The sequence below is a fragment of the Erythrobacter sp. AP23 genome (assembly GCF_001542855.1).
Lineage (GTDB): Bacteria > Pseudomonadota > Alphaproteobacteria > Sphingomonadales > Sphingomonadaceae > Qipengyuania.
Genome location: NZ_LNBY01000017.1, coordinates 509,101 through 618,517 on the forward strand (window position 1 = coordinate 509,101; position 109,417 = coordinate 618,517).

The following is a 109,417-nucleotide window of genomic DNA, read 5'->3' on the forward strand; positions in this document are numbered from 1 at the left end:
CCGAACAGCGGTGCAACCCAGGCGAGCATGACGTAAGTGAAAACAGCTTCCACGAACATGCCGAGCAGCCGGCCGGCCATCAGGCGGCGCATTGTCTGGCCCATTTTAGAGGCAGTAATGAAGAACCGGTCCCGCTGCTCACGTGGGAGCATCCAGGCGACGCCGCGTTCGTAAAGCTGCGGGTCGATCGCGACATAGACGCCGATAACGATGATCAGCACGATGGTCGCAACGCCGCCGAGGATTCCGCCGAGCGCTCGCGTGACCGTACTGATCCCGCTGCCGATATTCCCGAGATAATTCTGCAGCTGCGATTGATCGACCTGAAAGCCCTGAGTCCGGGCCCAGGCGACCAGTTCACCCAGCTGGCGCTCGACGATCGCGGGCAACTGGGCTGCCTCCTGCGAAATCGTCGAGCCGGCAAAATATCCGAGCCACAGAAGGAATGAGACGGTCGCAACAAGCACGATCGCGACCCGCCAGGCGCGAGCGATGCCCAGGACCCGCCCAAGCAGCCGCGCGCCGCCATCGATCATCGAGGCAAAGACCATTGCGCCGAAAATCACCAGCAGGGGGCGAGCGATCCAGACCGCCAGTGCCACGCCGCCGACTACCGCCACCCATACGAGGGCTCGCGAAACCTCGTGGCGGATGCGCGGATCGTTGATACGCGACGGGCTGGTGCCCAGGTCGCGGTCGTCGATGTCCTGTATCTTGTCGGCCATGTGCCGCCCCCTTTAGCAGGCCCCTAGCGTTCGGGAACGGGGTTTCGTTCCACGATGGCAGGCCGCAGGGTTGACCATGCGCGGCCTTCGCGAAGGCTCGTCCACCAGCTAATCGGATTCAGGCTCGTCGTCCCGTCGAGCGAGAAGGTGATGAATTCGGCACGCCCGCCGATATTCTCCAGCGGGATGGGGCCGAGGAGGCCGCGCGGGTGGTTGAGTTCGCGGCTGTCTGCCGAATGGTCGCGATTGTCGCCCATGGTAAAGACGTGGCCTTCGGGAACCGTGATCTCTGCGAAATTGTCGAGTTCCTGGTTCTGGTGGTCGATCACCAGATAGGTCGCACCATTGGGCAGCGTTTCGCGCAAGACGGGGACGCGGCAGACGCGTTCGCCGGCTGCATTTTCGGCGCGAAAGTCGTCGAATCCGAAACCGTCGCACCGCGAATTGGCATCGAGCGGAAGCGCGATCGCGGGTTCGACCTTCTGTTCGACCGGAGACCCGTTCAGGACGATCTGACCGTTCTGGACCGCGATGCGATCGCCGGGCAGGGCGACGACGCGCTTGATGTAATCCTCGTCGCGTTGCGGATGCACGGGAATGACGATGTCGCCATATTCCGGCGTCGATCCGGCAATACGCCAATCCTCGCGCGGGGCCAGATGGAAGCTGATCGAACTCCAGTTCCAGCCATAGGGATACTTGCTCACCACCAGCCGGTCGCCGACCAGCAAATTGGGCATCATCGATTCCGACGGAATGTAGAACGGCTTGGCGATGAAGCTGTGAAAGGCGAAGACTGCCAGCAGCATCAGCGCAAGGCCGCGGATTTCCGCGATCCAGTCGACTTTCTCGTCGGATTTGTCGGATTTCTTGTTCACTGCCGTGGCGTCGGTGGTCACTGGGGTATGGCCTCGATGATGACGTAGGCCTGTGCCCATGGGTGGTCGTCGGTGAGGGTGAGATGAATGCGCGCCTCATGGCCGTGCGGCACCATTTCCGCAAGCACGATCGCCGCGCCGCCGGTCAACGCAAGGGTGGGGGCGCCGGATTTGGCATTCACTACCCCGATGTCCTTCATGAACACGCCGCGGCGAAAGCCGGTGCCGACCGCCTTGGAGAAAGCTTCCTTGGCGGCAAAACGCTTGGCGTAGGTCCCGGCGATTGTGAAGGGACGACGGCGGGCCTTGGCGCGCTCGATCTCGGTGAAGACACGCTGCTCGAACCGTTCGCCGAAACGGTCGAGCGAATTCTGAATGCGTTCGATATTGCACAGGTCGGAACCGAGACCGATGATCATGCGCGCGCCTCGTCCATCAGGTCGCGCATGCGGCGAACGGCGGCTTCGAGCCCGACGAACACCGCCTCGCCGACGAGGTAGTGCCCGATATTGAGCTCGGCGAGTTCGGGAATGGCGGCGATGGATTTTACATTCTCATAAGTCAGACCGTGCCCGGCGTGCGGCTCGATGCCCATCTCGCGCGCGAGCTTCGACATTGTCGCGATTCGCTCGAGCTCGCGATCCGCGCGTTCGCTATCGCCATCGAGCCCGGCATGCGCATATTCGCCCGTATGGAATTCGACCACGGGTGCCTTGAGGCGTTGTGCAGCCTCAAGCTGCCGTTCGTTCGCCTCGATGAACAGCGAAACGCGGATGCCGCTATCGGCCAGCTTCCACACGATCGGTGCGAGCTGGTTGTGCAGCCCGGCTGCATCAAGCCCGCCCTCGGTCGTGCGCTCTTCGCGCTTCTCGGGGACGATGCAGGCGGCATGCGGCGTATGGGCCAGAGCGATCGCGAGCATCTCTTCGGTCGCTGCCATTTCGAGGTTGAGTGGAAGGTCGGTCGCGGCCTGGATGCGCCTGAGGTCGGCATCGCGGATGTGGCGCCGGTCTTCGCGCAGATGCGCGGTAATGCCGTCGCCGCCCACCGCCGCTACAATTTCGGCGGCGCGAACCGGATCGGGGTGGTCGCCGCCGCGCGCATTGCGGATCGTGGCGACGTGGTCGATATTGACCCCAAGGCGCAGCGGGGCCGTCAAGCCTTCCGGCTCCCGGGCTTGGTTACTTCGATTGACGCCAGTTCCTCGGGCAACTCGTCTTCCGCATAGGTCGGGAAGTTGATGTCGACGAGCGGGTAGAAGGGCACGCCCAGATCGGCGGAACCGTTGCTGCGGTCGACCAGCGCGACTTCGGCGATCACCTCGCCGCCTTCGCGGGCGACCGCGGCGATTGCCTCGCGACTGGAAAGGCCGGTCGTGACGACGTCCTCGACCATCAGCACCTTGGCGCCGGGTTCGAGCCGGAACCCGCGGCGCAGATGAAATTCGCCGTCGGGGCGCTCGAGGAACATCGCATCCTTGCCCAGCGCGCGGCCCATTTCCTGGCCGATGATGATGCCGCCCATCGCCGGGCTGACAACCACGTCGATCTGGCTGCGAATGTCGCGCGGAAGCTTCTGTGCCAGCGCAAAGGCAAGCATTGCCGCACGCTCGGGATTCATCAGCACCCGCGCACATTGGAGGTAATGCCCGCTGTGGCGGCCGCTCGAGAGTTTGAAATGGCCTTCGAGCAGCGCCTCGCTGGCGCGGAATTCGTGGAGGATTTCGTCATCGGTCATGATGCTGCGGTCCAAAGCGGCTCGCGCGCGATTGCGCAAGAGGCAAAACTGCTTGCACATTTTTATCGGCCACCCGCTTGAGGCATTCGCAAACCCTGCCTATAGGCGGGCGCAATCGGGCCCCTGCCAGGGGCGCGTCCTGCCGCGCACACGGGATTCGCGCCGGTCGGCAGGCCCGGAACGAGACACGACACGAAAGAGTGCCACGACGATGAAAATTCTCGGCTCCCTCAACGGGTTCCACCGGATTGCTACTAGCCTTGCGATGGCCGCGATGCTTGCCTTTGGTGCGCAGGGCGTGAGCGCGCAGGAAGTTGCCGAAGCGACTCCGAGCCAGCAGCTCGAGACGATCGATCCGGCGGCGGCAGCCGACGTCGCCGATCCCGAAGCGGTTGCCGAAGGGTCGGGTGCCTACACGCCGATGAAGCCGACCGAAGGCAAGGGCATGCCGATCCCTGCCGGCATCGACGTGCAGACGCAGTATTCGCCGATCGGGCACCAGGCCAATGCGCTGCACATCGGCCTCGTCTGGGTGATGGCGCTTATCAGCCTCTTCGTCCTCGCATTGTTTGTCTGGGTAATTCTCAAATACAACAAGCGCTCCAATCCGGTCCCTTCCAAGACCAGCCACAACACGCTGATCGAAGTCGTGTGGACCGTGGTTCCCGCGCTGATCCTGCTTGGCATCGCGGTTCCCTCGATCGGCCTACTGAGCGCGCAGTACAAGTCGCCGCCGAAGGACGCGATCACCGTCAAGGCCATCGGCTACCAATGGTATTGGGGCTATGCCTATCCCGACAATGGCGATTTCGAAATCGTCTCGAACATGCTGACGAAGGAAGAAGCAGAAGCGCGCGGCGAGCCGTTCCAGCTCGCGGTCGACAATCGCATGGTCGTGCCGGCCGGCGTGCCGATCCGGTTCCAGACCACCGCCGCCGACGTAATCCACTCCTTCGCGGTGCCCAGCCTGTGGTTCAAGCTCGACGCGATCCCGGGCCGCCTCAATGAAAAGCTGCTGATGATCGAAGAGCCGGGTGTCTATTACGGCCAGTGTTCGGAACTGTGCGGCGCGCGGCACGGCTATATGCCGATCGCAGTCGAGGCGCTGCCGATGGATCAGTACAACGCCTGGGTTCTGGCGCAGGGCGGTACGATCGCCGGTGCCGACGAGGCCGGCATCGAAGCCGACCCTGCGGCCGTGCCGCTGCAGGATCCCGAAAGCGCGGCGCCGGGCGCACCGGGTGCCGGGGCGGCTCCTGTCGACCCGACCGTTTAAGATTTACGATTAGCTCGAGAGTATAGCACGATGGCCACCACCGCCGACAGCTTCCAGGCTCACACCGACGACCATGCGCACAATCATGCCGATCACAAGCCCGGCTTTTTCGCGCGCTGGTTCATGTCCACCAACCACAAGGACATCGGTACGCTCTACCTGATCTTCGCGATCATCGCGGGGATCATCGGCGGCGCGATTTCGGGCATCATGCGTATGGAGCTGGCAGAGCCCGGCATCCAGTACCTGCAGTGGTGGGCAGAGTTCATGGGTGGCACGCCCGATTTCGATACCTCGCTGCATATGTGGAACGTGTTCATAACTGCGCACGGCCTGATCATGGTGTTCTTCATGGTCATGCCGGCGATGATCGGCGGCTTCGGCAACTGGTTCGTTCCGCTCATGATCGGCGCACCGGACATGGCCTTCCCGCGCATGAACAACGTCTCGTTCTGGCTGACCGTCGCGGGCTTCGTCTCGCTGCTGTTCTCGCTGTTCGTGCCGGGTGGCACGGGGCCTGGCGCGGGCGTCGGCTGGACGGTCTATGCGCCGCTTTCGACCACGGGCAGCCAAGGTCCGGCCGTGGACTTCGCGATCTTCTCGCTGCACCTTGCCGGGGCCGGCTCGATCCTGGGCGCGACCAACTTCATCACCACCATCTTCAACATGCGTGCACCGGGCATGACCCTGCACAAGATGCCGCTGTTCGTCTGGTCGGTGCTGGTCACCGCCTTCCTGCTGCTGCTGGCCTTGCCGGTCCTTGCCGCGGCGATCACCATGCTGATCACCGACCGTAATTTCGGCACGACCTTCTTCGATCCGGCCGGCGGCGGCGACCCTGTCCTCTACCAGCACCTGTTCTGGTTCTTCGGCCACCCCGAAGTCTACATCATGATCCTGCCGGGCTTCGGCATGATCTCGCAGATCGTCTCGACCTTCAGCCGCAAGCCGGTCTTCGGCTACCTCGGCATGGCCTATGCCATGGTCGCGATCGGCGTCGTCGGCTTCGTGGTGTGGGCGCACCACATGTACACCGTCGGTCTCGACGTGAACACGAAGATGTACTTCACCGCGGCGACCATGGTCATTGCGGTCCCGACGGGCGTGAAAATCTTCAGCTGGATCGCCACCATGTGGGGTGGGTCGATCGAGTTCAAATCGCCCATGGTGTGGGCGATCGGCATGATCTTCCTGTTCACCGTCGGCGGCGTGACCGGCGTCTACCTGGCCAATGGCGGCATCGACGACGTGGTCCACGATACCTACTTCGTGGTGGCACACTTCCACTACGTGCTGTCGATGGGCGCGGTCTTCTCGCTCTTCGCCGGCTTCTACTACTGGTTCCCGAAGATGAGCGGCCGGATGCACTCCGAACTACTTTCGCACCTCCACTTCTGGGGCTTCTTCATCGGTGTGAACGTGATCTTCTTCCCGCAGCACTTCCTCGGTCTGCAGGGCATGCCGCGTCGCTATCCCGACTATGCCGATGCCTACACCTACTGGAACGAGATCAGCTCGCTCGGCTACACCATCATGGCCCTGTCGATGGTCCTGTTCTTCGTGAACATCGTCTACGCCTTCGTGGCCGGCAAGAAAGCAGCCGACAACCCGTGGGGCGAAGGTGCGACCACGCTCGAATGGAGCCTGTCGAGCCCGCCGCCGTTCCACCAGTTCGAGACGCTACCGGTGATCGAGGACCATCACACGGCCCACGACCACATGAGCGAGGCCAAGCCCGCCACGGCGTAGGCTTCAAGGCACTGGACATACGAGAGCGGCCGGTCCCATGGTGGACCGGCCGTTTTCTTTCGTCCGGAGTGTCAGCCCAATGCCCAAAATGCGTACCGTCGATACGGGAGAGGTGAGGCTGCGCTGTGCGATCGAGGGCGAGGGCCCCCTCGTCGTCATGGTCCACGGATTTCCCGAGAGCTGGTACTCATGGCGGCACCAGATCGGCCCGATCGCGGCAGCGGGCTTTACCGCCTGCGCGATCGATGTGCGCGGCTATGGCGGATCGGACAAGCCGGATCCGGTCGAAGCCTATGCGATGGAGCGGATAGTAGGCGATCTGGTGGGCTTGAGACAGGCACTTTCCCCCCATGATCCCGCGATCCTGATCGGCCATGACTGGGGGGCACCGATCGTGTGGAATTCGGCGCTTACCCATCCCGACCATTTCCGCGCGGTTGCAGGGTTATCGGTGCCCTTCGCGGGTGTTCCGAGTCGGCCGTTTACCGAGGTCTTCCGGGAGCACTTCACGTCGCAGGGGCGATTCTTCTACCAGGAGTATTTCCAGGAGCCCGGCGTCGCGGAGGCCGAGGCGGAGAAGGACCCGCGCGATTTCGTCCAGCGCATGATGTATTCGATTAGCGGCGACGTGCCGCCGGGCGATTACTGGGACAAGCCGCTGGGGGCGACGTTTCTCGAAGGCCTGCCCGATCCCGCGCCAGTCGCCTGGCTGACCGAGGACGATCTCGATTTCTACGAAGCAGAGTTCAAGGCCTCCGGCTTTCGCGGCCCGCTCAACCGATATCGCAATCACGATACGGATTACGAATGGCTGAAGGGCTGGGCGGGCAAGCGGATTGAGCAGCCTGCGCTGTTCATCGGTGGCACACGCGATCCGGCGACCTTTCTGTTCGGCGCGGTGGAGGATCCGGTCGCGCTGATGAAGATGTTTGCGCCAAAGGCCGAGGGCCATGTTCTCGATGGTGTCGGACACTGGACGCAGCAGGAACGCCCCGATGCGGTGAATCGCATCCTGATTGACTGGCTAAATCGCATCTGAACGCCTATATGGCGCCCGATTCCATGACCCATACTGCCTCCACACAGCTCCCGGCGGAATGGCGCGACTTCTTCGCGCTGACCAAACCGCGCGTGATGAGCCTGGTAATCTTCACCGGCCTGTGCGGCCTGCTCGCGGCGCCGGGTAACATCAATCCGGTACTCGGCTTTACGGCTATTCTCTGTATTGCCATGGGGGCCGGCGGTTCGGCTGTACTCAACCAGTGGTGGGAAGCCGATCTCGATGCCGGCATGAAGCGCACCTCCAAGCGTCCCATCCCGGCAGGGCGGATGAACCCGACCGATGCGCGCGATTTCGGTATATTGGTTTCGGTCGCTTCGGTGCTCATCATGGGACTCGCGCTGAACTGGCTGGCGGCGGCGATCCTGTTCGTCGCGATCATCTATTATGCGGTAATCTACACGATCTGGCTCAAGCCGCGGACGCCGCAGAATATCGTCATCGGCGGCGGAGCGGGCGCCTTTCCGCCGCTGATCGGCTGGGTCGCGGTGACCGGCGAGGTCACATTGATGCCGGTGCTCCTTTTCCTGATCATCTTCATGTGGACGCCGCCGCATTTCTGGGCGCTCGCGCTGTTCGTGAAGACCGATTACGCAAATGTCGGCATCCCGATGATGCCGGTCGTGCGGGGCGAGACCTCGACGCGTCGCCAAATCCTCGCTTATTCGGTGCTGCTCGTGCCGATTGCCGCTGCGCCATGGTTCATCGGCGGGACCGGCATCGTCTACGGTGTTGCTTCGCTTGCGCTGACGCTTGCTTTCCTTGCGCTTTCGGTTCCGGTCGCTTTCCGGCAAACGGGCGAGAACGACACTATGAGGCCCGAAAAGCGCCTGTTTGCTTTCAGCATCCTCTATCTCTTCGCACTGTTCGCCGCGTTGGTGGTGGACCGGGTGCTTCTCAACCTGGGATGGATCGCATGACTCCCGACGAGGAAACCGAATACAAGCGCCGCCAGAAGAGCCGCAATCTCGTGCTCGGCGGTCTGCTGCTGTTTTTTGCCATTCTCTTCTACGTGATTACAATCGCACGGATGTGAACCACGCCATGACTGCCGCCACCCTCGAAACCCGCAAGAATCGCACCGCGCTGCTGGCTCTCGGCGGCGCGTTGGCCATGCTCGGCCTCGGTTATGCCGCGGTCCCGCTGTACGAATTGTTCTGCCAGGTGACCGGCTTCGGCGGCACTACGCAGCGCGCGAGTGAAAGCGACGCGGCGCTAGCCGAACGCCTCGGCGCGAGCGCCGGCGGCAAGACCATTTCGATCCGCTTCGACGGCACGACGGCGGGCGATGTTCCCTGGAGCTTCCGCCCCGAACAGGTGACCGACACCGTTTCCATTGGCCAGCGCGACATGGCGATATATCTCGCGAAGAATACGTCGGACGAGACGATAACCGGGACCGCCACCTTCAATGTCGAGCCCGAACAGGCCGGCGCCTATTTCAACAAGATCCAGTGCTTCTGTTTCACCGAGCAGGTGCTTGAACCTGGGCAGGAAGTGCGCATGCCGGTGCTCTATTTCGTCGACCCCAAAGCGCTCGACGACCCGAATATGGAGGGTGTCGAGCAGATCACGCTCTCCTATACTTTCCACCGGGCATTGGAATCTGCCGAGTAGACCCTAGACCCGCGCGCCATCGCGCATTAAGGGCACCCGCAAAGCGAAACCCAGGACGCGAGTACTATGGCTGGCAACGTCAATCACGAATATCACATTCTCGAACCCGATATCTGGCCGTTCATCGGCTCGATCTCGGCGCTCACCTTCACCAGCGGCCTGGTGCTCTACATGCATGAGATGGCCAGCGCGCACCTCGTGCTCGGCCTCGGCATCGCCGGCCTGATCGCGACCTTCTTCGCCTGGTTCGGCAACATCGTGAAGGAAGCCGAACGCGGCGACCACACGCCGATCGTCCAGTTGCACATGCGCTATGGCATGATCCTGTTCATCGCCTCCGAGGTGATGTTCTTCGTCGGCTGGTTCTGGAGCTGGTTCGATTTCGCGCTGTTCCCCAGCGAGCTGTCCGACGTCATCGGCGGGACCTTCCCGCCCGCGGCGATCGAATATGTGATCGACCCCTTCGGCCTGCCGCTGCTCAACACGCTGATCCTGCTGTGTTCGGGTACCACCGTGACCTGGGCGCACCATGCGCTGATCCATGGCGATCGCGAGGGCCTCAAGAAGGGCCTCTGGCTGACGATCATCCTTGGCGTGATCTTCACCTCGATCCAGGCCTACGAATATGCGGTCGCTCCGTTCGAATTCGGCGGCAACACCTACAGCTCGGCCTTCTACATGGCGACCGGGTTCCACGGCTTCCACGTGCTGATCGGTACGATCTTCCTGATCGTGTGCCTGGTGCGCGCCTACAAGGGCCACTTCACCCCGCGCCAGCATTTCGGCTTCGAGGCGGCTGCGTGGTACTGGCACTTCGTCGACGTCGTGTGGCTGTTCCTGTTCATCGTCGTCTACATCTGGGGCGGCTGGGGCGCTGCCGTCCACTGATGCCAGTCGACAGGACTGAAACACGCGAAGGGCAGTCCGGCATCGCCGCGGCTGCCCTTCTCGTATGCGACGAGATTTGACATGACCATGCGGGTTCCGGTTTTCCCGACCATCATCGTAGTCGCGGCGGTCGCGACGATGATAGCGCTCGGCATATGGCAGCTCGATCGCAAGGGCGAGAAGGAAGCCCTCATCGCCAGCGCACAGCAGGCTGCGGCAATGTCCAGCGAGGTCGACTACCCTGCCGATCCCGCCGAACGGGACGAGCTGCTTTACCGGCGCACCACGGTTGCCTGCGAGCAGGTTGAGAGCATGACCTCGATAGCGGGTCGAAGTGCGGATGGTCGGAACGGCGTGGCCCAGCGCGCGACTTGCCGCCTTGCAGATGGCAGCCCGGCACTCGTGGATATCGGCTTTTCCCGCGATCCTACCCCTGTCGAATGGGATGGTGGTGAAATCAGCGGGGTGATCGCTCCGGGGGGCAGGATCGTCGCTACCAAGCCTGCAACCGGCCTCGAACCGCTTGCGCAGCCCGATCCTGCATCCTTGCCCAACAACCACCTTGCCTATGCCGGCCAGTGGTTCTTCTTCGCGCTGACGGCGCTGGTCATCTACTTCCTCGCGCTGCGCCGTCGCTCCACGCGGGCTAGGGCGGATTAAAGAGCCGCTTGCTTGCTCGTACCTACGCGCCCCGCTAACCGCCTTTGCCGATGAAATACGTCTCAACCCGCGGAAGCGCCCCTGCGCTCGATTTCGCCGGCGTCACGCTGGCCGGCCTCGCCAGCGACGGCGGCCTTTACGTGCCCGAGGAATGGCCCCAGTTCTCCATCGACGAGATCGCGGCAATGCGCGGGCTGCCCTATGACGAGCTCGCGGCCCGGGTAATGCACCCCTTCGTCGGCGACTGCCTGACGCCCGAATGCCTGCGCGAGCTGACCACGCAGGCCTATGGCCGCTTCGCTCACGCGGCCGTGACGCCGCTGACCCAGCTCGACGAGCGTCAGTGGCTGCTCGAACTGTTTCACGGACCGACGCTCGCCTTCAAGGATGTGGCGCTGCAATTGCTCGGCCTGCTGTTCGAGGAATTCCTTTCGCGCGAGGGCGGCAATCTGACCATCGTCGGCGCAACCAGCGGCGATACCGGCAGCGCGGCTATCGATGCGGTGGCGGGGCTCGACCGGGTCGAGATCTTCATGCTCCATCCCAAGGGCCGCGTCAGCGACGTCCAGCGCCGCCAGATGACCACGGTGCGCGCGCCCAATGTTCACAACATCGCTATCGATGGCAGCTTCGACGATGCGCAAGCCATGGTGAAGCGTATCTTCGCCGATAGCGACGTGACCGCGAAGCACCGGATCGGAGCGGTCAATTCGATCAATTGGGCGCGGCTGATGGCGCAGGTAGTCTATTACTTCGCGGCATCGCTCCATCTCGGTGGACCTGAGCGCAAGCTCGCCTTCAGCGTGCCGACGGGCAATTTCGGCGATGTCTTCGCGGGCCATGTTGCTGCGCGCATGGGCCTGCCCATCGAACGGCTGATCGTGGCAACCAACGTCAACGACATCCTGCACCGCGCGCTTTCGGCGGGCGATTATTCGACCGGAACGGTCACCCCAACCGCCGCTCCGAGCATGGATATTCAAGTTAGCTCGAACTTCGAACGTCTGCTTTTCGACGTGGGAGGGCGCGACGGCGTGGCGTTGGCCGAACAGATGCGCGCGTTCGAAGCGGCGAAAGCCATGCAGCTTACCAACGCCCAGCGCGAGGGTGCCTCCGCCCTGTTCACCAGCCTGCGCGCCGACGAGGACGACATGGCACGCGCAATGCGCTGGGCCAGCGCGGAATGCTCCGAGATCGTGGATCCGCACACCGCGATCGGCCTGCACGCTGCGCGTGCGCTTGAGCTTCCCGCCGACGTGTCGGTCGTCACGCTGGCGACGGCACATCCTGCAAAATTCCCTGACGCGGTCGAACGCGCCACGGGATCGCGGCCTGCCTTGCCTTCGCGTGTCGGCGACCTCTTCGCGCGCGAGGAAGCCTATGCCGAGCTACCGGGCACCTATGAAGCGGTGCGCGATCATATCCTTGGGCACGCGTCCTGATGTCCGAGCTTGTTCGCGATCCGGTTCTTATGGTGGGCGAGGGCTGGGATGCCTATTGCCTGCTCGACAGCGGGCATGGCCGCAAGTTCGAACAATACGGCGACTATCGCTTCATCCGCCCCGAACCGCAGGCCATGTGGTCCCCGCGGCTCGAGACTTGGGATGCGCATGGTGAATTCGTCCCGGGCAGCGACGAGGATGGCGGCGGGCGCTGGCAGTATTCCAAATCCGTCCCGCGCGATGGCTGGGAACTGGGCTGGGGCGAGGAGGCGCGCTTTACCGCGCAATGTACGCCGTTCCGCCACCTCGGCTTCTTCCCCGATATGGCGCCGGTGTGGGACTGGATGGGCGAGCAACTGGGCGATGCGACCAACGCCGAGACGATGAACCTGTTCGGCTATACCGGCGTCGGCACGCAGGCGCTTAGCCGTTACGGCCGCGTCACCCATGTCGATGCGAGCAAGAAATCGGTTGCGCAGGCGCGTGAGAATGCCGCGCTGGCCGGGCTTTCCGGTCGCCGGATCCGCTGGCTGGTCGAGGATGCGATGAAATACACCGCGCGTGAGGTGCGGCGCGGGCGGCGCTATGATGGGATCATTCTCGATCCGCCCAAGTTCGGGCGCGGTCCCGATGGCGAGGTCTGGCGGCTCGAGCAGGGGCTGCCCGATCTCGTGTCCGATTGTCGGCAGTTGCTCGATTCCGACAGCAGCTTTCTGTTCCTCACTGTCTATGCCGTCCGCATGAGCAGCCTGGCGCTGGGGGGCTTGCTCGATGAAGTCTTTGCCGGGCTGCCGGGCAAGGTGGAGCACGGCGACCTCGCGGTGCAGGAAGATGGCTCGGGCCGCCTGCTCCCCACCGCGATCTTCGCGCGCTGGTCCAATTCGCGCGCTTGATGGCGCATCACCTTACCCGAAAACCGGTGCCCACTTTTCGGGGCGATGCGCTAAGGCCGCTGCCAATGAATGATTCGCTGATCCTCGAAGTGGCCGAATTCGAGCACGATGTGCTCACGGGCATTTACTCCGAAGAAACCGGCCGGCCGCAGCCGCTGCGTTTCACCATTCAGGTGCGGATGAAGCCGCTGTATCGTTACGAGCCCGACACGTCGCTAGACCATTCGAAGAACTATATGGACCTGAAGTTCGCCGCGTCGGAGGCGTTGCCCGAAGGCGTGCACTTCAAGCTGATCGAAGCGGTTGCCGATCACGTCTGCGAGACACTCTTCCTGCAGGACAAGCGGGTCGAGGCGGTGACGGTCAAGATCGTCAAGCTGGCCATAGCCGAAGCGGGCGAGAAGATCGGGATCACGCTGCATCGCGAGCGGCGCGAATGAAGCGCATCGCGGTCGACGGATTGCCCGACGACCCGCTCGCCGCCGCGGGCGTCTTCCACCAGCACTGGCTGGCGCATGTCGAAGATATACTCGCCAGCGAAGAGGACGTCATGCTGGCCATGCCCGTGGCAGATCACACCCATCGCGAATGGCGCATCGCAATCGTTGCGGGCCTTGCGCGAAAGCACGCGCCGCGCCGGATCAACATGGTGGCGGGCGAGGGCGGTGCAGTCGATGCGACCGAAGCCTATCTAGCCAACGCGCCGGGGATCACCGGCCAGTATCTGGAGACCTGACCCATGGGCGTGCGCATCCTCTTCCTCGGCCCCTTGCGCGATCTCGCGGGGGAGCAGGAGCGCGAGGTTCCCGGGCCACTCGACTGGGCGGGATTGCTGGAGGCGGTCGGGCCGGCGATTGCCGAGCAATTGAACGAGGAGCGCGTCAATGTCGCGTGTGACGGCAAGGTTATGGCCGACAAGACCGTGCTTGCCGCGCGCGACGGGGACGAGGTGGCGCTGCTGCCGCCGGTGAGCGGTGGCTAGGCTTTCGCTCTCGGCGCCGCTCGATGTGCGGCTGCTCGACAAGGGACTGTCGGTGGGCGAGGCGCTGGCCGCGTTCAATGCCGCCCATGGCGAGGCGGGCGGGATCGTGTCCTTTCTCGGCAAGGTGCGGCCCGATGGCGATGTGAAAGCGCTCGAGCTGTCGCATTACGAAAAGCTCACCCTCGCGGGCATGAAAGACCTGGCCCAAGCGGCGTACGATCGATTCAATCTGGTCGGCGCGCTCGCCTGGCACCGGATCGGGATGATGAGGCCGGGAGAGCCGATCGTGCTGGTTGCCACAGCCGCGCGGCATCGCCGCAATGCGTTCGAAGCTGCCGACTATCTGATGGATCATCTCAAATCCGCCGCCTGGTTCTGGAAACGCGAAAGGCGCAGCGACGGTTGGCACTGGATCGAGCCGCGCGATCGAGACCGGATCGACCTCGAACGCTGGAAATAATCCGCGCTTCTTGATCGAGATCAAGGAATGGACACCGGGACAGGGGCATCAAGGCTCCAACAAAGGAGCCCGCCATGTCCAAGCATTTCACCCGCGAGCTGGTTGTCCAACAGGCCGCCATCGTCGAATCGCCCAAGGTTGCGCACGATGCCGACCGCAGCTTCGAGCTTCCCAAGGGGCTCTATTTCGCGACCGTCGGGCTCTATCTGGGATTTCTGGCGGTGATGGCGGCCGGGCTGTCGACGCCGGGCCTGATCATCCCGATGGCGATCTTCGCGCTGTTCATTGTTGCCGGCTTTGGCCTGCCGCTTATCTGGACGCGGCTGGCGCCCGGCCATCGCGCGCGCAATATGAGCTGGGACAAGCTTGTAAGCCGCGGCATATCGACCCACACCGGTCGGGTGACCGCGCGCGACGCGGCAGCGCAGGTGCTGATCCTGCCGGTACTGATCTTCGGCTGGGGCGTGGCCTCGGTGACGATCGCCGCGCTGGTCTGACCGCCTAGACAGTTTGGGGAGAGGCGCGGGGTCGGGAAACCGGCTCCGCGCTTTTTGGTATGCGGCCTAGCGGACCCGTGCCCGCAGCCGTTCGAGCACCGCATCTTCCTCGGCCACCAGCGCGACGACCGCGTCGCGCGTAGCGGCGATCGCCGCGGCATCTTCCGCCTGCACGGTCGCGGCGGTGAAGAGGATGTCGAGATCGCCCAGCGCGATCGCGGCGTTGCTGCGCGCCGAATCGAGATCCGCCAGCGCGACCTGGGCCGCAGCCCAGCTGTCGCTACCCATGGCGCTGCCCGCGGCGGCCTCGACCCGGCGTTCGGCAGCGGGAACCGCGCTGGTGAAATCTGTGTGCGCAGCCTGCGCGTGGCCAAGCAGGGCGGCAAGGCGCGCTTCCAGCCCGCCGGCAAGGTCTACCTCGACCTCGGGAACGTCGAGCCTTGGGCTGGGCACCGGCTCGAAGGTTCCTTCCGCGCGTTCCACATCGCGGATCGCGAGCGAGGGGTAACGGTCCGAGGCGGTGCTCGCGCATCCTGCCAGCAGGATTGCAGCGAGCGGAGCGACAAGGTGCTTGCGATCGATCATCGCGTTCTCCATATCACGCGCGTCGCCATGCACCAGCGAGGATGCAATTTTCCTCGCCGCAAGCGTTGACTTCACCACTCCTTTCGCCTAACGGCACGCTTCTTTCCGGGGCTGCCTCTGGCGGCCTGACGGGCGCGCCGTGCACTCGCAAGATCACGGCACAGCAATTTGAACGAGAGATAACCACCATGTTCGCAGTAGTGCGCACGGGCGGCAAGCAGTACCGGGTTGCCGCCGGAGACAAGATCGCGGTCGAGAAGCTGGCTGGCGAAGCCGGCGATACCGTTACGCTGGGTGATGTCCTGCTTGCGGGCGAGGGCGACACGCTTTCCGACGCCGGCAAGGTCACCGTTTCGGCTGAGATCATTGCGCAGGCGAAGAGCGAAAAGGTCGTCGTTTTCAAGAAGCGTCGCCGTCACAACTATCGCCGCAAGAGCGGTCATCGCCAGCAGATGACCCTGCTGCGCATCACCGATGTCGGCACCGGCACCGCCAAGAAGGCCGCTCCCAAGAAGGAAGCTGCCAAGAAGGACGACGCCGCAGAAAAGAAGGCGCCGGCCAAGAAGGCTGCTCCGAAGAAGGAAGCGGCTGCGAAGAAGGCTCCGGCCAAGAAGGCAGCGCCCAAGAAGGCAGCCGCCAAGAAGACCGAAGACAAGAAGTAAGGAACACGGACGATGGCACATAAGAAAGCAGGCGGTTCGTCGCGCAACGGTCGCGATTCAGCCGGTCGTCGCCTTGGTGTGAAGAAGTTCGGCAGCGAAAACGTCGTCGCCGGCAACATCATCGTGCGTCAGCGCGGCACCAAGTTCTATCCGGGCGCCAATGTCGGCATGGGCAAGGACCACACGCTGTTCGCCCTTACCGACGGTATTGTGCGCTTCCACAAGGGCAAGCTCGACCGCAAATTCGTCTCGGTCGACATGCTGGCCGAAGCCGCCGAATAACCGGACGCTCCGATAACGGGATCGTCCAAACGGGACGGTCCCAGCCGGGTCCATGATCCGGCAGCCGAAGAGGGAGATGGGACCTTTCCGCCAGGGAAGGGGGCCGTCTCCCTCTCGTCGTTTCTCCCTCTTCGATTTCGCGGCGAAATTTTCTTTCGCCATCATGCAATTGTCACGCGTCCGGCCTAGGAGCCCGGAGCGTGGATAGACGGGGAGATTACCGATGTTCCATGTGACCGAAAGGCTGCTGTTGCGGCCTGCCTGGCCCGAAGATGCAGAAGCGCTGTTCGGCGGCATTGCCGATGAAGGCGTGGTCCGCAATCTTGCCCGCGCGCCATGGCCCTATCTCCCCAAACATGCCCGCGAATTCGTCATGCGCGAGCAGGATCAGCGCTATCCGGTGTTCCTGATTACCTTGCCTTCCGCCGAAGGCTCGGAGCTGATCGGTTGCATTGGGATCGACCCCTGCGAGGGAGCCGATGCGGAGATCGGTTACTGGATTGCGCGGCCCTATTGGGGACGCGGGTTTGCCAGCGAGGCGGCCAGCGGGGTTCTGGAAATCGCGCGGCTGCTCGGCCACAACCGGATCGAGGCCGGTCACTTCATCGACAATCCTGCCTCGGGCAAGGTGCTGCGTAAGATAGGCTTCCTGCCCACGGGCAAGGTCGCGCCGCGCCATAGCTGCGCCCGGGGCGAGGACGTACCCTGCGCGCTGTTCCGGCTCGACCTCGAGGCCGCCGACCAGACTTCATCACAAGCGGCCTGACGGCACGCGAAAGAAAGACCCCGCAAGCTGGTACGCTTGCGGGGTCTGTTCTCATCGATCCCCCGTGCAGGCGGGGGTCTCAGGCTGACTTGCGCCGATTCTGCCGGGGTCCCCGCCCTGGCGGGGACTCACGTCATTCGGCGGGCATCAGCGCGTCTGCAAAGTCACCCTCGTAGAGTTTGATCAGCTCGCGGTCGTCGTGATCCCAGGGATGGAAGCCCGGCTTGAAGTAAGCCAGCCATGCCGGGAAGATCCGGCGCACCACCCCGGGCGACACAGTCAGGTACTTCAACAGACCCCACTTGGCTTTCCAACCGGTGATGCCGTCCTGTTCGAGCAGGGCGAGCGAATCGATCCAGCGGTTCTTGAAGAAGCGCGCGGTGACCGTCAGCATCACCAGGCTGCGGACCTTCCAGCGGCGCCAGGCGGTCCAGTCTTTCGTCGCATGGTTCCAGGTGTCGAAGGCAACGCCCTTGTGCTCGATTTCCTCGGCCGCGTGCCAGCGCCACATGTCGCGCACTTCCTTGTCGGCATTCTCGAAATGCTTCGGATTGGCGAGAAATTCGGCCGCCATCATCGCAGTGTAGTGTTCCAGCGCCATGGTGACGGCGAGGTTGGCGATGGCCGGGCGGTCCTTGGTCAGGGCGAGCAGTTCGGCCACGCGCGCATCGATCGCCTTGATGTCGTAGCCGGCATCTTCCGCGAGGCGATTGAAGGCGATGTGTTCGCGCGTGTGGTTGATTTCCTGCTTAACGAAGGCGCGAATTTCCGCTTCAAGCTTGGGGTTGGCGCCTTCGCGATGGGCCTTGACCGCTTCGATGAAGAAGGCCTCTCCGCGAGGGAAAGTGGCCGACAGCGCGTTGTGCCAGGCGGTGCCGAAAGGTTCGCCCGCCCACCAGCGGCGGGGGTTGGTACCGCGATTGAAGCGTTCGTCGCGCACGGTAATGGTGAGGTCGGCCGGCGTGGGGGCTGCCTGGCGCGTATCGGTGTCGATCGAAACGGGGGCGTTCATGGAGGGCTCCGCGAGATTAACTGACATCAATGTAAGTAAGGCTTACTTACACGGCTGTCAATAAAAAGCCCCTTAGCGCTTTCCACCCCGTTTTGGATGGGGTAATCCGCACCACACATGGCGACACGCAAGAGACTCTCCCCCGAGGAATCGCGCCTGGCTGCACTCGAGTCGGCGCGCGCGCTGCTGATCGAGACCGGTCCGCAATCGGTAACGCTCAAGGCCGTTGCCTCGCGAATCGGGCGTACGCACGCCAATCTGCTTCACCATTTCGGATCGGCCGCGGGATTGCAGAAAGCGCTCGCCGGCCACCTTGCGAAAACGGTGTGCGACACGATCATCGACGCCGTGCGGGCAAGCCGCGCCGGGCTGGGCAGCCCACGCGAAGTGGTCGACCTCGCCTTCGATGCCTTCGACAAGGAAGGGGCGGGCGCGCTTGCCAGCTGGATGATCCTGACGGGCAATGAGGATGCGCTGACCCCCATTGTCGAGACGATCCATCAGCTGGTCGACGAGATCGCCCCCGAAGAAGCGGCGCATGGTGTCGATGCCATGCATGTGCATGAAGAAACGCTCGCACTGGTGCTGATGGCGATGGGCGATGCACTGATCGGGACCGCTCTGGCCCGGTCGCTCGGCCTGCCCGATACGGCCGCGCGCGATCGGGCCGAGCGCATGCTCACCCGATCGATGGAAGCTAACCTTCCGAAGCGGTAACCGCCTTGCGCATCCATCCCGGCGTGTTCTCGAAATCGATATCCGCCAGTCTCAGATGGTCGACCGCCAATCCCAATTCCGGGTAACCGGCCTTGCGCCGTTTTTCGTCCGACCGGTCGAGCGGGACCACGACCAGCCTCCGGTTGACCTTGCTGCGCCAGTTCATTCGCGCAGTATTTTCCTGGCCGACATAGCAGCCTTTGGCGAAGGTGACGCCGTTTAGCTCGACCGCATTGGTCTCTAGCCACAAAACATCGCCCAGCTCGGTGCGTCCTTCCGGTACGCCCAGTGCGAGCCGGTGCGCTAGCCACGCTTCGTCGGCGGCCTCGTGGGCATCGTCCGCGGGGGCAAGCCAGCGCTGGCCCAAAGCGCCGAGACGCGGATCGGCAGCGCCGCCATCGCCCATCTCGCGCTGCCAATGGATGGCTACGGTACGATCGACGCGAATCTCGATCTTGCGACGCAGGCGATAGAGCGAGAGACGTTTGGCCAATTCCTCGGCCGCCTCCGCCTCGCAATCGATCAGCAATTCGCCCCCGGGACCCGGCCAGACGAGGAAATCGAACAGCGTCTTGCCCTGCGGCGTCAGCAGTCCGGCATAAACGGGCAGATTGCCGGTGACGTCGTTGGTCACGAGGCCCTGCAGGAAGTCCGCGACGTCCTCTTCGGGGTCCTCGGCAGACAGGCGGATCACGGAGCGGCTGGTCAGGCGGGTAGCAGTCATGGGTGACAGATAGGCCGCTCGCCGCCATAGGCAACACCATGGTCGAATCGCTGACAATCCGCCGCCCCGACGATTGGCACCTGCACTTCCGCGACGGCGCAACCATGCGCGCGGTGGTGCCGCAGACCGCTCGCCAGTTCGCGCGTGCGATCGTGATGCCCAACCTTTCCCCTCCGGTGACCACCATGACGCTGGCCGCCGCCTATCGCGAGCGGATCCTGGCGGCGGTGCCCGAGGGTATGGACTTCACGCCGCTGATGACCGCCTATCTCACCGACGAGAGCGATGCGGACGATCTGGCGGCGGGCCACGGCGATGGCGTGCTGACCGCGGCAAAGCTCTACCCGGCGGGTGCGACGACCAATTCCGCCCACGGGGTCACCGATGTCGCCAATATCATGGGCGTGCTCGAGCGGATGGCCGAGATCGGCATGCCGCTTTGCGTTCATGGCGAGGTGACCACGCCCGATATCGACATCTTCGACCGCGAGGCGGTGTTCATCGACCGCGTGCTTCAGCCGCTGGTCGACCGGCTGCCGAACCTGCGCGTCATCTTCGAACACATCACCACGATGCAGGCCGTGTCCTTCGTCGAGAGCGGGGGGCCGAATATCGCCGCGACGATCACGCCGCAGCACCTGCATATCAACCGCAACGACATCCTCGTCGGCGGGATCCGTCCGCATATGTACTGTCTGCCGGTGGCCAAGCGCGAACAGCATCGCCTCGCGCTGCGCGGCGCGGCGACCAGCGGCTCGCCGAAGTATTTCCTCGGGACCGACAGCGCGCCGCACCATCGCCACGACAAGGAAAGCGCCTGCGGCTGTGCGGGCATCTTCAACGCGCCCTTCGCGCTCGAAAGCTATATCCAGGTGTTCGAGGACGAGAGCGCGCTCCAGCATTTCGAAGCCTTCGCCAGCCTCAACGGTCCGGCCTTCTACGGCCTCGCGCCCAATGAGGAGCGAATCACGCTGGAGAAGGCGCCGGTCGAGGTCCCGGCCGAGGTGGACGGCGGCGAGGGGCGGATCGTGCCCTTCCACGCGGGCGAAACGCTCAGCTGGCGGCTGGCCTCCTAGACCGGGCGACGAGGTTCCAAACGAAGATCGCCGCCGCCGTCCAGATACAGGCGAAGCACGCAGCCTGCGCCGGTTTCAGCTCTTCGCCGAACACTGTGAGGCCGAGGACGAAGACGATGCTCGGCGCGAGGAACTGGATGAAGCCCAGCGTCGAATAGGGCAGTTTGCGCGCGGCGATGGCGAAGAACAGCAGCGGGAAGGCGGTCAGCGCGCCGCCCGCCATGATCGCCAGGCTGAGCTCGGCCGAGACGGCGAAGGAAGAACCTTGCGTCTGCGCGAAATACCACGCAACCCCTGCCGAGGGGACCAGCAGTAGAGCCGATTCGATGGTCAGTCCGGGAAGCGATCCGACGTCGAGCTGCTTGCGGATCAACCCGTAGCTCCCGAAGCTCAGCGCCAGCGTCAGGCTGATCCACAGCGTCGTCAGTGCGCCCGCGACAAGCAGCGACACGCCGATCGCGGCAATGCCTACCGCGACCCATTGCGGCCGCGTCAGCTTCTCGCCCAAGAGCAGCGTGCCGAGCAGTACGTTGAGCAACGGATTGATGTAGTAGCCAAGGCTCGCGGCATAGACTTGGCCGTTCTGGATCGCCCAGACGTAGACCACCCAATTGACCGCTATCAGCGCGGCGCTCGCGGCGAGCCAGCCGAGCGTGTGGCGATTGGCGAGGGCGGCGCGCAGATCGGGCAGCTGCCGGCGAAACAGCACGATCAGCAGACACAGCGGCAGTGTCCAGATGATCCGCCAACCGACGAATTCGAATGCCGGGACGCTCTGCACGAGAATCAGGTAGAGCGGAAGGAAGCCCCAGATGATATAGGCACCGAAGGCCGCGACAAGGCCCGTCCGGTCGTGCTGGGGTGGGGCGCTGGCATCCATCGGGGCGCGCTAGGCGGGTGAGCACGTGCCCGCAAGCTTCATTTCATCGCTGCCCAGACCTCGATTCATCGAAAATCGCAAATCTGACGATGCCGTTGCATTCGGTTCAGCTTCGAGGGCGTAAAGCTTAACGGCATCGACAACGTGGCTGTGGTGGCCAGCCCCAACCAGAAGGACGAAGCCGTGTCGAAGTTTCTCAAGACTGCATCGATGGCACTGGCCGCATCGGGCCTTGCCCTTGCGGTGCCGGCAAGCGCAGCCCCCGCGCTGCACGCGACGCAGGGCGCGCATGCCACCGTTACCGGGGACATGACCTACGAACACAAGCGCCATCGCCATCATCGCCACTATCGGGATTATAGGGACTACCGGGACTACCGGGATTACAGAGATTACCGCGACGACCGACGCTACGAATCGCGGCCCTATTACATGGGCTACGACCGCTATTACGGCCAGCCGGTTCGCGCGAACACGCGTATCTGGCGCGGGCGTGACGGGCGTTACTACTGCCGCCGCGACAATGGCACCACCGGCCTGCTGGTCGGTGCCGGGGTCGGCGCGCTGCTCGGCCACGAGATCGCCGGGCGCGGTGGAGACCGCACGCTTGGCGCGATCCTAGGCGGGGCAGCGGGCGCCTTGCTCGGCCGCTCGATCGACCGCTCCCGAACGCGCTGCGGCTAACCCTTTTGCGAGTTCCGGCCGTGCCCACCCACGGTCGGAAACCACGGTTCCCCACCGAGCCGTGCGGGCGTCGTCCGTCCTCCATTCCGGAGGCGGGCGGCGCCCTTTAGCTTTTGTCCAAGCGCATGTCCCGCTATGGTGCAGGGCATGTCGAGAGGCTGGAAGTCCTGGCGACTCCGGCCTTATGCCGTTCGTGTTCCCAAGCTGAAGGTCTACCCATGAAACGTCGCCTGCTCGCCTCTCTCGTCCCCGTCGTTCTGCTTGCGAGCTGCGGCGATACGGCCGAGGACGAGGCGGCAGGCGACGCAATGGACCCGGCCAGCGAACAGGCTCTCAACGATGAGCTGATGACCGATCCGGACCTTGCCGGCCGCAACGAGGCGAATGCCGCGCTGTCGGGCACTGGCAATGCCGCGATTCCCAATATCGACAAATCGCCGCGTGCGGTCGAGGCTGCGCGCAGCCGCGCTGCCGAACTGGTCGGCGGCCGCGGCGAGCTTGTTTCCGCGCCTACCGCCACCGCGCTCGGCGAAGGTGCGGCGCCAAGCCAGGCCATGGTGGCCGCAGCACGCGCAGCAGTCGCGCCGGGCGGCGAGAATTGCGGCGACAAGGTAGAATATTCTTCGGCCTGGGCCGCCAAATTGCCTGCCGCTTTCCCCGTCTATCCGCGCGGCAATACGCAGGAAGCCGCCGGGACCGACGAGGGCGAATGTGCGCTGAGAGTGGTTTCTTTTCTCACGCCGGTCCCCCTCGATGAGGTGCTCGCATTCTATTACACCCGTGCCAGGGGCGCCGGGTTCAGCGTCGAACACGTCACCAGCGCGGGCGACAACATCCTGAGCGGGACCAAGGGCGATGCGGCCTATGTCGTCTATGGACGGCGCCTGCCCGAAGGCGTGACCGAAATCGATCTCGTCACCACCGACTGAGTTGAACTCAGCTTTCCTTGATCCCCACGCCGATGCTCGCGCGCGGCTGGCCCATTTCGTTGCTGGCGACCGGATAGGCGCAATAGTCCGCGGCGTAATAGGCCGCCGGGCGATGGTTGCCCGACAGGCCTACGCCGCCGAAGGGCGCGGCCGATGAAGCGCCATTGGTGGGGCGGTTCCAGTTGACGATACCGGCGCGAATCTCGTTCCAGAACAGTTCGAAATCTTCCGGTTTTCCGCCGATGAGCGAGGCCGAAAGGCCGTATCGCGTATTGTTCGCCTCGTAGATCGCCTCGTCGAAATCGGCCACCCGGACGACCTGCAACAGCGGGCCGAACAGTTCGATGTCGGGGCGTTCGTGAATCTCGGTAGCATCGAGGATCGCGGGCGTGAGGAAGGGCAGTTTCTCGTCAGGCCGCTTCATATGCATGATCGGCTTGCCGCCGCGGCTCATCAGCGCGACGAAGCTTTCGGTCAGCAGATCGGCCGTCGCATTGTCGATCACGCAGCCCATGAAGGGCTGCGGATCGGCGAAGGGTTCGTCGACGATCAGTTTTTCGGCCAGCGCCTTCACCGCAGGCACGATCTTGTCGAACATCGAATCGACGACAATCAGGCGCCGGGCAGCCGTGCAGCGCTGGCCGGCGGTCGTGAAGGCCGACTGGATGATGGTTGCCGCCGCATCCTCGATCTTCGGTGTGTCGAGCATGACGATCGGGTTGTTGCCGCCCATTTCCAGCGCGACGATCTTGCCCGGATCGGACGCCAGCTTGCGATTGATCGCGATGCCGGCGCGCGCTGATCCCGTGAACAGCACGCCATCGACCATCCAGTGTTCGACCAGCCCCTGGCCGACTTCGACGCCGCCATGGATGCACTGCACCACGCCTTCGGGCACCTTGGCTTCGTGGAAACAGCGGGTGAGAAACTCGCCGACGGCCGGCGTTTTCTCGCTTGGCTTGAAGATCACCACATTGCCAGCGATCAGCGCCGGGACGATGTGGCCGTTGGGCAGATGGGCGGGGAAATTGTACGGGCCGAGCACCGCCATCACCCCATGCGGCTTGTGCCGAACGGCGGCGGTGCCCTGCAGCGCGCTGTTGAGTTTCTTCTGGCCCGTGCGTTCGGCATAGGCGGTGATCGAGATCTCGACCTTGCCGATGACCGCCTCGACTTCGGTGCGGGCTTCCCACAAGGGCTTGCCGGTCTCGCGGGCGATCAGTTCGGCGAAGGGATCGGCATGTTTGCGCACCTGGTTGGCGAAGCGCCGCATGAACTCGATCCGGCGGCCGAGCGGTTCGCGCGCCCAGTCACGCATTGCCTTGCGGGCGCGTTCGACGGCGGCGTCGACATCGCCGGATTTGCCGTGCCAGATTTCGCGGCCGGTTGCGGGTTCGGTTGAGACCAGATCGGTCGCCATTGCGTATCTAATGTCCTGTGGCTTCTCGAAACGCAGCCTAAGTGGTGGGTTAGGCGCGCCGCGTCAATTCAAGTCGTCGATTGCGACCGGGGATGGCCTGCCGGGGCCGGTGCATGGCCATGGGCATCGCCCATCCGGCGCAGGGCAGCGACCTTGTCGTGCAGCGGCTGCCAGTTGTCGTCTTCTGCGATAGCCGCCCAGATCGCCTCGACTTCCTCGATCAGCATCGATTGCGGGGCATCCTCGTCCCAATAGGGATGATCGTCGGAGATCGGTTCGAATCCCTGGAGCACTTCGGCGAGATCGCCCCCGGCATTGCGGCCCGCCCGGTTGGAAAAGAAGAATTCGTCGGGGGCAATGCCGCTCTCGTTCATGGCCTTTTCACAGGCTCCCACGAGTTTGCCGTTGGATTCAGCATCGCGCGGCGCGAGCCCCATGCGCCAGCACCAGCGCCTGCCGACTGCTTCCGAGTAGAGCGGCCCGAACCGCTCCATCGCGGCAATCAGCGGCGGGGCATCGGCCAGCAACCGCAGAGCCACGGCGAACTGGCCGCAATTCCAGTGCAGCGCTTCGGGTTGCCGACCGAAAGCGTAAAGGCCCTGGTGATCGAAATAGGCGGCAGTGAAGCCCGGATCCCAGCGTGGCAGGAAGCGCCACGGGCCATAGTCGAAGCTTTCCCCGGAGACATTCATATTGTCGGTATTGAGCACGCCGTGGACGAAGCAGGCCACCATCCATGCGGCGGCAAGGTCGGCCAGCCTCTCGACCACCAGGTGCATCAGCCGCACCGCCGGTTCGTCGCATCCCGGCGCATCCCCGGGCGGGGGCGGTCCGGGGAACTGGGCGAGGCAATAGTCCACCAGTCGCGCCATATGCTCGCGCTCTTCCATGGCGAGCAGGCGCTGGAAGGTACCGATGCGGATATGCCCGTGGCTGAGCCGCGTCATCACCGCCGATCGGGTCGGGCTCGGTTCGTCCCCACGCCACAATTGCTCGCCGGTCTCCACCACGCTGAAGGTCTTCGAGGTATAGACGCCGAGCGCCTCGAGCATTTCGGTGGCGAGAATCTCGCGAACCGCGCCCTTGAGGGTCAGCCGGCCGTCGCCGTCGCGGCTCCACGGCGTCTGGCCCGAGCCCTTGGTGCCGAGGTCGAGCAGGCGGTCCGCGCCATCGCGTAACTGCGCGAAAAGAAAGCCGCGCCCGTCGCCGATTTCGGGATTGTACACGCGGAACTGATGTCCGTGATAACGCAGAGCGAGCGGGCGGGGGAGATTGTCCGGCAAGGGCTCGAATCGACCGAAATGTCGCAGCCATTCTTCGTCCGACAATTCTGCCAGTCCCACGCTTGCTGCATGGCGATCGTTCCGGAAGCGCAGTTGGCTTTTCGGAAACTCGGCCGGCTCCACCGCATCGCCGATCCAGTCGGCAAGTGTGGTGATAGGGGTGTCGGGGCGATAGCTCGCGGCTTGCGGTTCTGCGCGCATACGGCGATAGTGAGCGGCAATAAGGCCCGACACAAGGGCAGGAACGCCAAGCGACTAAGGTTTTCGCCGCCAGACATGGATACTAGCTTTACCGACCGCCATTGGCAGAGCGCCGACGGTCTCACCCTCCATTTCCGCGAATATGGGACCGCAGGGGATCGCCCGCCGGTCATCTGTCTGCATGGGCTGACGCGCAATGCGCGCGATTTCGACAATCTCGCGCCATATATCGCGGGGCAGGGCTGGCGCGTTCTGGTGCCTTCGATGCGCGGGCGCGGGGACAGCGATTACGCGGAAGAATCGGACAGTTACGCTCTGGCGACCTATGTCGAGGACCTGCTGGCGCTACTCGCGCAGGAAGGTATCGACAGCTTCGTGTCCATCGGCACGTCGATGGGCGGGCTTATGACGATGCTGCTGGCGCACGAACAGCCCGAGCGGATTGCGGGGGCGGTGCTCAACGACATCGGGCCGGTGCTGGAAACTGCCGGGCTCGACACGATCAAGACCTATGTCGGCCAAGGCCGCAGCTTCCCGACATGGATGCACGCCGCACGCGCGCTGGAGGAGGTGCATGGTCCCTCTTTCCCGGCCTTCGACATCCAGGCGTGGATCGCCATGGCCAAGCGGACCATGACGCTGTGCAACAACGGCCGGATATCCTTCGATTACGACATGAAGATCGCCGATCCGATCCTCGCCAGCCCCGAAGCCGCTGCGCCGGTCGACCTGTGGCCGGCTTTCGAAGCGCTCAAGGACAAGCCGCTGCTGCTGCTTCGAGGCGAATTGTCGACCCTGCTGTCGGAGCGCAGCTTTGCCGATATGCAAAAAATCGCGCCGGATGCGGATAGTGCGGTCATCCCCCGGGTCGGCCACGCGCCGACGCTCGACGAGCCCGAGGCGCGCGCTGCCATCGACCGACTTCTGGCGCGGGTCGCGTGAACCGGGCGCGCGGCGGCGCGGTGCCGCATATCCTGCATTTGCAATCCACTTTCGCTGCCGGTGGCAAGGAACTGCGCACGGTCCAACTGATCAACGCTTTCGGTAAGAAGGCGCGGCATACGATCGTGTCCGCCGAACCTGATCGGCTGGGCGCGGCCGAGCGTATAGCCAAATCCATCGATGCGCGCATCCAGCCCGATTTTCCCAGCCTTAAGGGACGCCCGACGCCCGGGCGCCTGCAGAAGCTCGCCAAGGCGATGAAGGGCTTCGACCTCGTTTGCACCTATAACTGGGGCGCCATGGATGCCGTCATGGCGCATACGCTATTCAAGGACCTGCACAATCTCCCGCCGCTGATCCATCACGAGGACGGTTTCGACGAGAGTGAGCTGAAGAAGCTCAAGACCGGCCGCACCTGGTATCGCCGGATCGCCCTGGGCAAGGCTGCCGGGCTGGTCGTCCCGTCCGAACGGCTGGAAGAAATCGCGCTGGTCGATTGGCAGCAGCCGTTGGGCAGGGTGAAGCGCATACCCAACGGCATCGACACAAAGGCTTTCGCCATGCGGCCCAAAAGGGACGCGCTGCGGCTGATCAAGCATCCGGGTGAGCTGTGGGTGGGCACTTTGGCCGGCCTGCGGACGATCAAGAACCTGCCGCGGCTGGTGCGCGTGTTTTCCCAACTCGCCGACAACTGGCAGCTCGTCATCCTGGGCGAGGGCGATGCGCGGGATGCGATCCTGGCGGAGGCCGATCGGCTGGAGATCAACCACCGCGTCCACCTGCCCGGCGCGGTCGACGATCCCGCGCGCGTGATCGGCCTGTTCGACATTTTCGCGCTGTCGAGCGATTCCGAGCAGTTCCCCCTTTCCGTGGTCGAGGCCATGGCGGCCGGTCTCCCGATCGTGGCGCCCGCCGTGGGCGACATCGCAAGCATGGTTGCCGAACCGAATGCCGAGTTCGTCACGCCGCCGGGCAATGAGGATGAGCTGGGTATGGCGCTGGTCCAGCTGGCCGTTTCGAAGGACCTGCGCAAGGAGGTCGGCGAAGCCAATCGCGCCAAGGCGGTGGCGGAATTCGACGAGGCGAAGATGATCTCGACCTACCGCCGCCTCTATTCGAGCGCGATGCGAATCGAGCTGTGAGACCTTTCAGCCCGCATTCACGCGGGCGGGGACAGGCTTTGCCGACCATTGCCCTTGCCCGCACCTGTCCTTAAAGAGCCGCGCAAACCGATATCTATCCAGATGGAGCCCGCCCCAGTGGCCCTGACACCCAAGAAGAAGCAGTCCAGCGACGACAAACGCTCCAGGCAGGCGAATGCCGAGCAGGAAGCGCTGGTTCGCGAAGTCGACGAAGCCGTCCGCCAGAGCGATGCCGAGGCGTTCCTCGAAGCCTGGGGCAAGCCGCTGTTCGGTCTGCTGATCGCCGGCCTCGTCGCTTTCGGCGGCTATCTCTATTGGGACAGTCGCCAGGAAGCCGAGATGGAGCGCGATTCCGAAGCGCTGGTGGGTGCGCTCGACCAGATCCAGGCGGGTAATCTCGACAGCGGGTTCGACCGGCTGGAGGAACTCGCCGGCAAGGATGGCGCGGGCGCCGCCGTGGTCGCTGCGATGGTGCGCGCGGGGATTGCCGAACAGCGCGGCGATACCGAGGTGGCGGCAAGCCTGTTCCAAAGCGTCGTCGAGAACGAGGATGCCGCGCCTGCCTTCCGCGATCTGGCGCGCCTGCGCGGTGTGGCACTGAACTACGACGACATGTCGAGCGCGGAGGTAATCGCTGCGCTCAAGCCGCTTGCGGTCCCGGGCGAGCCCTATTTCGCCAGCGCCGGCGAGCTGGTCGCGCATGCTTACCTCGATCAGGGGCAGCGTGCCGAAGCGGGCGCCCTCTTTGCCGAGATTGCCAAGGACGACAACGGGCCGGAATCGATCCGCTCGCGCGCGCGCCAGATGGCCGGCGTGCTGGGCGTCGATGCGATCGAGGATGTCGATGCGCTGCTCGAGGAACAAGGGGTCGAACGCGATCCGGCCGAAGGCGAAAACGCCGCGGCCACGACCGAATAGGCCGATTGCGGCCCGCCAGAAATACGGAACGAGGATACAGATGAAGTCCACCAACCTACCGCGCACCGCAATCGTAGCGGCACTGGCGATCGGCCTTGGAGCCTGCAGTGGCGGCCTTTTCGGCGGCGGCGACGACAAGAAGGTCACGCCCACCATGGGCGAGCGTCAGCCGATCCTGTCGCGCATCCAGACCGGCGCCGAAGTCGACCCCGCGCTGGCAGGCGTTTCGGTGGTATTGCCGCCCGCTCAGGCGAACGAGGCCTGGGCCCAGGCCGGTGGCAATGCCGGCAAGTCCTATGGTCATCTGGCCCTGGCAAGCAATCCGACCCGCGCCTTCAGCGTCGATATCGAAGGCGCGACAAACCGTCGGCGGCTGGGTGCATCGCCGGTCGTGGGCGGCGGCATGCTGTTCGCGGTAGGTGGCGACGGCACGCTTGCGGTGTTCGACGCGCAAACGGGCGCGCGCCGCTGGTCCTACGATCCCGGACTCGAGAGCGACTTGAGGCCATCGGCCTTCGGCGGCGGGGCGAGCTATGACAACGGCCGCGTCTACATGACCGACGGCGCGGGCGACGTTATCGCGCTCGACGCCGAGACGGGTTCGGAACTCTGGAAGGTCAAGCCCTCGGGCCCCCTCCGCGGTTCGCCGACGATCGCCTTCGGGTCGGTTTTCGTGATGACGCAGGACAACCAGATCTTCGCGCTCGATGCAGCCGATGGTTCGATCCAGTGGCAGGAATCGGGCTCTTCGACGCAGGCCGGTGTGTTCGGCGTGGCAGCACCGGCAGCCGGGCAGGGTACTGTTATCGCAGGCTACAGCTCGGGTGAGCTCAATGCCTATCGCTACGAGAACGGACGTGTCCTGTGGGCCGATGCCCTCGCGCGCACCTCGATCTCGACGCAGGTCGGATCGCTGACCGATATCGATGCCGATCCGATCATCGACAGCGGGCGCGTCTATGCGCTCGGCCAGGGCGGCCGCATGGCGGCGTACGAACTGGTTACCGGCCAGCGCATCTGGGAGCTCAATCTCGCCGGGATTTCGACCCCGGCCATCGCTGGCGAATGGATCTTCACGCTGACCGACGATGCGCGCCTGCTCGCCATCGCGCGCTCGACGGGCAAGGTGCGCTGGCTGACCCAATTGCCACGTTGGCGCGACGAGGAAGACAAGGAAGGCCCGATCTTCTGGTCTGGCCCGGTGCTGGCGGGGAACAATCTCTGGGCGGTCAATTCGCGCGGCGAGGTCTATCGCATCAGCACGGGCGAGGGTTCGGCAAGCCTGTTCACCGATCTCGACCAACCGGTGTCGCTGGCGCCGGTCGTGGCGAACAACACGCTCTACATCCTCGACGACAGCGGCCGGATTACCGCCTTCCGCTGATTTTCGTGCTAGCGTGACCGCCATGTTAACCAATCTGGGCTAACGAAGGGCGGTCATGAACGCGACGGAGCAAGCACCCCTCGCACGGCCGACGAGCGATGTTTCCTCGGCCGTGGGTCTGGTCGGCCTTGCCGGGCTGTTTGCCTGGGTGGCTTTCGCGCGTGCCTTTCCCGATATTGCCGAGGTCTTCGACTGGTCGGTGCCGCGCGATACGCTGGGCGGGCGCAATTCCGCGCTCGTCGGCCTGCTCGCCGCGGCTATTCCGATGGCGGCTTGGTCGATTTTCGTCGATAAGGTGCATCTGCGCCCATCGACCGGCCTCGACTGGTCGCTCGTCCGCAATCGCACACCGGATCGCCATGCAACCTGGGTCAAGCTGGCCGGCCTGTGGGCCACCTGGGCGATCATCGCAGGTCTTTATTGTCTGTGCCGCTGGTATTGGGAGGGGCAGTATCTCTTCTCGATGCAGGTGCTCGGCTATGCCGCGATTCCGCTGGTGGTGCTGTCGGTGCCCTATGTTTTCTGGATCGACCGCGCCCTGGTGAATCAGCGCGACCACGCCTGGCACTTCGGCGCGCTGTTGCTGATGCGGCCCGGCTGGGACATGGCGGAGGTGAGGAAGCACTGGCAGACGTGGATCATCAAGGCCTTCTTCACCGCCTTCATGATCTCGATCATTCCCTTCGCCTACCGCAATATCGTGACCGCCGATTTCGTCGAGATCGCCGCGCGGCCCGAACGCATCGCGCTGACGATCATCGAGGCGATGTTCATGATCGACGTGATGATCGGCACGGTCGGCTATATCGTCACCATGCGCCCGCTCGATGCGCATATCCGCTCGGGTAATCCGCTGCTCGGCGGCTGGATTGCGGCCTTGGTCTGCTATCCGCCGATCATGTGGGGCATTCTTGGCGGGGGCAAGGCGATCAATTACGAGCACGACACGGCGGGCTGGCTCCACTGGATGGCGGGTAACGACACGTTGATCGCGCTATGGGGTGCGCTGCTGGTGTTCCTCACCGGGATTTATGCCTGGGCGACCTTCGCCTTCGGCCTGCGGTTTTCCAACCTCACCTATCGCGGCGTGCTGACCAACGGACCGTACCGCTTCACGCGGCACCCGGCCTATGTGTCGAAGAACCTGTTCTGGTGGGCGGCGGTGCTGCCGTTCCTCGTGACCAGCGGTTCGCCGGTCGAGGCGATCCGCAATTGTTTCTTCCTGCTGGTGGTCAATGGCATTTATCTCTGGCGTGCCAAAACCGAGGAAGCGCATTTGCTTGCCGAGGATCCGAAGTATCGCGAGTACCACGCATGGATGGCGCAGCATGGTCTCCTGACCGCCCCGCTGACGCGGCTGTGGAATCGGGTGAAGCCGCGGCAGGTGCTCACCGAGCAGCCGGCAGAATAATCAGCCGAGCGGCTGGCCGTCGTCGGTTTCGTAGATCCTCAGATCGCGCGATTGCGGCGGATTGGCGGCCATGACCTTTTGGAATTCGGCCATGTGTTCCGATTGGCCATGCGCATCCAGCGCCGCGCGGTCGCGCCAGCGTTCGAACAGGATCAGCGTATCAGGATCGGCGATGTCGCTGGCGAAGGTATAGTCGAGGCAGCCGTCTTCCGCGCGGCTGGCGCGCACCATCTCGACGATCGCCTTGCGCGTGGCGGCATCGATCGTGCGCCCCAGTTTGATCGTTCCGCTGATCTGGATCATCGCCTGTCTCCCTCGGCCCGTTAAAAGCTGTATTTGTAGACGCGTTTGATATCGCCGCCCCACTCGCCGTGATAGCGATCGAGCAAGGTCTGTGCCGGGACCTTGCCGCTGGCGACGATCTCGTCGAGCGTTTCGAGGAAGCCGGTCTCGTTGTCGCCCGAGGTGTTGAGGCGTCCGCGCGCGGCCAGCCCGGCGCGGGCAATGGCGAGCACGTCTTTCGCAAGGTCCTGCAGCTTGCCGCCGCCGGGGATCGACGCGTCCAGCGCCAGCTTCGGCACGGCATTGCGCAGTTCCTCGCGCTCTTCCATCGTCCAGTGCTTTACCAGATCCCAGGCCGCATCGAGCGCGCCCTGGTCGTAGAGCAGGCCGACCCATAAGGCGGGAAGCGCGCAGATGCGGCTCCACGGCCCGCCATCGGCGCCGCGCATTTCGAGAAAGCTTTTCAGCCGCACTTCGGGAAATGCGGTCGAGAGATGGTCCCACCAATCGGCTTCGGTCGGTTTTTCCCCAGGCAGGACTTCCAGCTTTCCCTCCAGGAAATCGCGGAAGCTGAGGCCGGCAGCGTCGATGTATTTCCCCTCGCGGAAGACGAAATACATCGGCACGTCGAGCATGTAATCGACCCAGCGTTCGTAGCCGAAGCCGTCCTCGAACACGAAAGGCAGCATGCCTGTGCGGTGCGGATCGGTGTCGCTCCAGATGTGCGAGCGGTACGACAGGTAACCGTTGGGTTTCCCTTCGGTGAAGGGCGAATTGGCGAACAGGGCGGTGGCGAGCGGTTGAAGCGCGAGGCCGGTGCGGAATTTCTGCGCCATGTCGGCTTCGGAGCCATAGTCGAGGTTCACCTGGATGGTGCATGTGCGCAGCATCATGTCGAGGCCGAGACTGCCCACGCGCGGCATGTGCCGCATCATGATTTCGTAGCGCCCCTTGGGCATGACAGGCAGTTCTTCACGGGTCTTGTCGGGCCACATGCCGAGGCCGAGGAAGCCGACTCCGCACCGCTCACCGATTGCCTTGACCTGTTCCAGGTGCCGCCCCGTCTCGGCGCAGGTGTCGTGCAGATTTTCGAGCGGTGCGCCCGACAATTCGAGCTGGCCGGCGGGTTCGAGGCTGACCGTGCCATCCTCGCCGCTCATGGCGATGACCTTGCCGCCTTCCTCGATCGGTTCCCATCCGAACTCCTTCAAACTCAGCAAGATATCGCGGATTCCGCCGGGCTCGTCATAGGAAAGCGCGCGAAAGCTCTTGCGGCAATAGACCAGCTTTTCGTGCTCGGTGCCGATCCGCCAGGCGTGCTTCGGCTTCTCGCCGCGCTGCATCGGAGCGACCAGTTGGTCGCGGGATTCTATGATGGGATCCTCTGCCCCGGACGTCTCGCGCGTGCTCATGACGAGTGGCGATAGGCAACCGAACCTTGCGTGGAAAGGAAATTAATCTTCGCCGAGCCAGTCGCCCGCCTCGGCCATCCAGATCGCGATACCCGCAATCGCTGCGGTCTCACCGCGCAGGATACGCGGGCCGAGGCTGATCGCAACCGAGGCGGGATGCGCGCGGATGGCGGCGCGCTCGGCATCGTCGAAGCCGCCTTCCGGACCGACCAGCAGCGCCGCCGGCCCCTCGGCATAGCAGAAAGCATCGGCAGCCGGCTCGCCGCCTTCCTCGTCGGCGAAGAACAGATGGCGTTCCTGCGGCCAGCTGCGCAGCAGCGCGTCGAGTTTTGCGACGGGGGCGATTTCGGGCAGCGCGGTCCGCGCGCATTGTTCGGCCGCCTCGGTGACGATGGTATCGGCACGTTCGGCATTGAGCTTGTCCGCAACGCAGCGCCGGGTGACGACGGGCGCGATGCGCGCGACGCCGAGCTCGGTCGCTTTTTCGAGCACGAGGTCGAAGCGGTCTTTCTTGAGCAATGCGGGACATAGCCAGAAATCGGGCACCGGTTCGCGCGGGCGCAGATGCTGCTTGGGTTGGAGCAGGACGTGCCGCTTGCCTGCCTCGACCACCTCGGCAGCCCATTCGCCGGTGATATCGTCGCACAGGATCACGGCGTCTCCCGGGGAAGCGCGCATTACTTTCGCGAGGTAATGGGCTTGATTGCCCTCGACCTGCACTGCCGCGTTGGCAGAGAGTTCCTGCTCGACAAACAGGCGCGGGGCGCTCTTCGGGGGCCAGGCGGGGGTTGCGGGCATGATCCGGCAGCTAGCGACATTCTATCCCTCCGTCATCCCCGCGAAAGCGGGGATCCCGCTACATCTTTGGATGCATGTCGCAAAAAGCGGGATTCCCGCTTTCGCGGGAATGACGGATTGGTTTAGGGGGCACTGGATGTCCGAAACCATCGTCCCCGACAGCGAACATCGCGGCCTCGTCGCGCGCCTGCCGCAATTGCCGCGCGATCTGGCGCAGCTGGCGCGGTTCGACCGGCCGATCGGCTGGTGGCTGCTGTTCTGGCCCTGCGCCTGGGGCGTGTGGCTGACCGGCGCGGGCTGGCAGCTTGAACTGCTCGGCTGGCTGCTGCTCGGCAGCATCGCGATGCGCGGGGCGGGCTGCGTCTACAACGACATCGTCGATGCCGAGCTCGACCGCAAGGTCGCGCGCACTGCGGTGCGCCCGGTGGCGAGCGGGCGGATCTCCAAGAAGCTCGCCTGGACCTGGCTGCTCGCCCTGTGCGCCGTCGGCCTGCTCGTGCTGTGGCAGTTGCGTCCTTTCGCGCAAGGGGTCGCGCTGGCCAGCGTCGTCTTGGTGGCCGCCTATCCTTTTATGAAGCGCATCACCTGGTGGCCGCAGGCATGGCTGGGCATGGTCTTCACCTGGGGGCTGCTGGTCGGCTGGACGCAGCTGCGCGCCGACAATTGGGACGCGCTCGCAGCGATGTATGCGGGCGCAGCGCTGTGGGTCATCGGCTACGACACGATCTACGCCATGCAGGACCGCGAAGACGATGCGCTGGTCGGCATCCGCTCGAGCGCCCTGCGATTGGGCGGGCGGGTGCGGGGCGGCGTGGCGCTGTTCTACGCCGGTGCCGTCGCGTTGTGGGTGCTGGCCTGCTGGCTTTACCGCGCCGACTGGGTCGCGCTGCTCGCGCTGCTGCCCGCGGCAGGGCACCTTGCCTGGCAGGTAGCCACGCTCGACGGAGAGGACCCCGGCAACCCGCTCGACCGCTTCCGCGCCAATCGCTGGACGGGGGCACTGGTCGCCGCCGCCTGTTTCGTCGTGGGGAATGCCTGATGCTGGCGCAATGCGATTTGGTTGGGCCGCTTGAGAACGGCTGCAATGAACGGTTCGGTCTCCTCGTGATATCTGGGCGGCTGATCTGATCCCATGCGCATCGCGATGTTCGAACCCGAAATTGCAGGAAATGTCGGCGCGGTGATGCGGCTTTGTGCCTGTTTGGGTGCGCGAATAGACCTAATCGAACCAATGGGGTTCAAATGGGACGATCGTCGCGTGCGCCGCGCAGCCATGGACTATATCGACCATGTCGAGGTCGTGCGGCATGCCGACTTCGAGGCTTTCTACGAGACATTGGGCGAGGGGCGGTTGGTGCTGTTCACCACCAAGGCGACCCAATCCGCTTATGACTATGCATATCGCCCCGACGACGTGCTGCTGTTCGGCAAGGAAAGCGCGGGCGTGCCGCACCATGTGGCCGAGACGAGCGATGCGAAGGTGCGTCTGCCGATGCGCGCGCAGGTCCGTTCGCTCAACGTCGCGACCAGCGCTGCCATCGCACTGGCCGAGGCGCTGCGTCAGACCGGTACGCTCCCGCGCTAGCGTCTCGCGGTGGACAAGTGGCATCGCCCGGGCGTGCGAGGCTTGAGCGACTCGGCGAGGTCTTCTTTACCTTGCTCGCATGACGGACACATTCGCGGCGCTTTCCGATCCCACCCGGCGGCACTTGCTGGACCGGCTGAGCGAGGAGGGCGGGCTGACCCTGTCGGATCTGGCGGAAGACCTGCCGATGACGCGCCAGGCGGTGGCCAAGCACCTCGCCGTGCTCGAGGCTGCCGAACTGGTCGCCTCCGAGCGCGACGGGCGCTGCAAGCGGCATTATCTCAACCCGGTGCCGCTCGCGAAGATGGCGCGGCGCTGGTTGGGTCGGTTCGAGGAGGTTCCGCTGGCAGCAATGTCCGGTTACCACGGTTCTGCACACGGAGTTCGCGCCGCGCGAACATCGGCTCTCGCAGGATCGGCTCATTCATAGCTGACCACCTCGAATTCGATTCCGTCCCAATCGAAGAAATAGAATCGGCGACCCGGCTCGTAGTCGTCATGGCCGAAGGATTTCAGCCCATGCGCGGCAACGACCTTTTCCGCCGCGTCGAGATCGTCGACGGTAAAGGCGACATGGTTGAGCGGCTGTCCCTTGCGATACTCGCCCTTCACATGCTCGCCCGTATAGAGCGCAATGTAATCGTGAGCTTCTCCGACGTGGATCGTGCGCCCGCCAAGCTGCGAATTGCCGCGCCAGCGCTCCCTCCAGCCGAGCAGGTCTTTCAGCAGGTCTGCGCTGCGATCGGGATCGGTAACCGAGATATTGGCGTGTTCGAGGCGTCCGGTGGACATCGTGCATCTCCTTGTCAGGGACGGCAAACCGAGAACCGGTCGGACGCCCGCATTTGCGATGCCCATACCTATGCAACTTCAACTTCACTTGAGGTCAAGGTCCAAAAGCCCTATCAGTGAAATCGATGAACTCGAACGACCTTCTCAGCATCGGCGACCTTGCGCGCCGCACCGGCCTGTCGACCTCGGCGATCCGCTTCTACGAGGACAAGGGGCTGATCCAGGCGCATCGCACCGCCGGTAACCAGCGACGCTTCCTGCGCAGCGATATCCGGCGCTTGAGCTTCATCCTGATCGTGCAGAAACTCGGCCTCTCGCTCGAAGAGATCGGCGACCACTTGCGCAGCCTGCCCCAGGGGCGCACGCCGTCGAGTTTCGACTGGTGGAAGATCAGCGAGGCGATCCGCGAAAGCCTCGATCGTCGGATCGCGCAATTGCAGGCGCTGCGCGACAATCTCGACGGCTGCATCGGCTGTGGCTGCCTGAGCCTGAAAACGTGCAAGCTCTACAATCCCGACGATATCGCCGCGGAAGGCGGGCCGGGGCCTCGGGTGCTGCGCTAGTTGCGGACGGTCCGTTGGCGACGACATTGCGGTCATTGGAGGACTCGGTCAAATGATTGCCGATGGAACAGAGTGATCCTTTTCTGGAGCGGACCTATCTACTCGACGGAACCGAATTAACGTGTCGGTTCTATCAGCCCGTTTCTGATGGTCAGGACTTCAGTTGCCGGTATGAGATCAAGTGGCCCGACGGTCTTCGTTCGCGCAGTGCTTGGGGAGTGGATAGCGTTCAATCTCTGCTGCTCGCAATGCAGGCCGTGCATAGCGACCTCTTGCTCCGTCGGGAGCGGGACGGACTTGAAGTTCGATGGCTCGACGGGAGAGAACTTGGACTGCCTCCGCTCGGTGGAAACACCTCAGCAACGAGAGAGTAGCGGCATTGGCTGAATGGCCGCTCCTCACCTACAAACCGCCAAAGACTGGCTAACGCGACGCGCCTCAAACCGGACAGGGCGTCTCAATATTCCGGCCCAAGTTCCGGATCGAGATCGCGCGGGCGGGCGAAATGCACCAGCTTTCCGCAGCCGTCGCGTAGATCGGCCCAGTCCTCGATATCGAGTTCGAACACCGCATAGGCGGCGGTCGGAAACTTCACCTTGGCCTCGTCGTACAGCGCGTTCTCGTTCTTGGGCGCAACCAGTTCGAACAGCATGTCGCCAAGCCCGGGATTGTGACCCGAGATCAGGAGGCTGTCGCCGTCCCCGCCCGCCTCGCGGATCACGGTCATGATCGTGTCGGTGCCCGCGAGATAGAGCCGCTCGTCCCATTGCGGCGCGAGTTCGGGAAGCGCTTCGGCCAGGGTTCTCTTCACGCGTTCGGCGGGGCTGGCGACGAGCCGGTCCCAAGCGACGCCATGCGCGCGGATATGCTCGCCGATGACCTCGGCCCCCTTGCGCCCCCGATCGTTGAGTCCACGGTCGAAATCGCGCTTGTCGCTCTGGCCCCAATCGGACTTGGCGTGGCGCAACAGGCCGAGGATTTTCACGATGGTTGGCTCTCCGCTGGCGAATGCTCGGGGCTAACAACACCCTTGGCGACGCGCTGTAAAGCCTCTTCGAGTGTCAGCCTCGTGACGGGCGTGCCTTCGGGGAAGGCCGACAGCAAGCGACTGGGGAAGGCGGGCGAGAGTACGACGAAATGGCCCGAATCCTCGCGCGTGCGGATCAGCCGGCCGAAGGCCTGAGCGAGCCGGGCGCGGATGATGCGGTCGTCGTAACGCTGCGCGCCGCCCTGCTGCTCGGCCGCGGCGGCGCGGCGCGCCCGGTGGAGGATGGTCGGACGCGGCCAGGGCACGCTTTCCATCACCACGCAGCGCAGGCTGCGGCCCGGCACGTCGACCCCGTCACGCAGCGCATCGGTGCCGAGCAGGCTGGCGCGTGGATCGTCGCGGAAGATATCGGTCAGCGTGCCCGTATCGATCGGGTCGACATGCTGCGCATAGAGCGGCAGCCCGGCGCGGGCGAGCCGGTCTGCGATGCGGCCATAGACTGCCCGCATCCGGCGGATCGCGGTAAACAGGCCGAGGACGCCGCCATCGCTTGCCTCGATCAGCCGCGCATAGGCGCCGGCGAGCGCGGGGATGTCGCCCTTGCGGATATCGGTGACGATCAGGACCTCGGCGCGGCTCGCATAGTCGAACGGACTGTCCGCCTGCACGGTCCTCGGACTGAGTTCGAGATGCGGTGCACCGCTCTTGGCGATGGCGTGCGGCCAGTCGGGCCCGCTCTCGTCGCGATCGGTCAACGTGGCACTGGTCACCATCACGCCATGTGCGGGTTCGAGCACGACCTTCGCAAACGGCTTCATCGGATCGAGCCAGTGGCGGTACAGCCCGACGTCGAATTCGCGCGCATCGTTGCGATCGACCTGCAGCCAGTCGACGAACTCCGGGTCCGCAGGCCCTCCGAGCCGCGACAGCAGCGCTTCCCAGGCGGCGATCAGGTCGATCCGCCAGGCGAGCGAATGGCGGGCACCTTCGATCCGCGCGCGACCCTGACCGTCGAGCCAGTCGGGTGCGTCCTCCATTACCGCTTCGAGCCGTCCGGCAAGTTTGAGCAGCGGTGTCCGGATAGCCGCCAGCGCCTGCGCGGCAGTGCCCGCCGCCTCGATCAGTTCGCCGGGCAGTTGCGCGGCCTCGGTCTCGATACCATAGCCCATCTCGAGACCGCTCTCGTCGCGCGCGAAGGTGGTGGCGCGGACTGCGGCGAGCAGTTCCTCGAGCGGCCCCAACGGCGCGCCTTCCGCAAGTCGGCCGAGCCAGCCATCGGCGGGCAGGGCGTGCGCGGCCTCGACCGCGTCCTCCACCGCCTCGCCGCCCGCATCGTCATAGCTCGCGACATCGGCGAGCCGCGCGGACAGGCCGCGGCGACGCCCGCGGCTGTTCTTTTCCGGTCCGATGATCCAGCGCCTCAGCTCGATCGCTTCCTGCCCCGTGAGCGCTGCGGAGAAGGTGCTGTCGGCAGCATCGAATACGTGATGGCCCTCATCGAAGACGATGCGCGTGGGACGGCTGGCGGGATCGCGCCCGCGCGCGGCGTTGACCATGACCAGGGCATGATTGGCAATCACGAGATCGGCCTGTGCGGCATTGCGCGCGCTCCGCTCGATGAAGCATTTCCGGTAATGCGGGCAGCCGGCATAGACGCATTCGCCGCGCTGGTCGGTGAGCGCCGCAATGCCGCGCTTGCGGAACAGCGTGCCGAGCCAGCCAGGCAGATCGCCGCCGATCATGTCGCCATCCTGCGAATAGGCCGCCCAGCGCGCGACCAGATGGGCGAGTATGGCGGGGCGGCCGGCGAAGCCGCCCTGCAGTGCGTCTTCCAGATTGAGCAAACACAGATAGTTCTCGCGCCCCTTACGCACGACCACAGGCGGCGAACCGTCGGGGCGGGCGGCAGGCCAGGCGCGGGCGCTCTCGCGCCGCAGCTGGCGCTGAAGGTTCTTGGTATAGGTCGAGACCCAGACCGTGCCGCCGGAATGCTCCGCCCAGAGCGAGGCCGGGGCGAGATAGCCCAGTGTCTTGCCGATCCCAGTGCCCGCCTGCGCCAGCAGGACATGCGGGCGCTTCTGCTTATCGCGTGGGCTGAAGACATGGCCCGCACCCTTCGAGAAATCGCGCTGGCCGTCGCGCCGCTCGGCTCCTTCGCCGGTCAACCGTTCGAGCTGCGCCTCGATCTCGGGTCCCTCGATCCGCACCTGTGCGGGCTGCGCGCGCTCGGGGGTTTCATCCCACTCGGGCAGACGGCTGAAGAGCCATTTTTCCGCATGTTCGGGTTTGCGGATATGCGGGGCGAGCACGCCCGACCAGGGCCAGCGGAGCCGCGCGAGCGATTGCAGCGCCGACCATGCACCCTCGCGTTCGGGCCAGTCCTCGTTCTCGCAAGTCGCCAACAAGGCTCCCGCAGCCTGTTGCAGCAACAGCGGCACCCCGGCATCGTCAGCAGGTTCTTCCAGCCCCAGCGCGTGCGCCAGCCCCTTGGGCGTGGGTACGCAAAACCGCGCGGGGTGGATGAAGGCGAAGAGCTCGAGCAGGTCGAGCCCCGAGAGGTCAGGATAGCCCAGCCGGTTGGCTACCAACGGCGCATTCATTAGCAGCTGCGGCGTATCGGCCGCGGCCATTACCGCTTCGCCCTTGGAGCAACCGCGCGTCCCGCCATTGGCGTCTCGCAGCCACGTACCTGCGTGGCTGGCGTGAAGGGCGGGGAGGGGCAGCGGCTCGCTCACGAAAATGACCATGAAAGGGCGGGAACGAAAAGTAAACAGAGCGCGGCGAGACCATGCCGGAGCTCATTCGGTTCGTCGCAAACGCTCGGCGGCTGGCCGTGAAACGCGCGAGAGAAATTACGAAAAAACAGCTAGTTGGAGTTTTCTGAACGCCCGATTACCGGAACTGTGGCGAAATTATGCCCGTTTTATCCGGCATGAACACGACACGCCCCCTTATCGCCAGCGCCCCCGTCGCGATTGCCGCGATGGCCGCGCTCCATGCACCGGCAGCCGTCGCGCAGGATGCGTCGACCTTCATGCCAGAGCCGCTGGTGCCGCCACCGATCGTCGCATCGACGCCCGAGCCCGTTTCCTCGCCCGCGCCGGTGATCGTGCCGGCGCCCGAACCCGCCCCCGTGACCGCGATCGAGCTGCCTGAGGCTGAGCCGCTGGTCGAGCCGCCGGAGGTACGCGAAGCTGAACCGGTCGCTGCCACCGATACGACCCGCAGCACCGCTCCGCAGCAGCGCGCCGAAGCGCCTGCCCCGGCCGCCGTCACTCCGCGCACCACGGCCGCTCCTTCCGACGAGACGGTCACATCTGCGCCGACGATCGAGGAGTCGACGGCGGCGAGCGTTCCTGGCGAGGGCCAGCCCGCTGCCGAAGCCGCGCCGGTTCCGATGCCCGAATCGGTAAACGACAGCTACGACACTGCGCTGCTGTTCGCTGTGCTGGGCGCGGGCGGGATCGGCCTTGCCGCGCTGTTGCTGCTGCTTGCGCGCCGCCGCCGCCGCCGGGAGGCCGATGTCCCGGTAATCCAACGTCCGATTGTCAATGCCGATCCCATGATCGAACGCGAACCGCGATTCACGGCGCATCATGCACCGCTGCCAGCGATGGGCTCAGAACCTTCGCGACCGATGGGCGTAAGCCGTGGTGTCGCGGTAGAGCTTCCGGCCGAGCTGCCGCGCGATCCCGAAGAGCGCAGGCGGCTGCTGCAAAGGATGATCGCAGCCGAGCCCGACCGCGCCAACCCCTTCGCCTCGCCCAAGGCTCGCGCCAAGCGTGCCCGCCTGATCCTGCAGTCGATCGGCACCCGTTTCACCGATCGCAAGCCGAGCATCGATTTGAGCCAGTACACCCATGTCTGGCCCGAGCTGCGCGGCTGGCGTCCTGCGACTGCCTGAATCCCCTCCCGACCCCGACTGGTGTCGCAGCGGTAGGGGCGTCCTCCCGAAAGGGAAGGCGCCCCTATTGCCGTCTCGGTCGTACCGGCCGGGACCTGAGGAGGTGCGGTGGCCCCGGCCGATCCGTCAGGCCCTGCTCAGCATTTGCCGAAGGACTTCGAGACGATCTGGACTCCGCCGACGGACACGGTCACCTTGACGCCGGTCGGAATGCCCCATGTGGTGCAGATGTGCAGGCATGCCTGCGCCGCGGTTCCTTCCGGAACCGAAATCGGGATCGGGATGCACACCGAACCGATCCCGAGCGGCAGATCGAGACAGATCTTGTGGTCCTTGACCGTGACGCTGATACATTCGGCCAGCGCCGCATATTCGCCGCCGCCAAGAATGTTGGGACTGCCATCTGCCGTGGTGGCCCCGACGATTTCGTTGTGCCGACCGGCTGCCTCCAGCGCGTTCTGGACCTTTTCTTCGTCGAAGCTTGGAAGAGATGCCATGATTTAAATCCCCTTTTTTGTGTTCGCGACCCCATCGGCCGCCCGGGCTTTTTCCCGGTTCGTGCGGCGGTTTTCGATTCGAACTCGCTCCACGATGGGGGCATTCGCGGGTTGCGTTTGCGGGGGCCACGGGGCTGGGGGTCCTCGCGGTCGAACGGATCTGGATATAAATGCGAGAGACAACTTGCCGCTTGCGCGGCAGCCGCAATTTCGCGAGAGGCGCGGATATGAGCATGACCGACCTGATCGAAGCCGCCCGCGTGTCCAAGGCCTGGCCGTTCCAGGAGGCGCAGCGCCTGCTCAAACGCTATCCCGACGGTGCCAAGCCGGACGGTTCGCCGGTCCTGTTCGAAACCGGCTACGGTCCCAGCGGCCTTCCGCATATCGGCACGTTCCAGGAGGTGCTGCGCACCACGCTGGTGCGCCGCGCCTTCGAGGCTATGATCGGTGCGAAGCCGGAAGACGGCAAGACGCGCCTTGTTGCCTTTTCCGACGACATGGACGGGTTGCGCAAGGTGCCCGACAATGTGCCGAACAAGGAATTGCTCGAGGCGAATCTGCACCTGCCGCTTTCGCGTGTCCCCGATCCGTTCGAAAAGGGTCACGAAAGCTTCGCCGCGCACAACAATGCGAAGCTGCGCGAATTCCTCGACCGGTTCGGTTTCCAGTACGAATTCATCGCGTCGAACGACATGTACAATTCGGGGCGTTTCGACGATGCGCTCCGCCAGGTCCTGCGCAAGAACCAGGACATTCTCGACATCATGCTGCCCACGCTGCGCGAGGAGCGGCGCAAGACCTATTCACCCATCCTGCCGATATCGCCCTCCACGGGGCGTGTGCTGCAGGTGCCCGTCGAGGTGGTCGATGCCGAGGCCGGCACGGTTCGGTTCACCGACGAGGACGGGACCGTGGTCGAACAGTCGGCGCTTGGCGGGATGAGCAAGCTGCAGTGGAAGGTCGATTGGGCGATGCGCTGGTATGCGCTCGGCGTCGATTACGAGATGTACGGCAAGGATCTGACCGACAGCGGCATCCAGTCGGGCAAGATCGTCAAGTCGCTGGGCGGTCGCAAGCCGGAGGGGCTGATCTACGAGATGTTCCTCGACCAGAACGGCGAGAAAATCTCCAAGTCCAAGGGCAACGGCCTCTCGATCGAAGAGTGGCTGACTTACGGATCGGAAGAGAGCCTCGGCTTCTACATCTTCCCCAATCCGAAGAGCGCCAAGCAACTCCATGTCGGCGTGATTCCGCGTGCGGTGGACGATTACTGGCAATTCCGCGAGCGCCTGGTCGAACAAGCGCTCGACAAGCAACTTGGCAATCCGGCCTGGCACCTGTTGCGTGCCAACGGCGGGTTCGAGGGCAGCGAGGCCCCGGGCGCAGGCGACAGCCTGCCGGTGACTTATGGCCTCCTGCTGAATCTGGCTAGCGTGCTGGGTGCGGAAGCGACCGAGGAGAACCTGCGCGACTATCTCGAAAGCTATATCGGCGCGGGCAAGATCACGCCGGAGCTGGCGGTTTTGATCGGCACTGCCGTCGCTTATACGCGCGATTACATCGTGCCGACGCTGGAGAAGCGCGCGCCGACCGACAACGAGGCGGAAGCGCTGCGCGCGCTCGATGCCTATCTTGCAGATGCCGCGGAGGACACCGGCGCCGAGGATCTGCAGACCCAGGTCTACGAAATCGGCAAGCGCGAGGAACATGGTTTCGCCACCCTGCGCGACTGGTTCAAGGCGCTCTACCAGACGTTGCTCGGCAGCGATCAGGGGCCGCGCATGGGCAGCTTCATTGCGCTCTATGGCGTCGCCAATACGCGCAAGCTGATCGCCGAGGCGTTGGCGCGCGGCCAATCTTGATTCCGGGTCTGCTTCGCGGCAAAATCGCGGGGCAGGCGGCAGATCGAAGGCGGCACGATGAATCGCGGGGGCAACAGCGAAGCGGAAGGTGAAACGCCGGAGGCGATCGACAGTCTCAGTGCAGAACATCATGCGAGCATAGCCGGCCGGCTAGCCGACCTCAGGATCGGCTCCGCGCAACTGTTTCTCGAAACGACGGAGCAGACCCGCATGGCGCTTGCTCTTTCGGATCCGCATCAACCGGATTGCCCGATCGTCTATTGCAACAAGGCGTTTACCGATCTCACCGGCTATTCGATGGACGAGATCATCGGGCAAAACTGCCGGTTCCTGCAAGGGCGGGGAACCAGGCCCTCCGCAGTGGCCAAGCTTCGCAAGGCTATCGAGACCGAAAACTATACCGTCGTCGATATCCTCAACTACCGCAAAGACGGGACCGCATTCTGGAACGCCGTCCACGTGGGACCAATCTACGATCGAGAAGGCAATCTCGCCTACTTTTTCGGTTCGCAATGGGACATTACCGAGCTGCTGGCGGCGCGGGAAACCATCGTCGAGAACGAGCGCGTTGCAGCCGAGTTGCGTCACCGCACGGACAATCTTTTTGCGGTTCTAACGGCCATTGTGCGGCTATCGGCGCGAGGTTCGGAGGATGTTGACGAACTCTCGGCCAAGATCGAGCGCCGCATCGAGGCGCTAGCAGGAGCCCATCGCGCGTCGCTTGCCGAAGAAGGCCTGGATGAGGGTCGCAGCAATCTGCGTACTCTCGTCGAGGCGGTGATGCGCCCCTATCGCAATTCGCATCCCGATCGGATCGCCCTTACTGGCGAGCCGATCGAATTGCCTCGCAAACATGTCACCCCGCTGGGCCTGACACTGCACGAGCTGGCGACCAACGCCCTCAAATACGGTGCGCTCGCACACGAGGATGGCAAGGTTCAAATCGACTGGGGTGCCGATGACGACACTTTGACCGTCAATTGGATCGAAAAACGCGAACGCGGCGCAAGTCCTCTCCCCGGGGAGCCCGACTTGAAGGGGACGGGCTCGGGAACCCGCCTGATCGAGGGAGTGATCCGCAGCCTCAAGGGAGAATTCGATCCCCGATTTGCGCCCGAGGGCTTTCGCGCTACCATCCGCGTGCCGGCGTTTGCGGGCACCGACGCCTAACGACGGACTAGCTGTGTTTGCGCGTGCGGTACCACTTGGTCAGCACATATTTCTGCCCCTTGAGCACCGGTGTCCCGGCATGAAGAGTGCTTTCGTTGGGTAGTCCCGCGGGGGTCGCATTGTTCCAGACGAGGAGAACGCCCGGCTTCGGTTCGATCGAGGCACCGACTTCGACGAAATGCGTATGCCCGCCTTCCTCTACCTCGTTGAGAAAGGCCATGGCGGTCCAGCAGCGCTGGCCGCCGCGTTTCTTCTCGAGCTTCCAGTATTCCTGGTCGGTATAGAACCAGTCATTGTGAGGCTTGAATTCCTGGCCCGGGAGATAGCGCTGGCCCTGGATGTTCTCGCCCACCTTGCCCGGCAGGCCCAGCGTATCGTCGATCCTGCGGGAGATCGCCTTGACGAAGGGATCGTGCGGATCGAAATTCCCCGAATAGGAGGTGCGGAACTTCGCGACATATGCGGTTTCGTGCAATTCGCTCGGCCGCGCGACCGCATCGATCATCAGCATCAATCGCTGGCATTCCTCTGGGGAGAGGAAATTCCCGATGGCGTAGATTTCGGCCTTGTCGGTAGGGATCTTGTAGGCTTGCGGATCGGAGTCGAGGCGCTTGCGCACCATGGCGCCGACGCGCTTGAGCGCATCCTGATCGGGAACGTTCGCGGTCTTGCTCATCGTGCGCCCTGTTAGCAAGCGTGCTCGTGGCTTCAAGGTAGTGGCTTGCCGCAACCTGTCGAAGCGCTAGTCTGGATTGCCTTAGTTCGGGAGGGATCAATGACCGATGCTGCCGCACGCCGTTATTCGAAGGGCGCCATGCTGTTCCACTGGATCATCGCCGTCGCGGTGATCGTCAACTGGCGGATCGCCGAGGCGGCCGAGCATGCCGAAATGCCCGCCAAGGCGGAGATTTTCGCCGATCACAAGGCGCTCGGAATCGCGATTCTTCTGCTCACGCTGGCGCGGCTCGCCTGGCGCTGGACCCACCCGGTGCCGCCGCTGCCGAGCGGTCTCGCGAAATGGGAGGCGACGCTGGCGCGGGCGGTGCACATCCTCTTCTATGTCCTTCTGATCGGCCTGCCCCTAGGCGGCTGGCTGGCCAACTCCTTGACCGGACGCGACATCGATTTCTTCGGCCTATTTACCATCCCGCCGCTGCCACTGGGCGAGAACGACGACCTCGGGGGATCGATCTTCGACATGCACGCGCTCGGCGGCAACATCTTCATCTACCTGATCGGCCTGCATATTCTCGGTGCGCTCAAGCATACTTTTGTCGACAAGAACGGCGGTATTTTCCGCATGCTGCCTTTCGGCAAGGTGCCTGGCTGATTATGCGGCCATGAAAAACCCCCGCCGATTGCTCGGCGGGGGTTTTGTTGGCCGACCGGACCACTCTCAAGCCGATCGGTGACAGGGCTTACCAGAAGAAGTCGTAAATCACGTCGACCACTTCGCCGCTGTAAATGTCGACCAGCAGCACGTCGTCGTAATAGCGCACCCAGCGATACGGTCCGTAGACTTCGGGCAGGCGATAGCGCCAGGGATCGTTGATCCAGTAGCGGCTGCCGAAGAACAGGTTGCCGAGGCGCACGCCAATGCTCAGCCGGCGATAGCGATAGTCGCGATAGGGCGCATAGTATCGGCCCAGCCGGAAGATGTCGCGATTGTAATAGCGATGGTTGTACCAATTGTAGCGGCGGTTGTTCCGCCAGCGGCGATGGTCCCAACGATCGTAATGCCGCCACCGGCGCCCGTCATGATAGCGTGCGCGCCGCTGGTCGCGGCGGGCCTCACGATAGCCGTCACGGTAGGCGTCGCGCCGGATACGGCGATCCTCCCACCGGTCGCGCCGACGCTCGGCCCGGCGTCCGTCGCGATAGGCATCGCGACGAATGCGCCGATCCTCGCGCGCGTCGCGGCGGCGTTCGTCCCGCCGACCCGCACGATAGGCGTCGCGGCGAGCCTCACGGCGCCGTTCGGCACGACGTTCGGCCCGATTGCGGTCGACATAGGTCCGATTGCGATCGCCGCGATAGGTGCGGTTGCGTTCGCGAAACTCCCGGCGGTCGGTACGCCGGTCGGCTCGGCGCTCGCCACGCTGGTCGCGGCGGAAATCCCGGCGGTCGGCACGTTGGTCGCGACGATTGTCGCGCCGGTCGGCGCGTTGATCCCGGCGGAAATCGCGTCGGTCGGCGCGGCGATCGCCCCGATTGTCGCGCCGCTCGGCACGTCGTTCTGCACGGCGCTGCGCGCGTGCTTCGTTGAAGTCCACCCGGTTGTTACCCGTGGTTTCGGTGCGATCCCGCCCACCTGCCCGGCGACCGTTCTGCGTCCGGCGGAACTCGCGCGCGGCATTCTGGCGAGCGCGCTGGCGCGCTTCCTGTCGCTGTGCACGACGCTGCTGGCGGGTCTCGCTGCGGTCTCCCTGGGCGGCCCGGATGCGTTCCTGCATTTCGCGCGGCTGCGCTTCGGCCTCGTCCGGCAGGGCAGTGAGAGCCATCGCCGCGGCGAGGGCGCTCAGCGCGCTGCCTTTCATTAGCTTGGTTGGATTCATGGAGCGTGTCCTCTTTGTCGGTCCGATGCCGCTCCACCACCCGCGGCCACTGTCGATGTGGTATCTTGTATCACAACGGCCTGACGCCAAAGTGAACCGGTCTGTCGGTCCAGTGTTCATATTAATAACGAAAAATATGAACGCAATGCCGCCTTGGCACCATGGCTCCGCGCATGCATTGCATTGGCGATGTACGAGACCCTCGACGAGGTCCGCGCCGATATCGCCGCGCGGCTGGAGGAAGCGGCGCGTGATCGGCGTTCGCCCATGCACACGCCCGTTGTCGCCACTGCCGATGCCGACGCGCGGGTCATGGTGCTGCGCGCCTTCGATTGCGATCGTTGGACGCTGCGTTTCCATACGGATGTCCGCGCGTCCAAGGTGGCTGTGATCGAGGCGGACCGGCGTGTCGCCGTTCTCGGCTACGATCGGCGCGCAAAGGTCCAATTGCGTTTGCGGGGAACAGGGCGAATCCAGCGCGCAGGGCCGGCGGTGGATACCGCTTGGGCCGAGAGCAACAATTTCGCGCGGCGCTGCTATCTGGGGGAAGGCCCCGGTGCGGTGTCCGATGTGCCAACATCGGGCCTGCCACCGCAATTCGAAGGCGCCGAACCCGATGACGAACAGATCGTCCCCGCCCGCGAGAATTTTGCCATCCTCTTGGTCGAGGTGGCGGAGATCGACTGGTTCAGCCTTGCCCACACCGGTCATCGCCGTGCCTTGCTGACGCGCGATGGGGGGACGTGGATTTCACCCTAGCGTCTGGTGAAGCCGCCTAGCCCCTGTGGCTCGGCACTGCGCTGTTCGATTCGCGTCGGCGCCGCGCGGGGCGGGCCGTCGTGCATCGCGGCGATCATGCGGGTGATTGCTTCTCCGTCCCCTTCGAGATGCGCCTCCACCGTGCCGTCGGGCAGATTGCGCACCCAGCCTGCAAGGCCGTGATCGCGCGCGGTTTCCACCGTCCAGTCGCGATAGAAAACGCCCTGCACGCGGCCGTGAACGATGAGATGGCGGGCGGTCATCGGCTCTTGCGGCTCCCGCCGTCCAGCCACGCCGCCCGCATTCCCGTCATCAGGCAGCCTGCTTGATCTCGCGCAGGGTGATGTCGAAAGTGATGTCCTCGCCTGCCAGCGGGTGGTTGCCGTCGGCCTTCACCGTCTCGTCGCCGACTTCGACGATATAGAGCGTCAGCGGCTGGCCGTCGGGCGATTGCGCTTGCATCGCCATGCCCGGCTGCGGGGCCGGTTCGGCCGGCAGGTTGGCGCGCGGGATGTCGATGACCATTTCCTCGCGCCGCGGTCCGAAGGCCTTGTCGCAGGGGATGGCGACCGACTGTTCTTCGCCGACATTCATGCCGGTCAGCGCCTCTTCGATCTGCGGAAAGATCTGGCCGTTGCCCAGCTGGATTTCCTGCGGGCCGGCCTGCGCGGTATCGCCGACCACTTCGCCGTCGGTGCGCTTGAGCACATAGTCGATGGTTACGGTGTCACCGGTGTTGGGAGTCGTCATACATGTCCTTTTCGGGATTTCGTGTTCGCGGCATCGATGCGCCGTCGGGAAGCGCGCCCTGTCAACGGGCGCCTTGGCACAGAGTCTCGCAAGTCCGGCGGTACTAGTCAAACGGCACGAGCCGGATGCCGAGCTTTCGGTGGATAGTTGGCGCAATCGCCGATAGGGGAACCACGAAAAACAAGGGGGTCTGTCCGAATGGGACGCGCAGAAAAGAACGGATCGGGCGCACAATGGGCGAGGGTCGGGCTGTGGATCGTGCGCGCCATCGCCGTGCTGCTGGTGGTCGGCTCGCTCATGAGTACGACCGAACTCAACCAATGGTGGATCCGGATATGGGATTTCCCGCGGATCCAGATCCTGTTGGCAATGATCGCCGCCGCGGTAGCGCTGTGGAGGCTCGATCGTGCATGGCGGCCCTGGTTGCCCCTCGCGCTCGCAGGCTTTGCGCTCTGGCAGTTCTATCGGGTGTTGCCGTACACGCCCATGACCTCGCCGGAGGTGGATCGCGTGGCCGAACAGGAAACCGATCGGACGGGCTGCTTCACGGCGCTCACGCTCAATGTGCTGCAGGACAATCGCGAATACGGCCGCACGGTGGATCTCATCCGGCGGCTCGATCCCGATATCGTGCTGTTGATGGAAACCGACCGGGCCTGGGCCGATGCGGTTGCGCCGGCGCTCGCAGGCTATCCGGGGCGCATCGACCGGCCGCTGGACAATACCTATGGCATCATGTTCGCCTCGAAACTGCCGATGGCGAACGCTTCTATCCAGGACCTGGCGCAGAAGGATACGCCGAGCGTCTTCGCCACGCTGTCGGTCGGCGGGCACGACTTTCGCATGATCGGCCTGCATCCGCGCCCGCCGGTGCCCAGGCAGGACACCGAGGAGCGCGACGCGGAGATCGTCATGGCGGCCAAGCAGGCGCAGGACCTTGCGCTGCCGGTGCTGGCGATCGGCGATTTCAACGATGTCGCCTGGTCGGACACCACGCGCCTGTTCAAGGATATCGGCGGCTTTCTCGACCCGCGTATCGGGCGCGGGACCTACGCCACCTTCCCGGCGGGCATGGTGTGGCTCGGCTGGCCGCTCGACCATCTGTTCGTGACCGAGGAATTCCTCTTCTCCGAAATGCGCGTAGGCGAGAGCGTCGGCTCCGATCACCGCCCGGTCATCGCCCGCCTGTGCCTCGACCCGGAAGCGGCGAGGTCGCGCAACGAGCGCGCGAAGGCCCCCGACGAGGACGACGAGCAAGAAGCGGGTGAAGTGATGGAGGAATTCGAGGAGGATACGGCGAAGGATGCCGTGGAGGGGGAGGAAAGCTGATCGACGCTACCTCAACGTCTCGAACCCGAAATCCTCCGCCAAATCGTGCCACTGAGGATTGGTTTCTTTAATCAGCCGCAGCTTCCACGCACGGTTCCACTTCTTGAGCTGCTTCTCACGAATAATTGCGGGTTCCATTTCCTCGTGCACTTCGAACCATACGAGCCGCTTGACGCGGTAGCGTTTTGAGAATCCGCCGGCCGCATTGGTGCGGTGTTGGTGAATTCGGCTTTCCAGATCGGAAGTCACGCCGACATACAATGTGCCGTTGCGCTGCGAGGCGAGTATATAGACGCAGGGCGTGCGCTCGAAAGACATGGGTGACGCTTATCCCGCGTCACACGCAACGTCATCTCCAATTCACCTCCGAGATCCGCAAGCAAATTCGTCATCCCCGCGTAGGCGGGGATCCAGAGCGAGGAAGCGCCGATGCCACACTGGATTCCCGCCTACGCGGGAATGACGAGTTATTTCCGCAGGGCGAGATGCACGCGGATAACTACGAATCTACCGCGGCGGCTGAACATTTGCACCAGTGCCAGATGCCCAAAGGCGCGCTTTGAATTTCCCTATGGGCTTTTGCGGAGCATCTCCAAGATCTTCTCGAATGTACCATACCAAACGTGACCAAATCTCATCGTGGCGCTCGACTGAGAATTTGTGCGCATTGGACTCCGCGACGATTTCTTGCAGCTCGTGCAATACATCAATCACGTCTTGTGATGCGATAAGATGCAAGTCGTTCATCGTGTTGGCGAAAGCGATCTTCGCGTCGTTCGGAGGATCGGCGCCCCCAGAGATACCGGAGCATGCGCGGAAAAACGCTTCGTAGTATTCGAGCTTCTTTGCACGCCAGGTTGCTTCCCGTTCCCGACTCTTATTAAATAGATGAGTTAGCGCCGCGATTATAATTGCGGCTGCAGCAGAGATGATTGCTGTCCACACTACCTAGTCAGCTTCTTATACGCCAACCGCGTCGGCCGATCCGCCGCATCGCCCAGACGGCGCCGCTTATCCTCCTCGTAAGCCTCGAAGTTGCCCTCGAACCACTCGACGTGGCTGTCGCCTTCGAAGGCGAGGATGTGCGTTGCGAGGCGGTCGAGAAAGAAGCGGTCGTGCGAGATGACCACGGCGCAGCCGGCGAAGTTCTCGATCGCCTCCTCCAGCGCGCCGAGCGTTTCGACGTCGAGATCGTTGGTCGGTTCGTCGAGGAGCAGGACGTTGCCGCCCTCCTTCAGCATCTTGGCCATGTGGACGCGGTTGCGTTCACCGCCCGACAGCTTGCCGACGTTCTTCTGCTGGTCGGGGCCCTTGAAGTTGAAGGCGCCGACATAGGCGCGGGTCGAGACGTCGTGGCCGTTGACCTTCATATAATCGAGCCCGTCGGAGATTTCCTCCCAGACGTTGTTTTTCGGATCGAGGTGGTCGCGGCTCTGGTCGACATAGCCGAGGCGAACCGTGTCGCCGATTTCCACCGTGCCGCTGTCGGGCTGTTCCTTGCCGGTGAGGATCTTGAACAGCGTGGACTTGCCTGCGCCGTTCGGCCCGATCACGCCGACGATGCCGCCCGGGGGCAGCATGAAGGAAAGGTTTTCGAACAGCAGCTTGTCGCCATAGGCCTTGGAGATACTCTTGGCCTCGATCACCTTGCCGCCGAGGCGCTCGGGCACCTGGATAACAATCTGCGCCTTGCCCGGCTTGCGGCCCATCTGCTCTTCCTGGAGCTGTTCGAACTTGCGGATACGCGCCTTCGACTTGGTCTGCCGCGCGCTGGGCGTCTGCCGGATCCATTCGAGTTCGCGCGACAGCGCCTTCTGACGCCCCGTTTCCTCGCGGCTTTCCTGCTCGAGGCGCTTCGCCTTCTTTTCCAGATAGGTCGAATAGTTGCCTTCGTAGGGGTAGTAGGATCCGCGGTCGAGTTCGAGGATCCAGCCCACCACATTGTCGAGGAAGTAGCGGTCGTGGGTGATCATCAGCACCGCGCCGGCGTATTCCTTGAGGTGGTTTTCAAGCCACTGGACGCTTTCGGCGTCGAGATGGTTGGTCGGCTCGTCCAGCAGCAGGATCGAGGGCTTCTGGATCAGCAGCCGGGTGAGCGCGACGCGGCGCTTCTCACCGCCCGACAGGTCGGTGACCGGCCAATCGCCGGGCGGGCAACGCAGCGCCTCCATCGCGATTTCGAGCTGATTGTCGAGCGTCCAGCCGTCGACCGCGTCGATTTCTTCCTGGAGCGTGCCCATTTCCTCCATCAGCGCGTCGAAATCGGTGTCCTCCTTGGGGTCGCCCATTTCGGCACTGATCGCGTTGAAGCGATCGACCTTGTCGGCAATCTCGCGCGCGCCGTCCTTGACGTTTTCGAGCACGGTCTTGCTCTCGTCGAGCGTGGGCTCCTGCGGCAGGTAGCCCACGGTGATGTTCTCGCCCGGCCAGGCCTCGCCGGTGAAATCGGTGTCGATGCCGGCCATGATCTTCATCAGCGTCGACTTGCCCGCACCGTTGGGGCCGACGATGCCGATCTTGGCACCCTGGTAGAATTGCAGGTTGATGTTGCTGAGTACCGGCTTGGAAGCGCCGGGGAAGGTCTTGGTCATGTCCTTCATGACGAAAGCGTATTGGGCGGCCATCGGGCTGGGTCCTTGAGGTATCGAATGGATGGGCGGGCGAGACGGCCCGCGAGGTATGGGGGCGCAGATAGTCGCACCCGTGCCACGGGGCAAGCGTGCGAAATCGAGGTTGCGCGCGAGCAACGCTGCCAGGACGAAACGGTTAGAAGCGCAAATGGATCATGGACAAATGTTAAAAAACATCCGATTTTAGGGCGTAGTTGGGGGTTCCACTTACACCAAGAGTTAACGGAAACTGCCTATTCCATGGGCAGGAAGGGCAGGGGCGGTCCATGCGCGAACAGATAATGGGTCTGATCACACCGACGATGTCGATCGTGTTTCTCGCGGTCTTCATCGTCATGTGGTGGCGCGGGAAGATGGGGAACTACGTCCTCGGCTTTGCGGTAGGCTATCTGTTCTTCGCCCTGGGCTTCGCCGCGACGCACCTGCTCGACACCGGTTCGCCCTATGTCTTCCACGTCACCCAGTTCTTCTATTCGATGGCGGTCGCCTGCGGGGTCTGGGCGCTGACGCAGCGCGCGGGCCAGCCGCACCACCTCGGCGTCCATCTGATCATCTATGCGCTTTCGGCGGCCACTCTCGCGGTTGCGGTGATCACGTCGCCCGATATCTCCTCGCGCCTCGTCATCGTCAATGTCGGATACGGGGCGATGTATCTGGTTCTGATCATGACACTGCTCGGCGCCCAGCGGCGCGAAGCGATCGACCGGTTGATCATCACCATGCACGCGCTGCTCGCGGCGCAGTTCATGATTCGCCCGGTGCTCACGCTGCTGGTCGAGCAAACCATTCCTGCCGATGTGTACCGGCAGTCGATCTATTACTCGGTGCTCAACCTCTCGCTGGCGCTGATCTCGCTGATGACCGCGATGGTTCTGGTCGGCGCCTGTGTTTACGACCAGATCAAGGCCGTGCGCGAACAGGCCGACCTCGACGGACTGACGGGTCTTCGAACGCGCCGCGCCTTCGAACAGGACGTTGTCGAAATGCTCGAGCGGGCGAAACTGGAATGCGTTCCCGTTTCGCTGGTGGTGGCCGATATCGATCACTTCAAGGCGGTCAACGACGTTTGGGGCCATCAGGTCGGCGATATCGCCATCAAACAGTTCGGCGAAGTCATAAAGGGCACGATACGCGATACCGATATCGCCGGCCGCATCGGTGGCGAGGAGTTCTGCGTCCTGGCCTGGAACTGCAATGCCAAGGCGGGCATCACCCTGGCCGAACGCATCCGTGAGAGCTTTGCCGAACTGCAGATCGCGGGCATGCCCGACGATCATCGCCTGACCGCGAGTTTCGGCGTCGCCGCGCGCGCCGACGGCGAGGGGTATGGCAAGCTCTTTGCGCGTACCGATGCTGCGCTTTATCGTGCCAAGGAGGGAGGCCGCAATCGCGTGATACGCGATGGCGGGGGTAAGAAGAAGGCGGTCGTCACCCCGATCAAGCAGGACGCCGACACGTTGCAGGAAGCGCGCGCCTAGGCGACGCCCGACTCCCTCATTCAAAGAATCCGGACTCCGCGACCAATGTCTCGCGGCCCGTTTGGCCCTGCGCGGTAACGGTTCTCCGGACCATCCCGATCTGACCTAGCGTAGATCAACGCCGATCATATAAACCAAATCTCAACGGCTTAAGGCTTACCTTAAAGGTACCGGAGGGATCCCACCGCGGCATGAGCGAATCCATCATCGGCCTTATCATCCCCGTGATTACCCTGCTTTTTGCAGGCATTTTCGTTCTGCTCTGGCTGCGCGAACGGCAAGCCAAGCATACGCTTTTCCTTGCCGGCTGCTACGTGGCCATGGCGATCGGCTTCGCTATCCAGCACTTCACCCCCCGCGCCCGACAGCAAGGGCTCCTTCCTGATAATGCACCTGGTCTATTCGACGGCGGTCATTTGCCTTGCAATGGGGGTCGGATTGAGGGCTGGCGTATCGGTGCCCTTAAAGGCCCTTTCCGCGGCCGTACTGATCACAGCCATTCTGCTCCTCGTCACCAATTTCACCGACAACCAGAACCCCAGGCTTTACCTCACCAATAGCTGTTACGGGCTGATGAGCGCCATCATCGCGCTGATGCTGACGAGGGCAAGCCAGCAACAGCGGGTGGACCGCGCGATCCTGATTCTCATTACCCTTACGGCGGTGCAGTTCTATGTCAGGCCCTATGTGGCGATCGGCGTATCGGGGCCGATGACGACGGAGCAGTATCACGATTCCCCCTTCTATGCCCTGCTGCTGGTGACCGTGGCGCTTCTCGCGACGAGCCTCGCCATGGCCCTTGTTGCGGCTTGCGTTTCGGATCAGCTTCGCCGCCTGGCTACCGAATCCAGCCGCGATCACCTGACCGGCCTCAAGACGCGCAGGGCATTCGAGAACGATGCTATCGAGATGCTCGAGAAAGCCTATGCCGAGAATGAGAGCTTGTCTGTCATCGTCGCGGATATCGACCACTTCAAACGCGTCAATGACGAGTGGGGCCACCAGATCGGCGATTGCGCGATCGCCAGTTTCGGATCGCTGCTGAGACGGATGGTGCGAGCCAGCGACAGGGTCGGCCGCATCGGGGGCGAGGAATTCTGCATCCTCGTGTGGCAGTGCGAACTGGAGGGGGCCGGGCGGCTTGCCGAACGCATCCGCGCAACCTTCGCGCAGTCGCCGGTCGAAGAGGGCGGAGACGACCTGCTGCTAACTGCCAGTTTCGGCGTGGCGCAGTGGGAGCCGGGGGAAGGATACGGTAAGCTCTTCGCGCGCGCCGACAGGGCGCTCTATGCCGCCAAGGACGCTGGGCGAGACCGGGTCTGCTCTTCGCCGCGGCAGGGTGGGGGAGCCTCGATCGTCGATATCGCGACCGGCCGAACCGCCGCCTGAAGCTGCAATTCAGAAATCGCGCCGCGAGAGGCGCGGTACGACCAAGGCCTGGATCGCCGCGCGTCCTACGAGGAAAAGGGTGAATGACAGCCACAGGCCGTGATTGCCGAGCGGCCAGGTCAGCCAGAGCGCAGCGGCGTAGAGCATTGCTGCACCAAGCATCGAAACGGCCAGCCATCGTGTCCAGCTAGCTCCCACGAAGACGCCATCGTAAACGAAGGCGGCGAAGCCAGCGAGCGGGATGATCGCGAGCCAGATCGCATACTCCCGGCCCACGCGCGCGACCTCTTCGGTGGCGGCGAAACTGTCGATCAGCGGACCGGCCAAAAGCGCGAAGAATGCACAAAGCAGCACTGCGAGGCCGAGGCCGCGCCACAACAGCGCTCCGATATAGGCATCGAAACCCGGGCGGTCCCGTGCTCCCATCCGCTCGCCATTGAGCACCTGGGCCGCGTTCTCGAATCCGTCGAGCAGCAGCGCGGTCAGCACGAACAGCTGGTAGATGATTCCGTTCGCCGCCAGCACTATAGGGCCGCGCTCGGCGCCGAGCCTGGTCAGCGCGGCAATCGCCACCATCAGAACGACGGTGCGCAGGAAGAGATCGCGGTTTACGGAAAGAAAGGGCCCGAGTGCCTTGAACGAAATGCCTGCGCCGGCGCCGAGCGCTGCGCGAATGTCGCGTCCCGCCAGGTGCCAGATCAACAGCCCCGTAATCGCCAGTTTGGCGAACTCGGCGATGAAGCTCGACCAGCCGATGCCGGCGATCCCCCAGTCGAGTCCCAGTGCCAGCCACAGACCCAGCGCGACGTTGAGCAGATTGTAGAATACCTCGATCGCCAGTACCTCGCGCATACGCCGCCGTCCGACCAGAAAACCGATCAGCGCGAAATTGACCATCACTGCGGGGGCGCTCCAATAGCGGATGTCGGCATAGACGACGGCAGCGGAGCGCACTCTGGCTTCGGCGCCGAGCGCATCGAGCAGCAAGGGCAGCAGCACGGGCTTGGCAAGCAGCAGCAATGCCGCGATCGCGAGACCGACGAGGAGTCCCTTGAGCAGCACCTGAGCCTGTGCCCCCGCGCCGTCGCGAGTACCCGCCTGCGCGACCAGACCGGTAGTGCCGGTCTTGAGGAAATTCATGACCGTGAACAGCGTGGCGAAAAGCTTCGCGCCGATATCGACGGCCCCTTGCGTCGGGGCATCGCCAAGCCGCCCGACGATCCACATATCGCCCACGCCGATCAGCGCCGTAGCGACATTCGTGACCATGGCGGGCAATGCGATTGCCCAGATCAAACGGGTGTCGACAACGGGAGAGGCGTCGGCAGTCGGGCTATTCAAACGGCGCACCTCCCGCGCTTCGCTTGGGGGCATTTCGGCCCAAACCGTCCCCCGGAAGGCGTCGTCTCACGAAATGCTGGTCGGGGAGACTGGATTCGAACCAGCGACCCCTTGTACCCAAAACAAGTGCGCTACCAGGCTGCGCCACTCCCCGACCGATTTTCCGCACCGCGCCAGGCTTGGTGGGCCCGGCAGGACTCGAACCCGCGACCTAGCCGTTATGAGCGGCCAGCTCTAACCAACTGAGCTACGGGCCCCCAGCCACGCCGTGCGGAACAGCGCGCCTAGCCCCGGTGCGCGGGGCTTGCAAGCGCTAGGCGTCCACTGCGGTCATGATTTCTTCGATCGTCGTCGGACGGACACCGCGAATCTCGAGATAGCCGTAGATCGCGCGCAGCCAATCATACAGCCGGTCGAGATCGTCTTCCGTGCGGACATAGGGCGTATGGCCGGCCGCGAGCGAGGGGCTGTGGAAGCTCATCACAAGTACGGGCAACTGGTCGTCGATGGCGATATCGAGCGCGCGCAGCGCCTCTTCCTTGGTGACGCGTTCTGGCGTGAGACCGATTCGCTCGAGCATTCCGAGCTTCGACAGCACGCCGCCGAGCTTGGGCACTTTTCCCGCCAGCGGGAATAGCTGCTGCCCCTGCTGGCGCAGCATGCCCCAATATACGGTAGTCAGCGGCAGTTCGAGCAGCCGATGGTCGGGATCGGTCCAGTAGGGGACGACCGGGTGGCGCGAATAATCCGGGCCACCGGTTTCCGAATAGTCGTAACGGGCGCGCACCGAACTATCGATTGCGATGCCGTTCTCGCTCAGTAGCTTGGCGGTCTGCGGGCCAAGGCCATAGCGGCCCGCGCGGTAGATTCGCGGGGCGATACCGAAACCCTGCTCGATCGTATCGCGTAGCCGGCGAAACTTGGCTGCCTCCAAGTCGTGCGGGAGATTGCCGGCAAAACTGTTGTGGGCGTTCACCTCTTCGTCGTGCGGCGGGTTGACCCAGGGGTGCAATTGCACGCCGACTTCGGCCCGGCCGGCGCGCACCGCATCACCGATGATCTCGCGCGCAAGCGGGTCGGTGGCGATAGGCCAGTCGACCAGATATACCGGCGAGACTCCGATGCCTTCACAAAATTCCTGAAACCCGCTGATCGCGCGGACGTGATCGAGCCCGTAGCCATCGGCGCGGAACGGGGCGTTCCAGTCGAATTCCTCTTCCGTGTCGATCGTCAGGAGCGAGCGCTGCCCGAAACCTTCGGCGAAGCGCGCCGTCTGCGAAGGTTTGGGCGGTTCGAGGAGGTTGGCGTAAATGATTTTTTCTGTGTCCTAGCCAGCCGCGCGATCAGGCGCATCGGCAGGGCTAGGCAGCGTCTCGGCGCCGGTCAAGAGCGGCAGGCTGAGAACGAGCTCGTTCTCTTCGCGCGCCAGCTCGCCGCCCGCCGCGCGGGCCTCTGCCCGAGCCAGACGGAGCGAGAAGCCGGCGCCGAAGATGCCCGAGCTCAGCGTGCTTCCGCCCGACCTGACGTCAGAGGAGAAGACGTCTTCCGCTCCGGCAAGCTTCGTCGGGAGTTGCGCGCGCAGCGTGACCTGTTCGCCATCGAGCGCGAGAGTGAGCGAAAGGTTCTCGCCCGCGCCGGTGGCGCCCGCCAATGTCGCCAGCACTCGCCAGCCGAGCATTTCCGCCTCGTTCTGCGCGAGTGCCAGCGGGGCTGGACGGTCGGTAAGGCGCGCATCGAAGCGCGCGACCCGCGGACCGAGCACGGTTTGCAACTGGGCGAGCTGTGCTCGCACGACGTTCGCAAAATCGCTTTCGCCGGCTTCGAGGTCGAGCGCCCCGGTCTCCAGCCGCGCGAGCCGGTCGAGTTCGTCGAAGCCGGCCAGGATGCGCGCGGAATCGCCTGCGATGGAAGCTGCCAGCGCGCGGTATTCATGCGGCGTGGGGCCGAAGACCTGCTGCTGGATGACCTCGGCATAACCCTGCATGGCATTGACCGGAGTACGCAGTTCATGGAGCAGCTGGCGCAAACGGTCGGCGCCGCGCTGGGCGCGATCGTCCACCGTCGCGATCGCGCGGCGAAAGCGTCCGACATAACCGTAGAAGCGCCCCTCGCTGCGAGTGAAGCGCGGAGCGGCATCGACAATCCAATCGCCCTCGATGGCCGTGGCGCCGTGGAGGGTGATGGGCACACTGCGTGCCGGCTGGCGATTGATGAACGCGCTGGCGAAGTCCTCGCCCGCCTGCCCGCCATCGCGGCGTTGCGACAGGTCGGTACCCACGACCATCGGCGCGATATCGGGTTCGGCCCAGTCGATCCGGCCTTCCGAATTGGTCCCGAAGCTGAACACATCGATCGGTTTTCGGTGCTGCACCTCGTCCAGCCCCGCCATCGGCAACGTCGGCGCGTCATGGGCTTGCGAAGCAGGACCGCGCGCCTTGCGAAAACTCTCGATCCGTTCGACCAGCGAGCGGATGTCATCGGGCTTGCCAGCGGTCCCTTCCCTGGACACGGGCGGTGCTGGTTCTTCGACTGGCGGCACGGCCGGCCCCGCACCGTCCACATTCACATTGTTCTGCTGATCTGCCGATGCTGGCGTAGCCGCGGTCTGGCTGTTTTCATTGGCCGGTCGCAGGATCAACGGCTCGGGCTCGCCGACGTCGGTGGGTTCGCTGTCTGCATCCTCCCCGATATCCGATCGGGTCATATCGCTCGGCACCGGCAATGCCCGGTCGGAAACGCCTAGCCGGTCGAGTACGCGAATCGCGCCGGTCGGCAGGTCCGTGCGATGGCGTAGGAAACCGCGCGCACGAATAGGGAGGCGCGGGATGAGTTCGGCCCATTCCTCGCCGGTAAGTTGCGCACGATAGAGCGCCGCACCGGCGATGGCGGGATGCGCCTCGCCGAACCAGCGAACCAGTTCGGGATTGCGGAACCGCCAGCCGTTCTCCCCCACGATCGCCGCGCGGTCGGCCACGGGGATGACCTCGGCCAAGGCGATCAGGCGCAGATAGGCGGCCGCTTTCAGCGCCGGATCCCCTGCCTGCGGTCGTTCGCCCAACAGGTCGAGCAATTGGCGAAACTGCGTTTTCGCCGCACGCTCGCCGGCGGCGCGATGGCGCAGCACAGTGGCAAGGCGGTCGTCGAAATGCATTCAGTCTCCGGAATAGGCAGCAAGGTCGCAGAGTTCGCCATGCCTTCGCGGCATTGGCCGAAGGACAAGGGATATAGTTACCCGCCGATTTACCTCTAGTGAGCGTTGGTAACGCGTTGCAAAGCGGGACAATTGCTGGCAGGGATAATAATGTTAGCCAAGACGGCTGCATCGCGTTGTCAACATTTCGTGGAAGTTTCGCGATGCCCTGCCTCTGGCGCCAGGGTAGCAGGGGCACTTTGTATGGCCAATCTCGACGATATCGACCGGCGGTTGCTGGGGGAACTGCAGTCCGAAGGACGAATCACCAATGTCGAACTCGCGCATCGCGTCGGACTGACGGCCCCGCCGTGCCTGCGCCGCGTGCGTGCGCTCGAGGAAGACGGGGTGATCAAGGGCTATCACGCGGATCTCAATCCCTCGAAGCTGGGTTTTTCGATCACCGTGTTCGCCATGGTTAGCCTGAAGAGCCAGGCGGAGGATTCGCTGCGTGAATTCGAGCAGGCGATGCATGATCTTCCCGAGGTGCGCGAAGTGCATATGCTAAACGGCGAAATCGACTTCATCATCAAGATCGTCAGCAAGGATTTGCAAAGCTTCCAGGAATTCCTGACCAGCAAGCTGACGCCCGCACCCAATGTGGACAGTGTGAAGACTTCGCTCACCATTCGTACGAGCAAGCACGAGCCGGGAGTCCCGCTATGAGCGGGGCGGAGCGGATCGAGGGGCACTGCCTGTGCGGTGCGGTCACGATTGCGCTCGATAGCCCGAAGACCGAAATCGAGATCTGCCAGTGCGACATGTGTCGCCGCTGGGCCGGCGCGTTCTATAGCGCGCAGACCGGCGAGAACGCCCGGGTCTCGGGCGAGGACGCGATCACAGCCTATCGATCGAGCGAGTGGGCGGAACGCGCCTTCTGCTCCAAATGCGGCAGCAACCTCTGGTATCGCTTCCTGCCGACCGGCGGGCGGAGTTTTTCCGCAGGGCTGTTCGACGCGGCAGCGAAGCACACGATCGAGAAAGAGATATTCGTCGATGAGCGTGCCGAGTGGAGCCGCGTCGAAGGCAACCATCCGCGCCAGACCGGCGAAGAGGTGATCGCGGAGGCAAAGGCCGCCGGGTACACTTTCGACTAGTTTGCGGGCGCGCCGACGGGTTACCGTTCCTCGCCGCAATTCCGTGCGTCATGTGGATAAGCAGGTGGTCTCGCGCGTCCCGATACCTTAGCCGTGCGATCGAAATCAGATTGCAGGGAAGGGAAGCTCGCCGCATGCGCTCACTCAAAATGGCTCTGCTGCCGCTCACACTATGGAGCCTTGGCAGCGGAATGGCCCAGGCCGAAACTGCCGAACCGCAATCGATCGAAGAGAAGCTCGCCGAATTCGACGCTTTCGCGCGCCAATATCGGATCGAGAACACCGTTCTCAGCATGTCCTATGCGATCGTGAAGGATGGCGAGATCATCGCCGCGGAAGGGATCGGCTGGCAGGACCATGACGCGGAAGAGCGAACCACGGCAGATACGAGCTATCTCGTCGCCTCGATCACCAAGACCTTCACCGGCGCGACGCTACTCGCGATGGAGGCAGATGGGGTTATCGATCTCGATGCCCCGTTTACGCAATTGAGCGACTGGGACGGGCGCTGTGACTGGCTCTCCTCGAGCGGTAACATCTTCGGCGGGGGAAAGCCGCTCGACGATGGCTACGTCCCGCCTCGGATCGATTGTTCGGCAGTGCTGACCTTGCGCAATGTCCTGCAGATGCGCGTGCTCGGCGAGCCGGGCACCAATTTTCTCTACAACCCGATCGTTTTCGGGCGGCTGTCGAACTGGGTGGAGGAGCAGACCGGCACGCCGTTCGACGTGTGGGTGCGGAAGTACGTGATCGACAAGGCCGGTCTGCGCGATATCGCCGCAGGCTGGCGCGATCCCCATGGCGGAGATGCGCTGCGCATGCTGGCACCGCCATTTCGCCATGCTCCCGAACAGGACGACAATCTCGACCCGTCGGCCTTGCCGAATCCCGAGATGAACGGGTCGAGCGGAATTATCGCCAGCGCGCGGTCGCTGGCCGAGTATTCGATCGCTCTGGACGAGGGTCGGATTCTAGACCCCCTGGTGCGCGCGCGTATGTGGACTCCGCCGGTCGATGCCGACGGAACCAGCGCCAGCTATGCCTATGGCTGGTGGACGCAGGACTGGGAAGGAACACCGCTGGTCTGGCACGGCGGCTGGTGGCCCGACGCCTATGCGGGAATGCTGCTGAAGGTTCCCGATCAGGGGCTGACGCTGGTTGCGCTGGGCAACACCGATGGGCTGCATTGGGGCAACCGTTTGCAGATCGCGGAGATCGAAAAATCGCCGCTCGCCGCCAAGTTCCTCGGGCTGTTCGTTTCCCCAAGCGACTGACAAGAGGCTGTTAGCCTTCGTCAGCTCTCGCGGGTCTTAAGCCACTCCTCCAGCCATTTGATCGAGTACTGGCCGCTCTTCACATCGTCCTGCTGCAACAGTTCCTGATGCAGCGGGATCGAGGTCTTCACGCCCTCGACGACCATTTCCTCAAGCGCGCGCTTCAGGCGCATCATGCAGCCTTCGCGGGTGCGGCCATAGACGATCAGCTTGGCAATCATGCTGTCGTAATAGGGCGGGATGCGATAGCCGGCGTAGAGCCCACTATCGACGCGCACATGCATGCCCCCGGCGGCGTGGTAGTAGGTCACTTCGCCCGGGCTTGGCGCGAAGGTCCACGGGTCTTCGGCATTGATCCGGCACTCGATCGCGTGGCCCTTGAACTCGATCTCGTCCTGTTTGACCGAGAGGTCCTCGCCCGCTGCGATGCGGATCTGCTCGCGCACCAGGTCGACGCCCGTGATCGCTTCGGTCACGGGGTGCTCGACCTGCAGGCGGGTGTTCATCTCGATGAAGTAGAACTCGCCGTTTTCCCACAGGAATTCGATCGTGCCCGCGCCGCGATAGCCCATGTCGCGCATCGCCTTGGCGCAGACTTCGCCCATGCGCATGCGGTCTTCCTCGCCGAGCACGGGGGAGGGAGCTTCCTCGAGCACCTTTTGGTGGCGGCGCTGGAGCGAACAGTCGCGTTCGCCCAGATGGATGGCATTGCCACGGCCATCGCCGAACACCTGAAATTCGATATGACGCGGGTCGCCGAGGTATTTCTCGATATAGACGGTCGCGTCGCCAAAGGCGGCCTTGGCCTCGCTGCCGGCCTGTTTCATCAGGCTTTCCAGCTGGTCTTCGCTTTCGCAGACCTTCATGCCGCGGCCACCACCGCCGCTGGCGGCCTTGATGATGACCGGATAGCCGATCTCGGCGGCGATCACGTGCGCTTCTTCGACCGTGTTCACCGCCCCATCCGAGCCGGGAACCAGCGGCAGACCCAGCGCGCCTGCGGTTTTCTTGGCCTCGACCTTGTCGCCCATGGTGCGGATGTGTTCGGGCTTCGGCCCGATCCAGGCGATATCGTGCGCCTCGACGATCTCGGCGAACTTGGCGTTTTCCGACAGGAAGCCGTAGCCCGGGTGGATCGCATCGGCATGGGCCACCTCGGCCGCCGAGATGATGTTGGCGATGTTGAGATAGCTGTCGGTCGCGCTTGGCGGGCCGATGCATACGGCGTGGTCGGCGAGGCGGACATGCATGGCATCGGCATCCGCGGTGGAATGCACCGCCACCGTCTCGATACCCATTTCATGTGCCGCGCGGTGGATGCGCAGCGCGATTTCGCCGCGGTTGGCGATCAAAATGCGGGAGATACTCACGGCCGACCTCAGCCGACGACGACGAGCGGCTGGTCGAATTCGACCGGCTGGGCGTTCTCGACGAGGATCGATTTCACCATCCCGGACTTGTCGGCGGTGATCGGGTTCATGACCTTCATCGCCTCTACGATCAGCAGCGTCTGGCCTTCCTTGACGCTGTCGCCGACCTTCACGAAATCGTCCGCCCCGGGTTCGGGGGCGAGATAGACGGTGCCGACCATGGGCGACTTGATCGCGCCGGCAGTGTCGGCCTCGGAAGCGCCGCCGTTTTCGGGAGTGGGAGCCGTCGGAGCCGGTGCGGCAGGAGCGGGGGCCGGAGCGGCCATCGGAGCAGGCTCTGCGGCCATGGCGATTCCGCCGCCGCGCGAGACGCGGATCTTGCGCTCGCCATCCTCCACTTCGATTTCGGTAAGTCCAGTGTCACCCAGCATCTCGGCGAGCTCGCGCACGAGTGCGGTATCGACATTCATGCCGGACTTGCCGGCGGTGCCCTTACGATCGGCCATGGAACCCCTTATGTGTTGTTTGGCCCGCCTATGCTCCGCGCGGAGGCGGAGGGCAAGGGGCGAGAAGGGGATTTACAGGCGCGCGACCTTCTCCAACGCTACGGCATAGCCGTGCGCGCCAAGACCTTTCACCTCGTCCACCGCGCCCATGCCGACATAGGAAATGTGGCGGAATTCCTCGCGCTTGGCAGGGTCCGACAGGTGGACTTCGATCACCGGCACCCCGATCGCCTTGATCGCGTCGAGCAGCGCAATCGAGGTGTGGGTATAGGCCGCAGCATTGAGCAGCACGGCCTTGGCGCCGACTTTGCGCGCCTCGTGCAGCCAGTCGACCAACACGCCCTCGCGATTGGTCTGGCGGAAGTCGATGGCGAGGCCGAGCGACTTCGCTTTCTCCTCCAGCATGGCTTCGATATCGGCGAGCGTGTCCGACCCGTAAATCTCCGGCTCCCGCGTGCCGAGCAGGTTGAGGTTGGGGCCGTTAAGGACAAATACGGTGGGAGACATCCCGGCCGATTAGCGTGAATTGAGAGGTCGCGGAAGTGAGAGCATCGTTGATGCGCCGATTGCGGGCGTGGACCGGTGCGGCAGCTTCGGCGGTTGGCCAAACCATCATTGTGTTGGTACGGTGCCCGAACACCGAAGCCGATCATGTCGCGGCGCCTGTCCCTGGGCAGGTTGCAGCGCGCTGCAGCGAAGGAGTGCTATGAGTTTTGCACCGCAGAAGAAACAATCCTACGGAGCAAACCCCAATTCGATACGGGAGAGCGATAAATACACCACTGAATACGTTCGAGGTTTCGTCGAGAAATGGGATGAACTGATCGACTGGGAGGAGCGAGCGAACAGTGAGGGCCGTTTTTTCATCGATGTTTTGAAGGCCCGCCAGAAACAGTCCGTGCTCGATGTCGCGACCGGCACGGGATTCCATTCCGTCCAGCTTCTCAAGGCGGGCTTCGATGTGTCGTCGGCGGACGGCTCGGCAGAGATGCTTGCGAAAGCCTTCGAGAACGGTGTTGCGCACGAGGTGGTCCTAAAGACGGTCCATGCCGATTGGCGCTGGCTCAACAAGGACATCCACGGCAAATATGATGCGATCATCTGCCTGGGCAACAGCTTCACCCATCTGCACGACGAAGACGATCGACGCCGGGCCCTGGCGGAATTCTATGCTGCGCTGAAACACGATGGCATTCTGATCATCGACCAGCGCAATTACGATACGATCCTAGATCACGGCTTTTCGAGCAAGCACAAATACTATTACTGCGGCAATCAGGTCAGCGCAAAACCGGTCTATGTCGATGATGGCCTGGCGCGGTTCGAATACAGCTTTCCGGACGGATCGAAGCACAATCTGAACATGTTCCCGCTGCGCAAGAGCTATATGCGCGGTCTGCTTCGCGACGCCGGTTTCCAGAAAATCCATTCCTACGGCGACTTTCAGGAGGAAGGCGAGGAGAAGGATCCGGACTTCTTCATCCATGTCGTCGAGAAGGAGTTCTGCAATGAGTGAGCAGGCAGTGGACGATGGCATTGCGATCGCGCGCGATTACTATGACAGCCCCGACGCCGATGATTTCTACCGCCAGATTTGGGGCGGCGAGGATATCCATGTCGGACTTTACGAAACGACGTCGGACATCAGAACCGCGAGCCGGAAGACGATCGAGCGGATTGCCCAAAAGCTCGGCCCATTGGACGGCAAGCACATCGTCGACCTCGGGTCCGGTTATGGCGGGGCCGCCAGAGTGATCGCGTCGGAATACGGCGCCCGGGTGACCTGCATAAACCTGTCGACCAAGGAGAATGCGCGCAATCGCGAGTTGACCGAAGCTGCGGGCTTGTCCGACCGAATTTCGATTCACGACGGGTCTTTCGACGACATGCCGTTCGAAGATGGGATTTTCGACGTGGCATGGAGTCAGGATGCGATCCTGCATGCCCCCGACCGGGAAAAGGTCCTCGACGAGGTAGCGCGCGTTCTGAAGCCGGGAGGCCTGTTCGCATTCACCGATCCGATGCAGGCCGATGGGCTCGATGATGCCCGGCTTCTCCAGCCGATCTACGACCGTATCCATCTTCCCGATCTCGCGTCGGTTGCCTTCTATCGTGCCAAGCTACGCGAGCGCGATTTCGAAGAAGTCGAAGTGGAAGAATTGCCGCACGAGCTCGGTCGACATTACGCTAGGGTTCGCGAAGTCATGCTCGAACGACAGGACGAGGCCGGGCTTACCGATGCGTTCGTGGACCGGATGAGAATAGGATTGGGACACTGGGTGGAAGGTGCAGCCTCGGGCCATTTGAACTGGGCGATCATGGTGTTTCGCAAGAAATAGACAGGTCTGCCGTCACGGAAAGCGCGAGCCAGTATCTCGCCTACTGATCCACGCCTTTCACCTTGCCCCATTGGCGCGCGGCGGTGTAGCCGAGGTAGCCGGTGCCGAAGAGAGCGTAGAGCGCTTCGGGCAAGGCGGCCAGATAGCCGGTCATGCCTTCGCCTATGGCGCGGGCGGCGCCGGGATCGAAGGCGGCGATCACGCCCATCGGCACGCTGAAAAGGATCAGCGCATACATGACGTAGAGGAAGCTCGGCCGTGCGCGGCTGGTCCACGGGTCGCGGCTCTGCGCCTCGGCGACTATGGCCGACAGTCGCGCCTCGATCTGCTTGAGGTCCTGCGTGCCCTCGAGCGCGAGCAGTTCGAGCTTGGCCTTGGCGCGCGCTTCCTTGTCTGGGATCACCTTGTCGATGATCGAGGCGATTGGGCCGATAAGCGATTCGAGTAGAGGCATGAGGCGTCTCCGGTTGGAAGGCGCGAATCGGGTAACCAAAATGGTTCATGTAGGAAATCCGTTTCTCCCCTGCCGCCACGCATGAAAAAGGGCGGCCGGGCCTGCGTTCCCGACCGCCCCGTCGCACCGGTCACCCGGTGCTTTCTCGCTTACTCGGTGGTAGAATTCGCAGGCGGTCGCGAGGTCGAGCCCGTGGCCGAGCCTTCACCCATAACGAGGGCGTTGCCGCTGGCGGCGAGGTTCGCCGCCGGGACTGCAAACTGCCGACCCTTGGCTTCGACAATCACCTGTTCGACACGACCGCGCGAGTCGCTGACGAGCTGCCGGACCTTGCCCACGGGCGCGCCTTGCGGCGAGATCACCGGCATGCCCGGCATCACGGCGAAGGCGCCATTGCCAGAAGCGGCACCGCTTCCGGCGGCAGCGAGCATGCCGTTGGCCAGGCCGGCTGAACCATTGCCCTCGGCCGATCCGCTGCCATTGCCCGAGGCTGAGAGGCTATCGGCTTGTGACACGACATTACCGGCGCGCTCTCGCGCAGCGCCGACGGCGGGCGTCGCGAGGTTGCGAACGGTCGAGACGCCGTCACGCGCCCGGCCGACACCCTGTCCCGCGAGGTCGCGTACGGCATCGGTGCCGACCAACTGCGCATTGGCACTGCCCGAGCCCGAGGCATTTCCGCTACCGGATGCAGAGCCGTTGGCAGAGCCGAGCGGGGTGCCGAGCACCTGGTCGGTGGTCGCCGTGACGCCCGTGTCGAGCGAACGATCGAGCGATACTTCGCCCGAGCGGCGATCGACATTCTGGCTGCCTCGCGTGCTGGCTTCGCCGCGCAGCGTGCCGCGGGTTGTCGAGCGCAGCGTTCCGGTCGCGCTCTGCGTGATCGGGCCGATACTGCCGGTAACCTGGCCAAGGCCCGAGCCCGAAAGCAGCTGGGCATGGGCGGCAGGTGCTGCGGCGATGGCCGTGGCGGCTGCGGCAGAGAGAAGAAGCTTGTTCATGGCGTTTTCCTTTCCTCTTGCAGGCACCTGGACGGGGGTATTGTGCCTGCTTCGAAAGGGAAACGGATGGGTTGCGCGGCTTAATCCGCAACTCGATAATTTTTTCTAGCGGCCCTTGCAGGAGCCACAGACAAGCCCGCGCCCATAGACGGGATCCGCGCCTTTCTTGCCCAGATCCTCGGCTTCGCCGTCAAGAGCCGTGCGCCAATTCCGCCCTGCGCCGATCGCCCGCGCCAGCCGCGCGGCGACCAGCGGCGTCGCGAAGGAGGTTCCGCGCAGCTCGATCCGCTTGCCCTTCGCGTTGAACCCACGAATGTCGGCCCCTGGCGCGGCATAGTCGAGATGCAGCGCGCGACCCGCCTCGATCAGCGCGCGGCGCTTGCCGTCGACCGCGGTCACAGCCACCACGCCGTTATAGCTCGCCGGATAGGCTGGCGGGGCGGCGGGGCCATCGTTGCCGACCGCCGCGACCACCACGACGCCGCGCTTGCGCGCCCCTGCAATCGCGCGCTCGAGCACCGGGTTTTTCGGGCCGACGAGGCTGATCGTCACGACGCGGCTGCCTTCGCCTACCAGCCAGCCGAGCCCGCGCGCAATTGCGAGCGCGTTGCCGCCAGCCTTGTCGGTGCCATAGACATCGGCCACGCGGATCGGCCCCGAATGCTGCGAGGCGAGCAGCGAGGCGACCGCGCTGCCGTGATTGCTTGGATAGGGTGCACCTTGCGCAAAACCGCGCGTGGCGGCGACCGGCACCGCTCTGCCCGGTGCGCCATCGATCATGCCCACTGCCGCACCGCGTGTGCCACTGCCCGCGGCTGCAAAGGCAAGCGGCACGGCACCCGTGTCACCTGACTGGAAATGGAGATTGTCCGGCGCGATCGTTGCGGAAGGCAGCGCCAGCGCCAAGGCGCGCTCGGCCTCGCCAAGGTTCAGTCCCGAGGGTACACGCAGCCGCGTGACGGACATCCTGAGTTCGGGCACCGGAACGGTTTCCAGAACGGCGAAACCAGCCGCACCGGCTTGCGCCAATTGGCCCGCTTCGGCATCGAGCAATAGCAGTTCGCCGCGTCGCGCGGGCTCGCCACGGGCATCGAGCGCGATCGAATCGCGATTGCGGCGGACCAGCCGGTCGATGTTGCGCAAGCGGTCGCGCGCCAGTTCGCGCGCGGTCCGGCTGGTGCGGTCGAGCGTCTCGTCGGCGAATTCGCCGACCTGTCCCAATACGTCGCCCACGCGCGGAGCCTGCACGCTGGGGAGTGCGACTTGCGCGGCAAGCGGAGCGGCCAGTGCCGCCAAAACCAAGGAAATCAGGGAAATTCTGAGCATCGGTTGCGTTCTTTGTCCCAATTCGCATTAAGCATGGATGAAACGGGTGGGGTCATCCGTTTAATCCACGGAAGGCAGAAGACGCTGAACCCATCGTTCGAGCAGGATTTGCTGGCAATGCTGCCCCGGCTGCGACGTTTCGCAGTCGGCCTGTGCGGCAATCCGACCGACGGTGACGATCTCTGCCAGATGAGTATCGAGCGCGCGCTCGCCAATCGCGACAAGTGGCAGGATGGCACGCGGCTCGACAGTTGGATGTATCGGATCATGCGCAATCTCTGGATCGACGAAGGCCGGGCGACCACCCGCCGCCGCGAAACATTCGTGGCCGAGGAGGCAGGCTTGTCAGTCGGCAGCGAAGGTGCGCAGGAATCGGCTGTCGAACTGTCGATGGTCGACCGCGCGATGCAGGAATTGCCACCCGACCAGCGCGAAGCCGTGCTGCTGGTGATGGTCGAGGGCTATGCCTACAAAGAGGCGGCCGAGATCGTCGGCTGCCCCGTCGGCACGCTCAATTCGCGGCTCGTGCGCGGGCGCGACGCGCTGCTCGAATTGCTGGGAGAGAAGGCATGACCATCTCGCAGGAAGATATAGCCGCCTATGTCGATGGCGAGCTTTCGAGCGAGCGCGAGGCGAAAGTGGCCGCCGCGGTCGCTGCCGATCCCGAACTGCAGCGTCAGGTCGACGCTCATCGGGCGCTTAAGGCCAGGCTGTCGGGGCACTTCGCCCCGATTGCCGAAGAGCCGGTACCCGAGGCGCTGGCAGCACTGCTGACGCCCAAGCCGGCCGAGGTCGTCGATTTCACGGCCGCGCGCGAGAAGCGCCAGGCGCGGCACACGCTGCCGCGGTGGAGCTGGATTGCCGGACCGGCGATTGCCGCCACGCTGGCGCTGGCGTTGTTCCTGCCGCGCGGCGGTGCACCCGAAGGCTATGCCGATCCGCAGCTTGCCGGCGTGCTCGACAGCCAGCTCGTGGCCGAACAGCAGCCGGGTGCCGATACGCGCATCCTGCTCAGCTTCCGCGACGGCGACGGCGATTTCTGTCGCGCCTTCAGCGGCAGCGAGGGCAGTGGGATTGCGTGCCGGGATGCGACGGGCTGGAAGCTCGAGGCGTTGGGCGAGGGCTCGGATGGTGCCGCAACCGACTATCGCATGGCCGGCGCGAGCGAGGGCGACATTCTCGAGCGCGCCCAGCAGATGGCCGATGGCCCCGCGCTCGATGCGACGGCTGAGGAAGAAGCGCGAGCCAGCGGCTGGCGCTGATCCGCGCTGCCTCGTGCGGCAATCCCTCCCATACCCGACAAGAAGAAGGACCGGCGCCAGGGAGCGCCGGTCCTTCGCGTTTGGCGACCATCCGGAGGGGGGAGGGACGGGACGGGTCGCCGGGAGGACTGGGAATATCAGTTTACGATATGGACAGTGCCCTGGCGATAGCCGCGCTTGGCCATGTCGTGGACATAGTCCTCACGCTCGTGCTTGAGTTCGTGCGCATATTCCGACCAGGCATCGCGCTGGTCTTCGATATCGCTGGCGCGGCGCAAGTCGCTGGTCAGCTCTTTCTGCGCTTCGACCACATCGATGCGATAGTCGAACCACAGGCTGTTCTCGATACCCGCGATCGGGCTGGTGAGGATCAGGTCTTCCTCGGCGCGCGCGACCTGCTCTTCGTAGAGCATGGGGATTGCTGCGCTTACGGCGCCGGCCATGCCGAGCGCGATCAGCGGGAGGATTGTCTTCGTCTTCATGGCTTTTCTCCTTCATGGCGCAGGCGGCATCGACCACCTGCTTGAAGGGGGAACGGATCGTACGCCGGCTTTAATCCGACTGTGACGAAATTTTTTCGCGCGCCGGTAAGAGCGAGAGGTATTCGCCTAGTCAGGCGGACCTTCGTACAAGCCAGCGCTGCAATCGCGGCCGGTATCGCAGGAACGCGCGGTACATGCGCTTGAGCATGCGCAGGACGATACGGTTCTTCGCAACAAGGCCAAGCGGTCGCAGCATCGGGATCGCGCGCCACATCGCAGCGAAGGCGGCGGCTCCGGAGAGCAGCTTTCCGTTCTCCCAGGCGTGGAACCGCGCAAGCAGTTCTGCGCGGTCGACGGGGCAGATCGCATTCTCGCCTTCGGCAATATCGACGAAGGCGATGTTGTCGCGGCGGTCGAGGCGGCGCATGATTGCGATCTCGCGCCGGCACAGCGGGCAGGCGCCATCGAACCATACCGTTACGCGATTCGCTTGCGTCACGTTCAGGACAGCGCGTCGAAGAATTGGGCGGAGGCCGAAACCGAGAGCCTAGACCGCCGTGATGGCTGCCACCGCTTGATTAGCTTGCGCATAGAGTTCATTTGGTTGCCCTGAGCATGCGACGCGACCGAAGAACCTAAACGGCAGGCGGCACGGGATGGTTCCGCCCTACCGCCCGTTCGCAGATGAGGGTGAACCCCGGCCCGAAACAGAAAGTTAGGCGCAAGGACCGTTCCCGGGATCGTTGCCACGTATCGCCTGTGGGCAGAATCCCTATGTGTTTCCCCGCAGCCCGCGATGATGTAACGCTACGGTCCGTGGAGTTCCTCGAGCATCCCCTGCGCCGCGAGCTGGTGCGCGAAATGCACCTGCGCCGGTTCGCGCCGGTCGCGGCGCCCGCCAGTCTGGTCCAGATGGTTTCGCTCGTCGAGGAAGAGCTCCGCGAAGCCGAAACCACCCGGCTTACCGAGCTCGCCCGGACCCATGGTGGCACGTTCGATCCGGAAGCGCGACACGCCATGATCGCGCTGAACGAAAATCTCACCTTTCTGTGGGAGCGGCATACCGAGGCGACCACGCTGACGGTCATTTCGCACGAGGGGCAAAGCAGCGGCTTCGAGGAAGCCTCGAAATGGCTGCTCGATTGGCCCGGTGTGGTCGTGCGGGCGACGAAGATCTTCGTGGAGCGCGACGCAAAGCGGGCCCGCAAACTGCTGCCCGAAATGGAATTCGAAACCGAAGATCTGGTGTGCTGCGCGGTCAATGCAGGGGTCACCATCTGGTCGGATTTCCGGATTCGCGATGACGGCTTTGGCCGGCTGCTACTGACGGCTGGAGATGCGAGGCCGGGTGAACTGGGGCGGATCATCCAGCGCTTGCAGGAACTCGGCAATTACCGGAACCTCGCCTTGCTGGGACTACCCGAGGTACGACGGTTGATGCCCGAACTCAGCGCACTCGAGGCGCGCCTTGCCGAGGAATCGGCGCAATTGGGCGAGGACAATCGCAGGGGCGATGACCAGCTGCTTAGCGACCTGTCGTTGCTTTCCGCCGAGCTGGCGCGCATCCGCGTGGCCAGCGGATACCGGTTGAGTGCCAGCGGAGCCTATGCCCAGATCGCAATGGACCGGCTCGAAAGCCTCTGCGTTCGTCCGCACGAGGGCTATCAGGACCTGACCGAATTCACCGAAAGGCGGCTTGTTCCGGGTATGCGCACTTGCGAGAGCTTTGTCGAAAGGCTGCGGCGTCTGTCCGAACGCAGCGGCGATGCGATCGCCCTGCTCAACACCAGGATCGATACGCGGATCAAAGCGCAAAACCTGGATCTGCTGCGTTCGATGGAAAGCAGCTTCAACCTCCAGCTTCGTTTGCAGAACCTGGTCGAGGCCCTGTCGGTCATCGCCGCAAGCTATTATTTCATTGGGCTCGTAGCCTATGTTCTCAAGGGTGCTGCAGCGTTCCCGGACGGTGACAGGATCGATCTTGCGCTTGCGATCGCCACGCCGATCGTCGTCCTGGCGATGTATCTTCTGGTCGGGCAGATCAGAAAACGGGTCATCGGGGAAACCGAAGGTGCCGCAAAGAGTTCTTCCAAGGATTAGGCTGGGATTTGCCCGACAATGCGTCTATGTTCCGGTCGATGAATGGGGAATTGGGTTTAGGAGAGGAATGGATGAGAAAATCTCGTGTTCTTACTGGTGGTTTCGCGCTTGCGTGTCTCGTCGCAACTGCTGGCTGCGGTAGCCGCGCCGACGAAGAACCGGCCGAGCCGGTTGCCGCTCCGGAACCTGCCGCGGCCGAAACCGAAGCCACGCCTCCTCCCGCTCAGGAGCCGGAAGTCGAGCCGAACGGTAACGTCATCGAAATCCAGATGCTGACCCGCGATCCCGACGGCAGCGGCATGCAGGTATTCAAGCCGCGCCTGATCACGGCGCAGGTCGGCGACACGATCCGCTTCGTTCCCACCGACCCGACGCACCAGTCGTCATCGATTGCCGGGATGATCCCCGAAGGCACGCGTGGCTGGGAAGGCGAAATCAACCAACCGGTCGAATATGTCGTGCCCAAGCCCGGCATCTACGGCTATCAGTGCGTGCCGCATTATTCGGCGGGCATGATCGGCCTCATCATCGTCGAGGGCGAGGGTATGCTCGATAACCTCGAAGCGGCGCGTGCCGTGTCGCATCCCGGCCTTGCGGGCCGCGAATTCGGCGAGATTTTCGACGAGGCGGAAGCGCAGGGAATGCTCTCGCAGTAACGCGCAAACGCCATTTTATGGATAAGGGCCCGGACTTGCCGCAATCGGCATCTCCGGGCCTTTCTCGTTTCCGCCGGACCTGCCCCCACCGTAAGGGGAGCGAAAACGGCCTTCAAAGCTTGCTGCGATCGTCCTCGCCGCGCTTTTCTTCGGCTTGCCGGCGCCGCATTTCTTCGGCCGCCTCGCCCTCGGGCGTGTCCATCGGATGGCGGTTCTTTCGCTTGCGCATGAACAGCGCAAAGAGAATGGCCAGTATTGCCGCGCCGATGATCAAAGTCATCAGCGAGAGGCCGGGAAGCAGTTCCCCTGTATCCATGGTTTATCTTTCCTTTCGGTCGCAGATTCTCTTGCGGCCTGCTTTTACAACGGGCGGCCGAAGGATGCCGTTCCCGGGTCTGGCGCGAAGCGTGCTCAGGCGGCGGTTGCCATCCGGGCGAGTTCGCACTGCGACCAGATTTCGCTGAGCGCGGTTATCAGCCTGTCGATGTCGCCATCGTCGTGAACGGGCGAGGGGGTCAGCCTCAGACGCTCGGTGCCCACCGGAACGGTCGGATAGTTGATCGGCTGCACATAGATGCCGTGATTGTCCATCAGCCAGTCGCTGATCCGTTTGCACTTGTGCGCATCGCCCACCATCACCGGGATGATGTGGCTCGGATTGTCGAGATGCGGGATGCCGATCGCATCCAGGCGCCGGCGCACCGTGGCTACCCGGTCGCGCTGCATCATGCGCTCGGCATCGCTGTGCTTGAGGTGTCTGATACTGGCGCAGGCACCCGCCGCCACTGCGGGGGGCAGGGCGGTGCTGAAGATGAACCCGCTCGCAAAAGTCCGCACGAAATCGACCAGGTCGACCGAAGCGGCGATATAGCCGCCCATCACGCCGAACGCCTTGCCCAGCGTGCCTTCGATTACGGTGATCCGGTCCATCAGCCCTTCGCGTTCGGCCACACCGCCGCCTCGTGGGCCATAAAGACCGACCGCGTGGACCTCGTCGATATAGCTCATCGCGCCATGCTTCTCGCACACGTCGAGGATCTCGGCGATCGGGGCGATGTCGCCATCCATCGAATAAACGCTTTCGAACGCCACCAGCTTGGGCACATCGGGTCCGAAATCAGACAGCTTGCGGTCGAGGTCCTCGGGATCGTTGTGCGTCCAGATCTTGTAGTCGCAGCGCGAATGCCGGATGCCCTCGATCATCGAGGCATGGTTGAGCGCATCGGAAAACACCACGCAGCCGGGGATCTTGTTCGCCAGAGTGCCGAGACCCGCCCAGTTCGAGACATAGCCCGAGGTAAACAGCAGCGCGGCTTCCTTGCCGTGCAGATCGGCCAGTTCGCGTTCGAGCAGAACGTGGTGGTGGTTGGTGCCCGAGATATTGCGCGTGCCGCCCGCCCCGGCGCCGCATTCGTCGAGCGTTTCGTGCATCGCCTGGAGCACCACCGGGTGCTGCCCCATTCCGAGATAGTCGTTCGAGCACCATACGGTGACCGCCTGCGTTTCCTGGCCGATGAAGCGGGTTGCTTTGGGGAAGGAACCGCGATGGCGCTTGATGTCGGTAAAGACGCGGTAGCGACCTTCCTCGCGAACGCCGTCGAGTTGCTGCTCGAAAAAGGCATCGAAATCCATGGTCAGGTCACTCCGTTTTCAAAAGCGGTGTTCGGGTTGGTGGCGGCAGATTTGCGGGTCGGCAGCGCCCAGCCCCACAGGGCACCGTCGCGCAAGGGAAGCGCGAAGAACAGATGTTCGATCGCGCCCAGGGCGGCGAGCGCGAACAGCAGGCTTGCGCCCACCATCTGCGCGCTGCCTGCTTCTGCCGTCATCGCTTGCCAGCCGAGCCAGGCCGCCAGCGCGACGTTTGCCGCCAGCGTCGCCGCCAGCAGCAGGGTAAAGCGATTGGGACCGAAATAGCTGGTCAGATAGCCGAGGTGGGGCGGCAGGATATCGGTGCTGGCATTGGGTACGCCGAGGAACATGTTGAGCTTGGCGCTGAGCCTCAGCGCGAACAGAAGCACGAATACGATAGCGCCGATCTGATTGGGCGCGCTCCACGTCAATGCGATCAGCAGCAGCGCGGTGAGCGCCAGCGCGATCTCGTGATGCAGCACTGCGGCGCTGGCATGCGCGAACCGTCCCAGTCCCGAAGCATCGGGAGGGCAGGGCGTCCGGCGCGGCCCGGCGACAGCGCCGGTCAGGAAGGCCAGTTCGTGCCACGACCAGACCAGCAGCGCTCCGACGAAGGACAGATAGACCGCTCCGACCGATACCGACTGCGCCGCGGCTAGGATGGCGACGAGGCCGGCAACCCCGGCCAGCCCGCCCAGCGCGAGGCTGCGCGGGAAGGTCGCCCGGTCGCGATTGTCGAGCCAGGCGATGAGGCCGGTGGCGAAGAACCAGATCGCGACGGTGACGATCACCGGGAGGACATGGCCGGACCAGCTTACCATGCGGGTTGAAGCCTGACACTCTGCGGCAGGTCATTGCTGCGCGCGCGGTGGAAGTACATGCCGGCAAAGGCGCGGGCGCAGCCCAGCGCGCCGCTCACGCGCTGCGCGAGCCCCGCAACCCCGCCGCGCCGCTTGCCCGCTTCCATCCGGCGGCTGGCGGCGAGCAGGCGATCCATCTTGGCGCGGAAGGCCGGATCGTCGGTGTCGATTTCGACCGGAAAGACCTGGCGGCTGATCTGCGAGCAGATCGAGAAGACCTGGTAGTCGTATTCGGTCGGATCGAGCCCGAGTGCCTCGTGGAATGCGGGCCGCGCATGATCGCGGACATACATGGTCGCGTAGACCGAAAGGATGAAGAACCGCACCCACAGCTTGTTGAGGCCGGTGAGCAGTTTGGGATCGGACCGCATAAGCATGGCGAAGGCTTCGCCATGTCGGAACTCGTCGTTGCACCATTCCTTGAACCACTGGAAGATCGGGTGAAAGCGTAGGTCGGGCCGCCGCTCGAGCTGGCGGTAGATCGTTATGTAGCGCGAATAGCCGATCTTCTCCGACAGGTAGACCGCGTAAAAGATGAATTTCGGCTTGAAGAACGTGTATTTCTTCGTCCGCGTGAGGAAACCCAGATCGATCCCGATGCCCGCATCCTTCAGCGTATCGTTGATGAAGCCGGCATGGCGGCTCTCGTCGCGTGCGAGCAGCTTGAACAGCTGTTTTACATCGGGATTCTTCGAACGCTTGGCGATTTCGGCATAGAGCACGCAGCCGGAGAATTCGGCCGTCAGCGAGCTGACGAGAAAATCGATGAACTCGGCGCGCAGTTCGGGTTCGAGCGAATTGATGATCCCATCGAAGCTCGCATCGCGCTTGAAATGCTTCTTGTTCGGGTCGCTGACCATCTCGGCGATCAGCGCGTCCCATTCGCTGCGCACCGGCGATACGTCGATCGCGTCGAGCTTGGCGAAATCGGTGGTGTAGAAACGCGGGCTGAGCACCGTGTCTTCCTGCGCCATCGCCATGGTGTCGGGCTTCGCTGCGATTGCGGTATGGGCGTTCATTTCAGGCTCCCGGGGTTGAAACTCACTTCGTAGAGTTCGGCGAAATCGAAATAGGCGGCGATCCTGGTCCAGGCGCGTGTCAGCGGGCCGGCGCGGGTGACAGTGGCCATGCGGTCGAAACTGGCCCGCTCGCCGAACGCGATCTGGATCGGTGCGCCGTGCACATGCACGCTGTCTCCCGGATAGATCGCGACGTCGCCCTCGAGCTCGACATGAGCATGGAAATGCTCGTCGCTTTGCTCGATCGCGATGTGGCAGGGGGTATCGAATCTGGTGCGGCCGATCATGCGCTGTTCCTTTCGAGCAGGACGGCAAAAGACGCGCGATTGTCGGGCCCGAAGGATCCCAGTTCGACGCTCTTGCCGGTTTCGCTGTCGCTGAGAGACAGCGTCCCGTTGTCCCATTGGGTGAGTACGAAGGGCGTCTCCGCACCGATGCCCTTGCTGCGCCGGACATGCACCAGGCTACGCAAGGTCGTCCGGATGAAGCCGCCCGTTCCGGGTGCGATCGACGAGACGAGCGCGCCGGTGTCCGCATCCTCGATCCGCACACCGCCGTCGAGTTCGTCGTGGAAATACAGTTTGCGTTCGGCAACCGCCTCGACCCCGGCGGCCGCGCGCGCTTCACTGGGCACTGCGTCCTTGGCGATGAAGCCGAGACTGGCGGCCGAGGCGAGGGCGACCGTGAACAGGACGAGCAAGGCGATCATCACCAGCGGTTCCCTGGGGATCGCGTCGGGATGGGCGTGCCCGCTCATGCCAGCGCCTCCTTGCCGCCGGTCGGTGCCGGTGCGGATGACTTGCGATCATGCGGTTCGGCAAGGGCGATGTCGCCATGGGCGGCCGTCGCTTCGGCGAGCTTGTGCGCGACATCGGCGACGTCGGGCAGCGCACGCAGCATCGGCTGCGGGCGTGCGAAACGCAGCGGCCGCGCGTGCGGCCACAGCATGGCGTAGCCCAGGCTGCGGCCCTCGGTCGGCTCGAGCGCGATATCGCCGAAGCCCGCGCCGCGGTCGGTCAGGTGCGCGGCCCCGATCCGCTTGAGCGGCAGGTTGACCGATTTCTCGATCGCCATGCCGATGTTCATGATGAGCCGCCGGTCGGTCAGGATGTAGGTGGTGGTGCGCCTCGCCAACCAGGCAATACTGTAAAGCAGTCCCATCGTTACCATCGCCGCAAGCCCCGTGAGCAACGCCCCGCCGATGCTGCCCAAGGCCAGTGCGATGGCAATGAGGACGAGGAAATAGGCCCCCACGGCGCGCGTGTGAAAGGCTGTGCGTGCAAGCGTCCCAAGGTCGGGCTTGCCCTGCCAGACGATTTTCTCGTCGCTCTGCGGTGTCCCCAGCGTGGGGATCTGCGACATCGAATGCTGGCTGCTCATATGATCGGCTCCTGTCGCTGGGGGTCGGCATAGAGGTAGCCGCCACCGAAATAGGCGACGATGCGCTCCTCCTCGTTAAGCGTGATCTGCCCCGGCGTGGCGGGACGGGGCGCGCCGGCGAACTGATCGGCGCGGAGCGCGTCGACCACGATCACGCCTTTCCGTTTGCGGATTTTGGCCATCGCCATCGGCACGAGCAGCGCGCCGGTGCCGGGTCCGCCGCTGGCCGGAGTCCGGACGCTTTCGGTTTCGACCACCACTGCGGTCTCGGTCGCCGGATCGACAGCCGCGACGGTTTGCGTTTCGACTACCACCGGCTTGGGCGATGCGCTCCCCGGTGTCTCGGCGTCGCCGATCTCGAGATAGCGGATGTGGTGCTCGGACATGTCGACCCACGCCTCGGTCACCATGCCGGCGGTCTCGCCGTCGGCGCCGATCACCGGCATGCCGACCGGATTGGGATCGCGCGGAGAGACGCTCACGTGATCCGTGCTGCTTAGCGGCACGATGCGCGGCTTGCCGCTGGCGGTAAGGTCGGGCGTGTGCATCCGCTCCGCCCAGGCGGCCGGACCGAGCCCGTCGGCGAAGGGATCGCCGGTGGGCACATAGGGTGCCCCGTTCGATCCGAAGGCACGCTTCGCGGGCAGGTCGACCCGTTCGCGCCGCTCGCCATCGGGCGAAACCGTTCCCTGGCCGTGCGGCAGGTCGAAAGTCTTGGGGGCCGCGCGGCTCAGCGGTCCGCCCATCGTGTCGGGCATGCCGGTGTCTTCGGCTTCGGTGGGATAGCCCTCGCGCCGATCCTCGCGGCGCAGATAGAACACCAGGGCGATAAAGAAGAGGACGAACGCGTAGAAAACCAGCTGCGTCACGTCCAGCGTGCCTACGATTTTGACGTCATCCATCACACTCTCCTTGGCAGGCAATCATGTCGGGAACTCGCGCAGGCCGAAGGGCCCGGTGGCGACAAAGGCGCGCTCGCGGTTCTGGTTCACCAGCGGGCCGAGCGCGACGAGGCCCGCGAGAAGTAAGAGGATTTCGATGCCGTAGACCGCGGCATATCCGGTCGCCGGGCTGCCCAGCGCGCCACCGAAGAGGCCGCCGGCAGCGAGGCCGGAGACCAGATCGCGCAGCGCGCCGCCTAGCGCGATGGCGAGCCCGGCGCAGCTCGCCTGGACCGCACCCCATGCGCCGAGCGCCAGTCCAGCGCCTTCTTCGCGGGCGAGGCCCATCGCCTCGATCAGCGTGCCGACCGAGAACAGGCCGAGGCCGAGGCCGATGGCGCAGGCCCCCACGAAGAGCAGCGCGACCGATTGGAACGGCGCGGCAAAGAGGATCATCAGGAAGGCGGAAACACCCACGACTAGCCCGTTCCCGGCAAGGCGAAGCGGATCGCCGCCGCGGGCGAGCGAACGTCCGGAAAGCGCGAAACCGGCCAGCGCACCCGCCGCCCAGGCACCCGTAAGCGCCGTGGTCGCACCGACCGACAGCGAGAGGATCTCGCCTCCATAGGGCTCGAGCAGCGCATCCTGCATGGCGAAGCCCGCCGCGCCGATTCCGATCGCCGCGAGCAGCCGCGCGGTGCGTCCCTGCGTCACGAAGCCGCGCCACAATTCGGCGAAGCGCGGGGTAGTATCGGAGGGTGGGGGAAGCGCCGCCCCGCGCGCTTCCTGCTTCCATAGCGCAACCAGGTTGAGCGCGAAGGTCAGCGCGGCGGCGCCCTGGATCACCTGCACCAGCCGGGTGGGCGAGAAATCGGCCAGCAGCGCGCCCATGGCGAGCGCGGCCACCATCGTACCGAGGAGCAGCATCACATAGAGCAGCGCGACCGCGCGCGGGCGCTTGTCCTCGGGTGCGAGGTCGGTCGCCAGCGCAAGGCCCGCGGTCTGCGTCATGTGCATGCCTGCACCGGTCAGGAGGAAGGCGAGCATGCTTGCGACGACGCCGAGCGAGACATCCTCGGGCCGCCCCAGCAGCAGCAGTGCGAAGGGCATGATCGCCAGACCGCCGAACTGCATCAGCGTGCCGAACCAGATGAAGGGTACGCGGCGCCAGCCAAGCACCGAGCGGTGCGTGTCCGAGCGATGCCCGATCAATGCACGGAAGGGCGCGACCAGCAGCGGGATCGCGATCATCAGCGCGACCAGCCAGGCCGGGATCGACAGCTCGACGATCATCACCCGGTTGAGCGTGCCGTTGAGCAGCACCGCGGCCATGCCAACACTGACCTGGAACAGCGCGAGGCGCAGCAGGCGCCCGAGCGGCAAATCCGCGCTCGCCGCGTCGGCGAAGGGCAGCCAGGCCGTGGCTACCTTCGTCCAGCGCGAGGCAAGGCGGGCCGGTTCGGTCATCGGCGCACCAGCTCCATGGCTTGCGAAGTATAAAAGCCGCTCGAAATCCGCTCGCACCGACCGATGCGCCAGTCGCGCAGCTCACTTAGCCGGCGGCGCAGCTGCGCTTCCTTGACCGGCACGATCGCGGGCGAACGATTGCCGCGCGGGAACAGCTTGCCGACAAGATGCATCGCGCCGAGCAATGGCGAGTGCGGCGCGAAGGTGAAGACCATCGATCCGCGGCAGCGGCGCCCGAGCGCATCGAGCGTTTCGACAATGTCGCCGGCGCGGTAGTGGATCAGCGAATCCATCGCGGCGATGTGATCGAATTCGCCCAGCGCAGGATCGAGCATGTCGCCGACATGCCAGTCGATCGTGCCATGACCGAGGAAACTCGGGGCCCGCTCGCGTGCGATGTCGACCAGGCCGCCAGCGATATCGACCGCGACCACTTTCGCTCCGCGACAGGCCGTCTCAACGCTCAGCGCGCCGGTGCCGCAGCCCGCGTCCAGCACACGCTGGCGCCGCAGGTCGTCGGGCAGCCAGTCGAGTAATTGTGCGCGCATGGCGTCGCGCCCGGCACGAACCGTAGCGCGGATACCGCCGACCTTGGCGTCGGAGGTGAGGTCGATCCACGCCTTGCGTGCGGTGCCGTCGAAATAGGCGGCGAGCTTTTCGCGCTGTGCGTCGTAACGGGTGGGTGCATGGGTAGCCATCATTCGAACCCCAGGAAATCGAAGATATCGCGGTCTTTCATCGGACTGGCCTCCAGTGGATCGACCCCGTCCCACAGCATCTGCGCCAACCGCAGGTATTCGGCCTGTGCCTCGGCCACGCCCTCTTCGGCCGCATCCATTTCGAAGAGGGTGCATTTCTTCAGCCGACTGCGCCGGATCGCGTCGACATCGCGGAAATGGGCCAGCCGTTCGAGGCCGGTCGCCTTGGCGAAGCGGTCGATTTCGTCGGTCTCGCGGCTGCGGTTGGCGATCACACCCGCCAACCGAACGTCGTAATTCTTGGCCTTGGCATTGATGGCGGCGGCGATGCGATTCATTGCGAAAATGCTGTCGAAATCGTTGGCTGCGACCACCAGCGCGCGCTCGGCATGCTGGAGTGGCGCGGCGAACCCGCCGCACACGACATCGCCCAGCACGTCGAAGATCACCACATCGGTATCTTCGAGCAAATGGTGCTGCTTGAGCAGCTTCACCGTCTGGCCGACGACATAGCCGCCGCAGCCGGTACCCGCCGGCGGGCCGCCTGCCTCGACGCACATGACGCCGTTGAAGCCTTCGAACATATAGTCTTCGGGCCTCAGTTCTTCCGAGTGGAACTCGACCGTTTCGAGTACGTCGATGACGGTCGGCATCAGCTTCTTGGTGAGGGTGAAGGTGCTGTCGTGCTTGGGATCGCAGCCGATCTGCAGCACGCGGTGGCCGAGCTTGGAAAACGCCGCCGAAAGGTTCGAGGATGTGGTCGACTTGCCGATCCCGCCCTTGCCGTAGACGGCGAATACCTTGGCCCCCTTGATCGCGTCGCGCGGGTCGAGCTGCACTTGCACGCTGCCCTCGCCGTCGGGGGGAGTGAATTTGGCCTTGGGGTCGATCAGGTTCATGTCATGTCCTCATTCGGCTGCCACCACGCCTTCGAGCCGATCTTCCAGATCGTTGCTCGCGGCATGCAGCGCGGCCAGTGTGTCTTCGTCGGGTTGCCACAGCTCGCGGTCGCAGGCCTCGAGCAGGCGGCTGGCGACGCGGGCGGAACTCTTCGGGTTGAGGCGCGAAAGTCGCTCGCGCATTGCGGGGTCGAGCACGAAGGTCTCGCTGATCTGCTGGTAGACCCAGGGGGCGACCTGGCCGGTGGTGGCCGACCAGCCCATCGTGTTGGTCACGTGCCCTTCGATATGCCGCACGCCTTCGAAACCGTGCTTGAGCATGCCCTCGAACCACTTGGGGTTGAGCGTGCGGGTACGCGTCTCCAGATCGATCTGCTCGGCCAGTGTGCGGACCTTGGCGGCACCCTGCGTCGCATCGAGGATATAGACAGGGGCGTCCTTGCCACCCTTGGCCCGGGCGATCGAGCGGCTGATCCCGCCAAGCCCGTCGACATACTGGTCGAGATCGGTAATCCCGACCTCGACGCTTTCGAGGTTCTGATAGGCGAAATCGACGCCCGCCAGCGCGCTTTCGAGCAGTTCGCGGCGCTGCACCGGTGCGCCCTTGACGCCATAGGCGAAGCCCTTGTGCGTCTCGAAGGCATTGGCCAGCTCGTCCGGGTCGGTCCACACGCCACCATCGATCAGCTGGTTGACGTTTGCGCCATAGGCCCCTTCCGCATTGGAGAAGACGCGCAGGGACGCGGCTTCCAGATCGCAGCCCTGCGCCTGCGCATGCGCGAGGCTGTGCTTGCGTACGAAATTTCGCTCGAGCGGCTCGTCGGCGCTGCTGGCGAGCCAGGCGGCTTCGGCCAGCATGCGCGTCTGCAGCGGAAGCAGGTCGCGGAAAATGCCCGACAGGGTGGCGACCACGTCGATCCGCGGGCGGCCCAGTTCCTCCAGCGGGATCAGTTCGGCCCCGGCAAGACGGCCGTATCCGTCGAGCCGCGGGCGCGCGCCGATCAGCGCCAGCGCCTGCGCGAGCTGGACGCCTTCGCTCTTCATGTTGTCGGTGCCCCACAGCACCATGGCGAGGCTTTCGGGATAATCCGCCTCCTCGCCCGCGCGATGGCGAGCGAGCAATTGCTCCGCCTGCCGCGCGCCTTCCGCCACGGCAAAAGCGCTGGGAATGCGGAACGGGTCGAAGCCGTGGATATTGCGCCCCGTCGGCAGGACTTCCGGATTGCGCAGGACGTCGCCACCGGGGGCGGGTTTCACGTAACGCCCGTCGAGCGCATGGATCAGCGCGCCCAGCTCGTCACTGGCGGCGAGCATGGCATCGATCTTGTCGCGGTCTGTCTCGGGATCGGCTTCGACCATTGCATCGAGGAAGGCTTCGCGCTCCTCGCCCTCGGGCGCGGCGCCGAAGACGTGCAGGCCATGCGGGATAAGTGCGCGTTCGAGCTCGTAGAGCCGCCCGGCAAGATCGCCGATGTCGCCCATTTCGATGTCGAGCGTGTCGCATTGCTCGGCGATCATCGCCTCGAGCGCGACGCGTTCATCGGCCTCGTTTTCGTCCCCGCGGGTACCGCGCCATCGCTCGACCAGCGCCTTCAGGTCGGCGAAACCCTTGTAGAGCCCGGCCTCGGCGAGCGGCGGGGTGAGGTAGCTGATCAGCGTCGCGCTTGCCCGGCGTTTGGCGAGGATGCCTTCGGACGGGTTGTTGGCAGCGTAAAGGTTGAAATTGGGCAGGTCGCCCAGCAACCGTTCGGGCCAGCATTCGCCCGACAGGCCGGCCTGCTTTCCGGGCATGAATTCGAGCGCGCCATGCGTGCCGAAATGCACCACCGCATCGGCGCCGAAGTCCTGTCGGATCCAGCGATAGAAGGCGGCAAAGGCGTGGGTTGGGGCGAAGTCGCCCTCGAACAGCAGCCGCATCGGATCGCCCTCGTATCCGAAGGCGGGTTGCACGCCGACGAAGACATTGCCGAACCGGGCGCCGTAGACGTGGATCGTGCTGCCGTCGGATTGCTGGCGGCCGGGGGCGGGGCCCCATTGCGCCTCGATCTGCGCCAGGTGCGGTTCCGCGCGGACATGCGCATCCGCCGGGATCCGCGCGGCGACATTGGCGTCGGCGCCGAAACGCTCGGCATTGCCGGCGAGGATCGCCTCGCGCAGCGCTTCGACGCTGTCAGGGACTTCGACCTCGTAACCTTCGGCAGCAAGCCGGGAGAGCGTCGCGTGAAGCGATTCATAAACCGCGAGATGCGCGGCCGTGCCGGTCGCCCCGGCATTGGGCGGGAAATTGAATAGCACGATCGCGAGCTTACGCTGCGCGCGCTGGGCCTTGCGCAGCGCGATCAGCCGTGAGGTCTTCGCCGCCAGCGCCTGCGCGCGTTCGGGATGGCAGCGCATCGCCCGGATGCCGTCCTCGGCGTTCTCGCTGCGTCCGCCGAAGACGCTAGGGCAGATCGCGCCGTCGAGCTCGGGGATCGCGACCATCATCGTGGCTTCGATCGGCAGCAGGCCGAGCTTGCCATCGTGCCACTGCTCGAGCGGCTGGAACTCGATCGGATGCGCCGCAATATAGGGCAAGTCGAGCTGGCCGAGCACCTCCACCGCCGCCTCGGTGTCGTTGTAGGCCGGGCCGCCGACCAGCGAGAAGCCCGTGAGGTTGACCACCGCATCGACCGTCGGCTTGCCGTCGCGCATGAAGAATTTCTCGATCGCCGGCCGTGCATCGAGGCCGCTGGCAAAGGCGGGGATGACCTTGAGGCCAGCCGCTTCCATCGCCGCGATAACGCCATCGTAATGCGCGGCATCGCGGCCCAGCACGTAGGAGCGCAGCAGGATCAACCCGACGGTGCCATTGGCGCCGCCGCCGCGCGGCAACAGGCGCAGGCTTTCCGACATGCGCTGGCGCGCGCGGGGGTGATAGACGCCCAGTTCGGGATAGTCCCGCGGCGGCTCGGCCGGGGTCGCACCGCGCCGCTCTGCCCGCTCGCCCGCGGCATAGCGGTCGACCAGCGTGCGGACCATCTGCACCACATTCTCGTCAGATCCGGCCAGCCAGTATTGCAGCGTGAGGAAATAGGCGCGCACATCCTGTGCAGTGCCGGGGATGAAACGCAGGATCTTGGGCAGGCGGCGCAGCATGCGCATCTGCTTCGCGCCCGAACTGGTGCCCGGCTTCTTCGAGCCGCGCAGCTTCTTGAGCAGCGCCATCGGGCCCTTGGCGGGCGCATCCATGCGATAGCCGCCCATTCGTGTCAGCTTCACGATCTCGCCCGCCGACATCAGCCCGAGCATCGCGTCGCACCGCTCGCGGCGCGCCTCCAGTGCGGGACGGATCGCGCGGACGTGATCGTCGAGGAACAGCATGGAGGCGACGACGATGTCGGCGCGCGCGACGTCCGCCTCGGCCCGCGCCAGCGCACCGGGATCGCGATCCCAATCGGACGCAGCGTGGAGCACGAGGTCGATCTTTTCTTGCGCCAGGCTCTCTCCGGCGCGTTCGACCGCCCCCTGGAGGTGGTTGTCCAGCGTCACGATGACGACGCGGACCGGAGGGAGCGCGCTACCGGGCATAATGCGCCTTCGCATCGTAGAGCGTGTCGAGATCGATCCGCGCGCGACCTTCGTTGGCGGCGAACAACTCGGTGTTCCGCCGCGCCTTGCCGCGCACGAAGAACGGGATCTTCTTCAATTCGCGCTCGGCCTCGTCGGTCCAGAGCCCCGCATCGCCGTTCGTCTCGAGCGTAGTCGAGAGTCCGCGCCCTGGCGCATCCTCGCCGGTCTCGACTTCGCTCGACACGACCGGGGCGCGATGTTGCGGCGCATGGGCGTGAAGATGCGAAGCCCCGGCCTCGTCGGCGAATTCGAAATCCTCGCGGAACATCGTCAGCAGGTGCTCTTCGAGGCCCATCACCAGCGGATGCACCCAGGTATCGAAGATCACGTTCGCACCCTCGAACCCCATCTGTGGCGAGTGGCGCGCGGGGAAATCCTGCACATGCACGGGGGAGGAGATCACCGCGCAAGGCAGGCCGAGGCGCTTGGCGATATGGCGTTCCATCTGCGTGCCCAGCACCAATTCGGGCTGCGCTGCGGCGATCGCCTCCTCGACCGCGAGATGGTCGTCGGTGATGAGCGGTTCGAAGCCGTAGACCTTGGCTGCGGCGCGCACCTCGCGTGCGAATTCGCGGTTGTAGCAGCCGAGGCCGCAGACTTCGAAGCCCAACTCCTCGCTGGCGACGCGCGCGGCGGCCACCGCATGGGTCGCGTCGCCGAAGATGAAGACGCGTTTCCCGGTGAGGTAGGTCGAGTCGACCGAGCGGCTCCACCACGGCATGCGCGAGGTGTCGTCGTCCAGCGCCGGCTGGGGATCGACCCCGGCCAGTTCGGCGACCTCGTGGATGAACTGGCGGGTCGCGCCAACGCCGATCGGCACGGTGCGGATAGCAGGCTGGCCGAAGGTCCGCTCGAGCCAGCGCGCCGCCTCTTCGCCGGTTTCGGGATAGAGCACGATGTTGAAATCCGCCGCGCCGATCCGCGCGATATCGGCCGGGGATGCGCCGAGCGGGGCAACCAGATTGACCTCGATACCGAGCGTGTCGAGCAGCGCCCGGATTTCACGCACATCGTCGCGATGGCGAAAGCCGAGCGCTGTCGGGCCGAGAATGTTTACGAGAGCGACATCGCCCCGGCGCGGTTCCACCTCGGTATCGGCAAGATGGCGCACCATCTGGTAGAAGGTCTCGGCCGCGCCCCAGTTCTCCTTGCGCTGGTAACTGGGCAGTTCGAGCGGGACGACCGGGCAGGGCAGCTGCATGTTTTCGGCCAGGCCCGCCGGATCGTCCTGGATCAGCTCGGCGGTACACGAAGCGCCGACCAGCATCGCCTGCGGCCGGAAACGCTCGAGCGCATCGCGTGCGGCATCCTGAAACAGCTGCGCAGTGTCCTTGCCCAGATCGCGCGCCTGGAAGGTCGTGTAGGTGACCGGCGGGCGCTTGTTCCGGCGCTCGATCATGGTGAAGAGCAGGTCGGCATAGGTATCGCCCTGCGGCGCGTGGAGAAGGTAGTGGACGCCTTCCATCGCGGTCGCGACGCGCATTGCGCCGACATGCGGGGGGCCTTCATATGTCCAGACCGCCAGCTGCACGGCTACACCTCCAGCACATCGCGCCGCCGCAGCGGTCGCGCAAAGAGTTCGGCGAGATCGCCCGCCTGGTCGAAGCCGTGAATCGGCGAGAAGACGAGTTCGATCGCCCATTTGGTCGAGAGACCTTCGGCTTCGAGCGGATTTGCTAGGCCGAGGCCGCACACGGTGAGGTCGGGCCGGTCGGCGCGTACCCGGTCGAGCTGACGGTCGACGTCCTGGCCTTCGCTCAGCCGGGTATTGGCGGGCAGTTGGGGCAGTTCGTCGGCGAGGATCGCGCGATGGAGGTAGGGGGTGCCCACTTCCACCGGCGCCATGCCGCATTCGGCGGCAAGGAAGCGCGCTAGGGGAACTTCCAGCTGCGAATCGGGAAGGAAGGAAATGCGCTTGCCCGCGAGCCGCTCGCGCTGATGCTCCAGCGCGCGCTTGGCGCGTTCGCGGCCCGGCGCGACAGTGCGGTTGAAGTGCATCTCGTCGACACCGAAGGCGTCGGCTGCGGCCTTGAGCCAGGCAGTGGTGCCTTCCGCACCGAAGGGGAAGGGGGCACAGCAATGGGTGGCGCCGCGATCCTGCAATGCGCGCAATGTCTCGCCGAGGAAGGGCTGGGCGAGCAGCACCCTCGTGTTGGGTCCCACCGCGGGCAGATCGGCAGCGGCGCGTGCGGGGAGGCAGCCGACGCTCTCGATCCCAAGCTGCGCGAACAACCGCAGGAATTGGTCCTCGACGATGTCGGGCAGCGATCCGACCAGAAGCAGCGACGGCGCAGCATCGGCGGGCTCGACAGGCATTGCGGGGACCAAGGAGGCAAGGCAGGCATCCTCGCCCTCGGTGAAGGTGGTCTCGATCCCGCTACCCGAGTAGTTGAGGATGCGCGTGCTGCCGGCGTGTTTCGCCCCCAACCGTTCGGCGGCTTTGGCAAGGTCCAGCTTGATGACTTCGGAAGGGCAGGAACCTACGAGGAACAGTGTCGCGATCTCGGGCCGCCGCTCGAGCAGGCGGTCGACTACGCGGTCGAGTTCCTCGTGGCAGTCGGCCATGCCTGCAAGGTCGCGCTCCTCGATGATCGCCGTGGCGAAACGCGGCTCGGCGAAGATCATCACCCCCGCTGCCGATTGCAGCAGGTGCGCACAGGTGCGTGAGCCGACGACGAGGAAAAAGGCGTCCTGCATCTTGCGGTGCAGCCAGACGATGCCGGTCAAGCCGCAGAAAACCTCGCGCTGGCCCCGTTCGCGCAGGACCGGGGCGCAGTCGGTGCCTGCTTCGGGGAGGGGCAGCGCGCCGGTCATCCCGCCACCGCCGTTCGCGCAGGCATTTCGAGCCGCGCGGCGCGCAGCTTGAGCAGGAACTGCCCGGCATTGACGACATAGGTGGCATAGGCTGCCAGCGCGACGAACAGCCGCTGATCGAGCGTGCCGATACCGCCCACGAGCATCACGAGATAGGCCGTGTGCAGCGCGATCACGACCATCGAGAAGACATCTTCCCAGAAGAACGGGCGGGCAAACAGCCATTTGCCGAAGACCTGCTTTTCCCAGATCGAGCCTGTCACCATGATCGCGTAAAGCGCGAGCGTCTTGGCGATGATCGAGATATCCGCCGCGAGCGCACCCGCACCGGTGGAAAAATAGCGGAAGACCAACGCCAGGCTGACGAGAAAGATAAGGAACTGGAGGGGAGCGAGAATGCCCTGCACCACTGTCCAGGGCGACTCGTCGCGGCGTAGCCGCTCTTCCGGCGAGTAGAGCATCCGGTCTCGGTCGCGCCCGCTTACCCGTGGGTTTGCGGTGGGTAATGAGCGATCCAGCCTCTCCATTTCTTCGCACTGCCTCCACTCTCCAGTGGGAGACTACGCCCCGACACCCTCATGTGTCAATCAAAGTGGACGACAATAAAAATAGACACTCAGGGATTTGCCAGCTTGGGCAAATACGCCTAGGCTCCCGATTCTCGGACGGAGTCGGCATACGAACATTGACACGCCGGGACTGACGCGATCCGCGCCGCTACCAGACTGGGAGAGTCTGAAATGGCATCGGTAATCGGTACGGGCTCTGCTGCCCTGCTCAAGGCGATTTCAAACCCGCTGAGCGGTCTGAAACGGCAGCAGGAAACCCGGCCAGGTACTTCGACCAATCCGTCCGGCGAAACGCTCGGGACGATCATCGAGGGGGATTTCATCCCTCGCCTGCTTTTCAAGTTTTCCGCGCGGGCTTCGTATCCGCCGGCGGACGACAAGCCGGTGATCGGAGCCGATGCGGCAGAGCAGTTCGCTTCCCTTCCGCTGACTCTCGAAGCGGACCAGTTGCTTGCGGAAGTGGAATCCTTCCTGGACCGCGGGGTTAGCGTCGAGGCCGTTTTTCTCGACCTCCTCGCGCCCTCTGCGCGGTGGCTCGGCCAGCTTTGGGAGGCCGACGAATGCGACTTCGTCGATGTCACTATGGGGTTGTGGCGCCTGCAGGAAGTCATGCGCGAGATTGCCGCGCGTTCGCCGCCGGCAGTTCATGCGATGGGTCCGGGGCGTACCGCTCTGTTCTCACCGATGCCGGGCGACCAACATGGATTCGGTTCGCTGATCATAGACGAGATTTTCGCTCGGGCCGGGTGGGACAGCGAGGCTCTCATCGACCCCGAACGGCGCGAATTGCTGCGGCTGATATCGGAAAAGTCGTTCGACCTCGTAGGATTGACCATTTCATGCGATTGTCCTAGCGGCCCCGTCTCCCAACTGATTAGTGCAATTCGCAGTGTTTCCGTAAACCCCCGAACGCAGATCCTCATCGGAGGGCGAGCGGTCAATTCCAATCCCGACCTCGTCGGCGAGGTCGGTGCCGACGGAACAGCCGTCGATGCCGAAGCGGCGCTCAGACTCGCCGCACGCCTGGTGGAGGACGTGAAACTTAGCGCTTAGCACGCATCGTAGGCACGAGAACCGGATGCTGACCAGGAAGCACAGCTTGGACGAGAAACGGCCCTTCGCCGATTCCGGGGAGGTGTTCGACGCCATCGATCGCGACGCGGCCAAGACGCTGGCGATGGTGGCGGGCGATGTCGTGCTCGTGCTGGACAAGACCGGCAACATTCTCGACGGCTCTTTCGACCCCGACGCATTCCCCGAATTCGAAAAATGGATCGGCGACAATTGGCTCGACACGGTGACCGCCGAGAGTCGGCCCAAGATCATGGAAATGCTGGCCGCGGCACGCAAGGGCGAGGTGCAGCACTGGCGCCAGGTCAACCATCCTTCGCGCGAGGGCGACGTCCCGATCAAATATGTTGTCGTCAGCATCAATGGCGGCGAACGGGCGATCGCCTTCGGGCGCGATCTGCGCGAAATCGGCAAGGTCCAGCAGCGCCTGCTCAAGGTCCAGCAATCGCTCGAGCGCGATTACATCCGCATGCGCCATGTCGAGGCACGCTATCGCCTGCTGTTCGAAAGCTCGCGCGAGCCGGTGATGATCGTCGAGGCGTCCGATTATCGTATCCGTGAAGCCAATCCCGCGGCCCATGCACTGGTCGGCGCCAAGGCAGGGTCGCTGGCCGACAAGAAACTGCTCGGCCTGTTCTCGCGCAAGAGCGGTTCGACGGTCACCGCGCATCTGGGCTCGGCGCTGGTTACGAATGCAGTCTCACCCGTGGCGGTCACGCTCGACAAAGGCGGGCGAGAAGTGACGCTGTCCGCCTCAGGCTTCAGCCAGGACCGGCGGCAATACCTGCTTGTCCGTTTCGAAGATGCACAGCGATCGATCGAGCCCGACGTGGCACCCGTGCTCGACGTCATAGAACACATGCCCGACGCTTTCGTGCTTACCGATGCGCGCATGGGCATCGTTGCCACCAATATGGCTTTCGTCGAGCTCGCCCGGGCGGCCGGGATCGACCAGCTGCGCGGGTCCGATCTGTCGACTTTCATCGGCAGGCCGGGGATCGATCTCGATCTCATCGCCAGCCAAGTCGACAAGGATGGCGAGGCGCGCAACGTCACCACCATTCTCCGCGCGGTGAATGGCGGCGACGACGAGCCGATAGAAGTCTCGGCGATCGCGACCGGCGCGGACGAGCGCCATTACGGTTTTGTCATTCGGCCGATCGCCCGGCGCCTGCGCGACCTGCCACCCGGGTCCGACGACATGCCGCGCTCGGTCGAACAGCTCACCGAGCTGGTCGGGCGCATGCCGCTCAAGGATATCGTTCGCCAAAGCACCGACCTAATCGAGCGCCTGTGTATCGAAGCGGCACTGCTCTATACCTCGGACAACCGCGCTTCGGCCGCCGAAATTCTCGGCCTGAGCCGTCAGAGCCTTTATTCCAAGCTGCACCGCTACGGCCTCGGAAACCTGCCCGCCGACTCCGAATAGAGTTTTCCTGCATAATGGGTGTCAAAATGATTTGACGCCCACCCCTGTCAGGCATAGCGTTGCGCCATGCTTCGTTCGGCGGCCTCGACTCGGACGGCGCCGATTCCGGCGGCATCTTCGGTCGTCGAACTTCTCAAGCCGATAACCTGGTTCCCCCCGATGTGGGCCTTCGGCTGCGGCGTGGTATCCGCCGGCGCGGCATTCGACGAACGCTGGCTGTTCGTGATCGGCGGCATCTTGCTCGCCGGGCCCTTCGTCTGCGGCACCAGCCAGGCGGTCAACGATTGGTTCGACCGGCATGTCGATGCGATCAACGAACCCCACCGGCCGATTCCATCCGGCAGGGTCGCAGGGCGCTGGGGCCTCGGCATCGCGGTAGCCGGGACGCTGCTGTCGCTGGGGCTTGCGGCAATGCTCGGGTTTTGGGTCTTCGTCGCTGCCATATTGGGTCTGGCGCTCGCCTGGGCCTACAGCGCGCCGCCCTTCCGCCTCAAGGCGAGCGGCTGGGCGGGGCCGGCCACCGTCGGGCTCACCTATGAAGGGCTCAGCTGGTTCACCGGCGCCAGCGTGATGGCGGGCGGGCTGCCGGGCATGCCGGTAATCGCGATCCTGCTGCTCTACAGCGCGGGCGCGTTCGGGATCATGGTGCTCAACGATTTCAAGGCGGTCGAAGGCGATCGGATCACCGGCCTGCGCTCGCTGCCGGTGACGCTGGGTGTCAGCCGCGCAGCCCTGCTCGCCTGCTTCGTGATGGCCGCCGCACAGGTCATCGTGATCGCCTTGCTCGCCATTTGGGACCACGCGCTGTCCGCGCTGATCGTGAGCGCCCTGTTGCTCGCGCAAGTGCTGCTGATGGCTCGCCTGCTGAAGCACCCGGCGCGATTCGCTCCCTGGTACAATGCGACCGGAGTAACACTTTACGTCCTCGGCATGCTGGCGTCCGCGCTTGGTCTGGGAGGATATCTGTGACGACGCGATCGACCCGGGGATTCGGCTGGCTCGCGATTGTCCGTCTCGGTTGCGTGCAGGCCTCGATCGGCGCGATCGTCATGCTGGCGACCTCGCTGCTCAACCGCGTGATGGTGGTCGAATATGCGCTCGCCGCGGCGATCCCCGCGGGGTTGGTCGCCTGGCATTACGCGGTTCAGCTCACCCGCCCGCTATGGGGCCATGGTTCCGACCGGGGAAGGAAACGCACGCCGTGGATCCTGGGCGGCATGGCGGCGCTGGCGCTGGGCGCGCTCATGGCGGTGAACGCGACCGTCCTGATGGCCGCAAACCCCTTGGTCGGTGCGATCCTGGCAATCGCCGCCTTCACTTTGATCGGCATGGGCGTGGGGGCGAGCGGGACATCGATGCTCGCTCTGCTCGCCTCGGGCGTCGCCCCCGAACGCCGCGCGGCAGCGGCCGCGACGACCTGGATCATGATGGTCGCCGGGATCGTGATCTCGGCAGGAGTGGCCGGCGCGCTGCTCGACCCCTTTTCGCCGCAACGGCTCGCGCTGGTAGCCAGCGGGGTTGCCGTCGCCGCGCTGGTGGTGAGCGCGCTGGCCGTGCGCAAGCTCGAGCCGGAGGTCCCCTTCGGCTTCGACACGCAGCCACGCGGCGAGGTGCCCGGATTTCCCGAGGCGCTGCGCGAAATCCTCCATGAAAACGCCGCGCGCCGCTTCACCGTATTCATTTTCGTATCGATGCTCGCCTACAGCATGCAGGACCTCATTCTCGAGCCCTTTGCCGGCCTTGTCTTCGGTATGACCCCGGGCCAATCGACCCAGCTCGCCGGGATCCAGCATGGCGGCGTGTTGATCGGCATGATCTGCGCCGGGATCGGTGGCAGCGCCTTTGCCGGGCGATTACCGGTCGATCTGCGCTTCTGGATCGTGGCGGGCTGCAGCGGTTCCGCACTCGCGCTGGCTGGCCTCGCCGCCGGCGCGCTTTACGGACCCGGTTGGCCGTTGACCGCGAACGTCTTCGTGCTCGGCCTTTGCAACGGCCTGTTCGCGGTCGCCGCGATCGGGGCGATGATGGGGCTTGCCGGGGCGGGTCGGAAAACTCGCGAAGGCGTGCGCATGGGCGTGTGGGGCGCGGCGCAGGCCATTGCCTTCGGTCTGGGCGGACTCGCCGGCGCGCTGGGCGTCGATATCGCCCGCCGCGCGCAGGGGCAGGATGGCACCGCCTTCCAGCTGATTTTCGCAATCGAGGCGTGCCTATTCGTCATCGCGGCGGGGCTGGCGCTCCACGCGACGCGGCGCGGGCGCGCGAACACAAGGGAGGTGGCAACGGTATGACCGAGACGATCTACGACGCAGTGGTGGTCGGAGGCGGACCTGCAGGGGCCACCGCCGCGGCCGATCTGGCAACTGCCGGGCACAAGGTCCTGCTGCTCGACCGCGCGGGGCGCATTAAGCCTTGCGGCGGGGCCGTACCCCCACGGCTGCTGCAGGATTTCGACGTGCCGCAAAGCCTGCTGGTGGCGCGCGCACGCTCGGCGCGCATGATTGCGCCTTCGAACCGCAAGGTCGACATGCCAGTGGGCGAAATCGGCTATGTCGGCATGGTCGATCGCGACGTGTTCGACGAATGGCTGCGCGAGCGGGCCGCACAGGCCGGAGCGGAGCGTCGCACCGGCACGTTCGAGCATATCGAGCGCAGCGAGAGCGAGGGCCCGACCGTCTGCTATCGCCGGTCGCGCGGCAGCGAGATCGAGCGCGTCCGGACCCGGCTGGTGATCGGCGCCGATGGCGCGCGCTCGGCCGTCGCGCGGCAGAATATCCCCAAGGCGGACCAGATGCCCTGCGTGTTCGCCTATCACGAAATCATCCGGTCGCCCGAAGAAACGACCGAAGCCTTCGACGGATCGCGTTGCGACGTGTTCTACCAGGGCAAGCTGTCGCCCGATTTCTATGCCTGGGTCTTCCCGCATGGCGGCACTGCCAGCATCGGGCTGGGCAGTGCGAACAAGGGCTTTCCCTTGCGCGAAACGGTGGCGAAGATGCGCGGCGAGCTGGGGCTGGATGCCTGCGAGACGATCCGCAAGGAAGGCGCGCCGATCCCGCTCAAGCCGCTCAAGCGGTGGGATAATGGCAGCGACGTTATCGTCGCCGGCGATGCGGCGGGCGTGGTCGCTCCGGCATCGGGCGAGGGCATCTATTATGCGATGACCGGCGGGCGCCATGTGGCGCAAGCCGCGCAGGAATTCCTGCGCACCGCCAATCCCAAGGCGCTGCGCATGGCGCGTAAGAACTTCATGCGCGAGCATGGCAAGGTGTTCTGGGTGCTCGGGATCATGCAGTATTTCTGGTATTCGAGCGACAAGCGGCGCGAGCGTTTTGTGACCATGTGCGCCGACAAGGACGTGCAGCAGCTGACCTGGCAGGCCTATATGAACAAACGGCTGGTACGCGCCAAACCGCTTGCCCATGCGCGAATTTTCCTCAAGGATTGCGCCCATCTGCTGGGATTGAGGGCCGCCGCCTGATGAATCGAAGTTGGTTGCTGCCGATCATAGTGGCAGGTGTCGCGGCGCTGGGCGTGGCGATGCTCGGCGCCACGATCACCGATCTGGGTCCCTGGTACCAGGCGCTCGAAAAGCCCGCCTGGGCACCGCCCGATCCCGTCTTCGGAATCGCCTGGACGCTGATCTTCGCCCTGGCCGCGGTTGCCGCCGTAAGCACCTGGCGCGCCGCGCCGACCACGCGCGTCGCGGATACGGTGATCGGCCTGTTCGCGCTCAATGGCTTCCTCAACATCCTGTGGAGCCTGATCTTCTTCCGCATCCAGCGGCCCGACTGGGCCTTTGCCGAACTGCTGCTGCTGTGGCTCTCGGTGGGCGCGCTGATCCTGTTCTGCGGGCGCTATTCGAGGCTCGCCGGCTTTGCTCTGGTGCCTTATCTGATCTGGGTGACGATCGCCGGCGCGCTCAACTGGCAGGTGATCGAGCTCAACGGCCCCTTCGGTTGATGGAGGCGCTGTTTCGCAGCGGCCATGCGGCGGACATCGTGCTGGCGGTGCTGCTGGTCGAGGCGATCTGGCTCCGGATGCGCGGCTTCGCCTGGCGCGATCTGGCAGGATTGCTCGGTCCCGCGGCGCTGCTGGTGCTGGGCCTGCGCGCCGCGCTGGTCGGGGCGCCATGGTACTGGATATCGCTGCCGGTCGCGCTCGCTTTCCCGCTGCACCTGCTCGACCTGCGCCGGCGAAGCGGAGGCGGCGCCTAGGTTCACCGACATCGCGGCAAAAAAGAACCCGGCCGTGGGAGCCGGGTTTCAAGCTCGGCAATGGTGGACGGGTCAGCCGGGCGCGTAATTATGCTGCTGTGCCCACAGGTACCAATTGTCGACCACCGTTCCGGTCAAAAGGATACCGATCCCGCCGGTCAGCGTGGTCAGCACTGCGAACCACCACGCCCAGCGATGGATCGATTCCATCGATGCGTTGAAGCCCATCGTCCAGCGCCAGAACAGTCCCGCACGCTCGGAGGCCGTACCGCGATCGGTGATCTGTTCGATTTCGCGCTCGCCGCCATAGCGGCTGACCGCGAGGATCGTTGCCCCGTGCATCGCGAACAGCAGCGCCGAACCGTACAGGAAGGTGATCGAGAGCGCGTGAAACGGGTTGTAGAACAGGTTCCCGTAGATCAGCGAAAAATTGTTGGTCCAGTCGAGGTGCGGGAAGATGCCGTAAGGCACCGCTTCCGACCAGCTGCCCATCAACATCGGGCGCAGAAAACCGAGCACCAGGAACAGCCAGATCGCACTGGCGAAGGCCCAGCAGACATGCAACCCCATGCCCAGCGATACGGCCCGGCGATAGGAACGCACCCACCACAGCAGGATCGATAGGGTAAGGAAGAAGCCGGTCAGAATGAACCAGCCGCCCTCGGCCAGCGGGACGAACGGGCTGAAGCCCCATTCGGGCCCAGGCGGGTCGAGCGAGAGCCAGAAGAATTCGCGCATGAAGGCGATCGGGCTGTAATCGACCTGCGCGGCCATGTTCCACCCGATGATCGAGATCGCGAGGAAGCCGAACAGCAGCGAGGCGAGGCCCAGCCAGCCGAGATAGATCGGTCCGAGTTGGGCCTGGCCGAATTTGCCGAACCAGTAGTTGTAGCCGGTCAGCCGATAGCGCTCTTCATCGCCCGGCGGCAGCGGGACTCCCATTTCGGGAGCGGTCTGAAGCTGCACCTGGGTGAAGATATTGTAATAGCGTGCCATTGCTCAGGGCCTCCTCAGGACCAGATCGGGATGCTCTTCCACCAGTCCCACCATTCGGGGAAACTGCCCTGGTAGAGCGGACCGGCAAGGATCATGCAGGCCGCGCTCCAGAAGCCGGCGTTGAGCGCCAGCAACAGGCCGAGGCGGTGGATGCCCAGCGTGCCGATCGAATAGCCGATGAAATCGCGAAAATAGGTATCTTCGTGTTCGGGCGTCTTAACTTTCTCGCCCTTGGGCACGTTGACGGCAGACAGGATCAGCGATCCGTGCAGCGCCAGCGCGAAGCAGGTGACGAAGAAGAAGGACACCGCCACCATATGCAGCGGATTATAGTGGAAATTCACATACATATAGCCGGTATTCGACACCCAATCGAGATGGGTGAAGATGCCGTAGGGAAAGCCGTGGCCCCAGGCCCCCATCCACAGCGGCCGCACGACCACCAGCGTCGCATAGGCGAGTATCGCGAAGCTGAAGGCGATCGGCACGTGGTAGCCGATGCCCAGCTTGCGACTGATTTCCACCTGTCTCAGTGCCCACGAAATGAAGGCGACCAGCGCGCAGACCGTGATGATCTGCCAGTATCCGCCTTCGTTGAGCGGAGCTGCGGCTAGACCCGCTTCGATGGGCGGTGGTTCGATCGAGATGAGCCAGGGGTTCCATGTCGGCCCCTGCGACGCGGAGGCGAAGATCAGCAGAGTGCCCAGAAGGGCGCTGATCGCCGTCGTCACGCCGAAGAAGCCGACATAAAAGGGACCGACCCAGAAGTCGAACAGGTCGCCGCCTATCAGCGTACCACCCCGCACGCGGTATTTCCGCTCGAAACTCAGCAGCGCCATAGCTCTATCCTTCCTACCTTGGCGGGCAGGCTCATCGGGTACCTACTCGATGGCCGGAGGCAGGCAGGCGAATCCCGCCTGCGCTCGATCGACCCGGCGTTCAGCCCGTTCGCGTCACGCTTTCAGTGGCCGCCGTCGTCGCCGGTGCGGCGCTTGCGCCGTCCAGCCAGTTGTAGCGGTTGGTGCTGAGCAGGATGAAGTGAATCAGCAGCGCGAGGACGAACAGGAATACGAACAGTGCGACGAGCGCCCTGCGCGGATCGAAAATGAGCCAAATTCTCCACATTGTCTTTCTCCTTCAATGTGTCGGGCAGTGCCTGGGGATGGGCCGTCGGTGGCGCTTCGCTCAGGCGGATTGCGCGGTCAGAGCCACGGCCTCCAGACCCAGACGAGGACGTGAGCGACGACGGCAATCGCAGTGAAGCCGAGGAAGCTGCTCATGAAAATCTTGTGGAATTCCTTGGCCTCTTCGGGCGTCAGGTAGGTCCGCAAGCCAAAGCGATCGTCACCGGGTGTCGGATCGTTCATTGGTTTATCTCCCAATCAGTTGCGAGGTGGTGGGGACGACGTGCCCCCGACGGTATCCGCGCGGGCGGACCCGCGGGGATGGTGAAGCCCGCTGGCGGGCGATCGGGTGCGACGGGGCTCATGCGAGCGATCCTTCGAGCAGGACATCGGCGAGGCAGTCGGCGGAAACGCTGGTATGTCCCTGGCGGCGGGCCGCGCGTTCGGCGGCGTCGCGCAGGCGCTTGGCGGCGGAAATGCGGACCAGCACCGGCTGCGCTTCGACGAGCGCGTCGAGCTTGGCCTTGGCATCGGCATCCCAGGGCAGTTCCTCGTGGTCCTTGGCGAGGGTCGGCTCGACCTTGTCGAGGTCGGAGCCGAGCGGCAGGATGTGGAACAGCGCGTCGAACAGCGCATTGCACACTTCCTGCACGAGATAGGTCGCGCCGGCATAGCCCATGAAAGGCGTGCCGGTGTGGCGGCGGATCGCCGCGCCGGGAAAGCTTGCCGCGATGAACTGACCCGACGGACCGTGGCCGGTCCCAGCCGTCTCGGCGAGATACATCCGCTCGTTGTAGGAGCCGAACACGACCAGAGGTGGATTGGCGTGGATCGCAGCGCGCACGTCTTCGTTCTTCGGCTTCACACCGGCAGAGCGGGAGAAGGCGAAGGTGCAGGGAAGACCCATGTCTTCCTCGAGGAAGACACGGATGCCGCGGGCATAGGTCTCGTTTGCGCAGATCCCGAAATTGGCGGTGCCGAAGAAATCCTGCGTGACCGAGCGCCACAGGTCCCACAGCGGCTTGATCGTGGTGTGCTTCTCGCGTGCGATGAAGGGTTCGGGATCGAGCCCGAGTTCCTCGCTCAGCGCGCGCAGGAATTTGGTGGTGCTGGTGAGACCCACCGGTGCCTGGAAATAGGGCCGGTCGAGCAGTTCGCACAGATTACGGCCATATTCGCGATAGAGGCAGACGTTCGCCTGCGCATCGGCCAGGCGGCGGATATCGGCAAGATGGCTGCCGAGCGGGAAGGCCATGTTGACCTCCGCCCCGATGCCCTCGACCAGGCGCCGGATCTCGGCGAGGTCGCTGGCCATGTTGAACATGCCGTAAGCCGGACCGATGATGTTGACCTTGGGCTTTTCGCCCTCCTTGACCGGCTTGAGCGCGGGCATCTTCTTCGGCCCGAATTCGGTCCATAGCCAGGAAAGGGCGCGATCGGCCGATTCCCATTGGTCCTCGTCGATCGTGCGCGGCAGGAAGCGCTTGATCGTGGTGCCTTCGGGCGTCACCCCGCCGCCGATCATTTCGGCGATCGAGCCGGTCACCACCACCGAGGGCAATTCGGGATCGAGCGTTTCCCAGGCCCGCTTCATCGCGCCCTCGGTGCCGGTCTTGCCGAGCTCTTCCTCGCCGAGTCCGGTGACCACGATCGGCAATTCGTGCGGCGGCAGCCCGTCGGTGTAATGCAGGACCGAGGTAACCGGCAGGTTCTCGCACCCCACGGGGCCGTCGATCACCACCTGCAGCCCCTTCACCGCGGTGAAGACATAGACGGCGCCCCAGTATCCGCCCGCCCGGTCATGATCGAGGACGAGGGTCATGTGCCCACCGCCTCGGCCGCCTTGATGGCCGCCGCCGTCTGCGCCGCGAATTTCTTCTTGAACTTGGGCCGGTCGACCGGTGTGTCTTCCCAGATTCCGGCCGCATCGCCCGTGCCCGCATCGCCGAAAAATTCCGACATGCGGTCGAACCGCGCTTTGTTGGCGAGCGCGGCATTGACCACCTGCGCGAGACTGCCGGCTCCCGCCGGGCCCATCAGAGGGCGGGCGGAGATCAGATTGGTGAAATAGAGCGCGGGAATCGCGTTCTGCTTGGCATGCTGGACGACCGGCGTGGTGCCGATCGCCAGGTCGGGGCCGAATTCCTCGACCGCCGCGATATCCTCTTCGAGGCTGGCGCGGTAATTGACGCGCACGCCCTTGGCCTCGAGCCAGTCGCGGTCGGGATCGGACCATGGGGTCTTGGGGCAGGCGGTGCCGACATAGGGCACCTCCGCGCCGCTTTCGATCAGCAGCCGCGCGACCAGCAGTTCGGAGCCCTCGTAGCCCGAGACGGTGATCCGGCCCTTCACGGGCATGGCGGACAGGGCCCCGCGAATGGCGCCGACCATCGCGTCTTTCGCGGCGTCGATTTTCGCGCGTTCGACGTTGCACGCGCTGCCGATCGCCTCGAGCCAGGCGGCGGTGCCGTCCGAGCCCACCGGGGCCGAACCAACGACGCTACGGCCGGCCTTGTCGAACTCGCGGATGCTGGCGGTATAGAAGGGATGGATCGCGGCGACGGTGGCGCAATCGAGCGCGGCGTAGAGCTCGCGCCATTCGCGCGTGGGAACGACCGGGCCTGCTGCGAGCCCAAGGGGCTCCAGCATCATCCCGATGCCTACCGGATCGGCGGGAAACATTTCGCCCAGCAAGGTTACCGTCGGACGATCCGAACGCTCTTTCGGAGCGGCCACGGGGCCAAGTTCGGCTTCCTTGCGGGCATATTCGAGCATGGCGCCCGCAAGCACATCCTTCGCCTCGGCATGGGTCGGCACACCGAAGCCGGGCACGTCGATGCCGACGATCCGCACGCCGTTGATCTGGTCGGGCAGCAGCCGCAGCGGCACGCCGCTGGCTGTGGGCACACACAGATTGGTGACCACGATGGTGTCGTATTGGTCCGGATCGGCGAGCTGTTCGACCGCTTCCTTGATGTCCTCGAACAGCTTGCCGGTGACCAGCGTTTCTGAACTGAAGGGCACGTAGCCGACCGTGCGCCGTGCCCCGTAGAAATGGGAGGTGAAGGTGAGGCCGTAGACGCAGCAGGCGCTGCCCGAGAGGACGGTCGCGGTGCGCCGCATCCTCAGTCCCACGCGCAGCGAGCCGAAAGCGGGGCACATGCTCTGCGGCTGGTCGTGCGGCCCCTTCGGATAGTCGGCGGCATAGCGGTCGAGCAGCTCGCTCTGGCCGGCCTTGCGCGCCGCTTCCTGCATCCGTTCCGCACCCCCGTGGCAGCCGCTGTCACCGGCGCCGTCCGGATCGAGATCCAGCCGGTCGGGTTCGCGCGCGTCGGCCACGTCGGAGGCGAAATCGGTCATCCGCTACACCTCATCATAAACCACCTCGAGCGATGGCTTGGGTTCGTAGGAACCGCCGCGCATATCCGCCTGGGTGGCGGGCACGAGCTTGACGTCACCGCCGGTCTCGTCGGCGCTGAACAGGTCCAGCAGTCCGTCCTGTTCCAGCGGCTTGGGCTGTTGCGGGGGCGCCTTGGCGACATTCTCGGCCAGTTCCTCGAACAGTCCGGCCCATTCGCCACCGGGCTTGCCGATGATCTGGTAATTGGCCGATTTGCGGCGGATATCCTCGTCGGCGGGAATCGCCGTCAATACCGGGATGTCGACCGCATCGGCGAAGGCCTTGGCCTCCCCCGTACCGTCGTCCTTGTTCACGATCATGCCGGCAACGCCGACATTGCCGCCCATCTTGCGGAAATATTCGACCGCCTTGCAGACATTGTTGGCGACGTAGAGCGATTGCAAATCGTTCGAGCCGACGACGATCACCTTCTGACACATGTCGCGCGCGATCGGCAGGCCGAACCCGCCGCACACCACGTCGCCGAGGAAATCGAGCAGGACGTAGTCGAAGCCCCATTCGTGGAAGCCCAGCTTCTCCATCAGCTCGAAGCCGTGGATGATGCCGCGCCCACCGCAGCCACGCCCGACTTCGGGTCCGCCGAGTTCCATCGCGAACACGCCGTCGCGCTGGAAGCACACATCCTCGATGGTCACTTCCTCGCCCGCGAGCTTCTTCTTCGAAGAGGTCTCGATGATCGTCGGGCAGTTCTTGCCGCCGAACAGCAGGCTGGTCGTGTCGGACTTGGGATCGCAGCCGATCAGCAGCACGCGCTTGCCCTGCTGCGCCATCATGTAGCTGAGGTTGGAGAGCGCGAAGCTCTTGCCCGATCCTCCCTTGCCGTAGATCGCGATGATCTGCGTTTCCTTGGTCACCTCGTTCGAGGAAACCGGATCGGGTTCGATCGCGGCTTCCTCACGCAGGGCCTGGGCTTGGGTTTCGAGCATCGTCATGCGTATTCGCTCCAGTCGAGGACCATCTTGAGGCAGTCCCGGTCGTGAAAGGCCGCCGGATAGGCTTCTTGGGCCTGTGCGGCGGGTGCGATGTCGGAAATCAGCCCCGACAGGTCGAGTTCGCCGGATTCGATCATTGCGCGGGTCGAGGCGAGGTCGTCCGCCTGCCATTCGGCGGCCACGCGCAGCCGCGCTTCGCACTGGAAGGCCGGCGGGAAGGCGAAGCTGATGCGGCTGGTATAGAAGCCCGCCAACACGATCTCGCCGCCGCGTCCCAGCCGGTTGATCAGAATGTCGAAGACGTCGCTGCTGCCGCTCGCATCGATGATGGTGCGATAGTCGTGGCGCTCGTCATCCTTGGGCGCGATCACGTCGTAGCCCACGGCGCCCGTCCGGCGGTGCGGCTTGTTGTCCCACACCGTGGGAGCCGGCGCACCCGAGGCGATCGTCATGCGTGCGAGCAACCGCCCTAGGACGCCATGGCCGACGATCAGTTCCGGCGGTTCGCCACCCTTGAGCGCATGCAGCGCCGTGGCGGCCAGCGCATAGAGCACGCCTTTTTCGGCCAGGTCCTCCTCGACGGGCAAAGCGCGGGCAGAGGGGACAATTACGCGCTGCGCCGTGCCCCCGAACAGGCCGCGCGCATCTGCATAGCAATCCGCACCGGGCACGAAGACCCATTCGCCGATCCGCTCTTTCGCCTCCTCGCCCGCTTCGACGATGCGGCCGACGGATTCGTAACCGGGCACCAGCGGATAGCCCATGCCGGGGAAATTGGGCATTTCGCCGGACCAGAGCAGTTTCTCGGTCCCGCTGCTGATACCGCTGAAGCGGATGGCGACGGCGACGTCCGACGGCCCGAGGGGGCGCAGGGCGAGACGTTTCAGCGCCAAGCGCCTCGGAGCCTCGAGTGTGACCGCCATCGCATCCATTGCCGTGCGCTCTCTCCCTCTGCACCCGCTTCTCGGGAAAGCGATGTGCAATATGTCAGCTACGCCTAACGCCCCGATGTGTCAAATATGAATGACAGTTTGAGTGTCAGGCTGTGGCAACAATCAGGGAGGTTATCAGCGGCTGGTTTGTGGCGATCCTGCGCGAACGCGCAAAACCCGCCTCGGCGAGCATCGCGCGGATTTCTTCGGCGCGCCGGGGCCTTCCGGAGCCCATCGCCCACAGATAGAGGCCGAAATAGGCATCCCCCATCGCCTCGGCCCCGGGTGTGGCGGCCATGGGTTCGGCGACAAGAAGCTGCGCCCCCGGTCGCATGGCCCTGTGGATATCTTGCAGGAGTTTCTGCGCCGGAGCATCGTCGTGATCGTGCAGGATCCTGACCAGCGAGACCAGGTCGTAGCCCTGGGGGATCGAGTCGGTGAGGAAGCTTCCCGCGTGGAACTCGGGTTGGGTGCCATGGTGATCCTGTTCGAAACGCCTGCGCGCAAGGGCGACGACATCGTGCAGGTCGAACAGGCCCAGGCGCAGGTCCGGATGCGCGGCAGACAGGCGGCGCAGGAAAGTGCCGCTTCCCCCGCCGACATCCAACAGCGATCGATGATTGTCGAACCGGAAAGCTGCGATGACTTCGTCTGCGACCGCCACCTGCGAATCGGCCATGAGTCTTGAATAATCCGCCGCCGCGCCGGCCGGATGCGAGGCGTCATGTGGCTCTGCCGAGTAGGTCCAGAAGCTCGAGAGGTTTGTCGGGTCGCGTCGGTCGCCCTTCAGCAAGGCCAGCGGATCGGCGAGATCGGCGTAGAGCAGGCGGTGGTGGCGAATCATGGCAACCGCACCCGGATTGCCCTGAAGCGCCGCGCCGTGCCGGCCGAGCAGCCACCAGCCAGGTTCGGCTTCTTCGGCGAGGCCGATTGCAGCCGCGGCGCGCACGAGACGCGCGGCGGCGTCATCGTTCAGCCCGGTCGTCGCTGCGATGTCGGCAAGCGAGGCGGGGCCATGTTCGAGTCGATCGAGCAGGCCGGACTCCACCGCCGCCAGCGTCGTCTGCGTGTAGGTGAACCCCGCCACGAGGTCGAAGACTGCGCGCGCCCGGCGCCGCGCGATGGGCCGAAGCAAGGGATTGCGCGCGGCATGGCGCTGGAAGCTGCGGCTTGCGAACAGCCGGTTGCGCCAGGCGATCAGGCGCATCCTGAATGTCTGCGGCGGGGCCGGATCGGGGTACAAATCTTCGTGCATTTGTCCAATGCAGTGGACAGGCGGCATGTAAAGGTCAATGATATTGCGCGGAGGTCGGACCCTATGGGCGACAGGATCGTGATCATCGGAGCGGGTATCGGCGGGCTGGTGACCGCCGCGCTGCTCGCAGCCGCAGGCCGCGATGTCACCGTCATCGAAAAGGAACCGCATGTCGGGGGCAAGGCGCGCCGGGTGATGGTCGATGGCCGGCCGGTCGATGCAGGCCCCACGGTCTTCACATTGCGCGACGTGTTCGAACAGGTCTTCAACGCCTGCGGCAGCACACTCGACGATTGGGTTGCAACGCGCCCCGCCGCAATCGTCGCCCGGCATGCCTGGAGCGAGGAGGAGCGGCTCGACCTTTACGCCGATCCGCAGCGCAGCGAAGAAGCGATCGGCGATTTCGCCGGGGCCGATGCGGCGCGCGGCTATCGCAGTTTCCGTGCCGAAGCCCAGCGGATCTACGATATTCTCGACGCCAGCCTGCTGCGGCGATCCAAGGTCCACTGGCCGCTCCCGCTGATGTGGCGGATCGGATTGTGGCGGGTCGGCGATCTGATCGCGATCCGGCCTTACGAGAGCCTGTGGAAGGTGTTGGGCGAACACTTCGCCGATCCGCGGTTGCGCCAATTGTACGGCCGTTATGCCACCTATTGCGGCTCGTCTCCCTTCGATGCGCCCGCCACGCTGATGCTGATCGCGCATGTCGAAGCGCAGGGCGTTTGGCTGATCGAAGGCGGGATGAGCGCCTTGGCCGAAGCGCTGAAGGGGCTCGCGCAGCAACAGGGCGCGCGCTTCAGGCTGGGCGAGGGCGTGGCCGAAATCGAAGCGGACCGCGCGGGCGTCACCGGCGTGATCCTGGCCGATGGCGAGCGGATCGCCGCCGATGCCGTGGTCTGCAATGCCGATCCCGCCGCGCTGGCGAGCGGGCGGTTCGGGACACGCGCGCAGCGTGCGGTCGGCGCGACAAAACCCTGTCGCCGGTCGCTGTCCGCCTATGTCTGGCTCGCCCATGCCGAGACCCGCGGTTTCCCGCTCTCGCGCCACAACGTGTTCTTTTCACCCGATTATCCAGCAGAGTTTCGTGCGCTCTCGACGGGCGAACCGATTGCCGATCCCAGCGTCTACATCTGCGCGCAGGATCGCGATGCGGATGGCGGTGCCGGCCCGAGCGGTCGCGAACGCCTGCAGATTATCGTCAATGCCGCCGCCACCGGCGACACCACTCACCCCACCCAGGAGGAACTCGACCGATGCACGCACGCCATGACGCGCAGCCTCAGCCGCTGCGGGCTGCAACTGGAGGCGCCGATGCCGCACTCGCTGGTGACCCCGGCGGATTTCGAGGCTCTGTTCCCCTCGACGGGTGGGGCCCTTTATGGACGGGACTCGCACGGATGGGCGGCATCCTTCCTGCGCCAGGGCGCGCGGACTCGGATCCCTGGGCTCTATTGCGCCGGGGGGAGCACCCATCCGGGCGCGGGCGTGCCGATGGCCGCCTTGTCCGGGCAGATCGCGGCGCACACGCTGATGGCCGACCGCGCTTCGACGCGCCGGTCGCGGCCGGTGGCTATGGCTGGTGGTACGTCGATGCGATCAGCGACGACGGACGCCACGGCCTGACGATCATCGCCTTCATCGGCAGCGTATTTTCACCCTATTACAAGGCGAGCGGGCGGGGCGATCCGCTGGACCATTGCGCGCTCAATGTCGCGCTTTACGGGCCGCGCAGCCGCTGGGCGATGACCGAACGCCCGCACAGTGCGGTGGTGCAGGAGCGCGACACGCTGGCCATCGGCCCGAGTAGCGTGCGCTGGACCGGCGAGGCGCTGGAGATCCGCATCGAGGAACGCGACAAGCGCGTCGGTATTCCATGGCGGCGGCGCGTGCGCGGCACGGTGCGCGTGCATCCCGAAGCGCTCAACCCGGTCGGCTACGCGCTCGATCCGGCGGCGCGCCATATCTGGCACTGCCTCGCCCCGCGCGCGCGGATCGAGGTGGAGATGGACCAGCCTGGTCTCAAATGGGGCGGGCGCGCCTATCTCGATTCCAATCGCGGGACCGAGTCGCTCGAGGAGGGCTTCGATGTGTGGCACTGGTCGCGCGCGCATATGCCGGAAGGCGCGGTTGTCTGTTACGAGGGCAAGCGGAGCGATGGCTCACGCTTCGCGAGCGCGATCCGCTTCGACCGGCAGTGCTTGCCGCAGCGCGACGAGCTGCCGCTAACCGCGCCGCTGCCCAACACGCTGTGGCAGATGAAACGCAAGACCCGCGCCGATCGCGGCCATGCCGGCGTAATCAGGACGTGGGAGGATGCGCCATTCTACGCGCGGTCGACGCTGTCTTCGCGGCTTTACGGCGAGCAGGTGGTGGCGGTGCAGGAAAGCCTCGACATGCGGCGCTTCACCTCACCGATCGTCCAGTTCATGCTCCCCTATCGCATGCCCCGAACCAGCGGATGAATCCGCCTCGCGCTTCTTCTGCTTGTCGCGCTCGATCTCGCGATTGACCGACCACAATTGGTAGCCGCCGAAACCGAAGGCGACGAGCGCAGTGAAGACGATCTCGATCCAGCCGAAGTTCTCGCTGAGGGCTTCCATGCCAGTTTCTCTCCTCGTCAGGCGACCTTAGCACGGGCATCGAGAAAGCGTCGAATATGCTCCGCCGCCTCGGCGGGACGTTCCTCATGCGCAAGGTGGCCAAGCCCGGGCAGCACCTCCAGCTGCGCATCGGGCAGGCGCTCGGCCGCCTTGCGTACCGACGCCAGCGGGATGGCTTCGTCGCGCTCCGAATGGACGAGCAGCACCGGCCCTTGCAAGTCGACGAGATATCGCTGAAGCGGTTCGAGATCCCAATTCGCCATCATCGCCAGCGCCGCTCTGCAATGACCGGCGTTGCCCAGCAGCACCTCGTAGCAATGCAGACCGGCGGCATCGATCCGCGAATTGGTCGAACGACGTAGAAACCGCGCGGTCTCGCCGCTCAGACTGGCGATGCCAGCAAATACGCGGGGAACCAGTGGATTGACGAACAACAGCTTGGCCATCAGCGGCAAGAGCTGCGACCCCAGACCGGGGAAGGGTGCAAGCGCCGGGTTAAATCCGATAACCGGAAAGTTCGCGCCTCGATCGCGGATCATCTGCAGCGCGATGGCCGCACCCGCCGAATGGCCCACTATCGCAGCGGGCGACAGCT

General features: G+C 64.5%; 119 protein-coding genes and 2 tRNA genes (2 of these 121 running past the window's edge). 57 read left to right on the top strand and 64 right to left on the bottom strand.

Going from position 1 to position 109,417, the window contains the following annotated elements; genetic code table 11:
* The 5 genes in view from ASS64_RS12325 to pyrE are tightly spaced (at most 23 nt apart) and all read right to left on the bottom strand, a layout consistent with a single transcriptional unit that may run on beyond the window.
* A protein-coding gene (locus tag ASS64_RS12325; RefSeq protein ID WP_157075184.1) for an AI-2E family transporter crosses the window boundary here: on the bottom strand, positions 1–725 show its 5' portion. The gene continues 388 nt to the left of window position 1, outside the view; the window shows 725 of its 1,113 coding nt (coding positions 1–725); the start codon lies at positions 723–725; its stop codon lies beyond the left edge, outside the window.
* A gap of 23 nt (positions 726–748) precedes the next feature.
* Positions 749–1,624 (bottom strand): signal peptidase I, encoded by an 876-nt coding sequence (gene lepB / locus ASS64_RS12330; protein ID WP_234002394.1) that lies wholly within the window; start codon positions 1,622–1,624, stop codon positions 749–751.
* On the bottom strand, positions 1,621–2,022 hold the full coding sequence (acpS, locus tag ASS64_RS12335; protein ID WP_067694854.1) for a holo-ACP synthase: 402 nt from the start codon (positions 2,020–2,022) through the stop codon (positions 1,621–1,623). The genes lepB and acpS overlap by 4 nt, the downstream gene beginning before the upstream one ends.
* Entirely contained in the window at positions 2,019–2,762 is a 744-nt protein-coding gene (locus ASS64_RS12340) for a pyridoxine 5'-phosphate synthase (RefSeq protein WP_067694857.1), read from the bottom strand. The genes acpS and ASS64_RS12340 overlap by 4 nt, the downstream gene beginning before the upstream one ends.
* The gene (pyrE, locus tag ASS64_RS12345; RefSeq protein WP_067695259.1) at positions 2,759–3,340 is read right to left on the bottom strand and encodes an orotate phosphoribosyltransferase; all 582 of its coding nucleotides are present in this window, start codon (positions 3,338–3,340) and stop codon (positions 2,759–2,761) included. The genes ASS64_RS12340 and pyrE overlap by 4 nt, the downstream gene beginning before the upstream one ends.
* A 265-nt stretch (positions 3,341–3,605) precedes the next feature.
* On the opposite strand from pyrE, the gene coxB reads away from it, so the two are divergent.
* The 14 genes from coxB (at position 3,606) to ASS64_RS12420 (ending at position 14,864) form a co-directional block, all read left to right on the top strand.
* On the top strand, positions 3,606–4,616 hold the full coding sequence (gene coxB / locus ASS64_RS12350; RefSeq protein ID WP_067694860.1) for a cytochrome c oxidase subunit II: 1,011 nt from the start codon (positions 3,606–3,608) through the stop codon (positions 4,614–4,616).
* A 30-nt stretch (positions 4,617–4,646) separates the two neighbouring features.
* Positions 4,647–6,365, top strand: coding sequence for a cytochrome c oxidase subunit I (gene ctaD, locus ASS64_RS12355; protein WP_067694863.1), 1,719 nt, complete (start codon positions 4,647–4,649; stop codon positions 6,363–6,365).
* A gap of 79 nt (positions 6,366–6,444) precedes the next feature.
* Positions 6,445–7,404, top strand: coding sequence for an alpha/beta fold hydrolase (locus ASS64_RS12360; RefSeq protein ID WP_067694866.1), 960 nt, complete (start codon positions 6,445–6,447; stop codon positions 7,402–7,404).
* Between the two features lie 23 nt (positions 7,405–7,427).
* A complete protein-coding gene (locus ASS64_RS12365) occupies positions 7,428–8,345 on the top strand; it encodes a heme o synthase (RefSeq protein WP_067695262.1) in 918 nt (305 codons plus the stop codon).
* 124 nt (positions 8,346–8,469) lie between these two features.
* Positions 8,470–9,042: a cytochrome c oxidase assembly protein gene (locus ASS64_RS12375; RefSeq protein WP_067695280.1), complete on the top strand. Its 573-nt coding sequence runs from the start codon at positions 8,470–8,472 to the stop codon at positions 9,040–9,042.
* A 66-nt stretch (positions 9,043–9,108) separates the two neighbouring features.
* Entirely contained in the window at positions 9,109–9,930 is an 822-nt protein-coding gene (locus tag ASS64_RS12380) for a cytochrome c oxidase subunit 3 (protein WP_067694869.1), read from the top strand.
* An 81-nt stretch (positions 9,931–10,011) separates the two neighbouring features.
* Complete coding sequence (locus ASS64_RS12385; RefSeq protein WP_067694872.1) at positions 10,012–10,590, top strand: SURF1 family cytochrome oxidase biogenesis protein; 579 nt, start codon at positions 10,012–10,014, stop codon at positions 10,588–10,590.
* 50 nt (positions 10,591–10,640) lie between these two features.
* Positions 10,641–12,032 (top strand): threonine synthase, encoded by a 1,392-nt coding sequence (gene thrC, locus ASS64_RS12390; protein ID WP_067694876.1) that lies wholly within the window; start codon positions 10,641–10,643, stop codon positions 12,030–12,032.
* Positions 12,032–12,925 carry a class I SAM-dependent methyltransferase gene (locus ASS64_RS12395; protein ID WP_067694878.1) on the top strand — a complete coding sequence of 298 codons (894 nt, stop codon included), beginning with the start codon at positions 12,032–12,034 and terminating at the stop codon, positions 12,923–12,925. Before thrC ends, ASS64_RS12395 begins: the two co-directional genes overlap by 1 nt.
* A 65-nt stretch (positions 12,926–12,990) precedes the next feature.
* On the top strand, positions 12,991–13,365 hold the full coding sequence (locus ASS64_RS12400; protein ID WP_067694881.1) for a dihydroneopterin aldolase: 375 nt from the start codon (positions 12,991–12,993) through the stop codon (positions 13,363–13,365).
* Positions 13,362–13,661, top strand: coding sequence for a Rossmann fold domain-containing protein (locus tag ASS64_RS12405; protein ID WP_067694883.1), 300 nt, complete (start codon positions 13,362–13,364; stop codon positions 13,659–13,661). Before ASS64_RS12400 ends, ASS64_RS12405 begins: the two co-directional genes overlap by 4 nt.
* Before the next feature lie 3 nt (positions 13,662–13,664).
* Complete coding sequence (locus ASS64_RS12410) at positions 13,665–13,907, top strand: MoaD/ThiS family protein (RefSeq protein ID WP_067694886.1); 243 nt, start codon at positions 13,665–13,667, stop codon at positions 13,905–13,907.
* Positions 13,900–14,367, top strand: a complete 468-nt coding sequence (locus ASS64_RS12415; RefSeq protein WP_067694889.1) for a molybdenum cofactor biosynthesis protein MoaE — start codon at positions 13,900–13,902, stop codon at positions 14,365–14,367. The genes ASS64_RS12410 and ASS64_RS12415 overlap by 8 nt, the downstream gene beginning before the upstream one ends.
* Positions 14,368–14,441: 74 nt before the next feature.
* Positions 14,442–14,864, top strand: a complete 423-nt coding sequence (locus ASS64_RS12420) for a hypothetical protein (protein ID WP_067694891.1) — start codon at positions 14,442–14,444, stop codon at positions 14,862–14,864.
* 66 nt (positions 14,865–14,930) lie between these two features.
* On the opposite strand, the gene ASS64_RS12425 is transcribed toward ASS64_RS12420, so the two are convergent.
* The gene (locus ASS64_RS12425; RefSeq protein WP_157075185.1) at positions 14,931–15,524 is read right to left on the bottom strand and encodes a hypothetical protein; all 594 of its coding nucleotides are present in this window, start codon (positions 15,522–15,524) and stop codon (positions 14,931–14,933) included.
* 113 nt (positions 15,525–15,637) lie between these two features.
* Between ASS64_RS12425 and rplU the strand changes: the two genes are divergently transcribed.
* The 3 genes from rplU (at position 15,638) to ASS64_RS12440 (ending at position 17,159) form a co-directional block, all read left to right on the top strand.
* Positions 15,638–16,111, top strand: a complete 474-nt coding sequence (gene rplU, locus ASS64_RS12430; protein WP_067694897.1) for a 50S ribosomal protein L21 — start codon at positions 15,638–15,640, stop codon at positions 16,109–16,111.
* Positions 16,112–16,123: 12 nt separating this feature from the next.
* Positions 16,124–16,393, top strand: a complete 270-nt coding sequence (gene rpmA, locus ASS64_RS12435; protein ID WP_067694900.1) for a 50S ribosomal protein L27 — start codon at positions 16,124–16,126, stop codon at positions 16,391–16,393.
* A 223-nt stretch (positions 16,394–16,616) separates the two neighbouring features.
* On the top strand, positions 16,617–17,159 hold the full coding sequence (locus ASS64_RS12440; RefSeq protein ID WP_067694903.1) for a GNAT family N-acetyltransferase: 543 nt from the start codon (positions 16,617–16,619) through the stop codon (positions 17,157–17,159).
* Between the two features lie 133 nt (positions 17,160–17,292).
* On the opposite strand, the gene ASS64_RS12445 is transcribed toward ASS64_RS12440, so the two are convergent.
* Positions 17,293–18,171, bottom strand: a complete 879-nt coding sequence (locus ASS64_RS12445; RefSeq protein WP_067694906.1) for a metal-dependent hydrolase — start codon at positions 18,169–18,171, stop codon at positions 17,293–17,295.
* Between the two features lie 117 nt (positions 18,172–18,288).
* On the opposite strand from ASS64_RS12445, the gene ASS64_RS12450 reads away from it, so the two are divergent.
* Entirely contained in the window at positions 18,289–18,888 is a 600-nt protein-coding gene (locus ASS64_RS12450; RefSeq protein ID WP_067694909.1) for a TetR/AcrR family transcriptional regulator, read from the top strand.
* Here the strand turns inward: ASS64_RS12450 and ASS64_RS12455 are convergent.
* Entirely contained in the window at positions 18,869–19,612 is a 744-nt protein-coding gene (locus ASS64_RS12455) for a folate-binding protein YgfZ (protein WP_067694912.1), read from the bottom strand. The genes ASS64_RS12450 and ASS64_RS12455 overlap by 20 nt on opposite strands.
* A gap of 38 nt (positions 19,613–19,650) precedes the next feature.
* Here ASS64_RS12455 and pyrC point away from each other — a divergent pair, with 38 nt between their 5' ends.
* Positions 19,651–20,688 carry a dihydroorotase gene (gene pyrC, locus ASS64_RS12460; protein ID WP_067694914.1) on the top strand — a complete coding sequence of 346 codons (1,038 nt, stop codon included), beginning with the start codon at positions 19,651–19,653 and terminating at the stop codon, positions 20,686–20,688.
* On the opposite strand, the gene rarD is transcribed toward pyrC, so the two are convergent.
* Positions 20,666–21,568, bottom strand: a complete 903-nt coding sequence (rarD, locus tag ASS64_RS12465) for an EamA family transporter RarD (RefSeq protein WP_067694917.1) — start codon at positions 21,566–21,568, stop codon at positions 20,666–20,668. The two genes, pyrC and rarD, sit on opposite strands and share 23 nt — an antisense overlap.
* A gap of 153 nt (positions 21,569–21,721) precedes the next feature.
* Between rarD and ASS64_RS12470 the strand changes: the two genes are divergently transcribed.
* Both ASS64_RS12470 and ASS64_RS12475 read left to right on the top strand, forming a co-directional pair.
* Positions 21,722–22,252, top strand: coding sequence for a glycine zipper 2TM domain-containing protein (locus tag ASS64_RS12470; protein ID WP_234002395.1), 531 nt, complete (start codon positions 21,722–21,724; stop codon positions 22,250–22,252).
* Between the two features lie 218 nt (positions 22,253–22,470).
* Positions 22,471–23,181, top strand: a complete 711-nt coding sequence (locus ASS64_RS12475) for a hypothetical protein (protein ID WP_067694920.1) — start codon at positions 22,471–22,473, stop codon at positions 23,179–23,181.
* A gap of 7 nt (positions 23,182–23,188) precedes the next feature.
* Here the strand turns inward: ASS64_RS12475 and astD are convergent, their stop codons facing one another.
* Together astD and ASS64_RS12485 are read right to left on the bottom strand one after the other, a co-directional pair.
* Positions 23,189–24,601: a succinylglutamate-semialdehyde dehydrogenase gene (astD, locus tag ASS64_RS12480; protein WP_067694923.1), complete on the bottom strand. Its 1,413-nt coding sequence runs from the start codon at positions 24,599–24,601 to the stop codon at positions 23,189–23,191.
* 68 nt (positions 24,602–24,669) lie between these two features.
* The gene (locus tag ASS64_RS12485) at positions 24,670–26,085 is read right to left on the bottom strand and encodes a protein adenylyltransferase SelO family protein (RefSeq protein WP_067694926.1); all 1,416 of its coding nucleotides are present in this window, start codon (positions 26,083–26,085) and stop codon (positions 24,670–24,672) included.
* A 75-nt stretch (positions 26,086–26,160) separates the two neighbouring features.
* On the opposite strand from ASS64_RS12485, the gene ASS64_RS12490 reads away from it, so the two are divergent.
* The 5 genes from ASS64_RS12490 (at position 26,161) to ASS64_RS12510 (ending at position 31,882) form a co-directional block, all read left to right on the top strand.
* On the top strand, positions 26,161–27,027 hold the full coding sequence (locus ASS64_RS12490) for an alpha/beta fold hydrolase (RefSeq protein ID WP_067694928.1): 867 nt from the start codon (positions 26,161–26,163) through the stop codon (positions 27,025–27,027).
* Positions 27,024–28,169, top strand: coding sequence for a glycosyltransferase family 4 protein (locus ASS64_RS12495; protein ID WP_067694931.1), 1,146 nt, complete (start codon positions 27,024–27,026; stop codon positions 28,167–28,169). The genes ASS64_RS12490 and ASS64_RS12495 overlap by 4 nt, the downstream gene beginning before the upstream one ends.
* A gap of 117 nt (positions 28,170–28,286) precedes the next feature.
* Complete coding sequence (locus tag ASS64_RS12500; protein WP_067694933.1) at positions 28,287–29,087, top strand: tetratricopeptide repeat protein; 801 nt, start codon at positions 28,287–28,289, stop codon at positions 29,085–29,087.
* 40 nt (positions 29,088–29,127) lie between these two features.
* The gene (locus ASS64_RS12505) at positions 29,128–30,471 is read left to right on the top strand and encodes a PQQ-binding-like beta-propeller repeat protein (protein ID WP_067694936.1); all 1,344 of its coding nucleotides are present in this window, start codon (positions 29,128–29,130) and stop codon (positions 30,469–30,471) included.
* 55 nt (positions 30,472–30,526) lie between these two features.
* Positions 30,527–31,882, top strand: a complete 1,356-nt coding sequence (locus ASS64_RS12510) for an isoprenylcysteine carboxylmethyltransferase family protein (RefSeq protein ID WP_067694938.1) — start codon at positions 30,527–30,529, stop codon at positions 31,880–31,882.
* Here the strand turns inward: ASS64_RS12510 and ASS64_RS12515 are convergent, their stop codons facing one another.
* From ASS64_RS12515 to ASS64_RS12525, 3 genes are read right to left on the bottom strand one after another with little or no spacing between them, the layout of a single operon-like run.
* On the bottom strand, positions 31,883–32,185 hold the full coding sequence (locus tag ASS64_RS12515; RefSeq protein WP_067694941.1) for a putative quinol monooxygenase: 303 nt from the start codon (positions 32,183–32,185) through the stop codon (positions 31,883–31,885).
* 20 nt (positions 32,186–32,205) lie between these two features.
* The gene (locus ASS64_RS12520; RefSeq protein ID WP_067694944.1) at positions 32,206–33,576 is read right to left on the bottom strand and encodes a glutamate--cysteine ligase; all 1,371 of its coding nucleotides are present in this window, start codon (positions 33,574–33,576) and stop codon (positions 32,206–32,208) included.
* A gap of 42 nt (positions 33,577–33,618) precedes the next feature.
* The gene (locus ASS64_RS12525) at positions 33,619–34,374 is read right to left on the bottom strand and encodes a 16S rRNA (uracil(1498)-N(3))-methyltransferase (RefSeq protein ID WP_067694947.1); all 756 of its coding nucleotides are present in this window, start codon (positions 34,372–34,374) and stop codon (positions 33,619–33,621) included.
* A 136-nt stretch (positions 34,375–34,510) separates the two neighbouring features.
* Between ASS64_RS12525 and ubiA the strand changes: the two genes are divergently transcribed.
* The 3 genes from ubiA to ASS64_RS12540 all read left to right on the top strand — a co-directional run bounded on the left by ubiA (position 34,511) and on the right by ASS64_RS12540 (position 36,389).
* Positions 34,511–35,413, top strand: a complete 903-nt coding sequence (gene ubiA / locus ASS64_RS12530) for a 4-hydroxybenzoate octaprenyltransferase (protein WP_067694950.1) — start codon at positions 34,511–34,513, stop codon at positions 35,411–35,413.
* Positions 35,414–35,506: 93 nt separating this feature from the next.
* A complete protein-coding gene (locus tag ASS64_RS12535; protein WP_067694953.1) occupies positions 35,507–35,959 on the top strand; it encodes a tRNA (cytidine(34)-2'-O)-methyltransferase in 453 nt (150 codons plus the stop codon).
* A 79-nt stretch (positions 35,960–36,038) separates the two neighbouring features.
* Positions 36,039–36,389, top strand: coding sequence for a helix-turn-helix transcriptional regulator (locus ASS64_RS12540; protein ID WP_083508345.1), 351 nt, complete (start codon positions 36,039–36,041; stop codon positions 36,387–36,389).
* Here ASS64_RS12540 and ASS64_RS12545 read toward each other — a convergent pair.
* Positions 36,380–36,751, bottom strand: coding sequence for a VOC family protein (locus tag ASS64_RS12545; RefSeq protein WP_067694956.1), 372 nt, complete (start codon positions 36,749–36,751; stop codon positions 36,380–36,382). The genes ASS64_RS12540 and ASS64_RS12545 overlap by 10 nt on opposite strands.
* Positions 36,752–36,876: 125 nt before the next feature.
* Here ASS64_RS12545 and soxR point away from each other — a divergent pair, with 125 nt between their 5' ends.
* A complete protein-coding gene (soxR, locus tag ASS64_RS12550; RefSeq protein WP_067694959.1) occupies positions 36,877–37,314 on the top strand; it encodes a redox-sensitive transcriptional activator SoxR in 438 nt (145 codons plus the stop codon).
* 457 nt (positions 37,315–37,771) lie between these two features.
* On the opposite strand, the gene ASS64_RS12555 is transcribed toward soxR, so the two are convergent.
* Both ASS64_RS12555 and ASS64_RS12560 read right to left on the bottom strand, forming a co-directional pair.
* Positions 37,772–38,299, bottom strand: a complete 528-nt coding sequence (locus ASS64_RS12555; protein ID WP_067694962.1) for a histidine phosphatase family protein — start codon at positions 38,297–38,299, stop codon at positions 37,772–37,774.
* Positions 38,296–41,049: an ATP-dependent DNA helicase gene (locus ASS64_RS12560; RefSeq protein WP_067694966.1), complete on the bottom strand. Its 2,754-nt coding sequence runs from the start codon at positions 41,047–41,049 to the stop codon at positions 38,296–38,298. The genes ASS64_RS12555 and ASS64_RS12560 overlap by 4 nt, the downstream gene beginning before the upstream one ends.
* Positions 41,050–41,234: 185 nt before the next feature.
* Here ASS64_RS12560 and ASS64_RS12565 point away from each other — a divergent pair, with 185 nt between their 5' ends.
* Positions 41,235–42,206, top strand: a complete 972-nt coding sequence (locus ASS64_RS12565; RefSeq protein ID WP_067694969.1) for a hypothetical protein — start codon at positions 41,235–41,237, stop codon at positions 42,204–42,206.
* 137 nt (positions 42,207–42,343) lie between these two features.
* Here ASS64_RS12565 and ASS64_RS12570 read toward each other — a convergent pair whose 3' ends face one another.
* Positions 42,344–42,703: a hypothetical protein gene (locus tag ASS64_RS12570; RefSeq protein WP_067694971.1), complete on the bottom strand. Its 360-nt coding sequence runs from the start codon at positions 42,701–42,703 to the stop codon at positions 42,344–42,346.
* A gap of 227 nt (positions 42,704–42,930) precedes the next feature.
* Here ASS64_RS12570 and ASS64_RS12575 point away from each other — a divergent pair, with 227 nt between their 5' ends.
* Entirely contained in the window at positions 42,931–44,565 is a 1,635-nt protein-coding gene (locus tag ASS64_RS12575; RefSeq protein WP_067694974.1) for a lysine--tRNA ligase, read from the top strand.
* A 57-nt stretch (positions 44,566–44,622) separates the two neighbouring features.
* A complete protein-coding gene (locus ASS64_RS12580; protein WP_067694976.1) occupies positions 44,623–45,735 on the top strand; it encodes a PAS domain-containing protein in 1,113 nt (370 codons plus the stop codon).
* A gap of 7 nt (positions 45,736–45,742) precedes the next feature.
* Here ASS64_RS12580 and ASS64_RS12585 read toward each other — a convergent pair whose 3' ends face one another.
* Entirely contained in the window at positions 45,743–46,411 is a 669-nt protein-coding gene (locus tag ASS64_RS12585) for a 2OG-Fe(II) oxygenase (protein WP_067694979.1), read from the bottom strand.
* Positions 46,412–46,510: 99 nt separating this feature from the next.
* Here ASS64_RS12585 and ASS64_RS12590 point away from each other — a divergent pair, with 99 nt between their 5' ends.
* Positions 46,511–47,065, top strand: coding sequence for a cytochrome b (locus tag ASS64_RS12590; RefSeq protein ID WP_067694982.1), 555 nt, complete (start codon positions 46,511–46,513; stop codon positions 47,063–47,065).
* Between the two features lie 88 nt (positions 47,066–47,153).
* Here the strand turns inward: ASS64_RS12590 and ASS64_RS16440 are convergent, their stop codons facing one another.
* Positions 47,154–48,290: an RcnB family protein gene (locus ASS64_RS16440; RefSeq protein WP_234002396.1), complete on the bottom strand. Its 1,137-nt coding sequence runs from the start codon at positions 48,288–48,290 to the stop codon at positions 47,154–47,156.
* Positions 48,291–48,479: 189 nt separating this feature from the next.
* On the opposite strand from ASS64_RS16440, the gene ASS64_RS12600 reads away from it, so the two are divergent.
* Complete coding sequence (locus ASS64_RS12600) at positions 48,480–49,049, top strand: pyridoxamine 5'-phosphate oxidase family protein (protein ID WP_067694984.1); 570 nt, start codon at positions 48,480–48,482, stop codon at positions 49,047–49,049.
* On the opposite strand, the gene ASS64_RS12605 is transcribed toward ASS64_RS12600, so the two are convergent.
* Both ASS64_RS12605 and ASS64_RS12610 read right to left on the bottom strand, forming a co-directional pair.
* Positions 49,046–49,312 carry an acylphosphatase gene (locus tag ASS64_RS12605; protein ID WP_067694988.1) on the bottom strand — a complete coding sequence of 89 codons (267 nt, stop codon included), beginning with the start codon at positions 49,310–49,312 and terminating at the stop codon, positions 49,046–49,048. The genes ASS64_RS12600 and ASS64_RS12605 overlap by 4 nt on opposite strands.
* A gap of 49 nt (positions 49,313–49,361) precedes the next feature.
* A complete protein-coding gene (locus ASS64_RS12610; RefSeq protein WP_067694991.1) occupies positions 49,362–49,799 on the bottom strand; it encodes a peptidylprolyl isomerase in 438 nt (145 codons plus the stop codon).
* A 198-nt stretch (positions 49,800–49,997) separates the two neighbouring features.
* Between ASS64_RS12610 and ASS64_RS12615 the strand changes: the two genes are divergently transcribed.
* Positions 49,998–51,128, top strand: coding sequence for an endonuclease/exonuclease/phosphatase family protein (locus ASS64_RS12615; protein WP_067694995.1), 1,131 nt, complete (start codon positions 49,998–50,000; stop codon positions 51,126–51,128).
* Between the two features lie 6 nt (positions 51,129–51,134).
* On the opposite strand, the gene ASS64_RS12620 is transcribed toward ASS64_RS12615, so the two are convergent.
* From ASS64_RS12620 to ettA, 3 genes are all read right to left on the bottom strand, one after another.
* Positions 51,135–51,446, bottom strand: coding sequence for a GIY-YIG nuclease family protein (locus tag ASS64_RS12620; RefSeq protein WP_067694997.1), 312 nt, complete (start codon positions 51,444–51,446; stop codon positions 51,135–51,137).
* Positions 51,447–51,635: 189 nt separating this feature from the next.
* On the bottom strand, positions 51,636–52,073 hold the full coding sequence (locus ASS64_RS12625; protein ID WP_067695000.1) for a hypothetical protein: 438 nt from the start codon (positions 52,071–52,073) through the stop codon (positions 51,636–51,638).
* A complete protein-coding gene (ettA, locus tag ASS64_RS12630; protein ID WP_067695003.1) occupies positions 52,073–53,752 on the bottom strand; it encodes an energy-dependent translational throttle protein EttA in 1,680 nt (559 codons plus the stop codon). The genes ASS64_RS12625 and ettA overlap by 1 nt, the downstream gene beginning before the upstream one ends.
* 272 nt (positions 53,753–54,024) lie before the next feature.
* Here ettA and ASS64_RS12635 point away from each other — a divergent pair, with 272 nt between their 5' ends.
* The 3 genes from ASS64_RS12635 (at position 54,025) to ASS64_RS12645 (ending at position 56,625) form a co-directional block, all read left to right on the top strand.
* Positions 54,025–55,236 (top strand): GGDEF domain-containing protein, encoded by a 1,212-nt coding sequence (locus ASS64_RS12635; protein WP_067695006.1) that lies wholly within the window; start codon positions 54,025–54,027, stop codon positions 55,234–55,236.
* 191 nt (positions 55,237–55,427) lie between these two features.
* Positions 55,428–55,796 carry a hypothetical protein gene (locus ASS64_RS16855; protein ID WP_198147708.1) on the top strand — a complete coding sequence of 123 codons (369 nt, stop codon included), beginning with the start codon at positions 55,428–55,430 and terminating at the stop codon, positions 55,794–55,796.
* A complete protein-coding gene (locus ASS64_RS12645) occupies positions 55,693–56,625 on the top strand; it encodes a GGDEF domain-containing protein (protein ID WP_198147709.1) in 933 nt (310 codons plus the stop codon). Before ASS64_RS16855 ends, ASS64_RS12645 begins: the two co-directional genes overlap by 104 nt.
* A gap of 9 nt (positions 56,626–56,634) precedes the next feature.
* Here the strand turns inward: ASS64_RS12645 and ASS64_RS12650 are convergent, their stop codons facing one another.
* The 5 genes from ASS64_RS12650 to ASS64_RS12670 all read right to left on the bottom strand — a co-directional run bounded on the left by ASS64_RS12650 (position 56,635) and on the right by ASS64_RS12670 (position 61,117).
* Positions 56,635–57,966, bottom strand: a complete 1,332-nt coding sequence (locus tag ASS64_RS12650) for an MATE family efflux transporter (RefSeq protein ID WP_198147710.1) — start codon at positions 57,964–57,966, stop codon at positions 56,635–56,637.
* Positions 57,967–58,043: 77 nt separating this feature from the next.
* Positions 58,044–58,120, bottom strand: a tRNA-Pro gene (locus tag ASS64_RS12655).
* 26 nt (positions 58,121–58,146) lie between these two features.
* Positions 58,147–58,223, bottom strand: a tRNA-Ile gene (locus ASS64_RS12660).
* A 56-nt stretch (positions 58,224–58,279) separates the two neighbouring features.
* Complete coding sequence (locus ASS64_RS12665) at positions 58,280–59,011, bottom strand: WalW protein (protein WP_366932975.1); 732 nt, start codon at positions 59,009–59,011, stop codon at positions 58,280–58,282.
* A 282-nt stretch (positions 59,012–59,293) separates the two neighbouring features.
* Positions 59,294–61,117 carry a HAMP domain-containing sensor histidine kinase gene (locus tag ASS64_RS12670; protein ID WP_083508346.1) on the bottom strand — a complete coding sequence of 608 codons (1,824 nt, stop codon included), beginning with the start codon at positions 61,115–61,117 and terminating at the stop codon, positions 59,294–59,296.
* Between the two features lie 243 nt (positions 61,118–61,360).
* On the opposite strand from ASS64_RS12670, the gene ASS64_RS12675 reads away from it, so the two are divergent.
* The 3 genes from ASS64_RS12675 (at position 61,361) to ASS64_RS12685 (ending at position 63,527) form a co-directional block, all read left to right on the top strand.
* Positions 61,361–61,822, top strand: a complete 462-nt coding sequence (locus tag ASS64_RS12675) for an Lrp/AsnC family transcriptional regulator (protein ID WP_067695022.1) — start codon at positions 61,361–61,363, stop codon at positions 61,820–61,822.
* On the top strand, positions 61,819–62,253 hold the full coding sequence (locus tag ASS64_RS12680; protein ID WP_067695025.1) for a GFA family protein: 435 nt from the start codon (positions 61,819–61,821) through the stop codon (positions 62,251–62,253). The genes ASS64_RS12675 and ASS64_RS12680 overlap by 4 nt, the downstream gene beginning before the upstream one ends.
* Positions 62,254–62,387: 134 nt before the next feature.
* The gene (locus ASS64_RS12685; protein ID WP_067695036.1) at positions 62,388–63,527 is read left to right on the top strand and encodes a serine hydrolase; all 1,140 of its coding nucleotides are present in this window, start codon (positions 62,388–62,390) and stop codon (positions 63,525–63,527) included.
* Positions 63,528–63,547: 20 nt separating this feature from the next.
* On the opposite strand, the gene accC is transcribed toward ASS64_RS12685, so the two are convergent.
* The 3 genes from accC to ASS64_RS12700 form a co-directional block, all read right to left on the bottom strand.
* Positions 63,548–64,897, bottom strand: coding sequence for an acetyl-CoA carboxylase biotin carboxylase subunit (accC, locus tag ASS64_RS12690; protein ID WP_067695039.1), 1,350 nt, complete (start codon positions 64,895–64,897; stop codon positions 63,548–63,550).
* 8 nt (positions 64,898–64,905) lie between these two features.
* Positions 64,906–65,403: an acetyl-CoA carboxylase biotin carboxyl carrier protein gene (gene accB, locus ASS64_RS12695; protein ID WP_067695042.1), complete on the bottom strand. Its 498-nt coding sequence runs from the start codon at positions 65,401–65,403 to the stop codon at positions 64,906–64,908.
* Positions 65,404–65,475: 72 nt separating this feature from the next.
* On the bottom strand, positions 65,476–65,910 hold the full coding sequence (locus ASS64_RS12700; RefSeq protein ID WP_067695044.1) for a type II 3-dehydroquinate dehydratase: 435 nt from the start codon (positions 65,908–65,910) through the stop codon (positions 65,476–65,478).
* Positions 65,911–66,109: 199 nt separating this feature from the next.
* On the opposite strand from ASS64_RS12700, the gene ASS64_RS16860 reads away from it, so the two are divergent.
* Positions 66,110–66,919: a class I SAM-dependent methyltransferase gene (locus tag ASS64_RS16860; protein WP_067695045.1), complete on the top strand. Its 810-nt coding sequence runs from the start codon at positions 66,110–66,112 to the stop codon at positions 66,917–66,919.
* Positions 66,912–67,742 carry a methyltransferase domain-containing protein gene (locus ASS64_RS16865; protein WP_067695046.1) on the top strand — a complete coding sequence of 277 codons (831 nt, stop codon included), beginning with the start codon at positions 66,912–66,914 and terminating at the stop codon, positions 67,740–67,742. The genes ASS64_RS16860 and ASS64_RS16865 overlap by 8 nt, the downstream gene beginning before the upstream one ends.
* A 40-nt stretch (positions 67,743–67,782) precedes the next feature.
* Here the strand turns inward: ASS64_RS16865 and ASS64_RS12715 are convergent, their stop codons facing one another.
* The 3 genes from ASS64_RS12715 to ASS64_RS12725 form a co-directional block, all read right to left on the bottom strand.
* Positions 67,783–68,196 carry a holin family protein gene (locus tag ASS64_RS12715; RefSeq protein WP_067695048.1) on the bottom strand — a complete coding sequence of 138 codons (414 nt, stop codon included), beginning with the start codon at positions 68,194–68,196 and terminating at the stop codon, positions 67,783–67,785.
* Positions 68,197–68,345: 149 nt separating this feature from the next.
* On the bottom strand, positions 68,346–69,197 hold the full coding sequence (locus ASS64_RS12720) for a hypothetical protein (RefSeq protein WP_067695050.1): 852 nt from the start codon (positions 69,195–69,197) through the stop codon (positions 68,346–68,348).
* Between the two features lie 105 nt (positions 69,198–69,302).
* The gene (locus ASS64_RS12725) at positions 69,303–70,523 is read right to left on the bottom strand and encodes a S8 family serine peptidase (RefSeq protein ID WP_067695052.1); all 1,221 of its coding nucleotides are present in this window, start codon (positions 70,521–70,523) and stop codon (positions 69,303–69,305) included.
* A gap of 33 nt (positions 70,524–70,556) precedes the next feature.
* Between ASS64_RS12725 and ASS64_RS12730 the strand changes: the two genes are divergently transcribed.
* Complete coding sequence (locus ASS64_RS12730) at positions 70,557–71,096, top strand: sigma-70 family RNA polymerase sigma factor (RefSeq protein WP_083508348.1); 540 nt, start codon at positions 70,557–70,559, stop codon at positions 71,094–71,096.
* Positions 71,093–71,785, top strand: coding sequence for an anti-sigma factor (locus ASS64_RS12735; protein ID WP_067695054.1), 693 nt, complete (start codon positions 71,093–71,095; stop codon positions 71,783–71,785). The genes ASS64_RS12730 and ASS64_RS12735 overlap by 4 nt, the downstream gene beginning before the upstream one ends.
* A 137-nt stretch (positions 71,786–71,922) precedes the next feature.
* Here ASS64_RS12735 and ASS64_RS12740 read toward each other — a convergent pair whose 3' ends face one another.
* Both ASS64_RS12740 and ASS64_RS12745 read right to left on the bottom strand, forming a co-directional pair.
* Positions 71,923–72,267 (bottom strand): hypothetical protein, encoded by a 345-nt coding sequence (locus tag ASS64_RS12740; RefSeq protein ID WP_067695057.1) that lies wholly within the window; start codon positions 72,265–72,267, stop codon positions 71,923–71,925.
* A gap of 130 nt (positions 72,268–72,397) precedes the next feature.
* Entirely contained in the window at positions 72,398–72,766 is a 369-nt protein-coding gene (locus ASS64_RS12745) for a DUF393 domain-containing protein (RefSeq protein WP_067695060.1), read from the bottom strand.
* A gap of 317 nt (positions 72,767–73,083) precedes the next feature.
* On the opposite strand from ASS64_RS12745, the gene ASS64_RS12750 reads away from it, so the two are divergent.
* Positions 73,084–74,367 (top strand): DUF3422 domain-containing protein, encoded by a 1,284-nt coding sequence (locus tag ASS64_RS12750; protein ID WP_067695063.1) that lies wholly within the window; start codon positions 73,084–73,086, stop codon positions 74,365–74,367.
* A gap of 71 nt (positions 74,368–74,438) precedes the next feature.
* Entirely contained in the window at positions 74,439–75,023 is a 585-nt protein-coding gene (locus ASS64_RS12755) for a plastocyanin/azurin family copper-binding protein (RefSeq protein ID WP_067695066.1), read from the top strand.
* A 112-nt stretch (positions 75,024–75,135) separates the two neighbouring features.
* Here the strand turns inward: ASS64_RS12755 and ASS64_RS12760 are convergent, their stop codons facing one another.
* The 15 genes from ASS64_RS12760 to bchF form a co-directional block, all read right to left on the bottom strand.
* A complete protein-coding gene (locus ASS64_RS12760; RefSeq protein ID WP_067695068.1) occupies positions 75,136–75,339 on the bottom strand; it encodes a hypothetical protein in 204 nt (67 codons plus the stop codon).
* A 95-nt stretch (positions 75,340–75,434) separates the two neighbouring features.
* Entirely contained in the window at positions 75,435–76,655 is a 1,221-nt protein-coding gene (gene hemA / locus ASS64_RS12765; RefSeq protein WP_067695071.1) for a 5-aminolevulinate synthase, read from the bottom strand.
* Between the two features lie 2 nt (positions 76,656–76,657).
* Positions 76,658–77,473 (bottom strand): putative photosynthetic complex assembly protein PuhE, encoded by an 816-nt coding sequence (puhE, locus tag ASS64_RS12770; protein ID WP_067695074.1) that lies wholly within the window; start codon positions 77,471–77,473, stop codon positions 76,658–76,660.
* Entirely contained in the window at positions 77,467–78,531 is a 1,065-nt protein-coding gene (gene acsF, locus ASS64_RS12775) for a magnesium-protoporphyrin IX monomethyl ester (oxidative) cyclase (protein ID WP_067695080.1), read from the bottom strand. Before acsF ends, puhE begins: the two co-directional genes overlap by 7 nt.
* Positions 78,528–78,818, bottom strand: coding sequence for a hypothetical protein (locus ASS64_RS12780; RefSeq protein ID WP_067695083.1), 291 nt, complete (start codon positions 78,816–78,818; stop codon positions 78,528–78,530). The genes acsF and ASS64_RS12780 overlap by 4 nt, the downstream gene beginning before the upstream one ends.
* Entirely contained in the window at positions 78,815–79,288 is a 474-nt protein-coding gene (gene puhC / locus ASS64_RS12785; protein WP_067695086.1) for a photosynthetic complex assembly protein PuhC, read from the bottom strand. The genes ASS64_RS12780 and puhC overlap by 4 nt, the downstream gene beginning before the upstream one ends.
* Positions 79,285–79,911: a photosynthetic complex putative assembly protein PuhB gene (gene puhB / locus ASS64_RS12790; RefSeq protein ID WP_067695089.1), complete on the bottom strand. Its 627-nt coding sequence runs from the start codon at positions 79,909–79,911 to the stop codon at positions 79,285–79,287. Before puhB ends, puhC begins: the two co-directional genes overlap by 4 nt.
* A complete protein-coding gene (gene puhA / locus ASS64_RS12795) occupies positions 79,908–80,813 on the bottom strand; it encodes a photosynthetic reaction center subunit H (RefSeq protein WP_067695092.1) in 906 nt (301 codons plus the stop codon). The genes puhB and puhA overlap by 4 nt, the downstream gene beginning before the upstream one ends.
* A 21-nt stretch (positions 80,814–80,834) precedes the next feature.
* The gene (locus tag ASS64_RS12800; protein ID WP_067695094.1) at positions 80,835–82,259 is read right to left on the bottom strand and encodes a BCD family MFS transporter; all 1,425 of its coding nucleotides are present in this window, start codon (positions 82,257–82,259) and stop codon (positions 80,835–80,837) included.
* Positions 82,256–82,957, bottom strand: a complete 702-nt coding sequence (bchM, locus tag ASS64_RS12805) for a magnesium protoporphyrin IX methyltransferase (protein ID WP_067695097.1) — start codon at positions 82,955–82,957, stop codon at positions 82,256–82,258. Before bchM ends, ASS64_RS12800 begins: the two co-directional genes overlap by 4 nt.
* A complete protein-coding gene (gene bchL / locus ASS64_RS12810) occupies positions 82,957–83,856 on the bottom strand; it encodes a ferredoxin:protochlorophyllide reductase (ATP-dependent) iron-sulfur ATP-binding protein (RefSeq protein WP_067695101.1) in 900 nt (299 codons plus the stop codon). The genes bchM and bchL overlap by 1 nt, the downstream gene beginning before the upstream one ends.
* A gap of 9 nt (positions 83,857–83,865) precedes the next feature.
* Entirely contained in the window at positions 83,866–87,423 is a 3,558-nt protein-coding gene (locus ASS64_RS12815; RefSeq protein WP_067695104.1) for a magnesium chelatase subunit H, read from the bottom strand.
* The gene (bchB, locus tag ASS64_RS12820) at positions 87,413–88,996 is read right to left on the bottom strand and encodes a ferredoxin:protochlorophyllide reductase (ATP-dependent) subunit B (RefSeq protein WP_067695107.1); all 1,584 of its coding nucleotides are present in this window, start codon (positions 88,994–88,996) and stop codon (positions 87,413–87,415) included. Before bchB ends, ASS64_RS12815 begins: the two co-directional genes overlap by 11 nt.
* A gap of 2 nt (positions 88,997–88,998) precedes the next feature.
* Positions 88,999–90,279, bottom strand: coding sequence for a ferredoxin:protochlorophyllide reductase (ATP-dependent) subunit N (locus ASS64_RS12825; RefSeq protein WP_067695109.1), 1,281 nt, complete (start codon positions 90,277–90,279; stop codon positions 88,999–89,001).
* Positions 90,276–90,740 carry a 2-vinyl bacteriochlorophyllide hydratase gene (gene bchF / locus ASS64_RS12830; RefSeq protein WP_067695111.1) on the bottom strand — a complete coding sequence of 155 codons (465 nt, stop codon included), beginning with the start codon at positions 90,738–90,740 and terminating at the stop codon, positions 90,276–90,278. Before bchF ends, ASS64_RS12825 begins: the two co-directional genes overlap by 4 nt.
* A 279-nt stretch (positions 90,741–91,019) precedes the next feature.
* Here bchF and ASS64_RS12835 point away from each other — a divergent pair, with 279 nt between their 5' ends.
* The 7 genes from ASS64_RS12835 to ASS64_RS12865 all read left to right on the top strand — a co-directional run bounded on the left by ASS64_RS12835 (position 91,020) and on the right by ASS64_RS12865 (position 97,562).
* A complete protein-coding gene (locus ASS64_RS12835; protein ID WP_234002397.1) occupies positions 91,020–91,901 on the top strand; it encodes a B12-binding domain-containing protein in 882 nt (293 codons plus the stop codon).
* Positions 91,902–91,947: 46 nt separating this feature from the next.
* Positions 91,948–93,348: a transcriptional regulator PpsR gene (gene ppsR, locus ASS64_RS12840; protein WP_234002398.1), complete on the top strand. Its 1,401-nt coding sequence runs from the start codon at positions 91,948–91,950 to the stop codon at positions 93,346–93,348.
* 66 nt (positions 93,349–93,414) lie between these two features.
* Positions 93,415–94,317 carry a chlorophyll synthase ChlG gene (chlG, locus tag ASS64_RS12845; RefSeq protein WP_067695115.1) on the top strand — a complete coding sequence of 301 codons (903 nt, stop codon included), beginning with the start codon at positions 93,415–93,417 and terminating at the stop codon, positions 94,315–94,317.
* Complete coding sequence (locus ASS64_RS12850) at positions 94,314–95,636, top strand: BCD family MFS transporter (protein WP_234002399.1); 1,323 nt, start codon at positions 94,314–94,316, stop codon at positions 95,634–95,636. The genes chlG and ASS64_RS12850 overlap by 4 nt, the downstream gene beginning before the upstream one ends.
* The gene (locus tag ASS64_RS12855; protein WP_067695118.1) at positions 95,633–96,826 is read left to right on the top strand and encodes a geranylgeranyl diphosphate reductase; all 1,194 of its coding nucleotides are present in this window, start codon (positions 95,633–95,635) and stop codon (positions 96,824–96,826) included. The genes ASS64_RS12850 and ASS64_RS12855 overlap by 4 nt, the downstream gene beginning before the upstream one ends.
* Positions 96,826–97,308 carry a TspO/MBR family protein gene (locus ASS64_RS12860; RefSeq protein WP_198147711.1) on the top strand — a complete coding sequence of 161 codons (483 nt, stop codon included), beginning with the start codon at positions 96,826–96,828 and terminating at the stop codon, positions 97,306–97,308. Before ASS64_RS12855 ends, ASS64_RS12860 begins: the two co-directional genes overlap by 1 nt.
* Positions 97,308–97,562, top strand: a complete 255-nt coding sequence (locus ASS64_RS12865) for a hypothetical protein (RefSeq protein ID WP_157075186.1) — start codon at positions 97,308–97,310, stop codon at positions 97,560–97,562. Before ASS64_RS12860 ends, ASS64_RS12865 begins: the two co-directional genes overlap by 1 nt.
* A 72-nt stretch (positions 97,563–97,634) precedes the next feature.
* On the opposite strand, the gene pufM is transcribed toward ASS64_RS12865, so the two are convergent.
* From pufM to ASS64_RS12905, 9 genes are all read right to left on the bottom strand, one after another.
* On the bottom strand, positions 97,635–98,558 hold the full coding sequence (gene pufM, locus ASS64_RS12870) for a photosynthetic reaction center subunit M (protein WP_067695121.1): 924 nt from the start codon (positions 98,556–98,558) through the stop codon (positions 97,635–97,637).
* 14 nt (positions 98,559–98,572) lie between these two features.
* Entirely contained in the window at positions 98,573–99,397 is an 825-nt protein-coding gene (gene pufL / locus ASS64_RS12875) for a photosynthetic reaction center subunit L (protein ID WP_067695124.1), read from the bottom strand.
* Positions 99,398–99,497: 100 nt separating this feature from the next.
* Positions 99,498–99,683, bottom strand: coding sequence for a light-harvesting antenna LH1, alpha subunit (gene pufA / locus ASS64_RS12880; protein ID WP_067695126.1), 186 nt, complete (start codon positions 99,681–99,683; stop codon positions 99,498–99,500).
* 77 nt (positions 99,684–99,760) lie between these two features.
* The gene (gene pufB / locus ASS64_RS16450; protein ID WP_083508352.1) at positions 99,761–99,925 is read right to left on the bottom strand and encodes a light-harvesting antenna LH1, beta subunit; all 165 of its coding nucleotides are present in this window, start codon (positions 99,923–99,925) and stop codon (positions 99,761–99,763) included.
* Between the two features lie 118 nt (positions 99,926–100,043).
* Positions 100,044–101,504 (bottom strand): chlorophyllide a reductase subunit Z, encoded by a 1,461-nt coding sequence (gene bchZ, locus ASS64_RS12885; RefSeq protein ID WP_067695132.1) that lies wholly within the window; start codon positions 101,502–101,504, stop codon positions 100,044–100,046.
* Positions 101,501–103,042, bottom strand: coding sequence for a chlorophyllide a reductase subunit Y (gene bchY / locus ASS64_RS12890; RefSeq protein WP_083508353.1), 1,542 nt, complete (start codon positions 103,040–103,042; stop codon positions 101,501–101,503). Before bchY ends, bchZ begins: the two co-directional genes overlap by 4 nt.
* Positions 103,043–103,045: 3 nt before the next feature.
* A complete protein-coding gene (locus tag ASS64_RS12895; protein ID WP_067695134.1) occupies positions 103,046–104,035 on the bottom strand; it encodes a chlorophyllide a reductase iron protein subunit X in 990 nt (329 codons plus the stop codon).
* Positions 104,032–104,967, bottom strand: coding sequence for a chlorophyll synthesis pathway protein BchC (gene bchC, locus ASS64_RS12900; protein ID WP_067695136.1), 936 nt, complete (start codon positions 104,965–104,967; stop codon positions 104,032–104,034). Before bchC ends, ASS64_RS12895 begins: the two co-directional genes overlap by 4 nt.
* 106 nt (positions 104,968–105,073) lie before the next feature.
* Positions 105,074–106,222 carry a methyltransferase gene (locus tag ASS64_RS12905; protein WP_234002400.1) on the bottom strand — a complete coding sequence of 383 codons (1,149 nt, stop codon included), beginning with the start codon at positions 106,220–106,222 and terminating at the stop codon, positions 105,074–105,076.
* Positions 106,223–106,285: 63 nt separating this feature from the next.
* On the opposite strand from ASS64_RS12905, the gene crtD reads away from it, so the two are divergent.
* On the top strand, positions 106,286–107,845 hold the full coding sequence (gene crtD / locus ASS64_RS12910) for a 1-hydroxycarotenoid 3,4-desaturase CrtD (protein WP_067695142.1): 1,560 nt from the start codon (positions 106,286–106,288) through the stop codon (positions 107,843–107,845).
* Between the two features lie 119 nt (positions 107,846–107,964).
* Positions 107,965–108,684, top strand: a complete 720-nt coding sequence (locus tag ASS64_RS12915) for a hydroxyneurosporene dehydrogenase (RefSeq protein WP_067695145.1) — start codon at positions 107,965–107,967, stop codon at positions 108,682–108,684.
* Here the strand turns inward: ASS64_RS12915 and ASS64_RS12920 are convergent.
* Entirely contained in the window at positions 108,631–108,822 is a 192-nt protein-coding gene (locus tag ASS64_RS12920) for a hypothetical protein (protein WP_067695146.1), read from the bottom strand. The two genes, ASS64_RS12915 and ASS64_RS12920, sit on opposite strands and share 54 nt — an antisense overlap.
* A gap of 17 nt (positions 108,823–108,839) precedes the next feature.
* On the bottom strand, positions 108,840–109,417 hold the 3' portion of the coding sequence (bchO, locus tag ASS64_RS12925; protein ID WP_067695148.1) for an alpha/beta fold hydrolase BchO. It continues 304 nt past the right edge of the window; only the last 578 of its 882 coding nucleotides appear in the window; the start codon falls outside the window, past its right edge — the gene reads right to left on this strand; its stop codon occupies positions 108,840–108,842.

What these genes read in the sequence shown, in the direction of transcription:
- ASS64_RS12380 (WP_067694869.1), top strand. Translation starts at nt 9,109, where the DNA reads ATGGCTGGCAACGTCAATCACGAATATCACATTCTCGAACCCGATATC.
- crtD (WP_067695142.1), top strand. Translation starts at nt 106,286, where the DNA reads ATGGGCGACAGGATCGTGATCATCGGAGCGGGTATCGGCGGGCTGGTG.
- ASS64_RS12610 (WP_067694991.1), bottom strand. Translation starts at nt 49,799, where the DNA reads ATGACGACTCCCAACACCGGTGACACCGTAACCATCGACTATGTGCTC.
- ASS64_RS12420 (WP_067694891.1), top strand. Translation starts at nt 14,442, where the DNA reads ATGTCCAAGCATTTCACCCGCGAGCTGGTTGTCCAACAGGCCGCCATC.
- ubiA (WP_067694950.1), top strand. Translation starts at nt 34,511, where the DNA reads ATGTCCGAAACCATCGTCCCCGACAGCGAACATCGCGGCCTCGTCGCG.
- ASS64_RS12670 (WP_083508346.1), bottom strand. Translation starts at nt 61,117, where the DNA reads ATGCATTTCGACGACCGCCTTGCCACTGTGCTGCGCCATCGCGCCGCC.
- ASS64_RS12635 (WP_067695006.1), top strand. Translation starts at nt 54,025, where the DNA reads ATGCGCGAACAGATAATGGGTCTGATCACACCGACGATGTCGATCGTG.
- ASS64_RS12700 (WP_067695044.1), bottom strand. Translation starts at nt 65,910, where the DNA reads ATGTCTCCCACCGTATTTGTCCTTAACGGCCCCAACCTCAACCTGCTC.
- soxR (WP_067694959.1), top strand. Translation starts at nt 36,877, where the DNA reads ATGAACTCGAACGACCTTCTCAGCATCGGCGACCTTGCGCGCCGCACC.
- ASS64_RS12525 (WP_067694947.1), bottom strand. Translation starts at nt 34,374, where the DNA reads ATGCCCGCAACCCCCGCCTGGCCCCCGAAGAGCGCCCCGCGCCTGTTT.
- ctaD (WP_067694863.1), top strand. Translation starts at nt 4,647, where the DNA reads ATGGCCACCACCGCCGACAGCTTCCAGGCTCACACCGACGACCATGCG.
- pufL (WP_067695124.1), bottom strand. Translation starts at nt 99,397, where the DNA reads ATGGCGCTGCTGAGTTTCGAGCGGAAATACCGCGTGCGGGGTGGTACG.
- ASS64_RS12515 (WP_067694941.1), bottom strand. Translation starts at nt 32,185, where the DNA reads ATGATCCAGATCAGCGGAACGATCAAACTGGGGCGCACGATCGATGCC.
- acsF (WP_067695080.1), bottom strand. Translation starts at nt 78,531, where the DNA reads ATGAACGCCCATACCGCAATCGCAGCGAAGCCCGACACCATGGCGATG.
- ASS64_RS12570 (WP_067694971.1), bottom strand. Translation starts at nt 42,703, where the DNA reads ATGGCATCTCTTCCAAGCTTCGACGAAGAAAAGGTCCAGAACGCGCTG.
- accB (WP_067695042.1), bottom strand. Translation starts at nt 65,403, where the DNA reads ATGGCCGATCGTAAGGGCACCGCCGGCAAGTCCGGCATGAATGTCGAT.
- hemA (WP_067695071.1), bottom strand. Translation starts at nt 76,655, where the DNA reads ATGGATTTCGATGCCTTTTTCGAGCAGCAACTCGACGGCGTTCGCGAG.
- pufA (WP_067695126.1), bottom strand. Translation starts at nt 99,683, where the DNA reads ATGTGGAGAATTTGGCTCATTTTCGATCCGCGCAGGGCGCTCGTCGCA.
- ASS64_RS12680 (WP_067695025.1), top strand. Translation starts at nt 61,819, where the DNA reads ATGAGCGGGGCGGAGCGGATCGAGGGGCACTGCCTGTGCGGTGCGGTC.
- ASS64_RS12800 (WP_067695094.1), bottom strand. Translation starts at nt 82,259, where the DNA reads ATGACCGAACCGGCCCGCCTTGCCTCGCGCTGGACGAAGGTAGCCACG.
- bchM (WP_067695097.1), bottom strand. Translation starts at nt 82,957, where the DNA reads ATGGCTACCCATGCACCCACCCGTTACGACGCACAGCGCGAAAAGCTC.
- ASS64_RS12475 (WP_067694920.1), top strand. Translation starts at nt 22,471, where the DNA reads ATGAAACGTCGCCTGCTCGCCTCTCTCGTCCCCGTCGTTCTGCTTGCG.
- ASS64_RS12565 (WP_067694969.1), top strand. Translation starts at nt 41,235, where the DNA reads ATGAACACGACACGCCCCCTTATCGCCAGCGCCCCCGTCGCGATTGCC.
- pufB (WP_083508352.1), bottom strand. Translation starts at nt 99,925, where the DNA reads ATGAACGATCCGACACCCGGTGACGATCGCTTTGGCTTGCGGACCTAC.
- ASS64_RS12605 (WP_067694988.1), bottom strand. Translation starts at nt 49,312, where the DNA reads ATGACCGCCCGCCATCTCATCGTTCACGGCCGCGTGCAGGGCGTTTTC.
- puhC (WP_067695086.1), bottom strand. Translation starts at nt 79,288, where the DNA reads ATGAGCGGGCACGCCCATCCCGACGCGATCCCCAGGGAACCGCTGGTG.
- ASS64_RS12545 (WP_067694956.1), bottom strand. Translation starts at nt 36,751, where the DNA reads ATGTCCACCGGACGCCTCGAACACGCCAATATCTCGGTTACCGATCCC.
- pyrE (WP_067695259.1), bottom strand. Translation starts at nt 3,340, where the DNA reads ATGACCGATGACGAAATCCTCCACGAATTCCGCGCCAGCGAGGCGCTG.
- ASS64_RS12760 (WP_067695068.1), bottom strand. Translation starts at nt 75,339, where the DNA reads ATGGATACAGGGGAACTGCTTCCCGGCCTCTCGCTGATGACTTTGATC.
- rpmA (WP_067694900.1), top strand. Translation starts at nt 16,124, where the DNA reads ATGGCACATAAGAAAGCAGGCGGTTCGTCGCGCAACGGTCGCGATTCA.
- ASS64_RS12580 (WP_067694976.1), top strand. Translation starts at nt 44,623, where the DNA reads ATGAATCGCGGGGGCAACAGCGAAGCGGAAGGTGAAACGCCGGAGGCG.
- ASS64_RS12405 (WP_067694883.1), top strand. Translation starts at nt 13,362, where the DNA reads ATGAAGCGCATCGCGGTCGACGGATTGCCCGACGACCCGCTCGCCGCC.
- bchC (WP_067695136.1), bottom strand. Translation starts at nt 104,967, where the DNA reads ATGGATGCGATGGCGGTCACACTCGAGGCTCCGAGGCGCTTGGCGCTG.
- ettA (WP_067695003.1), bottom strand. Translation starts at nt 53,752, where the DNA reads ATGGCCGCCCAATACGCTTTCGTCATGAAGGACATGACCAAGACCTTC.
- bchL (WP_067695101.1), bottom strand. Translation starts at nt 83,856, where the DNA reads ATGAACCTGATCGACCCCAAGGCCAAATTCACTCCCCCCGACGGCGAG.
- ASS64_RS12375 (WP_067695280.1), top strand. Translation starts at nt 8,470, where the DNA reads ATGACTGCCGCCACCCTCGAAACCCGCAAGAATCGCACCGCGCTGCTG.
- ASS64_RS12780 (WP_067695083.1), bottom strand. Translation starts at nt 78,818, where the DNA reads ATGATCGGCCGCACCAGATTCGATACCCCCTGCCACATCGCGATCGAG.
- puhE (WP_067695074.1), bottom strand. Translation starts at nt 77,473, where the DNA reads ATGGTAAGCTGGTCCGGCCATGTCCTCCCGGTGATCGTCACCGTCGCG.
- thrC (WP_067694876.1), top strand. Translation starts at nt 10,641, where the DNA reads ATGAAATACGTCTCAACCCGCGGAAGCGCCCCTGCGCTCGATTTCGCC.
- ASS64_RS12360 (WP_067694866.1), top strand. Translation starts at nt 6,445, where the DNA reads ATGCCCAAAATGCGTACCGTCGATACGGGAGAGGTGAGGCTGCGCTGT.
- ASS64_RS12485 (WP_067694926.1), bottom strand. Translation starts at nt 26,085, where the DNA reads ATGCGCGCAGAACCGCAAGCCGCGAGCTATCGCCCCGACACCCCTATC.
- ASS64_RS12920 (WP_067695146.1), bottom strand. Translation starts at nt 108,822, where the DNA reads ATGGAAGCCCTCAGCGAGAACTTCGGCTGGATCGAGATCGTCTTCACT.
- ASS64_RS12560 (WP_067694966.1), bottom strand. Translation starts at nt 41,049, where the DNA reads ATGGTCATTTTCGTGAGCGAGCCGCTGCCCCTCCCCGCCCTTCACGCC.
- ASS64_RS12490 (WP_067694928.1), top strand. Translation starts at nt 26,161, where the DNA reads ATGGATACTAGCTTTACCGACCGCCATTGGCAGAGCGCCGACGGTCTC.
- ASS64_RS16865 (WP_067695046.1), top strand. Translation starts at nt 66,912, where the DNA reads ATGAGTGAGCAGGCAGTGGACGATGGCATTGCGATCGCGCGCGATTAC.
- ASS64_RS12855 (WP_067695118.1), top strand. Translation starts at nt 95,633, where the DNA reads ATGACCGAGACGATCTACGACGCAGTGGTGGTCGGAGGCGGACCTGCA.
- rplU (WP_067694897.1), top strand. Translation starts at nt 15,638, where the DNA reads ATGTTCGCAGTAGTGCGCACGGGCGGCAAGCAGTACCGGGTTGCCGCC.
- ASS64_RS12510 (WP_067694938.1), top strand. Translation starts at nt 30,527, where the DNA reads ATGAACGCGACGGAGCAAGCACCCCTCGCACGGCCGACGAGCGATGTT.
- ASS64_RS12450 (WP_067694909.1), top strand. Translation starts at nt 18,289, where the DNA reads ATGGCGACACGCAAGAGACTCTCCCCCGAGGAATCGCGCCTGGCTGCA.
- ASS64_RS12815 (WP_067695104.1), bottom strand. Translation starts at nt 87,423, where the DNA reads ATGCCCGGTAGCGCGCTCCCTCCGGTCCGCGTCGTCATCGTGACGCTG.
- ASS64_RS12400 (WP_067694881.1), top strand. Translation starts at nt 12,991, where the DNA reads ATGAATGATTCGCTGATCCTCGAAGTGGCCGAATTCGAGCACGATGTG.
- ASS64_RS12895 (WP_067695134.1), bottom strand. Translation starts at nt 104,035, where the DNA reads ATGACGATGCTCGAAACCCAAGCCCAGGCCCTGCGTGAGGAAGCCGCG.
- ASS64_RS12675 (WP_067695022.1), top strand. Translation starts at nt 61,361, where the DNA reads ATGGCCAATCTCGACGATATCGACCGGCGGTTGCTGGGGGAACTGCAG.
- ASS64_RS12445 (WP_067694906.1), bottom strand. Translation starts at nt 18,171, where the DNA reads ATGAACGCCCCCGTTTCGATCGACACCGATACGCGCCAGGCAGCCCCC.
- coxB (WP_067694860.1), top strand. Translation starts at nt 3,606, where the DNA reads ATGGCCGCGATGCTTGCCTTTGGTGCGCAGGGCGTGAGCGCGCAGGAA.
- puhB (WP_067695089.1), bottom strand. Translation starts at nt 79,911, where the DNA reads ATGAGCAGCCAGCATTCGATGTCGCAGATCCCCACGCTGGGGACACCG.
- ASS64_RS12600 (WP_067694984.1), top strand. Translation starts at nt 48,480, where the DNA reads ATGTACGAGACCCTCGACGAGGTCCGCGCCGATATCGCCGCGCGGCTG.
- ASS64_RS12835 (WP_234002397.1), top strand. Translation starts at nt 91,020, where the DNA reads ATGGCATCGGTAATCGGTACGGGCTCTGCTGCCCTGCTCAAGGCGATT.
- ASS64_RS12410 (WP_067694886.1), top strand. Translation starts at nt 13,665, where the DNA reads ATGGGCGTGCGCATCCTCTTCCTCGGCCCCTTGCGCGATCTCGCGGGG.
- ASS64_RS12615 (WP_067694995.1), top strand. Translation starts at nt 49,998, where the DNA reads ATGGGACGCGCAGAAAAGAACGGATCGGGCGCACAATGGGCGAGGGTC.
- ASS64_RS16855 (WP_198147708.1), top strand. Translation starts at nt 55,428, where the DNA reads ATGAGCGAATCCATCATCGGCCTTATCATCCCCGTGATTACCCTGCTT.
- ASS64_RS12825 (WP_067695109.1), bottom strand. Translation starts at nt 90,279, where the DNA reads ATGACCGGCGCGCTGCCCCTCCCCGAAGCAGGCACCGACTGCGCCCCG.
- ASS64_RS12740 (WP_067695057.1), bottom strand. Translation starts at nt 72,267, where the DNA reads ATGAAGACGAAGACAATCCTCCCGCTGATCGCGCTCGGCATGGCCGGC.
- rarD (WP_067694917.1), bottom strand. Translation starts at nt 21,568, where the DNA reads ATGGATGCCAGCGCCCCACCCCAGCACGACCGGACGGGCCTTGTCGCG.
- ASS64_RS12685 (WP_067695036.1), top strand. Translation starts at nt 62,388, where the DNA reads ATGCGCTCACTCAAAATGGCTCTGCTGCCGCTCACACTATGGAGCCTT.
- puhA (WP_067695092.1), bottom strand. Translation starts at nt 80,813, where the DNA reads ATGGATGACGTCAAAATCGTAGGCACGCTGGACGTGACGCAGCTGGTT.
- acpS (WP_067694854.1), bottom strand. Translation starts at nt 2,022, where the DNA reads ATGATCATCGGTCTCGGTTCCGACCTGTGCAATATCGAACGCATTCAG.
- ASS64_RS12575 (WP_067694974.1), top strand. Translation starts at nt 42,931, where the DNA reads ATGAGCATGACCGACCTGATCGAAGCCGCCCGCGTGTCCAAGGCCTGG.
- ASS64_RS12455 (WP_067694912.1), bottom strand. Translation starts at nt 19,612, where the DNA reads ATGACTGCTACCCGCCTGACCAGCCGCTCCGTGATCCGCCTGTCTGCC.
- ASS64_RS12535 (WP_067694953.1), top strand. Translation starts at nt 35,507, where the DNA reads ATGCGCATCGCGATGTTCGAACCCGAAATTGCAGGAAATGTCGGCGCG.
- ASS64_RS16860 (WP_067695045.1), top strand. Translation starts at nt 66,110, where the DNA reads ATGAGTTTTGCACCGCAGAAGAAACAATCCTACGGAGCAAACCCCAAT.
- ASS64_RS12755 (WP_067695066.1), top strand. Translation starts at nt 74,439, where the DNA reads ATGAGAAAATCTCGTGTTCTTACTGGTGGTTTCGCGCTTGCGTGTCTC.
- ASS64_RS12585 (WP_067694979.1), bottom strand. Translation starts at nt 46,411, where the DNA reads ATGAGCAAGACCGCGAACGTTCCCGATCAGGATGCGCTCAAGCGCGTC.
- chlG (WP_067695115.1), top strand. Translation starts at nt 93,415, where the DNA reads ATGCTTCGTTCGGCGGCCTCGACTCGGACGGCGCCGATTCCGGCGGCA.
- bchF (WP_067695111.1), bottom strand. Translation starts at nt 90,740, where the DNA reads ATGCTCTACTCGCCGGAAGAGCGGCTACGCCGCGACGAGTCGCCCTGG.
- ASS64_RS12865 (WP_157075186.1), top strand. Translation starts at nt 97,308, where the DNA reads ATGGAGGCGCTGTTTCGCAGCGGCCATGCGGCGGACATCGTGCTGGCG.
- ASS64_RS12365 (WP_067695262.1), top strand. Translation starts at nt 7,428, where the DNA reads ATGACCCATACTGCCTCCACACAGCTCCCGGCGGAATGGCGCGACTTC.
- ASS64_RS12725 (WP_067695052.1), bottom strand. Translation starts at nt 70,523, where the DNA reads ATGCTCAGAATTTCCCTGATTTCCTTGGTTTTGGCGGCACTGGCCGCT.
- bchY (WP_083508353.1), bottom strand. Translation starts at nt 103,042, where the DNA reads ATGACCGATTTCGCCTCCGACGTGGCCGACGCGCGCGAACCCGACCGG.
- ASS64_RS12505 (WP_067694936.1), top strand. Translation starts at nt 29,128, where the DNA reads ATGAAGTCCACCAACCTACCGCGCACCGCAATCGTAGCGGCACTGGCG.
- pufM (WP_067695121.1), bottom strand. Translation starts at nt 98,558, where the DNA reads ATGGCACGCTATTACAATATCTTCACCCAGGTGCAGCTTCAGACCGCT.
- ASS64_RS16440 (WP_234002396.1), bottom strand. Translation starts at nt 48,290, where the DNA reads ATGAATCCAACCAAGCTAATGAAAGGCAGCGCGCTGAGCGCCCTCGCC.
- astD (WP_067694923.1), bottom strand. Translation starts at nt 24,601, where the DNA reads ATGGCGACCGATCTGGTCTCAACCGAACCCGCAACCGGCCGCGAAATC.
- ASS64_RS12720 (WP_067695050.1), bottom strand. Translation starts at nt 69,197, where the DNA reads ATGAACAAGCTTCTTCTCTCTGCCGCAGCCGCCACGGCCATCGCCGCA.
- ASS64_RS12520 (WP_067694944.1), bottom strand. Translation starts at nt 33,576, where the DNA reads ATGAGCACGCGCGAGACGTCCGGGGCAGAGGATCCCATCATAGAATCC.
- ASS64_RS12730 (WP_083508348.1), top strand. Translation starts at nt 70,557, where the DNA reads ATGGATGAAACGGGTGGGGTCATCCGTTTAATCCACGGAAGGCAGAAG.
- ASS64_RS12905 (WP_234002400.1), bottom strand. Translation starts at nt 106,222, where the DNA reads ATGCACGAAGATTTGTACCCCGATCCGGCCCCGCCGCAGACATTCAGG.
- ASS64_RS12395 (WP_067694878.1), top strand. Translation starts at nt 12,032, where the DNA reads ATGTCCGAGCTTGTTCGCGATCCGGTTCTTATGGTGGGCGAGGGCTGG.
- ASS64_RS12735 (WP_067695054.1), top strand. Translation starts at nt 71,093, where the DNA reads ATGACCATCTCGCAGGAAGATATAGCCGCCTATGTCGATGGCGAGCTT.
- ASS64_RS12540 (WP_083508345.1), top strand. Translation starts at nt 36,039, where the DNA reads ATGACGGACACATTCGCGGCGCTTTCCGATCCCACCCGGCGGCACTTG.
- ASS64_RS12620 (WP_067694997.1), bottom strand. Translation starts at nt 51,446, where the DNA reads ATGTCTTTCGAGCGCACGCCCTGCGTCTATATACTCGCCTCGCAGCGC.
- ASS64_RS12715 (WP_067695048.1), bottom strand. Translation starts at nt 68,196, where the DNA reads ATGCCTCTACTCGAATCGCTTATCGGCCCAATCGCCTCGATCATCGAC.
- pyrC (WP_067694914.1), top strand. Translation starts at nt 19,651, where the DNA reads ATGGTCGAATCGCTGACAATCCGCCGCCCCGACGATTGGCACCTGCAC.
- ASS64_RS12440 (WP_067694903.1), top strand. Translation starts at nt 16,617, where the DNA reads ATGTTCCATGTGACCGAAAGGCTGCTGTTGCGGCCTGCCTGGCCCGAA.
- bchZ (WP_067695132.1), bottom strand. Translation starts at nt 101,504, where the DNA reads ATGACCCTCGTCCTCGATCATGACCGGGCGGGCGGATACTGGGGCGCC.
- ASS64_RS12385 (WP_067694872.1), top strand. Translation starts at nt 10,012, where the DNA reads ATGACCATGCGGGTTCCGGTTTTCCCGACCATCATCGTAGTCGCGGCG.
- ASS64_RS12590 (WP_067694982.1), top strand. Translation starts at nt 46,511, where the DNA reads ATGACCGATGCTGCCGCACGCCGTTATTCGAAGGGCGCCATGCTGTTC.
- ASS64_RS12915 (WP_067695145.1), top strand. Translation starts at nt 107,965, where the DNA reads ATGACCGAACGCCCGCACAGTGCGGTGGTGCAGGAGCGCGACACGCTG.
- ASS64_RS12860 (WP_198147711.1), top strand. Translation starts at nt 96,826, where the DNA reads ATGAATCGAAGTTGGTTGCTGCCGATCATAGTGGCAGGTGTCGCGGCG.